91 protein-coding genes (2 of these 91 running past the window's edge) are annotated in these 115343 nt (G+C 43.1%); 41 read left to right on the plus strand and 50 right to left on the minus strand.

The window, feature by feature from the left end:
- The 9 genes from pilV to murJ all read right to left on the minus strand — a co-directional run.
- On the minus strand, positions 1-442 hold the 5' portion of the coding sequence (pilV, locus tag MHN81_RS10255; protein WP_023398600.1) for a type IV pilus modification protein PilV. The gene continues 110 nt to the left of window position 1, outside the view; 442 of the gene's 552 nt are visible here — the first part of the coding sequence; the start codon lies at positions 440-442; its stop codon lies off the left edge, out of view.
- Between the two features lie 98 nt (positions 443-540).
- Complete coding sequence (locus MHN81_RS10260; protein WP_239425676.1) at positions 541-1215, minus strand: LytTR family DNA-binding domain-containing protein; 675 nt, start codon at positions 1213-1215, stop codon at positions 541-543.
- Positions 1190-2236: a histidine kinase gene (locus MHN81_RS10265; protein ID WP_239425677.1), complete on the minus strand. Its 1047-nt coding sequence runs from the start codon at positions 2234-2236 to the stop codon at positions 1190-1192. The genes MHN81_RS10260 and MHN81_RS10265 overlap by 26 nt, the downstream gene beginning before the upstream one ends.
- Positions 2237-2239: 3 nt before the next feature.
- Positions 2240-3169 carry a 4-hydroxy-3-methylbut-2-enyl diphosphate reductase gene (gene ispH / locus MHN81_RS10270; RefSeq protein ID WP_239425678.1) on the minus strand — a complete coding sequence of 310 codons (930 nt, stop codon included), beginning with the start codon at positions 3167-3169 and terminating at the stop codon, positions 2240-2242.
- Positions 3169-3609, minus strand: a complete 441-nt coding sequence (gene fkpB / locus MHN81_RS10275; protein ID WP_023398596.1) for an FKBP-type peptidyl-prolyl cis-trans isomerase — start codon at positions 3607-3609, stop codon at positions 3169-3171. Before fkpB ends, ispH begins: the two co-directional genes overlap by 1 nt.
- Positions 3606-4112: a signal peptidase II gene (gene lspA / locus MHN81_RS10280; RefSeq protein ID WP_023398595.1), complete on the minus strand. Its 507-nt coding sequence runs from the start codon at positions 4110-4112 to the stop codon at positions 3606-3608. Before lspA ends, fkpB begins: the two co-directional genes overlap by 4 nt.
- A gap of 9 nt (positions 4113-4121) precedes the next feature.
- Positions 4122-6950: an isoleucine--tRNA ligase gene (ileS, locus tag MHN81_RS10285; RefSeq protein ID WP_063383396.1), complete on the minus strand. Its 2829-nt coding sequence runs from the start codon at positions 6948-6950 to the stop codon at positions 4122-4124.
- A 24-nt stretch (positions 6951-6974) separates the two neighbouring features.
- Positions 6975-7901 (minus strand): bifunctional riboflavin kinase/FAD synthetase, encoded by a 927-nt coding sequence (gene ribF, locus MHN81_RS10290; protein WP_023398593.1) that lies wholly within the window; start codon positions 7899-7901, stop codon positions 6975-6977.
- Positions 7902-7993: 92 nt separating this feature from the next.
- The gene (gene murJ / locus MHN81_RS10295; protein ID WP_023398592.1) at positions 7994-9571 is read right to left on the minus strand and encodes a murein biosynthesis integral membrane protein MurJ; all 1578 of its coding nucleotides are present in this window, start codon (positions 9569-9571) and stop codon (positions 7994-7996) included.
- Between the two features lie 410 nt (positions 9572-9981).
- Here murJ and rpsT point away from each other — a divergent pair, with 410 nt between their 5' ends.
- On the plus strand, positions 9982-10242 hold the full coding sequence (gene rpsT, locus MHN81_RS10300; RefSeq protein WP_010382487.1) for a 30S ribosomal protein S20: 261 nt from the start codon (positions 9982-9984) through the stop codon (positions 10240-10242).
- A gap of 75 nt (positions 10243-10317) precedes the next feature.
- Here rpsT and MHN81_RS10305 read toward each other — a convergent pair whose 3' ends face one another.
- Positions 10318-10701 (minus strand): response regulator, encoded by a 384-nt coding sequence (locus MHN81_RS10305; RefSeq protein WP_023396984.1) that lies wholly within the window; start codon positions 10699-10701, stop codon positions 10318-10320.
- Positions 10702-10793: 92 nt separating this feature from the next.
- Between MHN81_RS10305 and MHN81_RS10310 the strand changes: the two genes are divergently transcribed.
- The 3 genes from MHN81_RS10310 (at position 10794) to smrA (ending at position 12394) form a co-directional block, all read left to right on the plus strand.
- Positions 10794-11255 carry a hypothetical protein gene (locus MHN81_RS10310; protein ID WP_023396985.1) on the plus strand — a complete coding sequence of 154 codons (462 nt, stop codon included), beginning with the start codon at positions 10794-10796 and terminating at the stop codon, positions 11253-11255.
- 102 nt (positions 11256-11357) lie between these two features.
- A complete protein-coding gene (locus tag MHN81_RS10315; protein WP_023396986.1) occupies positions 11358-11597 on the plus strand; it encodes a hypothetical protein in 240 nt (79 codons plus the stop codon).
- 215 nt (positions 11598-11812) lie between these two features.
- Entirely contained in the window at positions 11813-12394 is a 582-nt protein-coding gene (gene smrA / locus MHN81_RS10320) for a DNA endonuclease SmrA (protein ID WP_023396987.1), read from the plus strand.
- Between the two features lie 46 nt (positions 12395-12440).
- Here the strand turns inward: smrA and MHN81_RS28085 are convergent, their stop codons facing one another.
- Positions 12441-12575: a hypothetical protein gene (locus MHN81_RS28085; protein ID WP_023396988.1), complete on the minus strand. Its 135-nt coding sequence runs from the start codon at positions 12573-12575 to the stop codon at positions 12441-12443.
- A 223-nt stretch (positions 12576-12798) separates the two neighbouring features.
- Positions 12799-13719, minus strand: coding sequence for a glyoxylate/hydroxypyruvate reductase A (locus tag MHN81_RS10325; protein ID WP_239425679.1), 921 nt, complete (start codon positions 13717-13719; stop codon positions 12799-12801).
- Between the two features lie 161 nt (positions 13720-13880).
- Here MHN81_RS10325 and MHN81_RS10330 point away from each other — a divergent pair, with 161 nt between their 5' ends.
- The 6 genes from MHN81_RS10330 to MHN81_RS10355 all read left to right on the plus strand — a co-directional run bounded on the left by MHN81_RS10330 (position 13881) and on the right by MHN81_RS10355 (position 21248).
- On the plus strand, positions 13881-15605 hold the full coding sequence (locus tag MHN81_RS10330; protein WP_023396990.1) for a lysophospholipid acyltransferase family protein: 1725 nt from the start codon (positions 13881-13883) through the stop codon (positions 15603-15605).
- 141 nt (positions 15606-15746) lie between these two features.
- Complete coding sequence (locus MHN81_RS10335) at positions 15747-16232, plus strand: TlpA disulfide reductase family protein (protein ID WP_023396991.1); 486 nt, start codon at positions 15747-15749, stop codon at positions 16230-16232.
- A 112-nt stretch (positions 16233-16344) separates the two neighbouring features.
- On the plus strand, positions 16345-18417 hold the full coding sequence (locus MHN81_RS10340; protein ID WP_239425680.1) for a TonB-dependent receptor: 2073 nt from the start codon (positions 16345-16347) through the stop codon (positions 18415-18417).
- Positions 18418-18553: 136 nt separating this feature from the next.
- Entirely contained in the window at positions 18554-18832 is a 279-nt protein-coding gene (locus MHN81_RS10345; protein WP_023396993.1) for a peptidylprolyl isomerase, read from the plus strand.
- A gap of 128 nt (positions 18833-18960) precedes the next feature.
- Entirely contained in the window at positions 18961-19224 is a 264-nt protein-coding gene (locus MHN81_RS10350; RefSeq protein ID WP_023396994.1) for a GrxA family glutaredoxin, read from the plus strand.
- Positions 19225-19352: 128 nt separating this feature from the next.
- Complete coding sequence (locus tag MHN81_RS10355; protein ID WP_023396995.1) at positions 19353-21248, plus strand: DEAD/DEAH box helicase; 1896 nt, start codon at positions 19353-19355, stop codon at positions 21246-21248.
- Between the two features lie 61 nt (positions 21249-21309).
- On the opposite strand, the gene MHN81_RS10360 is transcribed toward MHN81_RS10355, so the two are convergent.
- On the minus strand, positions 21310-22146 hold the full coding sequence (locus MHN81_RS10360; protein WP_023396996.1) for a M90 family metallopeptidase: 837 nt from the start codon (positions 22144-22146) through the stop codon (positions 21310-21312).
- A 104-nt stretch (positions 22147-22250) separates the two neighbouring features.
- Between MHN81_RS10360 and MHN81_RS10365 the strand changes: the two genes are divergently transcribed.
- Complete coding sequence (locus MHN81_RS10365) at positions 22251-24581, plus strand: DEAD/DEAH box helicase (RefSeq protein WP_239425681.1); 2331 nt, start codon at positions 22251-22253, stop codon at positions 24579-24581.
- Positions 24582-25024: 443 nt separating this feature from the next.
- On the opposite strand, the gene MHN81_RS10370 is transcribed toward MHN81_RS10365, so the two are convergent.
- From MHN81_RS10370 to MHN81_RS10390, 5 genes are all read right to left on the minus strand, one after another.
- Positions 25025-25267, minus strand: a complete 243-nt coding sequence (locus MHN81_RS10370; protein WP_023396998.1) for a hypothetical protein — start codon at positions 25265-25267, stop codon at positions 25025-25027.
- A 461-nt stretch (positions 25268-25728) separates the two neighbouring features.
- Positions 25729-28545 (minus strand): TonB-dependent receptor, encoded by a 2817-nt coding sequence (locus MHN81_RS10375; RefSeq protein ID WP_239425682.1) that lies wholly within the window; start codon positions 28543-28545, stop codon positions 25729-25731.
- Between the two features lie 686 nt (positions 28546-29231).
- On the minus strand, positions 29232-32039 hold the full coding sequence (locus tag MHN81_RS10380; protein ID WP_239425683.1) for a TonB-dependent receptor: 2808 nt from the start codon (positions 32037-32039) through the stop codon (positions 29232-29234).
- Positions 32040-32813: 774 nt separating this feature from the next.
- Positions 32814-35483, minus strand: coding sequence for a TonB-dependent receptor (locus MHN81_RS10385; protein WP_239425684.1), 2670 nt, complete (start codon positions 35481-35483; stop codon positions 32814-32816).
- Positions 35484-35978: 495 nt separating this feature from the next.
- A complete protein-coding gene (locus MHN81_RS10390) occupies positions 35979-38351 on the minus strand; it encodes a DNA polymerase II (RefSeq protein ID WP_239425685.1) in 2373 nt (790 codons plus the stop codon).
- Between the two features lie 23 nt (positions 38352-38374).
- Here MHN81_RS10390 and dinG point away from each other — a divergent pair, with 23 nt between their 5' ends.
- The 7 genes from dinG (at position 38375) to MHN81_RS10425 (ending at position 44211) form a co-directional block, all read left to right on the plus strand.
- The gene (gene dinG / locus MHN81_RS10395; RefSeq protein ID WP_023397003.1) at positions 38375-40444 is read left to right on the plus strand and encodes an ATP-dependent DNA helicase DinG; all 2070 of its coding nucleotides are present in this window, start codon (positions 38375-38377) and stop codon (positions 40442-40444) included.
- Between the two features lie 2 nt (positions 40445-40446).
- Positions 40447-41226 (plus strand): TSUP family transporter, encoded by a 780-nt coding sequence (locus MHN81_RS10400; protein WP_023397004.1) that lies wholly within the window; start codon positions 40447-40449, stop codon positions 41224-41226.
- Entirely contained in the window at positions 41223-41822 is a 600-nt protein-coding gene (locus tag MHN81_RS10405; RefSeq protein ID WP_023397005.1) for a primosomal replication protein, read from the plus strand. Before MHN81_RS10400 ends, MHN81_RS10405 begins: the two co-directional genes overlap by 4 nt.
- 1 nt (position 41823) lies before the next feature.
- On the plus strand, positions 41824-42735 hold the full coding sequence (locus MHN81_RS10410) for a histone deacetylase (protein ID WP_239425686.1): 912 nt from the start codon (positions 41824-41826) through the stop codon (positions 42733-42735).
- 117 nt (positions 42736-42852) lie between these two features.
- Positions 42853-43125, plus strand: coding sequence for a late competence development ComFB family protein (locus tag MHN81_RS10415; RefSeq protein ID WP_023397007.1), 273 nt, complete (start codon positions 42853-42855; stop codon positions 43123-43125).
- On the plus strand, positions 43122-43295 hold the full coding sequence (rsmS, locus tag MHN81_RS10420; RefSeq protein ID WP_239425687.1) for a pleiotropic regulatory protein RsmS: 174 nt from the start codon (positions 43122-43124) through the stop codon (positions 43293-43295). Before MHN81_RS10415 ends, rsmS begins: the two co-directional genes overlap by 4 nt.
- A gap of 121 nt (positions 43296-43416) precedes the next feature.
- Positions 43417-44211: an NPP1 family protein gene (locus tag MHN81_RS10425; RefSeq protein WP_023397009.1), complete on the plus strand. Its 795-nt coding sequence runs from the start codon at positions 43417-43419 to the stop codon at positions 44209-44211.
- Positions 44212-44251: 40 nt separating this feature from the next.
- Here MHN81_RS10425 and MHN81_RS10430 read toward each other — a convergent pair whose 3' ends face one another.
- Positions 44252-44710, minus strand: coding sequence for a hypothetical protein (locus MHN81_RS10430; RefSeq protein WP_023397010.1), 459 nt, complete (start codon positions 44708-44710; stop codon positions 44252-44254).
- A gap of 562 nt (positions 44711-45272) precedes the next feature.
- On the opposite strand from MHN81_RS10430, the gene MHN81_RS10435 reads away from it, so the two are divergent.
- The 3 genes from MHN81_RS10435 (at position 45273) to MHN81_RS10445 (ending at position 50601) form a co-directional block, all read left to right on the plus strand.
- Positions 45273-48395, plus strand: a complete 3123-nt coding sequence (locus MHN81_RS10435) for an efflux RND transporter permease subunit (protein WP_036974800.1) — start codon at positions 45273-45275, stop codon at positions 48393-48395.
- A gap of 10 nt (positions 48396-48405) precedes the next feature.
- Positions 48406-49491, plus strand: coding sequence for an efflux RND transporter periplasmic adaptor subunit (locus tag MHN81_RS10440; RefSeq protein WP_023397012.1), 1086 nt, complete (start codon positions 48406-48408; stop codon positions 49489-49491).
- Positions 49492-49674: 183 nt separating this feature from the next.
- On the plus strand, positions 49675-50601 hold the full coding sequence (locus MHN81_RS10445) for a glycoside hydrolase family 16 protein (RefSeq protein ID WP_023397013.1): 927 nt from the start codon (positions 49675-49677) through the stop codon (positions 50599-50601).
- Here MHN81_RS10445 and MHN81_RS10450 read toward each other — a convergent pair.
- On the minus strand, positions 50598-52232 hold the full coding sequence (locus tag MHN81_RS10450) for a winged helix-turn-helix domain-containing protein (RefSeq protein WP_023397014.1): 1635 nt from the start codon (positions 52230-52232) through the stop codon (positions 50598-50600). The two genes, MHN81_RS10445 and MHN81_RS10450, sit on opposite strands and share 4 nt — an antisense overlap.
- Positions 52233-52618: 386 nt before the next feature.
- Here MHN81_RS10450 and MHN81_RS10455 point away from each other — a divergent pair, with 386 nt between their 5' ends.
- The 6 genes from MHN81_RS10455 (at position 52619) to MHN81_RS10480 (ending at position 60355) form a co-directional block, all read left to right on the plus strand.
- Positions 52619-54580 carry an FAD-dependent L-amino acid oxidase gene (locus MHN81_RS10455; protein ID WP_023397015.1) on the plus strand — a complete coding sequence of 654 codons (1962 nt, stop codon included), beginning with the start codon at positions 52619-52621 and terminating at the stop codon, positions 54578-54580.
- Positions 54581-54652: 72 nt separating this feature from the next.
- Positions 54653-56443: a thiamine pyrophosphate-binding protein gene (locus tag MHN81_RS10460; protein ID WP_023397016.1), complete on the plus strand. Its 1791-nt coding sequence runs from the start codon at positions 54653-54655 to the stop codon at positions 56441-56443.
- A gap of 151 nt (positions 56444-56594) precedes the next feature.
- Positions 56595-57296 carry a spondin domain-containing protein gene (locus MHN81_RS10465; RefSeq protein ID WP_036974802.1) on the plus strand — a complete coding sequence of 234 codons (702 nt, stop codon included), beginning with the start codon at positions 56595-56597 and terminating at the stop codon, positions 57294-57296.
- Between the two features lie 10 nt (positions 57297-57306).
- Positions 57307-58077, plus strand: coding sequence for a spondin domain-containing protein (locus MHN81_RS10470; RefSeq protein ID WP_239425688.1), 771 nt, complete (start codon positions 57307-57309; stop codon positions 58075-58077).
- 74 nt (positions 58078-58151) lie between these two features.
- Positions 58152-58883, plus strand: coding sequence for a response regulator transcription factor (locus tag MHN81_RS10475; RefSeq protein ID WP_023397019.1), 732 nt, complete (start codon positions 58152-58154; stop codon positions 58881-58883).
- Positions 58880-60355 carry a HAMP domain-containing sensor histidine kinase gene (locus MHN81_RS10480; RefSeq protein WP_239425689.1) on the plus strand — a complete coding sequence of 492 codons (1476 nt, stop codon included), beginning with the start codon at positions 58880-58882 and terminating at the stop codon, positions 60353-60355. The genes MHN81_RS10475 and MHN81_RS10480 overlap by 4 nt, the downstream gene beginning before the upstream one ends.
- Before the next feature lie 18 nt (positions 60356-60373).
- Here the strand turns inward: MHN81_RS10480 and MHN81_RS10485 are convergent, their stop codons facing one another.
- Positions 60374-61768, minus strand: a complete 1395-nt coding sequence (locus MHN81_RS10485; RefSeq protein ID WP_023397021.1) for an MATE family efflux transporter — start codon at positions 61766-61768, stop codon at positions 60374-60376.
- Positions 61769-62065: 297 nt separating this feature from the next.
- On the opposite strand from MHN81_RS10485, the gene adhP reads away from it, so the two are divergent.
- Positions 62066-63079: an alcohol dehydrogenase AdhP gene (adhP, locus tag MHN81_RS10490; RefSeq protein WP_023397022.1), complete on the plus strand. Its 1014-nt coding sequence runs from the start codon at positions 62066-62068 to the stop codon at positions 63077-63079.
- Between the two features lie 68 nt (positions 63080-63147).
- Here the strand turns inward: adhP and MHN81_RS10495 are convergent, their stop codons facing one another.
- Both MHN81_RS10495 and MHN81_RS10500 read right to left on the minus strand, forming a co-directional pair.
- Positions 63148-63558, minus strand: a complete 411-nt coding sequence (locus MHN81_RS10495; protein WP_023397023.1) for an ACT domain-containing protein — start codon at positions 63556-63558, stop codon at positions 63148-63150.
- Positions 63559-63636: 78 nt separating this feature from the next.
- A complete protein-coding gene (locus tag MHN81_RS10500; protein ID WP_023397024.1) occupies positions 63637-63858 on the minus strand; it encodes a hypothetical protein in 222 nt (73 codons plus the stop codon).
- 151 nt (positions 63859-64009) lie between these two features.
- Between MHN81_RS10500 and MHN81_RS10505 the strand changes: the two genes are divergently transcribed.
- A complete protein-coding gene (locus MHN81_RS10505) occupies positions 64010-64723 on the plus strand; it encodes a hypothetical protein (RefSeq protein WP_023397025.1) in 714 nt (237 codons plus the stop codon).
- Here MHN81_RS10505 and MHN81_RS10510 read toward each other — a convergent pair.
- The 5 genes from MHN81_RS10510 to MHN81_RS10530 form a co-directional block, all read right to left on the minus strand.
- Positions 64715-65329 (minus strand): GNAT family N-acetyltransferase, encoded by a 615-nt coding sequence (locus MHN81_RS10510; protein ID WP_239425690.1) that lies wholly within the window; start codon positions 65327-65329, stop codon positions 64715-64717. The two genes, MHN81_RS10505 and MHN81_RS10510, sit on opposite strands and share 9 nt — an antisense overlap.
- Positions 65322-66038 (minus strand): Sir2 family NAD-dependent protein deacetylase, encoded by a 717-nt coding sequence (locus MHN81_RS10515; protein WP_023397027.1) that lies wholly within the window; start codon positions 66036-66038, stop codon positions 65322-65324. Before MHN81_RS10515 ends, MHN81_RS10510 begins: the two co-directional genes overlap by 8 nt.
- Before the next feature lie 69 nt (positions 66039-66107).
- Positions 66108-66578, minus strand: a complete 471-nt coding sequence (locus tag MHN81_RS10520) for a hypothetical protein (protein ID WP_023397028.1) — start codon at positions 66576-66578, stop codon at positions 66108-66110.
- Positions 66579-66854: 276 nt separating this feature from the next.
- Positions 66855-67343, minus strand: coding sequence for a winged helix-turn-helix domain-containing protein (locus MHN81_RS10525; RefSeq protein WP_239425691.1), 489 nt, complete (start codon positions 67341-67343; stop codon positions 66855-66857).
- Between the two features lie 174 nt (positions 67344-67517).
- Positions 67518-68420 (minus strand): DMT family transporter, encoded by a 903-nt coding sequence (locus MHN81_RS10530; RefSeq protein ID WP_023397030.1) that lies wholly within the window; start codon positions 68418-68420, stop codon positions 67518-67520.
- Between the two features lie 333 nt (positions 68421-68753).
- On the opposite strand from MHN81_RS10530, the gene MHN81_RS10535 reads away from it, so the two are divergent.
- From MHN81_RS10535 to MHN81_RS10570, 8 genes are all read left to right on the plus strand, one after another.
- Complete coding sequence (locus MHN81_RS10535; protein WP_239425692.1) at positions 68754-69125, plus strand: hypothetical protein; 372 nt, start codon at positions 68754-68756, stop codon at positions 69123-69125.
- Between the two features lie 163 nt (positions 69126-69288).
- A complete protein-coding gene (locus MHN81_RS10540; protein WP_239425693.1) occupies positions 69289-69756 on the plus strand; it encodes a hypothetical protein in 468 nt (155 codons plus the stop codon).
- Between the two features lie 115 nt (positions 69757-69871).
- On the plus strand, positions 69872-70933 hold the full coding sequence (locus MHN81_RS10545) for a bifunctional nicotinamide-nucleotide adenylyltransferase/Nudix hydroxylase (RefSeq protein WP_023397033.1): 1062 nt from the start codon (positions 69872-69874) through the stop codon (positions 70931-70933).
- Positions 70934-70991: 58 nt separating this feature from the next.
- Positions 70992-72365 (plus strand): nicotinate phosphoribosyltransferase, encoded by a 1374-nt coding sequence (locus MHN81_RS10550; protein WP_023397034.1) that lies wholly within the window; start codon positions 70992-70994, stop codon positions 72363-72365.
- A 150-nt stretch (positions 72366-72515) separates the two neighbouring features.
- Positions 72516-73877: an AlkA N-terminal domain-containing protein gene (locus tag MHN81_RS10555; protein WP_239425694.1), complete on the plus strand. Its 1362-nt coding sequence runs from the start codon at positions 72516-72518 to the stop codon at positions 73875-73877.
- Positions 73874-74404 carry a methylated-DNA--[protein]-cysteine S-methyltransferase gene (locus MHN81_RS10560; protein ID WP_023397036.1) on the plus strand — a complete coding sequence of 177 codons (531 nt, stop codon included), beginning with the start codon at positions 73874-73876 and terminating at the stop codon, positions 74402-74404. The genes MHN81_RS10555 and MHN81_RS10560 overlap by 4 nt, the downstream gene beginning before the upstream one ends.
- A gap of 284 nt (positions 74405-74688) precedes the next feature.
- Positions 74689-75726: a GGDEF domain-containing protein gene (locus MHN81_RS10565; RefSeq protein WP_023397037.1), complete on the plus strand. Its 1038-nt coding sequence runs from the start codon at positions 74689-74691 to the stop codon at positions 75724-75726.
- A 122-nt stretch (positions 75727-75848) separates the two neighbouring features.
- On the plus strand, positions 75849-76514 hold the full coding sequence (locus tag MHN81_RS10570) for a hypothetical protein (RefSeq protein ID WP_023397038.1): 666 nt from the start codon (positions 75849-75851) through the stop codon (positions 76512-76514).
- A 31-nt stretch (positions 76515-76545) separates the two neighbouring features.
- Here the strand turns inward: MHN81_RS10570 and MHN81_RS10575 are convergent, their stop codons facing one another.
- From MHN81_RS10575 to imuA, 4 genes are all read right to left on the minus strand, one after another.
- Positions 76546-80400 (minus strand): two-component regulator propeller domain-containing protein, encoded by a 3855-nt coding sequence (locus MHN81_RS10575; RefSeq protein WP_239425695.1) that lies wholly within the window; start codon positions 80398-80400, stop codon positions 76546-76548.
- A gap of 207 nt (positions 80401-80607) precedes the next feature.
- Positions 80608-83676 carry an error-prone DNA polymerase gene (locus MHN81_RS10580; RefSeq protein WP_023397040.1) on the minus strand — a complete coding sequence of 1023 codons (3069 nt, stop codon included), beginning with the start codon at positions 83674-83676 and terminating at the stop codon, positions 80608-80610.
- Positions 83676-85091 carry a DNA polymerase Y family protein gene (locus MHN81_RS10585; protein ID WP_023397041.1) on the minus strand — a complete coding sequence of 472 codons (1416 nt, stop codon included), beginning with the start codon at positions 85089-85091 and terminating at the stop codon, positions 83676-83678. Before MHN81_RS10585 ends, MHN81_RS10580 begins: the two co-directional genes overlap by 1 nt.
- Positions 85092-85095: 4 nt before the next feature.
- A complete protein-coding gene (gene imuA, locus MHN81_RS10590; protein WP_239425696.1) occupies positions 85096-85800 on the minus strand; it encodes a translesion DNA synthesis-associated protein ImuA in 705 nt (234 codons plus the stop codon).
- A 122-nt stretch (positions 85801-85922) separates the two neighbouring features.
- On the opposite strand from imuA, the gene MHN81_RS10595 reads away from it, so the two are divergent.
- From MHN81_RS10595 to MHN81_RS10605, 3 genes are all read left to right on the plus strand, one after another.
- Entirely contained in the window at positions 85923-86618 is a 696-nt protein-coding gene (locus MHN81_RS10595) for an SOS response-associated peptidase family protein (RefSeq protein WP_023397043.1), read from the plus strand.
- Positions 86619-86766: 148 nt separating this feature from the next.
- Positions 86767-88299 carry a hypothetical protein gene (locus MHN81_RS10600; RefSeq protein ID WP_239425697.1) on the plus strand — a complete coding sequence of 511 codons (1533 nt, stop codon included), beginning with the start codon at positions 86767-86769 and terminating at the stop codon, positions 88297-88299.
- A gap of 617 nt (positions 88300-88916) precedes the next feature.
- Positions 88917-90632: an alkaline phosphatase D family protein gene (locus tag MHN81_RS10605; protein WP_239425698.1), complete on the plus strand. Its 1716-nt coding sequence runs from the start codon at positions 88917-88919 to the stop codon at positions 90630-90632.
- Positions 90633-90687: 55 nt separating this feature from the next.
- On the opposite strand, the gene MHN81_RS10610 is transcribed toward MHN81_RS10605, so the two are convergent.
- The 14 genes from MHN81_RS10610 to MHN81_RS10675 all read right to left on the minus strand — a co-directional run bounded on the left by MHN81_RS10610 (position 90688) and on the right by MHN81_RS10675 (position 110543).
- Positions 90688-91893, minus strand: coding sequence for an MFS transporter (locus MHN81_RS10610; RefSeq protein ID WP_239425699.1), 1206 nt, complete (start codon positions 91891-91893; stop codon positions 90688-90690).
- Positions 91894-92029: 136 nt separating this feature from the next.
- Positions 92030-94465, minus strand: a complete 2436-nt coding sequence (hrpB, locus tag MHN81_RS10615; protein WP_239425700.1) for an ATP-dependent helicase HrpB — start codon at positions 94463-94465, stop codon at positions 92030-92032.
- A 72-nt stretch (positions 94466-94537) separates the two neighbouring features.
- The gene (locus tag MHN81_RS10620; RefSeq protein WP_239425701.1) at positions 94538-96391 is read right to left on the minus strand and encodes a GGDEF domain-containing protein; all 1854 of its coding nucleotides are present in this window, start codon (positions 96389-96391) and stop codon (positions 94538-94540) included.
- Positions 96388-97281, minus strand: a complete 894-nt coding sequence (locus MHN81_RS10625; protein WP_036974780.1) for a hypothetical protein — start codon at positions 97279-97281, stop codon at positions 96388-96390. The genes MHN81_RS10620 and MHN81_RS10625 overlap by 4 nt, the downstream gene beginning before the upstream one ends.
- Before the next feature lie 240 nt (positions 97282-97521).
- Positions 97522-98730 carry an ABC transporter permease gene (locus MHN81_RS10630; RefSeq protein WP_239425702.1) on the minus strand — a complete coding sequence of 403 codons (1209 nt, stop codon included), beginning with the start codon at positions 98728-98730 and terminating at the stop codon, positions 97522-97524.
- Between the two features lie 9 nt (positions 98731-98739).
- The gene (locus tag MHN81_RS10635; protein ID WP_023397051.1) at positions 98740-100074 is read right to left on the minus strand and encodes an ABC transporter permease; all 1335 of its coding nucleotides are present in this window, start codon (positions 100072-100074) and stop codon (positions 98740-98742) included.
- 11 nt (positions 100075-100085) lie between these two features.
- Positions 100086-100769 carry an ABC transporter ATP-binding protein gene (locus tag MHN81_RS10640; protein ID WP_023397052.1) on the minus strand — a complete coding sequence of 228 codons (684 nt, stop codon included), beginning with the start codon at positions 100767-100769 and terminating at the stop codon, positions 100086-100088.
- A 333-nt stretch (positions 100770-101102) separates the two neighbouring features.
- Positions 101103-102311, minus strand: coding sequence for an FtsX-like permease family protein (locus MHN81_RS10645; RefSeq protein ID WP_239425703.1), 1209 nt, complete (start codon positions 102309-102311; stop codon positions 101103-101105).
- Positions 102312-102320: 9 nt separating this feature from the next.
- A complete protein-coding gene (locus MHN81_RS10650; RefSeq protein WP_239425704.1) occupies positions 102321-103652 on the minus strand; it encodes an ABC transporter permease in 1332 nt (443 codons plus the stop codon).
- A gap of 602 nt (positions 103653-104254) precedes the next feature.
- Positions 104255-104950 (minus strand): ABC transporter ATP-binding protein, encoded by a 696-nt coding sequence (locus MHN81_RS10655; protein WP_023397055.1) that lies wholly within the window; start codon positions 104948-104950, stop codon positions 104255-104257.
- Between the two features lie 247 nt (positions 104951-105197).
- Positions 105198-107825 (minus strand): methionine synthase, encoded by a 2628-nt coding sequence (gene metH, locus MHN81_RS10660; RefSeq protein WP_023397056.1) that lies wholly within the window; start codon positions 107823-107825, stop codon positions 105198-105200.
- Between the two features lie 11 nt (positions 107826-107836).
- The gene (locus MHN81_RS10665) at positions 107837-108928 is read right to left on the minus strand and encodes a homocysteine S-methyltransferase family protein (protein WP_023397057.1); all 1092 of its coding nucleotides are present in this window, start codon (positions 108926-108928) and stop codon (positions 107837-107839) included.
- Positions 108918-109865, minus strand: a complete 948-nt coding sequence (metA, locus tag MHN81_RS10670) for a homoserine O-succinyltransferase (protein WP_023397058.1) — start codon at positions 109863-109865, stop codon at positions 108918-108920. The genes MHN81_RS10665 and metA overlap by 11 nt, the downstream gene beginning before the upstream one ends.
- Positions 109866-110348: 483 nt before the next feature.
- Positions 110349-110543 carry a hypothetical protein gene (locus tag MHN81_RS10675; RefSeq protein ID WP_023397059.1) on the minus strand — a complete coding sequence of 65 codons (195 nt, stop codon included), beginning with the start codon at positions 110541-110543 and terminating at the stop codon, positions 110349-110351.
- Between the two features lie 228 nt (positions 110544-110771).
- On the opposite strand from MHN81_RS10675, the gene MHN81_RS10680 reads away from it, so the two are divergent.
- A complete protein-coding gene (locus MHN81_RS10680; protein WP_239425705.1) occupies positions 110772-111665 on the plus strand; it encodes a DMT family transporter in 894 nt (297 codons plus the stop codon).
- A 159-nt stretch (positions 111666-111824) separates the two neighbouring features.
- Here MHN81_RS10680 and MHN81_RS10685 read toward each other — a convergent pair whose 3' ends face one another.
- The 4 genes in view from MHN81_RS10685 to MHN81_RS10700 are tightly spaced (at most 37 nt apart) and all read right to left on the minus strand, a layout consistent with a single transcriptional unit that may run on beyond the window.
- Positions 111825-112835: a contractile injection system protein, VgrG/Pvc8 family gene (locus tag MHN81_RS10685; RefSeq protein WP_239425706.1), complete on the minus strand. Its 1011-nt coding sequence runs from the start codon at positions 112833-112835 to the stop codon at positions 111825-111827.
- 6 nt (positions 112836-112841) lie between these two features.
- The gene (locus MHN81_RS10690; RefSeq protein ID WP_023397062.1) at positions 112842-113054 is read right to left on the minus strand and encodes a tail protein X; all 213 of its coding nucleotides are present in this window, start codon (positions 113052-113054) and stop codon (positions 112842-112844) included.
- Positions 113051-113506, minus strand: a complete 456-nt coding sequence (locus MHN81_RS10695) for a phage tail protein (RefSeq protein ID WP_023397063.1) — start codon at positions 113504-113506, stop codon at positions 113051-113053. Before MHN81_RS10695 ends, MHN81_RS10690 begins: the two co-directional genes overlap by 4 nt.
- A gap of 37 nt (positions 113507-113543) precedes the next feature.
- Positions 113544-115343 carry the 3' portion of a hypothetical protein gene (locus tag MHN81_RS10700; RefSeq protein ID WP_239425707.1) on the minus strand. The gene runs 1728 nt beyond the window's last position, so only the last 1800 of its 3528 coding nucleotides appear in the window; its start codon lies off the right edge, out of view; its stop codon occupies positions 113544-113546.

Genomic DNA, 115343 nt, shown 5'->3' on the forward strand with positions numbered 1-115343 from the left:
CTACCCAAGAAACCGTGACAGTCACTTCAAAACCATCCCCATCTCTAACAGGAGTGATACATACTGTTGTATCATCTAGCGAGCCCGTATTTTCTTTCGCTCTGATGGCTTGCTTCCACTGTTCTTTATCAAGATTGGCAATTGCCAAATTATTACAAAAAGTAGAAAAGCAAGTTATATCTGTATTCAACTGAGTTTGGCTGGTAAACGAACCACCATACAAATCGGTTAGCGCAGTGGTATCATTTGAGCGAATACGTTGAATAATGTCGCCAGCTAAAGCCACGGCAGCCGCACGCTGCATTGAATCAAAGCTGGCTTGTTTCGCCTTTGCTTGCAATGCAACTGCCCCGAGCAGGCCAAAGCTCAAAACCATAAAAGCTACCACCACCTCTAACAAGGTGAATCCAGCTTGGCTTTTTTTTGGAAACAATCTACCCATGAAAAAAACTCAACGTATAATCTACCCTACATAGTATCGCTTTTTTCGTATAACCAAATAGCGATGTGACTAAACGGTCAATCAATGTGGGTCAGTGGTTAAAACACTGATTTGAGGCTCGCATATGCACGACGGCTGACCTGGACTGGCTCTTCAACACCTTGGAGTACAACACGGTGTGCACCCTCACAACTCTCTAATTTTATGATGCTTGCCTTTTTTACAATGGTATTTCTATGCACTTGTACAAAGTGGTGCGGGTAGTCAGACAACAGTTTTTTTAGGGGAGTATCGATAAGTGCATCCCCGCCTTCAAAGTAAATATGGGTATACCTGTCATCTGTTTGCGCAATAAGGATATCGGGCACATTCACCCATCGAATATCGTGGCCAACTTGATATTGCAATTTAGCTAATGTATCAGGGAATAGGTGATTTAATAGCTCAGATATTTGCGCATTGTCTATGGGTTTAACCAAATAGCCAGAAGCATATATTTGATAAGCTTGTAACGCGTGCTCTGGATAAGCGGTGACGTAAACGAGCTTTAAATTGGCATTTTTATCACGTAATATTTTTCCAAGCTCAATTCCATCCATGCCTGGCATTGAGATGTCTAAAAAAACGAGTTCTGGTTCAAGCTCCTCTACCAACTCTATTGCTTGTTGGCCATCTTGGGCTTCGCCTACAAATTTTAAAACTTCAAACTCACCCAGTAGTCGCTGTATTCGTCGCCGTGCAATTGGTTCATCGTCTACTACCAGATATTTCATTCAAAGCTCCTAGGGGCAACACCACGTTTATAAAGAATCTACCACTTTTTTGCGATGTCTTCAAAGCCGCTTGCTCACCGTAATAAATAACTAAGCGACGGCGAATGTTTTCTAAAGCAATTCCCTGCCCTGAACGTGACTTTGATTCTGGATTAAATGGGTTATCTACTGTAAACAGCAATTTATCATTACGGCAGCTCACTTTAATTTTGATTGAGCCGCCTAAACGTGCAGGCTCAATACCATGAACAACCGCATTTTCTACCAAAGGCTGGAGAATTAGAGCTGGCACACGCACATCTAAATCGACACTTTGGACAGACCACTCAACGTTAAGGCGATGCTCAAAACGATACTTTTCAATGGTCAAATATCCTTTGGTAAGGGAGATCTCTTGGCTCAGACTGTGTTTTTTACCACTGGCAAATGCAACCTGCATTAATTTTGCCATGGTAAGCGCTGCTTCTTCAGCCGCATTCGGATTTTCGTGGCAAAGCTCAGCTAAGGTATTTAATGCATTGTGTAAAAAATGAGGCCGTATTCGCGCTTGAAGGGCTTCTAATTCAGCATTAGCGGCATGCGCGATGGTGTTTAAATTATCAATGTAAATTGCCATAAAGTGTAACAGCAATATAACCACAAAACCGCAAATTGCATTGTTGTTAAACACAAATTGCCAATCAATTGGATCCACAGGCGAGAAGGTTGTGTACTGAACTATTAAGCTGGTGAAGATACAAACTGATTGGAAAAAGACAAGTACAATACCTAACTCAGTTTTGAAAGATAGTTGCTTGAAATATTTAACGACAAAAGCGATTAGAGCAAGTGTAATGAATGCGTTCGCGTGGGTAAACAAACTGACTAACCCTAAACTCAGCCAAAAGTCTTTGCCACTCGATAGTGTATAAATGAAGGCGACTGCTTGCGAGGCAATAATCATTGCCAGAATGCCTCGCTCCGAGAGCATCGCCTTAAATAAACCACGGTCAATCGATGTCGAATGAACCCATGGAGTCATGTGTTATCTCAGCTCAACAGGCACTGCAAACACCACATTTTCTTCTTGACCAGGGTTTTCCACAACAGTTTCACCACCGAGTTGCTTCAAGCGTGAAATGACCTGCTGAACAAGCACTTCTGGTGCAGAAGCCCCCGCAGTCACGCCGACACGTTCAACATTTTCAAACCAATCAGACGAAATGCTTTTTTCATCATCTATAAGATGAGCAGCGGTGCCCATTTTATCTGCAAGTTCGCGTAAACGGTTTGAGTTGGAACTATTTTTCGCGCCGACGACCAACAACAGATCAACTTTATCTGCTAAGTCACGCACTGCATCTTGACGATTTTGCGTGGCATAACAGATATCATCTTTACGTGGACCGTGGATCTTAGGGAATTTGATGCGAAGTGCTTCGATCACATCTGCGGTATCATCAACTGATAACGTTGTTTGGCTACAATAAAACAGATTGCTTGCATCTTTTACTTCCAAAGATGCTACATCTTCTGGTGTTTCAACAAGGTAAATTCCGCCTTGAGGGTTATCGTACTGCCCCATCGTACCTTCAACTTCAGGGTGACCATTGTGACCTATTAAAATACACTCTGTGCCTTTCCTGCTCGCTCTAGTAACTTCCATATGAACTTTGGTTACTAGTGGACATGTCGCATCAAAAACCTTTAATTCGCGCCTTTTAGCTTCTTGCCTAACTTGTTGTGATACGCCGTGCGCACTGAAAATAACAATGCTGTCGTCAGGTACTTGGTGAAGCTCCTCAACAAACACAGCACCACGGTCTTTCAAACCATTGACAACATATTTGTTATGAACCACTTCATGACGTACATAAATCGGCTTTTCAAAAATATCTAAAGCCCTTTCAACAATGCTAATTGCCCTGTCTACTCCGGCACAAAACCCACGCGGATTGGCTAACAAAATCTCCATTAGCTATGAACCTCTAAAATGTCTACTTCAAATGTCACCACTTGTCCAGCCAAGGGGTGGTTGAAATCAACAGTTACAGAGTCACCAGCGACCTCGCGGATCAAGCCAGGTAATTCAGTGCCATCTGGCTGAGTAAACGCGATAATACTGCCTACTTCAGCAGGCGTTTCACTGCCAAATTTAGTACGGTCTAAATAATAAATGTTGTCCGGGTTCGGCATACCAAAGGCGTCCTCTGGTTGTAGCTTAAAGCTCTTATTGTCACCTTCTTTAAGTCCCAATAAGCAGCTTTCAAAATTTTCAGTGAGGCTTCCATCTCCCATAAATAACTTCGCAGGTTTATTATTTACCTTTGTTGAGTCAGCAGCAGATCCGTCTTCCAGCTTAATTGAATAGTGGAATAGAACTTCTGATTTTGGGCCTATGACTTGTTCACTCACGCCTCTGTCTCCCGAGTATTGGTTTTATCACCAAAAAATGCATCAAAAAGAAGTAAACCAGCACCGCCGACAATCGCCATATCAGCAACGTTAAAGGCGGGATAGTGCCAGTCTTGATAATAGAAATGTAAAAAATCGACAACGTAACCTAATGTCACGCGATCATATAAATTGCCTATCGCACCAGCCAGCACCAGTGAATATGCACCACATAAGATCCAGTTATTTGCGCGCAGATTTTTCAACCACACTACCAACAACACACTGATCACAACTGCGATACCGCTGAGAAACCATCTCTGCCATCCGCCAGCTTCACTTAAAAAGCTAAAAGCTGCACCATAATTGTGCATGTAAGTGAAATTAAAAAATGGCAGCAGTTCAATAGATTCATACAGCTTCATATTCGCCACTACGACTGCTTTAGTGCCGAAGTCTACTGCAAAAAGCAGTAGACTCAACCATAACCATACTAGACCACTTCGTTCGGTCAATTTTGTCACTTGCAACTCCTATGCAAACTTGCGTTGTTCGCCTTCACCTTCAACATTGGTAATACAACGGCCACACAGCTCAGGGTGTGCTTCATTTGTACCGACATCTTCGCTGTGATGCCAGCAGCGATCACATTTGGCTGCATCTGTCGCTGCCACTTTGATAAATAACCCGTCTACCTCAGAAGCGACTGAGCCTTCAGGTTGAGTTGATACAACCTCAACATGTGCTTTTGACGTCAATAATACAAAACGCAGCTCATCTTCCAAACCTTGAAGCTTCTCTGCCAGCTCACCGCCAGTATACAGTGTCACTTCAGCCTGTAGTGTTGCACCAATCACTTCTTCTTTACGTGCACTTTCTAATACTCGGTTCACTTCATCACGTACAGTTAGCAGTTCCTGCCAGAAATCATTACCTAGCTGACCACAAGTTGCATCTGCAATGCTTTCATACCAAACATCTGTAAAGACAAAGTCGCCACGCTGTCCAGGTAGTGCTTCCCAAAGCTCTTGTGCCGTAAAGCTTAGAATTGGCGCCATCCAGCGCGTCATTGCTTCTGCAATATGGTACAGAGCTGTTTGACACGAGCGACGTGCATGACTATCACTCTTCGCGGTGTACTGCCTATCTTTGATAACGTCTAGGTAGAATGAGCCTAGCTCACCTGTACAGAAATTCATTAATTTCTGTGTTACAACTAGCATTTGATAGTTGTCGTATGCCTCTACTATTTCTTTTTGTAATTCTGCTGCCTGAGCGACAATCCAGCGATCAAGTTCCACCATATCTTCAATGGCTACCGAATCTGTTTCTGGGTTGAAACCACTTAAGTTCGACAATAAGTAGCGGCTGGTATTACGAATACGGCGGTAGCGATCTGCTGAACGCTTAAAAATCTCGTCAGATACAGTCATTTCCGCAGTATAGTCTGTAGAAGCCACCCACAAGCGTAGAATGTCTGCACCTAACTTGTTCATGATATCTTGTGGTGAAATTACATTCCCCAAAGACTTTGACATCTTGCGGCCGTTTTCATCTACCGTGAAGCCATGTGTTAGCACTTGCTTGTAAGGTGCATGACCGTTGATCGCAACTGAAGTCATCATCGACGACATAAACCAGCCACGGTGTTGATCCGAACCTTCAAGGTATAAGTCTGCAGGACCGGTTAAGTCTTCACGCGCATCGACAACACAAGCATGGGTTACACCTGAGTCAAACCAAACATCCAGTGTATCTTGCACTTTTACATATTGCTGTGCATCTGCATCATTTAATAAGGTACTTGGCTCTAAGTCATACCAAGCTTGAATACCCGCTTCGTCAACTAAGTCAGCAACTTTCTCTATGAGCGATTCAGTATCTGGATGAAGCGCACCTGTATCTTTATCTACAAATAGCGCAATTGGCACACCCCAAGTACGCTGGCGAGAAATACACCAATCAGGACGACCTTCTACCATGTTTGCAATACGGTTTTCACCCCAAGCAGGGATCCACTGAGTCTGCTCAATTTCTTTCATTGAGTTTTTACGTAAGTCAGCTTGATCCATACTGACGAACCACTGAGGTGTCGCACGGAAAATAATTGGTGTTTTGTGTCTCCAACAATGCGGGTAGCTATGTGTTAATGCATGGTGGTGCATTAACATGCCTTTTTCAGTCAATAACTCGATTACACTTGCATTTGCTTTGAACACGTGCTGGCCAGCAAATATAGGCGTGTCAGGCAGGTATACACCGTTTGCACCGACAGGGTTGGCAACCTCTAGGTTGTATGCCTGACCTGCAACAAAGTCTTCTTGACCGTGGCCAGGTGCTGTGTGCACGATACCAGTACCTGAGTCTGTCGTTACATGTTCGCCTAAAATAACTGGTACATTAAAGTCATAGAATGGGTGTGCCACTTCAAGATTTTCTAGCACATCACCTTTACAGTAACCCAGTACGTGATATTGCTTGAATCCAAAGCGGTCAACTGCGTCTTTAACTAGCTCTGAACCTAATACCAAACGCTGCTCTTTACCTTCGTCTTCAATTTGTACTAGCGCATATTCTAAACCACCATGCACCGCTACTGCTCTGTTTGCAGGTAAAGTCCACGGCGTCGTTGTCCAGATCACAGTGCTAATATCACCTTTGCCTTCGTGACCTTCATTGAGTGAAAATGCCTTTTCCACAGCACTGATATCAGAGAACATAAAGCGCACATCGATAGCTGGAGACTGTTTGTCTTGATATTCAACTTCTGCTTCTGCGAGCGCTGAGCCACAGTCAGTACACCAATGAACAGGCTTTGCACCTTTGTGTAAGTGGCCATTTTTAATAATACGACCCAAAACGCGAATGGCATTGGCTTCGAAATCGAAATTCATGGTTAGATAAGGCTTGTCCCAATCACCAAACACACCTAAACGTTTAAAGTCCGCCTTCTGACCATCAACTTGTTTACGTGCGTATTCACGACACTTCTCTCTAAATTCAGCCACTGACACTTTTTTGCCAGGTTTCCCTACTTTTTTCTCTACCATCAGCTCAATTGGTAGACCATGACAATCCCAACCAGGCACATAAGGCGCGTCAAAATCTGACAGCGTCTTCGACTTAATGATGATGTCTTTTAAAATTTTATTTACAGAATGGCCTAAATGAATATTACCATTTGCATAAGGAGGTCCATCGTGAAGTATAAATGGCTTTTTACCTTTTTTCGCAATGCGTATTTGACCGTAAAGGTCTTGTTCAGACCATTTTTTTAGCATTTTGGGTTCACGCTGTGCCAAATTGCCACGCATCGGAAATGAAGTTTCCGGTAAATTTAAAGTATGTTTGTAATCGCTCATTTAACTTACTACCCGCTCGGCTACCTAAATTTTAGAAAATACTGCTCTTGCTGCATCGACATCTGCCGAGATTTGCTTTGTCAGATGCATCAGTGACTCAAATTTTTGCTCATTGCGGAGCTTATGAATAAGCTCCACTTTGATAAATTGACCGTAAATGTCCCGGTCAAAATCAAACAGATGTACTTCAAGTAAAGCACGTTTACCATTTAAAGTTGGTTTCGTGCCTACGTTAGCAACACCGTTATAAATCTTATCTTTAATGTAGACATTGACGGCAAATACCCCTTGAACTGGGCTGACCTGCCTTTTTAACGCCACATTGGCGGTTCGAAAACCAAGCTCGCGCCCTTTTTTCCAACCGTGAATAACTCGCCCAGAGATTGCGTAAGTATGACCTAACATTTCGTGTGCTTTATGTAGATCGCCTTGTGCCAGTGCTGTGCGAATAAGAGTGCTGCTCACTCGACTATTTTGTTGTCTAAAACTCTGAGTATCCTTGACATGCACGCCTAGCTCTTGACCTATCGTAGACAGCATTGCAAAGTCGCCTTTTCTGGCTTTGCCAAAACGAAAGTCATCACCAACCGTCAGTGCTTTTACACCTAACCGTTGATCAAGTACTTCTCGAACGAAGTATTCCGCTTCTAAGTTTGAAAACTTGTCATTGAAACTTACGCATATGACCCTTTCAATGCCGTTTTCTGCTAACAGTGCAAGCTTGTCACGCAGCCGTGTCAAACGGGCTGGCGCTTTATTTTTGACAAAAAATTCTTGAGGTTGAGGCTCAAACAACATCACAGTGCTGGGTAAGTTGTATTTTTTAGCGTCAGCTTTAAGCCCCTTTAGTACTTCAGTGTGGCCCAAATGAACACCATCAAAGTTCCCTATAGTCAATACACATCCATAATGGTGTGGTCGAATATTATGGATACCCCTGATTAATTGCATACAACGCGTGCCTTTGCTCGAGTCTTCAAAAAGCCCGATTATACCCAAGTTAGTTAGAAATGCGAGCTATGAAACTCCTCATTCGCGCCGATTTATTCTTCTACAGCCCGAATCTCCTTGATTGTCGAGAGCCTGACCCCAAAAACGAACAACACCAAGAAGTACATTAACATTGCGCATACCAATAAAAAGCCTAATACCCAAAGCTGTGTGAAAAGACCCTCATCTCGCCAAATCAGCTGCTGTGACAGCCAATATACCGCACCGACCATTGCCAAGGTCGCTAGAACAGACTTTGCGGCAAACAATAGTGTGAACCGTGACACCGAGTATACGCCCTCCCTTTTTAGCGCATGATAAAGTAAAAATGCATTGCACGTCGCTGACAAAGAAGTCGCCAAAGCGAGACCGAGATACCCAATAAAAGGGGCTAAGGCTAAATTAAACACCATGTTTAAAGCCATCGCTTTGATACCTATTTTCACGGGCGTTTTGGTGTCTTGCCGGGCATAAAACCCAGGGGCTAACACCTTGATCAGCATAAAGCTTACTAACCCCACACTATATGCAGAAACACCTGCACTCACCGCAGCAATGTTATCAACATCACTATTTTTAAATTCTCCATGACCAAATAGAACAGAGATGATCAAAGGACTGATCACCATCAGCCCCCCCATCGCAGGGATCCCGAGTAACAAAACAAAGCGTACTCCCCAATCCATGGTGTGTTGAAAGTTTTCAGCTTTATCAGTTGCATGTAATTTGGATAAAGTGGGTAATATGACCGTCGCGATGGCGATGCCAAATAAACCTAGAGGGAACTCAATTAAACGATCGGAGTAGTAAAGCCATGCTATTGAGCCCGTCATCAGGGCTGCCGCTATAATGGTATCAAGCAATAGATTGATCTGACTAACGGAAACACCAAAAATAGCTGGTAACATTAATTTGCGTACTTTGACAATATGCGGCGCACGCCATGCAAATTTAGGCTTAGACAGTACACCCAGTTTTCCCATAAATGGAATTTGAAATGCCAACTGGATAACACCACCAATAAATACCCCAACCGCCAGTGCATAGGCCCCTTGCTCAAATTGCTCATGAAGGAATACGGCGCTGCTAATTATACTGAGATTTAACAGTACCGGTGTAAACGCCGCCACTGAAAATCGATTATAGACATTGAGTACTGCGCCACATAACGCCACCAAAGAAATAAAAAATAAATAGGGGATTGTCAGTTTAAGTAGGGCACTGGCCAATACGAACTTAGCGGCATTTTCTCCACCTTGCCACCAGTCTATAAACCAAGTTGCGCCAAACAACGCGGCGATGACTGGAGAGCCAATAACACCAAGCAAGGTCACTCCGAGTAAAATCGTGCCCAAGGTACCTGCGGCCTGCGCCACAAAAATCCGGACTTCATCGTCTCCGTGCTTTTCTTTGATTTCAGACAGCACTGGAACAAATGCCTGCGCGAAAGCACCTTCTGCAAATAACCTTCTAAAAAAGTTTGGGATCCGATTTGCAAACAAAAATACATCCGCCGCAAGCCCCGCGCCGAGTAAATTAGCTACCACAGCATCGCGCACCAGCCCTAAAATGCGAGACAACATTGTCATGGCACTCACTATCATGCCAGACTTAAATAACCCTTTTGCCACTAAATCAATCCTACCAATAAACAGTCTGCGGCAAGTATGCCACAGACCTCATCGAACAATAACCGTAAATCCCGCTACATTGATTAGAAATAACAAGCGACATTAAAGCTAGGCTTGAGTTCTGTGTTTTGCTACAATGCGCGCATTAATCATTAGCTCACTTGGCTTTTGATTCGTAGTCTGTTGTTACTATAGCCGAGGGCCAAAGGTTTAGGAGATGGTTAACAGACGGTATAAGGGCTGCGCACTATTAAGTCTAAATTAGTTTGTAGACGTCAACGTATGTGTGTGAGCCGCACTGAAATACTTAGGCCGGGCAGGTTATTTTTTATTGACATTGGATCATAAAACAGGCATAGTCCTCGGCCTTTAAACTAAGCTTATTTTTAAAAGATTGTTAGGAGCATACCTTGGCTAACATCAAGTCTGCAAAAAAACGCGCTATCACTAGCGAAAAGCGTCGTCAGCACAACGCAAGCCGTCGTTCAATGATGCGTACATACTTCAAAAAAGTTATCGCTGCTATTGAAGCTGGTGATAAAGAAGCTGCACAGCAAGCATTTGCTGTTGCAACTCCAATCCTAGACCGCTACGCAACTAAAGGTCTAATCCACAAAAACAAAGCTGCTCGTCACAAGAGCCGCCTAGCTGCTAAAATCAAAGCGCTATAATCTGTGGAAATGGATATAAAAAAACCGACGTAAGTCGGTTTTTTTATGCCTGTTTTTTGAGTCTGACTACGCTGACTAAGCAATCTCCAGTTTTGGATAAAACTTCTTCAACATAGCAGCAATCTTTTTCGGTGAGAAAGGTTTCACGACAAACCCTTTAGCCCCGCGTTCAATGGCATCTTTGACATTATCAACCGTTGAATGGGCAGAGACCATAACGACGTTTATATCTGGATTTATCTGAGCTAACTCAGCTATCAGCTCTTTTCCATCTCCATCTGGTAATTCAATATCCAAAAAGACAATATCGAAATGTCGCTCTTCACAAGCAGCGATACACTGCTTCGCTGTCGACGCTTCTTTTACATTGTCAATTCCCAAATGCATCAATGTCTGATGCAAAAAGCTTCTTACAGTTCCTACATCATCAACAATGAGAATAGAGATTTGTTGTTCCATATCCTTTCCCGTGGGCTAGTAATTAGAAATGCGCTATCATCTATAGCATAGAACTATTATAGAGTCCTGCAACCAAAAGGCTACACCTAAGCATGGCAAATAATCCAAAAAAACAATCACTATTGAATAAAAGTGACTTTCAAAAGCAACAAGCCGACAAAAATAAAAAGCGTCGCCTCTCAGCACAACAGATAAAAAGACAACAACAGCTCGAACAACAGCATAGACTTCAACAGCAGCAACCTGAGCCACCTAAAAAAGGGCTTACAAAGCTGATTATTATTGGCGTGATCGCACTCACCGCTATTTTATTTCCCAAGCCTCAACTCATCACTTACAAAAAACTAAGTATGGTCACTCAAAGCGTTTACTGGCCAGGGTTACCAGGCGTAAAACCCATTTTATTTGACTCCGTTTTACAACCTATTCCGGCGCTGGATCGCAACACACTTTATTTGTGTCAAGATGTGTCAAAGCCCGATACCTGCCAAAAATATGCAATTATCCAAACACAGGGATTCATTGCTGCTCTGAAGCACCTCACCATCAATTAGAAAAACTAATCCGAATAACGTAAAATTACTCGTTTGAGATGACTAAAAAAGCGGCGCATAATGGCGCCCCTTTTTAATCATTTATGGAGTTAATTTAAGATCATGGCTAACGAGTTTGACTGGTTACTAAATAGTTTATTACTAGTACTGGGATTTGGAGCTCTTTTTATTAATCATAAAACACTGCTTCGCACCGCGGCTGTTGTGGCCTGCAGCTTATTATTCGTGTTATTTAGTCTAGATCTTATGGATACTTCAGTGATTTCTAATCTTGGCTTGATATTGATCAACTCATTTTATTTGTTCAAAGTATTTACACTTGAGCACTACGAAACAAATTGATCGCCAGCTTCTGAAGCGCCCCGCGCTTCAGAGAACTTTCATTAATAATATCTATTGAATAAAAGTTAATAACTATTCACCTATGCTGTCTGTAAAGCGCTTTTTTACTATTTTCGCACACCTCACAGGCAATCAAATATTCATTGACTCAAGGCTATCCAAGCAATCATTGATGAGCTAAAATCGGGAAAAATGTCCCTTATTGGAGGATTGTCATGGCCATGACAGATGAAGAGTTATTTTTAGCTTCCATGGGCGATGTTGTACCGCTGGCACAAGATAATCGCGCACAACTAGAGAAACAAAAAAGCCAACCAACAGAGGCACAGCTCGCTAGGCGGGAAGCTGCTCAAAAAGAATTAGACTTTGACCCTAACTTTCTCTCTACTGAATATGTTGACCTGCTAGACCCTCACGATCAGCTTGGTTATAAAAAAGACGGTGTTCAGGAAGGTGTATATAAAAACTTAAGACTAGGTAAATATCAAATAGATGCAACACTTGACCTACATGGCAAGTCTTTTGTTGAAGCTCGACAAGCGCTGTTTGAATTCGTGGTAGATTGTCAGAAAAGAAATATCCGAGTTTTATTGATCCGCCACGGTATTGGGCTTAAAAGCAAACCATTTCCAGCTATTCTAAAAAGCTATTGTAATAAGTGGTTGCAAGAGATGCCCAACGTGCTGGCATTTCATTCCGCTCTAACATGCCACGGCGGCAGTGGTTCAACTTACACACTGCTAAAGAAAAGCGAAGAAAAGAAATTAGAAAACAGAGAAATACACGCCAAAAGATAAACATTAAAAATGGGGCAGCCAAAGCCCCATCTGAATTTAACGTTTCTTATCTTTGCTGAAGAGAATACGTACAGGTTTGCGCTTCAGCCGCCTGTGCCTGATTAAACCAAGCCGACACACCTAACGCGAGTACTGAAATAACGACAAAAGAAAGTTTCACACCACCTTGACCGTTTTTCATTGTTTTTTCCTGCTTTATTATTGTTTTTTTTCTAACATACTGAATATAAATAGATGTCTCAATATGTTTTTATATACAGTAATTATGTAAATTAGAATAACTCTTAATTACATTTACTTACAAATCATGTAGTTATTTTTTATCCCTATAAAATTATTCATTAGTTACCGTCACTTGAGATAAATTCAGTCAGCACTTAAAAGGTCCACACCATACATATCAGTTAGTACCCAACAGTTATATCCACCGTATTTTTTATTGGCTTTTTTTCCAAACAAGCTTTTATATTACTGGTAATTTGTGCAACAACCGTACCCAAGTTGGTAACTGCTGCAACATGCGGCGTCACCGTCACTTTTGGGTTTGACCAAAAAGCATGATCTTTGGGCAAAGGTTCAGTTACAAACACGTCCAGTACAGCATGGCCAAGTTCACCGCAATCCAATGCTTCGAGAAGATCATGCTCATTTAAGTGCTGCCCACGAGCAACGTTAATCAACAGACAGTCACTTGACACCTGATTAAACAGCGCACGATTCAATATACCTGCCGTTGCATCAGTCAAAGGCAATAAACACACTAGGTAATCCAGTTGAGATAGAAACTCGCTCAGCTGCTCTTCTCCATGAAAACACCTAATATTATCTAACTGTTTTGCTGTGCGAGACCATCCCCTGACACTTAACCCATTTGCAGACAAACGTTTCGCCACAACGGCCCCCAGTTCGCCCATGCCTAATATACCTGCTGTTGCACCTTGTCTCGCTCGCCGAGGCTTCCAATAGGATGTTGATTGGTTTGCACAGTACTCTTGAGATCTAAGTTTGTAGGCAAGAATATGAGAAAGTACATACTCAGCCATATCGTGACTCAGTTGCTTATCAACTATCCTCGCTACTTCAACGTCAGGAGGAAGTTTATCTACTGGGATACCATCGACCCCAGCTCCAAATGACTGTACCACTTTTAAATTAGGCAACTGTTGCCATAGCTCTTCAGGCGCTTTCCAAACAAGTACAAATTCGATATCGGCCAAATTATCACAATGCGGCCACAGGTAGATATCAACATCTGGTAAAGCCCCTTTGAGTTTTGCCATCAGTTTGTCATTGTTCCTACCCGTAATACAGACTAATACGGACATCTCTTCTCCCTTCAATACGCTTGTTACAAGACACCCACAGTATACCTGCGACTAGTAAAGTGTTGATAGAGCAAGATCACCACAAAACTGACATACCCTTGCAACATGGCTGTCACACTTGCTTTTTAATCTGCTATAAACACAGCCGTAGAGAAATATTTATGATCAGCGTCGATAAAGTGATCGAAGCAAACCTGCCTCAGTTGGAGAACTCACCTAAAGTAAAAGGGTTGGTAAAAAAAGGCCTAGGTTACTTATTGCATGAACAAGAATTTGTTGCATTTGCCGACACTTACCCACATTTAGAAGGATTAGAATTTGTTGAGCAAGTTCTGGAAGAGCTAGACTTTGACGCGCGCTTCAAACCCAAGCAAATCGAACATATACCAAGTGAAGGAAGCGTCGTTATCGTCGCAAACCACCCAATTGGTTCATTGGACGCGCTGGCTTTGATAAAAGTACTGGCGAAAGCAAGACCTGACCTAAAGGTTGTCGCCAACCGCATGCTGATGTCAATTACTCCTATGCACTCTTTGTTATTGCCCGTTGACAATTTATCTAATGCCAGTCGCAAACAAGAACTCGCGAATATTCAAAAGCATTTAAAAGCAGAAGGCGCGCTGTTAATCTTTCCAGCCGGCGAAGTGTCTCGCCTTAGCCCCACTGGAATAAAAGATTGCAAATGGAATACTGGCTTTTTACGTATGGCGAAAAAAGCCAACTGTCCAATTTTGCCAATCTACATCAAGGCTAAAAATAGCCCCCTCTTTTATGGCACTTCTATGATTTACAAGCCATTAGCGAGCCTATTGCTGGTTAAAGAAATGTTTAAACAACGGCAAAAGTCACTGGAGTTTGAAATCGGTGCCAGTATTCCGCCTGAGTCGTATCGCCTAGATAATTTAAAAGACAAAGAGATCGTTGCACTGATACGCAAACAGCTTTACAGGCTAAACAGCAAAAAAACATTGCCGTTAAAAACCCAAACCCCCATCGCTGTACCTGAATGTAAAAAAGAGCTAAAAAAAGCCATTGAACAGTGTGAACGCCTTGGTGAAACATCAGATGGGATGCAAATTTACCTCTATCAATACGCAGGGAGCTCTCCGATATTTAGAGAACTTGGCAGATTGAGAGAAATTGCTTTTAGAGCCGTTGGTGAAGGCAGCGGAAAAAGGCGAGATACTGATAAATATGATATGTATTATCAGCAACTTGTACTTTGGGATGCCAAACAGCTAGAGTTAGTTGGTGCGTACCGTTTGGCCAGTGCACAACAAGTCATTAAACAACATGGCGCAAGTGGTTTATATACCAGTAGTTTATTCTCGTATAACGACGCTATGAGTCCTTACTTTGCACAAGGCTTGGAACTAGGTCGAAGCTTCGTGCAACCTAAATACTGGGGCCGTAAGAGCTTAGATTACCTCTGGTATGGCATCGGTGCTTTTATTAAGCGATACCCTGAACACAGGTACTTGTTTGGCCCTGTCAGTTTATCCAACACTTTGCCTGATAAAGCAAAAGCTATGCTGGTATATCATTATCAACATTACTTTTCAGATCTCGATAATTTAGCCCAACCCAACAACGAGTTTAAACTGTCCCAGTCACAACTCGATACATGCAAAAGCCTGTTTTGTGGTGATGATATAAAAGAAGACTTTGCAGAGCTAAAGCATATTTTGGCGAATATGGGCGCACAAGTGCCAACACTGTTTAAACAATATACTGAATTGTGCGAACAAAGTGGCGTTAATTTCTTAAGTTTCAGTACCGATCCGGATTTCAATAATTGTATTGATGGCCTTGTACTGGTTGATCTCACTAAATTAAAGGCAAATAAAGCCAAACGTTATCTTGGTGAAAACATTTATCAATCTTAGGTAAAGTCGCGATGGACACTCTGTCTTTGCGGTAAAGCAATGAAGTTGTAAGAATTAAAGATAAATCCCTTGCAACCTTGTTGCAATTTTTTATACTGGCGCTCGGTCTCCATATTTAACAACGTAGATTAAGCGCCAATAATGATTAAGTCCCTCTTTAATATTATTATTTTTGTAGTCGTACTCGCCGCAGCCTTGGCATATCAGGAATTAGGTATGCTAGAAGACGACGGTAAACAGTCTGCGCCATACTTTTCTTTGCCAACATTGGCAAACCCCTCTGAGCGATACAATATCAGCGCGCTGCAAGGCGAGCGTTCGGTAATTTACTTTTTCGCCCCGTGGTGCAACATATGCCGCTATAGCATGCCCAATATAGATAAATTGCACCGCCAAGGTAAGGTCAATGCTGTTGCCATTGCTCTAGACTTCCAAAGTACGGAAGAAATCACCAAGTTTAGCCAAGACTTAAACCTGTCTATGCCAATCTTGTTAGGCAATCAAAAAACAGCACAAGATTACAAAGTTAAAGCCTATCCGACTTATTATGTTATGGATCCAAAACTGAAAATAATTGAACGCTCAATTGGCTATTCTAGCGAGCTTGGAATACGCTTACGCTTGTAAGAAAGTGTATCTACTTAGTACACTTTCTTACCCAAACCCGCAATAAATCAACGCATTTTGTCCGTAGACTGTCCCTCAAATTAATTCTCCTCACTGCCAAAGGGACTCGACGATGTTTGCTCAACATACTCTCAAATATTTTACTTTATCTCCTGTGATGTTGTGTATGGCGATGGCCGCCCATGCTCAAACCAAAAATGATGACATGGAACACATTGAAGTTATCTATAAACGAAGCTCAATTACTTCTGAAATTACTGAAGACACTGAAAAGCTGATTGAAATGCCTGGCGCGCTGGGCGACCCACTGCGCGCCGTTTTCGCCCTGCCCGGTGTTGTTGCAGCAGGAGGATCTATGAGTGAACCTGCGGTAAGAGGTTCTTCGCCTAGCGACAACATGTTTGAAGTTGATTTCATGCCCGCAGGTTATATATTTCATGATTTTGGTAGTTCTATTTTTAACCGCCATATTATTCAAGATTTCCAACTATATTCTGCTGGTTATGGCGCCGGATACAGTAATGCAACAGGCGCTGTTTTTGACGTCACTTTGAGAAACCCAAAATACCAACCCATCACAACCACACTAGACTTCTCTATGTTTAATGCTGGATTTTTTGTCGAAGGTCAAGCTACGGAGAATACCGCTTTTTATGTATCAGGTAGAAAAAGTACACTTCCACTATTTTTTAGCGAAGGTGAAGAGCTAGAAGATGATGATGGAGAACCCAGCGGTGTAACAGTCAACGATGCCCCTGATGACCACGACTATCAAGGCAAGTTTTTGTGGGACATCAATGATAAAAATACCCTCACCTTTAATTTTACGGGTGCCGAAGATTCAGCCGCTGCTGGGTTTAGTGAGCGTGCAGAACTTGCGCAAAAAACTCCTGAGTTTCAGGGCGATGCTCGATTTATTAGAGAATTCAACAGCCAAAGTATCCTATGGGATCACTATAGTAAGAAGTTTCATCTAAAAGTAGGTGTAGGTGCTTTGGATCACTCTGGCAGACTCGAATATGGTAAACAACCCACTAATCTAGCTGGCTTTTACGAGCAAGAAGGAGAAAAGCAATATACCTATAAGGCACGCTTAAACTATACCGTCAATAATCAGCACCGTTTCGTTTTTGATGCCGCGTACTTCGACAATGAAACAACTTATGAATATGATACTTTTCAGTACCTTTGTACTGAAATAGACCCTGACTGTGATTTGAAAAAAGGCGATCGGATCAACGGAAAACGCACCATTGATCTGGACTCAGGTTTTGCTGGTATCACCCATATTTGGCAGCCACATGAAGATTGGCAGACAGAACTTGGCTTGCAAAGTCAGCACAATCGCTATACAGATGAGACCTTCACCTCTCCTCGTCTTGCGGTTAACTACTATGTTTCACCAAACAGCGTGATCAGTGCAAAAGTAGGCCGTTATAATCGCATGCAAGATGTCGAGTATATCTTGCCTGAAATTGGTAACCCTAAATTAAAGTCTCAAGTTGCGACTCACAGCACACTGGGCTTTAGACAAGAGTTAGAAAACGAGTGGTCTTGGTCAATCGAGGGCTATTACAAGACAATGGAAGACTTACCACTGGCGATTGACTCTGGCAATGACGCGCACCTTTTATACAGCAACCAAGTTGAGGGACGTGCATATGGTGTTGACATTTTAGTCAATAAAAACAAAACCGATAATTGGTACGGCTGGGTTGCGCTGAGTTATGCGAAAAGCGAACGTACTGATTTAAGAAGAAATGTCACACGAGACTATTACGCCGATACACCGTTGGTCTTCAACGCAGTGCTCAACTACGACATTAATGAGTTGTGGCAAGGTGGCTTTAACTTCACCGCGCGAAGCGGCCAAGCATATACACCAATTGTTGGTGTACGAGAGAACCCGGATCACGCCGGTCGCTTTTTACCTGTATATGGTGACCCATTTTCAGAGCGCTTCAAAACCTACCATCGCCTTGATGTACGCTTCGAAAGAAAAACCTCCGTATTTGGTTTAGATGGTAAGTTGGTATTCGAACTTATGAATGCTTATGGTCAAGACAATGTTGCCTACATTGATTTGGATTACGACAAAATAAAATCAGTCAGTGATCTTCATATAAAAGAAGAAAATGATGATTTTGAAATGCGTCCTTCAATCGGTTTTAGCGTGACATTTTAATTCCCCTAGCTGCTTGGGCCGCTAAGCACAAGTAGCGTTAACCTTCCCAATAAGGCATGGCGAGTAAGTAATTGCTACTTGCGTTTTTCGCCATTGCCTTGCATGATCCGCCCGTTAAACACCTCGGAGTATTATCATGCCTAAAGCTTGCGCATATCACATCTTAGTTAAAACCGAAAAAGAATGCTTAGCCATCAAAACCAAGTTAGCAAAAGGCGGCGACTTTAATAAATTGGCAAAACAGCATTCAACCTGTCCTTCAAAAAAACGTGGTGGTGATCTAGGAGAATTTAGCAAAGGAGACATGGTTAAAGCCTTCGATGACGTCGTATTTAAAAAACCACTGTATGAAGTACATGGCCCGGTTAAAACAAAGTTTGGTTATCATTTAATTAAAACTGTTTATCGAAGTTAGTGAGACGCTGAAAAGCTGCCCCTAATTCAATCGAAAAAACAGATTACCTTAATAGCTTTTAATCAATTTTAATTCGGTCTCACTCAACTATACTGAGTGGCATTGAAATCACTGAGAGAGTTATTACTATGTTTACTGTTATTTTTGGTCGTGAAGGCTGTCCTTACTGTGTACGTGCAAAAGAATTGGCAACACGTTTAAAAGAAGAGCGTGATGACTTTAACTTTCGATACATTGACATAAATAAAGAAGGGATCAGCAAAGCCGATCTAGAAAAGTCTGCTGGCAAGCCTTGTAACACAGTTCCACAAATATTTGTCGACCAATCCCATATCGGTGGATTTGATGATTTTGAGGCCTATGCCAAGGCAAATTTAGGGTTATATCAATAACCCTAAAAAAAATACAGTTTATTTTTTGACCAATTTCAACCACCTACAAATTTAGTGCCAATTTATACAAGCAATTATCTTTTCTTTACTGTACAATGCCGCCTCTTTTAAATTGTTGAGGCGCATTAATGTCAGAACCAGTAACGTTTGAATCTTTAGATCTTTCTCCTGCAATCCTTAAAGCAGTCGAAGAGCTAGGGTATCAATCACCTTCTGAGATCCAGGCTCAATGTATACCGTTATTGCTAGAAAGAAAGGACGTGCTGGGACTAGCGCAAACGGGTACGGGCAAGACGGCAGCTTTCGCACTGCCGCTATTAAACAATGTTGACGCATCCGTTAAGCAACCACAAATTTTAGTACTGACTCCGACTCGTGAACTTGCACTGCAAGTTGCAGAGGCATTCGAGCAGTATGCTAAGTACACCAGAGGCGTAGAAGTACTTGCGCTATATGGTGGACAAAGCTATGGCGTGCAATTAAGTGCACTTCGCCGTGGCGCACAGATCATCGTGGCAACTCCGGGGCGTTTAATCGACCATATCAACCGTAAGACCATTGATCTATCTAACCTAAATGCATTGGTATTAGATGAAGCTGATGAAATGCTACGCATGGGCTTTATCGATGATGTTGAAAGCATCATGGAAAAAACACCAGAAGAAAAGCAAACATGTCTTTTCTCTGCAACTATGCCAAAGCAGATCCAATCTATTTGTTCTAAGTACTTAGATAACGCAGAGCAAGTAAAAATCACGCCACGTAACTCAACTGTTGACACAATTGAGCAAGTTTACTGGCGTGCAACGACACATAAAAATAAAGCTATCGTACGCTTCTTAGAAGCTGAAGATTACGATGCTTCTATCGTGTTTGTACGTACTCGTAATGATACTGTTCAGCTTGCTGAACTACTTGAGCGTGAAGGTTTCTCTGCTGCACCACTAAATGGTGACATGAACCAACAGGCACGTGAGCGTACAGTTGAAAGACTGAAAAGTGGTTTACTAGACATCGTTATCGCAACAGACGTTGCGGCACGTGGTCTAGATGTTGACCGCCTAAGCCTAGTTATCAACTACGATATTCCACAAGACAGTGAAGCCTACGTTCACCGTATTGGCCGTACTGGTCGTGCAGGTCGTAAAGGTAAAGCTATCTTGTTTGTAAAAGGTAACGAGCGTTACTTATTACGTAACATCATGCGTCATACTCGTTCAGACATTGAGCAAGTAGAGCTACCAAGTGCAAAAATCGTTGAGCAAAAGCGTATCGAAGCACTTCAGAATAAGCTAAGCATGTCACTTGATCACAAAGACATCGAGTTCTTCAGTGAAGTAGCTCAAGGTCTAGGTGAAAAACTTGAACTAAGCCAAGAGCAACTTGCTGCTGCACTTCTTTGCCTTGCACAGCAACAGTCTCCACTTAAAGTTGAAGAAATTAAAGTTCAACAGCGCGAACGTCGTGACCGTGATGGCAATCGTGATCGCCGTGATGACAGACGTGGTGAACGCGGTGACCGTGGTGATAAAAAAGGCCGTCGTAACACAGGTCCAATGGATACATATCGTATTGAAGTTGGTCGTGAGCACGGTGTTCAGGTTAAGAACATTGTTGGTGCGATTGCAAACGAAGCAGATATCTCAAGTAAGTTTATCGGTGAGATCCGCTTATTTGACGAGCACAGCACAGTTCAGCTTCCTCAAGATATGCCAGCTGAGACTCTAACACACTTCCAAGGCGTTCACATTTGTCAACGTCCAATGAAGATGACTAAGAGTACTCACCCTGCTGATCAGGCGCGTGGCAATGGTAATCGCCGTGAAGGTGGCAGACGATTTGAAGAGCGTGGTGAGCGCCGTGATGGTGGCAGACGCTTCGAAGAGCGTGGTGACCGTCGTGACGGTGGTAAGCGCAGCTTCAGAGATCCACGTAGCGACAAGCGTCGTGACGGTAACAGAGATGGTAACCGTGACAACAGACGCAAAGAGCGTGGTGAACGTAACGAAATCAACTTTTCATAAGTTGTAAACATCTTTAAAAAAAGCTGCTACTTTAGCGGCTTTTTTTATTTTAAGTCCCGTCCTAAATCGTTCTTCCCAACCAGTCTCTGGGATCAAATCTAAAGTAGGCTACCATCAGATTAAACAGCTCTGGATTCTCCTGCTTCAACTCAACCGGCTTTTCAATAAAGGTTTCGGTTAATACAGCGAAATACTCGGCTTCATTGGTCGCCCCATACTCATGGATCACATGGGGCATCTGATACGCAAGCTGAGTTTTAAGTTGGCGATAAGCGCGACTCAACACATCAGCCCAGTGCTGATAGCTGATTTCTTTTGGCAACTCGGGGGTACCATTGGTATTACCAGCTTGTTGATCTAACTGATGAGCAAACTCATGAAACACTAGATTATGACCATCACCTGGTAGACGGTTTCCTTCTAAAACATCATGCCAGCTAAGCACCAATGTGCCACCAGGCCATGATTCACCTTGCCTAACCGCAGTGTGATAACTTACCAGTCCTGCACTGTCTTTGTTGGTCTGTGGTGCGTAATACTGACTTGGATACAAAAGTACTTCTTTAACGTTTGGATATAGTGGCCAGGCTTGATTCAAGACCAATAAACATGCATCAGCTGCAATGATCAATGACATTGCCCTGGTTACTTGTAAACCATCGCGGCCAATCACCCGCTTTTCACCTAAAAACCAAATGATATGCTGCTCAAGCCTCTGACGATCAGCGTCTGTCATGTTGCGGTAGATAGGCATGTAGTTAAGTAGCACCTTTTTATCTGCTGTTGACAACTTGTGCGGTTGGTATTTTTTGTGCCAAAAATAGCGTTTTATGTCGTTGAGATACCAATAAACAACCACAAACACGGCTAAAAAGGCGATTAACATAAGATTTATCATACTTGCTCATTTACTGTGCTTTTTTACTTAAGTGTGTGCACCTTTGTCCCTTTTCAATCATTCTTTGATAAAATCGTCAAATAAAACACCGAATATAAATTGCCATGTCACTGCCTATTGAATCTATACAGTCAGATTTTTTAACCACTATTTCCAAACAAGATGTCATTGTTACCGCAGCCACAGGCTCTGGTAAATCGACACAGCTACCCATTTGGGCAGCCTCTCAGGGCAAAGTACTCGTTGTTGAGCCAAGGCGTATCGCTTGTACATCACTTGCGGAATATGTCGCTAATTTATGCGAAACAAAACTTGGGGATAAAGTAGGCTACGCTATTCGTTTTGAAACTGTATTTGATGCACACACCGATATCGTATTTGTAACCCCAGGCGTTGCACTTAGATGGTATTTTGAAGACAAACTGAACGCCTATTCACAAATAGTATTAGATGAATTTCACGAGCGCCGCTGGGACATGGATCTCCTGCTTGCATTGCTCAAGCAGCATGCGCAACATCGGCTTATTCTCACCTCCGCTACGCTTAATGCACACAGCCTAAGCCGATATTTAAATGCACCAATCCTACACAGCGAGGGAAACATGTACCCCGTTGAAGAGGACTTTATAGCAAAAGATCAACGTGCTATGCCAACAAAAGACAGGTTAACAGAGCGTGTCGTTGCAGCGTGCCATCAAGCACAAGAAGACACTGACGGTGATATTTTAGTTTTTCTTCCAGGAAAAGGGGAAATCATAGCCTGTGCGTCTGCATTAAAATCTTTTGATGCGGTAGTGGTGCAACTTTACAGTGGCTGCTCCAAACACAATCAACAACTCGCACTTTCGAGGCAGTCATCGCAGCGTATTATCTTAGCTACCAACGTGGCTGAAACCTCTCTGACCATACCAAATGTTACCTGTGTCATAGATTCAGGCCTAGAACGACGCACACACCTCAGAAATGGCAAAACTGTTTTGGGGTTAGACGCAATTGGGCGTGACTCCGCAAAACAACGTTTAGGCCGTGCAGGCCGAACACAAGCGGGTATTTGTATCCATCTATACGGTCAATTTGCCCCTCTTATTGAACGAACCCCTCCAGAAATTCAGCGCGAATCACTGACAGAACTGGTATTGGCCGCGGGGTGCGCGGCACAAGGCGTAGATTCCTTACCATTTATCGACCCATTACCAGAGGCATCTAAACAACAAGCACTCACGACTCTACATGGTATCGGCGCAATTGATAACACACAATGTGCGACCGAGCTTGGGAAGCTTCTCTATCCGCTTCCGGTAGATGCTGAGCTGGGGTTTTTGATTGCGAATATGCCTTCTGGTGCACTCAAACAAGCTGTTATCGACTTAATAGCACTGATCTCTGTGCCTGCGCGAGTTTATCAACTGCCCAATAACCTCGACCAGCTAGAGCAAGTGAATTCATTACTACCAAACTACTGCGATGTTGAGTTAGCCATTGCCCTTGTTCGTGGAAAACTAGATGGACTGCTCCATATCGAACAAGAGGCGTTGGCTGAAGCAAAACAATTTAGCGAACAATTACGAGAATCTTTTTGCTTGCCAAGTCTAGACAAAGCAGCGAGTTATGACCGCCAAGCTCTTCTACAAGCCATTGCAAAAGCACGCCCAGAACGGATATTCGTAAAGCGACAAAATCGTAGAGGTGGCTATGGTAATGGTAAAATAGAAGTTTCTCCTTCCAATACATCACGTATCAATGAACATACCCAAGCCATGTTGGTATTAGATACCTTCTCCCTTGCTGGTAAAGGCAGTAAACAAGCGATGACAATGGCAACACTCGCCGCGCCACTGCCAATGAACATACTTACCGAACTGAGCATAGGAGAACACCGTATCACTCAGGCTTTTATTGAAAATGAACAAATCTATATAGAATGTGATTTAATATATGCAGGTATATCGCTGAATACTAAAGCAGAACTAGCTCAAGGTGATGATCTGATCACAGCTTGCCGACTTCTCATTCAATCCGATACGCTGTTTCCAGGCTCCGCAGCCAAAATAAAAAACACTCTCACTTACCATTCTTTATACTACAAGCATGAAAAGATAAATAAAACAGTTCCAACTTTAGAAGAACATCTTGACCATACATTGCGTGTACTCGGTATTACGCAGCCAGAAGACATAGAGTTAATCGAATCAAATGACTTAGACTTCCAAAAAGTAGAAAGCTGGCTATTAGATCCCTTCATCGAGAAGCACCCTATTAAGGTCTCTCTACCAGAGCTAAATATGTCCGTTGCTTATAATTTTTTAAGTAAACGGATTTTATTAGAATACCTCTCAGGAAACAGAAAAGATGCGCCTAAAAGGTGGGAGCTACCAAGCTGGACAGGTTATAAAATTCAATATAAAAAATCCAGCAAGGTTGTAGATATAAAGTAAAAAGCACTGTTAATAGTGTAATACTCGCAACCCCAACCACCTGAACTTCACAGATAATTATATTTGTTAGGAAGTTTCTTTGGGATCTCCTAATCTGTTTTAGAATATTACCAGACCTTCAGCCTTTGTTTTTGTGGTGCAGGTTTTTGGGGGAATATAGCACTAAGCCATGAAACTATTAACAATGATATATAGACACTTAACTTTCCACTTTAAAATAGCTGGCTAGACCAGAAAACTGTAAATAAAGGAAGAAAGACCAGGGTTATAAAACTTACTACCTCCCAATGTTATTTTTCATTTAAAAAACAAGAGACTAAAACCACAACATTAGAGAAGAAATAAAAAGTAAGGTATTATTTAAAAATAAATGACCTAAGTTTATAGGCCATATTCAAATTAGTGTAATAAAATAGAGCTTTAAGGTACACTAAAGTTTATTATTAGCCATCACCGCTCAGTATAACCTGACTTTCACGTAAATGATCTTGGGCGTTCTCACGATCTTGCCTACGCTGCTCTTTTGTTGTACAACGTTTTTTCGGGATACTTGACCCTAAACTACGTACCTGCTCACAACGATAGCCATCTTTTTTTGCACTGTCTCCCGATGCATCTGTTGACTGACAACCGGTAACGAAGCCTGTCGATACTAAAAGCGCTACTAATCCTATTTTTTTTATCATTTTATTCCCTATCCTTTTATTATAAATACCTACCAATTAAAACTACAACGTACAAAAAAATAAATCAAGTTATTAAAAATAAAAAACAAGTCATATAAAACAAAAAACAATAAATATTAAATAATACATATTAAACAATTAATTCTAGAGAAAAATCAAAAACCACCACTTCTTATAATCAACATTAACTGCAAGAAACTCTCCTGCCATAGCTATAATAGATGTAAATACTTTTTATTTTAGCTACCCATGAACAACTAGCATCGCTCGTTATTTTGGCAAAGCGTATAACTTTTTAACTTTGTGTTTTATTGCGTAGAGATACACTGTAACTGAAGATGAGGCAACCGTATAAGGTTATAAAAAACTATCGTTTAGAGTGAAATATAAAGGGAATATAAAATAAAGGAGCATAATTAAAAAGAGCCGTATAAAACGGCTCTTTTAGAACTCAGCTAAAATTAGAAGCTGTAGTCAACACTTAAGTAGAAAGTACGTAGGAACTGGTCATAGTAACGACCTTCATAACCTACCAAGTGACCTTCTGCATCACCTAGTGAGAACGGAGGCTCTTTGTCAAAGATGTTCTTAATACCAGCTGTGATTACTGTGTTTTCAAAACCGAAGTAATCAACTTTGTAGTTAAACGTTGTGTGAGAAGGAACTTCTAACTGTACGTCACGGCTGTGAACTGCACCAGTTAATGTACCATCGTCGTTACGTACGTAATCTGGGTTCTCAATTGTACCGTACTGAACGTTAGTTTCTGCATCATGCCAGCCTGAACGATAGTTCGCACGTAATGTATGGCTGAAGTCACCAGTCGTCAATACTGTTTGAGCAGTGATTACGTTACGGAATACAACTTCTTCGTCCGCACCGTATTGACCAAGTGAACTTCTCCACTCATCAGCTGTACCCGCTAGTGTGTACTCTTGCTTCACGAAGTATGTACCTTGAAGTGAAGTTTTCAGAGTACCAAAACTAAATTCATTGTTTAGGTAAACTTTCCAGTCGATACCTTCGTTGATGCTCTCACCGATGTTCAGAGGCTGAGAGATGAAGTATAGACGCTGACGGCTCGCGTTGTTCGGATCCGGCGCAAGTACGAACTGCTCGTCATATAGCGCAGGGTTTGTAGTAAACGCATAAGTCTCTGATGGCTCATCTACACGGTTTTTAATGTCAACTTTCCAGTAGTCAATTTCGAAAGTGAACTCATTGCTTGGCGCGTATACGAAACCAAGTGACCACTGATCAGATGTCTCTGGCTCTAGGTTTGCGTTACCACTGTTAAACAGGTTGTACTGAATAGGCGCTGTACTACAACCACTCTTACGAGCATCAGTTACAGGACATGTGTAAGGCGCACGAGTAACACCACCGTAGTTTTGCGGCTGTGCAATTTCTAGCATTGTCGCTGAACGGAAACCTGTACCGATTGAACCACGAAGTACTAAGTCATCAGTCGCATTGTAACGTAAGCTGATTTTGTAAGTTACATCGCTTTCATCATCGTTCGCAGTGATTTGCTGAACAGTTTCGGTTGCGTCGTTTTCATCAATGTAGTGGTTGTTATCTACACCACCAATCATATCGTAACGAATCGCTGCAGAAAGCATTAGGTCGTCTAGTACTGGCACCTGGAATTCAGTGAACGCGCCGTACGTTGTACGCTCTAGGTCAAAGATTGGATCGCCACCTGCACCCCAACGCTCATCTTTAGCATTTTCAGCTGAAGGAATGTTTTCGTAAGTGTTTATGCGGTAGTCTACACCGTAACCGATATATACTTCACCAGCTGGTAATTCAAATAACGGCTGTGATGCACGTAAATCCCAAGCAATAGAGCTTGTTTTCCAAGTTTGGTTTACATGGCGCCACTTACTTGCTTCAAGTGCATCAAGACCTGCTTGACTCATTTCACCAGGAAGCGCAAATACGTCAATTGTACCATTTGCAATGTCACCAACCCAGTTTGCGTAGAAGTGACCATCTGAGAAGCTTTCGTCACGCTCAGCGCCTGAAATAGCTAATGCAGTGCTGAAGTCGATAGTATCGAAAAGTACACCTTCAAAACCAAAAGAAGAGTTGAATGTTGTAGTGTCGTAAGTTGAAGTACGGTTACCGCCTGGTAGTGCACGCCACGAAGCATATACTTCTGTTGCACGTGCTTTTTGGTCTTCACTCAGGTGCGGCTCAACATATTTAGTATATGCTTCACCAGTTGTACCGATTGGAATACCACCCGTTGGGTTAGGTGCGATACGAGACGTCATAGTGAAATCTGTGTAGCTCACAGTAGCAAATGCTTTTACGTCTTCAGTGACATCAAAGTTACCGTGTACCATGAATGAAGTACGTTCACTTTCTGGCACAATTTCCAATGTACTTGTGAAGTCAAACATACACTGCTCAGAACTTGGGTCTTTTGCATTGTCTGGCGCACAGTTACCATTGGTAGATAGGTACGGGTTGAATGAGTAAGTATCTTCGCCTTCACCAAATTCAACTTCTACGTTTGCAGGAATTGCATTTGGAGAACCGTTGATAGAGAAGTAACTTTGACCTTCATGTGCAAATTCTAGAAGGCCTGTTTTAGAGAAGTCACGATCTTTAGAACGCAATGTTTCTTGAGTGTCGTGAGAAACTGTAAACAATAAGCTGTAACCGTCAGAGTCATAGTCACCAAAACCAGTTGTGAAACTTACGTTTGTTGTTTCACCACCTTTGCGAGGACGGTCTGTTCTTACAGAGATAGTAGACTGATCAACCTCATCTTTTAGGATGAAGTTAATTACACCTGCGATAGCGTCAGAACCGTAGATTGCTGAAGCACCATCAGTTAGAACTTCAACGCGCTCAACTGCTGCAAGAGGGATACTGTTGATATCAACAGAGCTACCAGAAAACTGAGAAGCAATACGACGGCCGTTAAGAAGAACTAGAGTATACTCTGAACCCAGACCACGAAGTGAAGCTGTTGCAGTACCTGCACCACCACCACCAACAGAAGAAGTTGGAGTTGTGAAACCCTGCATTGAAGGAATTTGAGTGATCAGATCAGGAACAGATGTAACACCTGTTGCTTTGATGTCTTCTGCACTTAGGACATTTACTGGTAACGCACCAGCAAGGTCTGTGCCCTTGATGCTTGAACCTGTAATTTCGATTTTTTCGATTTCTTTTTCTTCAGCTGCTGCGTTAAAAGCAGTTGCTGAAACAGCACCAAAAGCGATCGCTAAGCGAACTGCTTTTGAAATCTTACTATTTAACATTCAATTTCTCCCTAGGCTTTTAGAAAAGCTTTTATTTTAATTTTGCCTTCAATACGAGGTTAAACACGTTACTTTTTTGTGTACCTCATATGTAACAACGCAAGTATAGTAACCACAAAGTAAATACTCATGCAAGCTTGTAAAAACCAGTTAATACAATGAATTATTGCTTAAAAGGCAATTAAAAGATTCATAAACAAAACTCATAAAATAGTTGAACTTGTGGCTAACAATGGATAAACCAAGCTTAGATAGCGCAACAAAAACAATTCAAAAAAGGTACAAAAATAACAATAAAACAAAGAGCTGCAAAACTTCCGGCTTTTTAATATCGATACATTTGTTAGGAAAGATGACGAAAAATCTAAATCAACTGAAGTGAAAAAAGAATTGGAAAACGTTCAATTAACGCACAAGCCAAAAAAACAAAATATAAACAAAAAAAACAACAATTAAACAAATAAGATCGGAATGCGCAATAAAACAAATAAAAAAAAACCTACCTAAGTAGGTTTTCTAGACAAGTTTATTTCATGTAGATACTTAAGCTACATGGCATCTACCTTTTTTACATAAATTCACGTAACACGCTTTATTAATAAAGTTATAAATGCTGCAACTTGTTAGAACTTTCTTGTAAATAAGTAACTTGGCTCTAAGTGATACTTAGAGCCAAGTAGCTGAAATTAGAAAGTGTAATCAGCTTGTATGTAGAAGCTACGGCCGTATGCGTCAGCATAACGTGGGTCGTAACCAACCTGGTGACCAGCAGCGGCATTCAGTGTGAATGGAGGTTGCTTGTCAAATAGGTTCTTAATACCAAAGCCTACATTTGCATTATCACCCCAAGCGTAAGCTAGACGGTAATCGAAAGTCATGTAAACAGGTACGTGCTTTTGAATCACACTACCATCAACTGCATCATTCCAGTCGTCAGCTTTAGCCACGTAGAAACTTACGTCTGCAGCTGCGTCTGTGTAACCACTACGCGCCTTAATGTTTAAGCTGTGAGTGAAGTCACCGTGAGTGAACGTATTGTTGAAGTTAACGATGTTACGGAAAGTAACCGCTTCGTTTGTACCTACTTTACCTAGGCTTGTATCCCAGATGTTGTCACTACCTACACGTAGGTTTTCACTTTCAAGCATATAAGTACCCATCAACTGAGACTTAAGTGTGCCGAATGAGAACTCCGTAGTGAAGTCGAAGTGCCAGTCGATACCAGATGTTCTTGACTGACCAACGTTATCAGCTGCCTGGATGATTGCTACAACTGTATCACCAGTACCTTTGTCAATCTTAGTTGTGAACCACTCTGCATATGTTACTGGGTCGCCGAAGATTTGGTTTTGCGTTAGACGTCTAACTTGGTTTTCCATCTCAACGTTCCAGTAGTCAACACCAAAGCTTGTGCCTTGGTCACCTGACCATACGAAGCCCATCGTGTACTGCTTCGAAGTTTCAGGTTGAAGTTGAGGGTTACCTTCACGGAACACGTCATACTGAAGCTTGTCTGAATAACAGTGTCTAGCGATCTCTTGTCTTAGGCCTGCTGGACAGTCGTAAGGAGAAGCCGTTACACCAAACTCAAGACGAGGTGCTGCGATTTCACGCATCGTTGCCGCTTTGAAACCAGTACCGTATGAAGCACGTAGCAACCACTGGTCATTTGGACGGTATGAAACACTTAGCTTGTAAGTTGTGTCGTCAGCACTGTCATTAACTGTTTGGTTACCAGTACGCTTAGAATCTGTGATTTCACCAATTTCGTCATAACGAAGTGAACCTGTAACTTCTAGGTCTTCAAGAACAGGAACAACTACTTCAGCAAATGCACCGTAACTGTCACGCTCTAAATCAAATTCAGTACCAGCTGATTCGAATAGTACGACTTCAGCATTTTGGCCTTCACCGTTAGTTAGTGAGTAGTTAGACTGACGGTAATCAAAACCAACAGCCATATAAACAGTACCAGCATCTAGTTCTGCGATTGGGCCTGAAGTTTTACCTTCGATAGCAAATAGGCCTGTGTCTGTAGTTTCCCAAAGACCGCTGAACATAGTGTTTCTAACTGCTGTGTTTTGCTCATCAGTTAGTGAAGATGGGTCAGCAAAGATGTCGATTTGGCCTGAAGTTACAAGAGCCATAAACTCTTTTTCTAGAGGGTAACCAGTAATACGGTTTTGCTCACGTTCAGCATCTGACTTAGTTACAGCAACATCATAGTTCCACTCACCAAAATCACCACGTAAACCAGCAACAAAGTGCGTAGTCATTGTGCTGTATTCGTCAGTACGGTTACCGCCTGGAAGTACACGCCAACGAGCTGCAACTTTTGTCATGTCCGCTTTAACATTCTCAGGCAAGTACTTAATTACGTTGTCTTGAACAAGTTGTGAGTCAGCATCTAGTGAGAAAGTACCTGTTGGGTAAGGTGCAATACGCGCTGTCATATCAAACTGTGATGCAGATGCAGTTACGTATGCTTCCGTATCATCATTTACTGAGAATGTACCTTGAAGGAATAAGTTGTTACGCTCACTCTCTGGCTGAATTTCTAGTGTACTTGTGTAGTCGAACTGACACGCATTACCTGAAGGTGCACTCGTTGTGTGACATGAGCCATTTGCTTCTTTGTAAGGGTTAAGCGAGTAAGTTGCAGTCTTGTTGTCGCCTTCGTCATCAAGAATGAAGTCGCCATTTTCATCACGTGTATTGTATGTGACATAAGCGTTACCTGGGATCGCATTCGAAGAACCAGCAATTGCTACCAGATCTTGGCCAGCATGTTCAAACTGTACGAAACCTGTTTTTGCAAAGTCACGATCAACCGATCTTAAGTTGTCTTGCTCATCACGGCTGAAGCTCACCATTACGTTGAAGCCATCACTACCTAGGTCACCAAAACCTGTTGTGATTGCAAAGTTAGAGCTTGAAGTATCTTTTGGCTTGTCATAACGCGCACTGACTGTAGTCTCTTGCACGTCGTCTTTAAGAATAAAGTTTACAACACCCGCAATCGCATCAGAACCATAAAGTGCAGATGCACCGTCTTTTAGGATCTCAACACGCTTGATTGCAGATAGAGGAATTGAGTTGATGTCGATACTAGAACCAGAATCTGAAGACGCCATACGACGACCGTTAACTAGTACTAGCGTATATTCAGCACCTAAATCACGTAATGAAGCAGTTTGAACACCGCCGCCGCCACCACCAACTGACTCACCCGCTGCAGTGAAGCCCTGCATCGATGGGATGTTCGCAATAAGGTCAGGAACGCTGGTTACACCAGACTTAGCAATATCTGCTGCATCGATAACGTCAACTGGTAGCGCGCCTTCAAGGTCAGTACGCTTGATCGCTGAACCTGTAATCTCAATACGCTCTACTTCTTGTTCACCTGCTTCATTAGCAGATACAACAGCTGATGCTGATACAGCACCTAAAGCTAGCGCTAAACGCACAGCCTTGGTTACTTGATTGTTTAACATTTGAATCTCCCTGGACCACTCTTTTGAGTGGTTATAATTATATAAATGGTGTGAACCAATCTTTTTTATTGTTGCACTAAGGGCAACACAGTGCAGGAATACTAAACAATCCCTGCCCTCAGCGTCAACAATTTTATTGCACTTCTAATCTTAAAAATCAACATTATTTCACACTAAAAGTTACAATAAACACACAGAAAAAACCTTAACTCAATGTATTTAAAGTGTTTTTTATTTTTTTATGAAAAAAACACCACTTTTTAAAAAAAAACCAAAAAACCTGCTACACACTCAATTAGATCAAATTTCACAACAAACCGATCAAAAAACGACGTACCCAATTAACAAACAGGAAACATTTACAATAAAACACATAAAAATCAGAGACATAAAAATAAAAAAGACAAGAAAACCCCATGTTAAAACATAGTAAAAAAACAAAACTTGATACCAAAAGGTTAATCAATGATCACCAAACACCCAAAACACATATAAAAAATAAACTTAGAACCAAAAATAGATACAAAACCCATCTTTAAAGCTATTTTTTAACCAAAAATCAGCACTATTGAGCCATATTTATCAATAAGGAAAATTCAAACAATCAAATATCAAGCGCGCTGGGAACTTTGGATTTGCTTAAAATCTGTATAAAAGCGCTATTGCTTGTTTTTTAGAAGGAAGACTTAAGAAAGGAATAAAAACGAAATTAATGCAAACAAGTACAAAAAAAGCCTCGCATAAAGCGAGGCTTGATTAAATTAGATAAGCAAATTAGAAGCTGATGCTATAACCTGCAAACAATTCGCGACCGATATGACCTGCATTGTACATTGGGTCATCAATCCATTTGCCTTTGCTATCTAGTAAAACACCCTTATCGAATAGGTTACGTGCACCTACTGTGAATGTACCGTAGCTCTCTGTGAAATATTTCACATTCAAGTTATGTGTCACATAAGTTGGTACGTCACCAGAGTATACGATGTAAGGATTGCCAGCTGGATCGACTTGAACAACATCGCTCTCATGAGTGCCGCCGATAACATCAGTTGTCCAGTTTACAGAGAAGCTATCTGCTGAGTAGTTAACTGAAAGCTGTGAACGCCAATCTGGCTGATCTGGAGCACCTTTTTGGTCGCTCGCAGGGCCAGAGAAGTAAATGTCTTCACCAACTTCTGTCAATAGCGTTGTTACATTCTTAAACTTAAACTCACCGATACGAGTGTCTAGGCTATATGACAAGTCAATGTCATAACCTTTACGCGACATGAATGAGCCATTTGCATATTGCGTGTGAGAGTAACCAGAAATTGCACCATTTTGAGCACGGTTTAACTTCACTTCCGGAAACTTAGTATAAATTTCATTTAAACCCGGGCCATTTTCAATATGTACAAGGTCTTGGATCGTGATTAGTGAAATTACATTGTCAATTTCAAGCTCAAAGTAATCAACCTTGATCGCTACATTTTCAAAACCAGAGTAAACAAAGCCTAGGTTAATGTAAGTAGACTCTTCAGCACCTAGGTTTTCATTGCTCTTTCTAAGCTCATAGTATGCACTTTGTGGACAAGTTAGGTAAGCATTCGCAAGGTCATCTTTTGTATGGCCTTCAGGTAGGTCTTTTCTACATTTAACGTAGTCAGTTGTGCTCGGGCTACCTTCAGAATCTGCACCATATAGCTCTTTCAGAGTCGGAGCACGGAAACCTTCTGAGTATGAACCTCGAACTAATAGGTCATCAAATGGACGGTATTCGATTTTAACACTTGGGTTACCTACACTACCAAAGTCACTGTAATCGTCGTAACGGTAAGCCGCACTTACGATTAAGTTATCAAGTACTGGGAAAGCTACTTCATAGAATAGTGCCGTCACATCACGCTCACCTAGACCAGAAGCACCCGCGTTACCACCAACAAGTCCAGCATCACTTTGTGCATCAAACTTTGAGTCTAAAACTTCTTCGAAGTACTCACCGCCTACGTAGTGGCTGATCATACCGCCTTCAAGTTCACCAAACTCGAAACCAAGGCCTGCGAAGAAGTGATCTAGATCGCTTTGGCTTTCAACATACGTTGTCGCACGCATGTTGTTGATGCCTTCTTCAGAACCCATATCGATATCATATAGATTATTATATGCAAGACCTGAGTAGCTTAAGTAATAACGACCTGCAGTACGGTAGTCTAGACGCGCTTTGTGGTAAGACACTTCCCACTCAGCAGTATCACCAAACATACCTTTAAGACCTAGCAAGTAGTCTTGTTGATAGTCAGTTACTTCACCGTCACGGTTGCCAAGCTGGTACCAACGGAATAGACCATTTGCCTCTGCGTTTAGTGGGTTGTGCTCATTGTCCGCTGGCATGTTTCTCCACATTGCAGCAGCAGGCGCATAACGACCAAACGAGTCATTACGGCTAAACATACCACGGGCATAAAGCTCGATATCATCAGTTAGCTCGTACGCAAGGCTCGTCATGATCGAGTCACGTTTTGTAGATGCCATATTCGCAGATACGTCAGCAAAGGCATAACCACATACTTCACCTTTGCCAATGCCGCCATAACCAGTACCTTGGTCAAGTACACCAACAAAACCAGGTACAGTGTTTTCTAGTTCTTTACACTTAAGTGACGCATGATGGTTACCTTCTGCGTCTCGGATAGTTGCACCATAGATGCTAATACCTGTCGTTTCGTCACCAGCTGAAATTACGCCATCACCGTTTTTATCTTCCCATGTTGCTTTCGTGTAGTCACGATCGCGGTCGAAGATAGCACGACGCTCTTGATGGTCATATACAAATGTAATGTTACCTTTGTCAGAGCTCACACCAAACGACAGTGACATTTGCTTAGTCTCACCGCCGTCAGCATCAGGACGACCTACTTGAATGTCAAACGCTGCGCCTTCAAAGTCTTTCTTAAGAATAACGTTGATAACACCTGCAATCGCGTCAGAACCATAAACAGCTGATGCACCATCTTTAAGAATTTCAATACGCTCAACTGCCGCCATTGGGATTGAGCTTAGGTTTGCGCCACCTGCGTTTAGTGATGGAGAACCACCCAGACGCTTGCCATCTACCAACACTAGCGTACGACCTGCACCAGCACCTAAAAGACTAACAGTGCTTTGTGACTGACCACTGTTACCCGAACTTGGAGCAACAGAACCAAAGCTGTTAGATGTAACACTTTGTAGTGCTTCAGCAACAGATACACGGCCTTGATTTTCGAAATCAGCTGTTGTGATTACTTCAACTGGGCTTGCACCTTCCATATCAACGCGCTTGATACGTGAGCCTGTGACTTCAATACGCTCTACTTTTTCTGCACCATCTGCCGCTACTGCATTGGCTGCAAATGCAGCTGAAGAAGCAGCACCCAATGCTAGTGCAATACGCACTGCCTTAGTTACTTTAGTGTTCAACATGTGATTCTCCCTGGGCCTACCTTGACTTGGTAAGCTTGAGTTTTATAAGTCTTTATTTCTGGCTCTAAGTGGCCGGTTTTGAAATTTCGGCAGGGATACTAATCGCCACGCATGTTAAACGTCAAACAAGCAGGAGTTAACACTCACTAACAAGATTTAAACAGCAAGGACTCTATTTTTAATAATGTTTTGAAGTTAATAAACACTTACTCCCATATGAATTATTTTTTTAATTAATTTCACAGGTTGAGCGTGCAATAAAAAAACAACTTTGGCTTGATACAAAAAAAGCAAGCGCGAATCACGTTAATAAAAATATTTTTACTTTTGGTTTGAATGCCTAATAATTAATCTGCAAAATCAAATCAATACAAATAATTTGCACAAGTCCGACTGGAAATTTACATCACTGCAAAAGCAATTTTATCGATTGACTAACTGTTGTGCGGTAAAATCTCGAATATTACAAAGCGATAAAAAATCGCTTCTTGAGATTTACAAATCAAGAGAGCGCTGCCCTGCCAAATTAATGGTATTGTCATCGACGTTTGGCAACATTTTATAGATTGGTAATATTTGCTTTTCTATATAGTGCGTATAATCAAGCAATTTAAGCTCTTTAATGTACAACTGCGGACCTGATTGGCTGATGAAATAAGCTATTTGGCTACCTTTACCAAGACCTTTGACATACCCTAGCCTCGTCGCCTCTTTCGCAGCTCGAACATGAGGTGGTATATTTTTGACATAGGCATCCAGTGGTTTGCCCAAACGTTTTTTGTAGATGAGCTTATCATCGACACGACCTGAGGTGATCAAAGCAATATAATGTTCGGTTACTTCTGTCACACTTTGACCATCAAATAATGCCCTAATCACCGCTTGCTGATATTCTTTTGAAATAGTCGTCCAGTCACTACGCACGGTTTCCATGCCTTTAAAAACGAGTTCATGCTCACCATTTTTTTCAATTTGACCCACATAGCGCTTTTTCGAGCCAGTCTCTTGACCACGAATCGTGGGCATAAAGAATGGGTGGTAATGCGTTTCAAACTCAATCTCCAAAAAGCTCTGTAAATGATATTTTTCGCTTAGCTCTTGTTCCCAGCGTGTATTTATCTCCTGCATCAAGGTTTTTCCCAGATCTAGGCAGGCATGGTGTGAAAATGTGTCTGGCGCCTTAACAAAAGTCGAATCCGTATCACCGTATATAACTTCGTAGCCCAAATCTTCGATCCAACGCCGTGTTGTTTGCATTATTTCATGACCGCGCATCGTAATTGAGCTAGACAGTCGAGGGTCATAAAAACGACATCCCTTAGAGCCAAGTACGCCATATAAACTGTTCATAATAATCTTGATGGCCTGTTGCAACATATGCTCACCATCTTGTTTGGCACGATGACGGGCTGCCCAAAGTTGCTCGACCAATTCTGGCAAATGATGGTGTACTCGTGAAAACAGCCCTTTATTGAACCCTGGAATAGCATCGTGCGCGTTTCGGCCTCCTTCAATAAGCCCCATAGGGTCAATACAAAATGTGCGAATGATAGATGGATATAGGCTCTTAAAATCAAGTACTAAAACATTTTGGTAAAGCCCCGGCTTTGAATCCATAACATAGCCACCTGGGCTATCGAAACTCAAGCCATGCTCGCCGAGGTTTGGCGCAACATAACCGCTACGATGTAGTGAAGGTAAATATAGGTTAGTGAAAGCCGCGACAGATCCTCCCATGCGCTCAAGCTCTAGGCCCGTTAAACGCGTTCTAGCTATCGCAAAGTCCAGCAAAGACTGCTGTTGGAAAATATCCCATACAAGAATACAGTCTTCTAAATTGTATTTGGCTAGGCTGGGTTTATCTTCATGAAATTGCCTGACGATCTCTTCCAAACGATCATCTTGACCAATCAGCTTATCTCGGCCTAAAACTGACTTAGCAACAAAACTTAACTTAAAAGTTTCAAAGTGATATGTTGCATTTTTCATGGTATCAATACCATCGATAACCACCCGCCCGGGGATCAGCACTCGGGTGAAATTACCGCTTGATACTTGCATGGCATCACCATCACGGCCAATATTGAGAACAACACCTAGAGCCTGTGCTCGCTCGTGCAATACCACACAATCAAAATCAATGATATTCCAGCCAATCAGTACATCAGGGTTTAACTGATTGATAAGCACCTGTAGCGTATTCAGTAGCGATATTTCATCTTCGACCCAAATAATATTGATATCACTCGGTTCGGGATCTCCAATCATAATCACCACTTTTTCCGACTGCGTTACCAGGCCAACAGAAAATAAAACGCCATCTCCACTACACTCGATATCCAAAGACAACATATTTAACTGTGGAATAAAAGAAGGGTGTGCTTTTAATTTCGCATTGTGCAATTCAAGGTAGCCGTCACCTTGTTTTGATGCGCCGGTGACCCAGACGCTGCCTTTAATATAGCGCTCCATTAAATATCTATCGGCATGACGAATATCTTCTTCGTATAATGGCACATGACCATTTAATGTTTCTTTGGCTGAATAAAAGTCACTTAAACTTGAAAAATATAACGCTACGACTTGGGATTGGTCGAAATGTTTAAGAGGCACCTGAGCTAATTGAAATTGGCAATTAACCTGATTTAAGCGTTTTTTTACAATATCTTGGTGTACTTGTTTAACAAAAAACACACTTTTTTCATGTTCAACAAACGCCTTAATAGCACCCTGATGTGTCTTTAACCAATAACACAAGCGCGTCTTGCCTTTATATGAAGTTTGCTGCCGGGACAAAATAAAGCCCGGATATACTGCTTGTGCCAATTGTGAACCCCGCCTAAAATACACCCCTGTAATTATATCCATACTTTTTTGCTTAGGCGATCCACATGTTGTCAGACTCATTAAAAAAAACCGTACGTCATGCCCATCAGAATATCGCCCAGCAATTGACGGACTACCGCCCGCGCAGTAGCCAAAACTACCTTGTTGCAGAAATCGCCAAAACCCTTGCTGGCGAGTACCACAAATCACAACGCATATGCGTTATAGAAGCGGGTACGGGCACGGGAAAATCTCTCGCATACTGTCTAGGTGCATTGCCTTTAGCATTGGCAAAAAAGAAAAAGCTAGTCATATCTACGGCAACAGTTGCATTACAAGAGCAGCTAATCGAAAAAGAGTTGCCCTTTTTTAAAGAACACAGTGGTATCGACTTTAAATTCGATTTAGTCAAAGGCCGTCAACGTTATATCTGTGTGCAAAAGTTGATGGCAGCTGTGAACGAAGATGACACGCAAATGTCTTTGGTGCCGACTACTTCTTCACCGCTTACCGATATGGAGCAAAAATGCTTGCGCGAACTGGCCAATGCGTATCAAAACAAACAGTGGGCCGGAGACCGGGATAGCTGGGAAGACACTATCCCAGATAAAGTATGGAATCTGATTGCTTGCGACAAACACGCTTGTCAAAGACAAATGAAATCACACCATCTGTGTCCTTTTCACTTAGCACGACAAAAAATAGCGCAAATGGACGTACTGGTTATTAACCATGCTCTGCTATTGGCAGACCTCGAACTTGGTGGCGGTACTATATTACCTGAACCAGAAGACACTTTTTATGTCATTGATGAAGCGCATCACTTACCACATATCACCCGTGACTTTTCATCAGCAGCCGCGACCATCAAAGGCACCCTAGAGTGGCTTGAGAAACTACTCAAATTCAGTGGCAAAATGGCCAACACCATAGTGTCGCAAAAAGCCATCGGCCAAAACTTTAAACTTAACGATGCAGCCAATGATGCGGGCAAGTTTCTCAGAATCGTGCGTGATAGTTTGGATCAGGCTAATTTTGAATACAACGACAATGACACCTATCGATTTGTTCATGGCGACGTGCCAGAGTCGCTAACAACACAAGCCAAAGATATCGCAGATGCCACGCTAGATGCGCTAAGAGCATTAAACAAGATGCATGATGCACTCACGACAGATGTATCCGATGGCGATGTGCAACCATTTTTAGCGGATCCTCTTTTAGTCGAAAGTGGGCTATACATTAATCGACTAGAGCAACTCAACAAGTTATGGTTTAGCTATGCCGCCAAGGGGGAAAGTACCCCGCATGCGCGCTGGATAAAAAGGATGGAATACAAAAACCATCACGACTACTTATTATGTGATTGCCCTATTGAAGTTGGGTTTTATTTAAAAGACAAACTTTGGCGAGAGTGCGCTGGTGCCGTGTTATGTTCAGCGACCTTAACCGCACTTGGCAGCTTTGATCACTTCTCTAAAGAGAGCGGTTTAATTGGTGAGGATGGGGCCAAATTTATCAAAGCAGATTCTCCATTTGCGTATCAACAGCAAGCGACGTTACATCTACCCAAAACCACAGTCGAACCCACTGACAAAACATTTAGTGACTTTTTGGCCGAGGCCTTACCTGAGTATTTGGATAAAAAGAAAGCAAATTTAGTGCTATTTGCCTCCTACTGGCAAATGGACCATGTTGTTTCTGCCCTACGTAAGCAAAAACTTAATATCTTAGTGCAGGGTGAAATGTCTCGAGAAGCCCTCCTTAGCCGCCATAAAGCCGCAATAGATTTAGGTGCCGGAAGTATTTTATTTGGTACACAAAGCCTCTCAGAAGGGCTAGATTTGCCTGGAAAATACCTTGAAAATCTAATAATTACTAAAATACCATTCGCAGTACCGACTTCGCCAGTCGAAGAGGCACAAGCTGAATTTATTCAATCAAAAGGTGGAAATCCGTTTTTATCTATTACTGTACCGGATGCTGCAAAGAAATTAGTGCAAAGCTGTGGTAGACTTCTGCGCAAGGAAACTGATTCTGGTCGCATCACGATACTTGATAGGCGTCTCGTAACCAAACGTTACGGAAAAGCCATGCTAGACACGCTGCCACCCTTTGCAAGACAAATAGATTAATAATGCTTGAACTCGCTTTTGACCCGCTAACTTGGGCACTTTTATGTGCGGTTGCTTTGGCAGCTGGATTTATCGATGCTGTCGCCGGTGGCGGTGGCATGTTGACTGTACCTGCATTGTTAACAGCAGGGCTACCGCCTCATGTTACATTGGGAACTAATAAGTTAGCAGCCAGCTTTGGCTCACTGACAGCGAGCTTCACCTACTATAAAAAACAGCTATTTAACCCAAGATTTTGGGCAGCTTCCACACTCGCCACAGCCATCGGCGCAATCCTCGGCACGCTACTTGTAGACAAACTAAGTATCGAAGTACTCAATAAGCTACTGCCCATAATCATCATCGTGGTCGCACTCTACAGTTTATTTGGTAGCCTAAGTTCTACGGAATTAAACACACTACCCAAGAAGACCCCAGCTCTGAAAATTAAACAGTGGTTGCAAGGCCTGTCTCTTGGCTTTTTCGATGGCCTAGCAGGCCCGGGGACGGGCACTTTTTGGACCGCATCCAACAGCTTACTGTATAAAATGAGTTTGTTGCTAAATTGTGGCCTAGCGCGTTCAATGAACTTTGTATCGAATTTTATTTCGCTCATCACGTTTGTTGCACTTGGCCATGTAAACTTTTTACTTGGCGTTACCATGGGAGCTTTTTTAATGCTTGGTGCATGGATAGGTGCTCATTCAGCAATAAAATTTGGCAGTAAGCTAATTAAACCTATCTTTAATACTGTGGTCATAGTCTTAGCAGGCAAGTTAATATTTGAGGCATATGTGTCATGAGCCAGGCTTTTCTAAAGCTCAAAAGTAAACTTGAACAGCTTGCTACTCAGGCTCATCAGTTTGACAAAGCAAAATGGTTTGACAAAAACCGTTACATACAGAATCAACCTAGTTTGTTTGACAGTCATTTATTCCACACCAAAAGCTTGCTACTCACCGATTATGTCGATGAAATACAACAGGCACTCAAACACTTACCGCCAGAGCAAAATCGTCATGCATACCAATTTGCGGTTGAACAAATTGGCGAGCAGATGCAGGCCATCATCAAGGTATTAAAATCGACTCCTGTATGGGCAAAAGAAAATAAGCTCAGTCAACCGAAAAAAGCCAAGGTTTACAAAAAGGCTGTACAGCGGATCATGCAATCCTCCCACGAACTGTACCAAGAGCTATCCCAAAACCATGAGTTTGAACGTCGATTACAGGAAATGATAGATATTCGTCGTGCCCAACTGGACGGTGCTAACGCAGAGCAAAATACTAAACTGAATGCCGAAATTTTAGCGTTGCATACGCGTTTAGGGCGTTGTCGTAAAGCAATATCAGCGACAGAAGAAAAAATCCAACAATTAGAAAAGCAAGGCAATCGCTGACATGCTGTTTTACGACCCGATTTATAGTAGCTTAGAACTGCCATCTCGACACCGATTCCCTATCAGCAAATACCACAAACTCAAAACTCGCTTAGCTAATTCAGAGCTAGAGTCTCATATTAAACCTGTACCGCAGCCTGCTTCCCATCAGCAGCTAAGCCGTTGCCATAGCCAAGAATATATCGAGGCATTTTGCCATGGCACGATGACAAGCACCGAAATAAAACGTATGGGGTTTCCCTGGTCAAAACAACTCGTTAAACGCACATTAACCTCTGTTGGAGCCAGCATCGCAGCGGCAAATCATGCTCTACAACATGGCTTTTCAGCCAATTTAGCGGGCGGTTATCATCACGCATTTGGTGACAAGGCCAGCGGATTTTGTATTTTTAATGATTTAGCCATCGCCGCCTGTGAACTCCTTGAAACAGGCCGAGTCGACTCTGTGTTGATCCTAGATTGCGATGTGCACCAAGGCGACGGTACAGCCTCAATTCTGCAATCACAGGCCAATATTGTGACCTGTTCACTACACTGTGAACAAAACTTTCCAAGACTAAAAGAATCCTCTGACTATGACTTTGCACTGCCGTCAGGAACTCAAGATAGCGACTATTTAACCACGCTCAAGCAAGCAATGGATTTGTGCGTGCGTATGCACCAGCCCGATATCATCTTATACAATGCCGGAGCGGATATTTTTGACAAAGATGAACTCGGTTATTTTAATATTTCAATGCAAGGCGTTTTCAACCGCGAAGCGTTTATTTTGGACTATTGTTATGAACACCAGATCCCGCTAATGTGTGCACTAGGCGGCGGTTATCAACGCAATACAGATGAATTGGTCACTGTCCATCAGCAACTTTTTAATGCTTTAACAGCATCCCCATATATATCATGCAAAAATTGATGTCCTAAACATCGACTCTATTTAAGGCGAATTTAACCGACTTGGTAAGTCGCGTACTCAACTATTATGATATAGACTTTAAATGATACGAAGGGGGAGTACGAAGGAGTTAACACTATGAAACTGCATGATGATTTGCACAATTATTATGAGAAAGTTATGCTCGAACAAATTGTGGAGCGCAAGCTGCACGAAAAGTACGACGAAAACGTAATGGCCGACTTTTGTTGTACCGTCCTCAATCAGTTACCAGCCCGTTATATCCGTTACGATGTCGATATGGAGTTTTACCTGCCGCAATCTGAACGACAGCAAATGGAAGAACGAGTTGAAGTCGCCATTGAAGTTGCCATAGAGCAAGTATCTAAAAAGAGACAATTTAAAGAATGAATAAACCCACCTCGGTTGAACAAGCGCCGCAACATGTAAAACTCGCCGTTGACTTAATTATGTTATTAGAACAAAACCAAGTTCCTCCTCAACAAGTGCTTGATGCGCTCGAAATTGTAAAGCAAGACTACCTAAAAAAAGCACATACTGAACTAGAACAAAAAAACTAAATTTAACATTTAGTATACAACCCGTCATAATCACTGCCTAGTATTTAGTCTCGAAGCATTTTTCTTCATGTCACGATTAGTGACATAAGTAATCTTTTAATCTCTAAAAACAAGGAAATTTATGACCAACAAGATTGTATTTAGCGCATTAGTTATAAGCTGCGCTGTATTAAACGACAGCGCAATGGCAAACGACTTTGCGGCCTTAGATCCGGCGTTACCACCTAGCTATATCATCAATGGTACCGAGCCAGTATTTGATTTTGACACAGATGGCTGCTTGCCAAGCGCCGGTATTAGCCGAACTGGACAACAAAATTCTGGACTAAAAACATCAGGAGCACTTGGTGGAAGTTGCCGTGACGGACAATTTTTGTCGACTTCAAATACTGTACACAGGTATGCCTGCAAAGAGACTGAGATAGGTCGTTACTGCGCGCATTTCTATGCACTGTATTTTAAGAAAGACCAAATCATTCCCTATCTAGGTGGCGGGCACCGTCATGACTGGGAATATGCTGCCGTATGGACTCTTGATGGTATGGTCACTCATGGGAGTTATAGTGCACACGGTGACCTTTTCACCAAACCAAAAGATCAGCTACCTTTTGAAAACGGACACTTAAAAATCGTATATCACAAAGATGGGCTACTCACTCACGCACTGAGATTTGCGAAAAGTAATGAGATTGCAGAAAATGATTATGGTCGCTTTGTCACACCCCCTATCATCAGCTGGTACCATATGCGCGGTGATGGTCTAACTAACCAATCACTGCGTGATAAGCTCAATCAATATGACTATGGCTCTGCAACCTTGCCGGTAAAGGACAGTCGATTTTTGAACAACATTAATCGCTTTAAGCCCAGTCATTACCCGACCTTTTCAGCACAAGATGTTTTGTTAACACAATAGATTAATTGAGGGTGGTCACTCCACCCTCACTCAACAACCCTCAGGCACTGTGCAGCAAGCACTGCCCTTCTAACATTAATTTATATTGGGCGAAAAAACGGCTATCCGATTCAGATTCTGATGGACAAATAAAATATGCAATATCGTCCCTAAACGGTTGTTTTTTGATATGCAAACCATCTTCCCAATACAGCACCGCATGTTTTATCAATTCTTCAAGGTACGTATGATCCCATTGATAATGCACAAAGCCATGGTGATCGGATAGATAGGGTGAGTATTCCGGTTTATATGACACACTGGTCACACCGTTTTTATGATCCGCAAATGCTTTTGCATCTTGTTCTGCGGTATGTGGATTGACAAAATATGCGACATCTCGACGTGGCGGTACTGCTTGAGGCAAACCAAATTTATCTCTTACCGCAGAGCACTCTACGACAACCCAAGATACAAAATGCGCCCCTATTTGATGGTCCCATTTCAAGGCAACAAACATGACGATACTCCTTTTAACTGTATTAAAACATCAGGTGCTAGGCTGTTTGTCCTTAAACTTCTCCCTTTGAAAAGCTGTTATCTCGCATTAACCAGATCCACATCCCAATGCGTTCAGTCATGCATGAATAAACCTCAAAAGGCCGTCCCTAAACTTATGACGCGATTCTAATTCAGCGTCCAAAACATATACAGATAAACTTTGAAATATGGTGATATTCTTAACCTACATCAATCTCAAGTCAGTTTATAAGCTACATGCATTTTAAGTATGAATTTTTTTATACACTACGAGCTTCCACTTCCCAAACACACATATTCAATCCGCTAGGTATGGCCTAAACTTTACCGGCTTGGTAGTAAGCCCATAACCTTTTTAAATTGCGTGTCAACGCAATACGTTTCAATCAATGAAAAATTGTTACAGCTTATTGCAAAATTGCAATCAAACGCGAGAAAAGTACCTTTTATCGTGTCATTTGTTAGCCGCTGATTTTTTGGTACTGGCAGTTTTTCCCTCAATCGTTACACTCCATCATGTACTGTTAAACTTGGATGTTGTGATGAATTTAACGCGCAGTTCCCTAAAAAACCCAGCCAGTGTGATAGTCATTCTGGCTTTAGTCATGGTGTTTGGATTGTTAAGTATATTTAAACTACCAATTCAACTTACACCAGATATAGAACAACCTCAAATCACCATTTTTTCTGGCTGGCGACAAGCTGCCCCCGAAGAAATAGAATCCGTCATTATTGAGCCGCTAGAAAACGCAGTAAAAAATACACCAGGGGCACTGGAAGTTGATACCGTAATCAATCGCGGGAACGGTTTTATTTCGCTCACTTTCGCCATTGGCACCGATATGCAGCAGGCAATGTTGGATGTCTTAACCAACCTGAATCAAGCTCCTCCTCTGCCGCTGGATGCCTTAGACCCTGTCGTTTCAGCTGGCGGTGGTTTTGGTGGAGGCGGTGGTACAGCCGCAGCTACTTTGCTGGTTACACCACTCGAAGCCGGTGAGCAAGGTTTAAGCTTTGATATGGCGCAATACCAAAAACAAATAGACGAGATCATTGAACCTAGGCTGTCGCAAATACAGGGCGTTTCCCGAGTTGATCTTGCCAGTGAACGAGACCGTGAATTACGTGTGACATTTGACCCACACAAGGCCGCAGCGCTGGGGATCAGCATCAATCAAATCAGGCAAACGCTGCGTGCCTCTCAAGACACATCTTCAGGACTCGCCAATGTTGGCCGTAGACAATACACAGTGCGTTTTACAGGGCAATATGACTTACAAGATATGCTGCAAATGCGCGTCGGATATTCCAATGATCGCCCCATTTATTTAGGCGATATTGCCACCGTAAAAGAGACTTTCTCAGATCGGCTTGGCATGAGTGGTAGGAATGGACAGCCCGCTTACTATATCCGTATTTCACGTGTTAACGACGCCAATACTGTCGCACTGTTAGATGATATTAACCTCGCCATCAAGGAACTCAACGCGGGCCCTTTAAGCGAAGCAGGTTTAAGCATTGAGCTCAGCTTTGATGCTTCTGTACACATTCGAAACGCCCTACTGTTGGTGAAAAGCAACTTAGGTTTGGGCGTACTATTGTCTTGTATCATTTTATGGCTATTCTTTCGCGGTTTTAAAACTACCATGGTTATTGCCGCCACGATACCAGTATCATTAATGGTCGCATTTTTGGCGCTCAATATATTTGATCGCAGCATCAATGTTATCTCTTTGGCAGGACTCGCTTTCGCTGTAGGGTTAGTCCTCGATGCGGCAATCATAGTACAAGAAAATATAGCTCGGCTAAAATCGGAGGGCTTCGAAAATGGCAAGGCAGCCCTAAAGGGCGCAACTCAGGTAGCTGGCGCCCTCTTTGCCTCTACAGCAACCAGCGTAGCTATCTTTTTACCTATTTTATTTATGGCCGGAATTGAAGGCCAACTGTTTTCCGATTTAGCCCTAACCCTTTCCATTGCCGTTATTGCATCCCTTGTCAGCGCGTTAACCATCATTCCAATCGCCAATCGTTACATGCCTGATAGAAAAGCAAAACAAGATCCCTATCAAGCATACTGGCATAAGCTCACTAATTTTATTATGAAGTTAACCAACTCGCGCGCCAAACAAACAGGCTGGATAGTGGGTCTATTGGGAAGTTCCTTACTGGTCACATTTACCATGTTGCCAAAAACCGATTTTATGCCCCAAGCGCCTACAGATGGCTTCTTCTTTTCGCTCGTTACACCACCTGGCGGAAACATAAACTATATGGAAGAAGAGTTGCTAAAACGCGTTAAAGCGCGCTTAATGCCGCATTACACAGGGGAAAAACAACCGGGTATAAAAGATTTCAATTTTTACTTATTTGGCACAAACGCAGGTGGCTTTATCTATTCCGCAGATCCTCAACGGGTTGAAGAGTTGATGAAAGTAACTCGCGAGGAAATACTTGTGGACCTGCCCGATACACAGGTGTTCCTATTCCGAGGTTCTATGATCCAAGTATCCAATGGGGGCGATGGCCGCAATATAGACATCGAAATAACCGGCCCAAATATGGATGACCTTATCAGTGGTGCTAAAACAGCTTTATCTGCAGTCAAGGAGGCCATTCCACAGGCAACCGCACAGCCACAACCACGCTTAGATATGGCTGAGCCTGAATTGAGATTGCACCCTAATGACCGTCGTATCACACAATCTGGACTCTCTCGCCAGGACGTATCTCAGGCAATACAAGCATTCACTGGCGGGCTATTCGTCAACGAATACTTTAACGGCAATGACCGCATGAACGTCATTCTGCGCGCCTCGAGCTGGGATTCGCCAGAAGCCTTAAAATCACTCCCTATAGTCACTCCAGACGCCGGTATACAAACGGTCGGAGAGTTGGCTCATGTCGAGCGTACTGTTGGTCCTAGCCAGCTGCGCCGTGTCAATGGTCGTAGAACGGTTAGCGTGGTCGTAACGCCACCAGCAGATATGTCTTTGGAGCAAGCGCAGCAAATTTTAAGCACACAGGTGATCCCTAAAGTCAAAGCTGTACTGCCAGAAACCGCAGGGGTGATTCTTTCAGGCAATGCGCAAAAAATGAACTCAGCCATTCAAGAGATGGCCATTAACTTTGTGCTGGCTCTATTTATTTTATTTTTATTGATGAGTGCGCTGTTTAAATCGGCCAAAGATAGCTTATTGGTACTCATGGTTATGCCATTGGCAGCGGCCGGTGGTGTGATAGCACTCTATATTCTCAACTTATTCACTTTTCAATCGCTCGACTTGCTGACCATGATTGGCTTTATCATCTTGCTTGGTTTGGTCGTGAATAATGCCATTTTGCTGGTCGATCAGACTCGCATCGCGGAAGCGACAGGTTTGCCTAGACAAGATGCTGTGCGTCAAGCTGTCCTGCTGCGAGCAAGGCCGGTCTACCTGAGTACGTTAACCAGTCTGTTCGGTATGTTGCCTCTGACATTAGTACCTGGTGTAGGTGCGGAAATTTATCGCGGTCTAGCCACAGTGATCGTCGGCGGAATGGCGATAAGCGCCCTGTTCACGCTGATCCTCATGCCAAGCTTATTACAGTTGGGCAAAGGAAAATACTCGCGCCCAGAGCAAAATAGCGAACGCAAACCCTCACTCAACCTCGTGTCAAACCAATAAGGAAGTAACAATGCGTAAAACACCTTTCACAGTTAAATTTTTCTCATTGGCCTTGGCATGCAGCACGCTCATGTATAGTTCAATCAGTGCCGCCGCACTGCCAATTGCCGTAGAGTCCGTTACGCAAGCGCCATTAACGAGCTCTTTGGCCGTCAACGGCACCCTGTATGGCAAGCAAGATGTCGTACTGACAGCCGGATTGGCCGGCAGACTGCTGTTTGTTGCAGAGCCGGGTCAACAGGTGCAAGAGGGAGAGATACTGGTCCGTATGGATACACTCCCCCTCGAGCTGGAGCAAGCACGTCAGCAAGAAATGTTAAACCGCGCCAAAGTAAACCTCAGGTTTCACAAACAAGAACTCAGCCGGTTGAAAAAACTGGCTAAAACCAACAGTGCAGCGGCAACACAAGTTGATAGTGTTCAAAACCAACATGATTTAGCTTTGTCTGATATCGCGCTGGCGGAAATTGAATTACGCGTAATAGCAGATCAACTCACCAGAGCGACCATTCGTGCACCTTTTACCGGTGTCGTCAGTGAGCGATTCAAGCGTGCAGGCAGAGAAGTGAGCCGCGCTAGTGAATTACTCAACTTTGTTGATATCCACAACCTAGAGACTAGGTTGTATGTGCCAGTCAAATATTTACACTACTTAAAACCGGGTATCTCTTTGCCCATACAAAGTGGAGATTTGGACAATCCGACTATAAGCACAGCAACCATTACTAGTGTTATTCCTGCCACGGATCCTCGCTCTCAAACGGTGGAGGTGCGGGCCAAACTCGTAGCAGATCAACATACCTTTGCGGTAGGACAGTTGGTAGACGTCACGGTGCCACTACAGTCAAAAAAACCAGTCATGTTGATTAACAGAGACGCTTTAATTATTCGCCAAACAGGGATCCATATCGTCAAAGTTTCGCAAGATAATACCGTTCAGCAAATACCTGTCACAGTCGGAAAAGGCGAAGGTAAGTTGGTCGAGATCACACCTTCAGATGATGAGCGCCAATTGCTTGTTGGTGATCGGATTGCGGTACGAGGCGCTGAGCGCCTAACCGATGGACAAGAGGTTGAGGTACAAGCCAGCAACTAAGCAACCAAATACTAGCCCAATGAGTCAGCTTATGGATGAGTATGACTCATTTTTATATGATTAGTTATCAATGATTTAATATATTTTAATAAACAAAAACCCAATATTTAAGCAAGTTTAATTAGCGCTTTTTAGCAACCTAAAACAAGCTACTCCACGTCCTAAACAATGGAGTAATTACACATGCTGATAAATAAAATTCTAATAAAAACTCAAGTGTGCTTATTGGTAGCAGGCACAATTGGTATCTGTGCAACTGCCAATGCCAAGTCCCCACAAATCATGTTTGATGACTTTAGTTACAGCCAGTTCTCTGAAGCAGAAAAAAATGGTTGGCAAATTAGAGACGAAGTCGGTCATCCAGGTATTAAAAATGCGACTTGGTGGCGAGAGGGCGTCACCTTTCACCCCGATCCCATCAACCACAACAATACAGTGATGCGCATCACTTCAAAAACTGATGGATCGGCTCAAAATACTCGCCACACCCAAGTGTGTCACAGCCGCAAATTCAAAGAAGGCACCTACGCTGCACGTGTTTATTTTAACGATGCACCACAATATGGCCCAGATGGTGACGCAGTAATACAAACATTTTATGCCATCAGCCCGCTCAAAGCGCCAATGGACAAAAACTACAGTGAAATGGATTTCGAGTATTTACCTAATGGTGGTTGGGGTACGGAGCGGCTCGCGCTATTTGCCACTTCTTGGGAAACTTTTCAGCTGACGCCGTGGACCAAAGTCAACGCATATGATTATCACATTGAGTCCCTGCAAGGTTGGAATACCTTAGTACTCCAAGTTGCTGACAATACTCTGAAGTACTATGTAAACGGCTATCTATTTGCCCAACACGGTGCTGATGTCTACCCAGAAGTCCCTATGTCAATCAACTTCAATCAATGGTTTGACCCAAATAAGCTTGTTCAGTCTACTGAAATGCGCCAATATTATCAGGATGTAGACTGGGTCTATTTCGTCAAAAATGAAGTCGTGGAACCGAGCACTGTTGTCAAAGCCGTTGAGCAGTTAAGAAAGAGCAATGTAGCTCAACGAGATACTGTTCCTGACTGGGTTCCAAAGCAAGCCGACTACTGCAGTCTCTAATTCACTGTATGAATAGGCACTTGTGCAAACCATGCCTGCACCCGCGCGATAAGGTGAGGGCTATCTGCAAGATGTGCAATATCAAGGGCCTGTTGTGCCAAAGTGTTAGCCCGTGTTTTATCCCCTAAATCACGATGCATATCCGCTTGAGCAAGCAACACCCAAATTTGATTTGGGTGAGCGTTGCTTTCATCAGCGACGCGCTTTGCTTTGGCGAAATAGTGCTTGGCTTCACTGATCTCCTGTTGTGCAATGGCGATTTTTGCCAACTCGATTAAGGCAGCAGTTTGTCCATATTGGCCATGAAAACTCTGATGATACTCAAGCGCAGCCAATAACCAGCGAGTCGCCTCGCTATAATGGCCTTGTAATCGTTTGATTTTACCCAATTCTTCATAAGAATAGGCAATAAAAAGCTTGTCTTGGCTCGATTGTGCTAACCCTTTAGCATTGGCGATATATCGCTCTGCCATGTCTAACTCTTGCTGCCTATCTGCACCGCTGGGCCAATGGATCAGCAGATACCCTATCATCAAGTTTGCCCGCAAGTGTTCTTTTTGGCCCATCGACAGGTCGTCCAATTTTAAACTCCCTTGCAATAACACAATTGCCTGCTCTAATTGATACGTATTGGCTAAGCTGCCGGCCAGATATCGTCTTGCCGCAAGCATGTTTGGCTCTTCAACGAGCGCCCCACGAAACAGCGTGATAGCCGCATCAAAATCTCGTTGCAAGTAAGCATTTACTCCCTTGGCAAATGCTTGATTGCTAAAAGCACTGTAGTAGCTCTGATCACTCATTCTCTCGCGTTGACCAAACCTCTGTGCCAGTGCAGAAATAAGCTGATTGAAAGCATCGTCGACACTTTGCGAGAGAATAACCCCTTGCTCGGGCCCTTGCTGTGCATGCAATGTATAGTGTAATTGCAGATCTTGAGGGTAACCTGTCAGGCGCGTCTGCACTATCAATTGAGCGTCTAATTTTTGTTGAAGCTTAAACACAAATTGTGCGATTGACTGGTTTTCTTTTATATCTCGCTGCTGGAGGTGCTCTATTGCGAGTAGTACATTGTCGGTATTGCTGACAGGTAAATCGGTTTGTTTTGCAAGTGCATGCGTTAATTGATCCATCCCTTTAATAGGCACCCACTCATGCAGCTTATCTGGCATATGATTTTCGACAGGCAAAAAGGCAATGGTTGGCAATTGAGCTGTATTCTGTTTAACGAATACAATGTAGCTCAGTCCCAATAGCAGGATAAAAGCCAAAAAGCCTAATGCGAGAAATCTAGCCGCCAAGTAGCGTTGTGGTTGACCGGTCTTTTGCACCAACTCTATGTCCGCTACCCAGCGGTAACCTTTTTTAGGGAACGTTTTTATCGTATTGGCCCCGAGTAAATCCCGGATTTCCTTGATAGATTGTACAAGTACCTGCTCTTGAACAACTAGGTCACGCCATATTTGCTCCAACAGTTCTTGCTTGGTCACAACACGGTCTGAGTTTTCAACTAACAAGGTTAAAACTTGCAATGTCTTGGCACGTATATCAACGGGATTTTGCTGCGTGTCCAATGTACAAACAACAACACCGCGGATAAGATCGACTTCCTTGTTATCAACTTTAAAACGCATCACTCACACCATTAAATTGGTTTCACAGCTGTGAATTATAACCATATGTTTTACATATAGTTTGCCTCAATGCCTTATTGCACTCAAGCATCATAAGATAATCTTCAGAGGCAATTTAATTGATGTGCTTCAAGTTAGTTGTAAAAACCGTTTGCCGCTCAGTTCAAACCCACAAATTTAACCTTTGTGCTACATTTAATTGAATTCGTTCAAATGCATCTTGAACAACCGTGCCAAGGTGCCTTTGCGAACTTGTACAAATACCAGCAAGGTTTGATGTATATCGCAGATTTAATCATCTGCTTTTGCAGCACAGTCGCAGTAGTCGTTTTATAGGAGTAGTCGTCTGCCAAAGTAGACTTAACCATTGAGGCTAAGGAAAAACTATGACACATTTCACGTTTGGCAAAGAGATAACGGATAAACCTCTCCCGTCTAAAGTAAAAGTCGCCATTGTCGGCGCAGGTATGTCAGGACTTTATAGTGCATGGCGTTTACAGCAAGAAGCGCAATGTCAAGACCTCGCTATCTTTGAGCGGTCAAACAGAACTGGCGGCCGTTTAGATTCAGATCTAATTAAATTTAACAACCTCCGTTCAAGCGAACCTAAAACCATCACAGTAAAAGAAGAACAAGGCGGCATGCGCTTTTTGTTTGATGGTATGGACGACTTAATGGCACTCTTTTTAAAGCTTAACTTGCAAAACGACATTGTGCCCTTTCCAATGAATAGCGGCGGAAATAATCGTTTGTTTTTCCGTGGAGAAAGCTTTAGCGTATCGGATGCACAGCAGGATAATTATGCTATTTGGTCACATTTATACAATTTGGACCAGTCTGAGCAAGGTGTTAACCCAAAAGACATTGTGAATGTCGTATTTAACCGCATCTTAGAAGCAAACCCTCAGTTTCAGCAACGCCCAGAAGTGCGAGGCCCTGAATTTTGGCAAGCATTTAGACTCGAGTGCCAGTGGCAAGGGCAAAGCCTCAATGAATGGACATTGTGGGATCTGTATACAGATATGGGATACTCACAAGAGTGCATCAACATGCTGTATCGGGTACTTGGCTTTAACGGTACTTTTTTGTCACAAATGAACGCAGGTGTTGCCTATCAATTATTGGAAGACTTTCCAGCCAACGTGCAATTCAAAACCTTTAAAGATGGGTTCAGCACGCTGCCCAATACACTGGTTGAAGAGGTCGGCACCGACAATATCCACTTGCAAACCAATATCGATGAGATAGATTACGCCGAAGAGTCAGGGCTTTATAGCTTACATTACACTCATAAAGACGAACATGGTCGAATTCATCAAGGTACTGTGCAAGCTGAAAAAGTTATTCTAGGCTTGCCCAGGCTTGCGCTAGAAAAGCTCTTTGTTCGCTCAAATGCGTTCAATCAACTGGATAAAGCACATTCAGAGCAACTTTGGAATACTTTACAAACGGCCAGCAATCAGCCTCTTTTGAAGATTAACCTCTATTATGACTCGGCTTGGTGGGGCCGCGGCACCACTGGCAGACCTGCGGTTGAATTTGGTCCAAACTTTGCGGACTTGCCAACCGGATCAGTATACCCATTTTATGCTGTCAATGATGAATTGGCCGCAGCACTTATGTATCAAGAACGTACAACAACCCCATCCAAAGACATAGAGGCAAAACTAGATCGCATTGGCAATGATAAGTACGAGCGTCCAGCTGCGTTAACAATATACTGCGATTATTTGAACATTAACTTCTGGAGTAACTTACAGAACATTGGTGAGACCTATCATCACCCAGATCAAGCGCATTACATTCAAGAAGTGCCCGATGATATTTATCCTGCTTCAACCGCTGTTGTTGCACAAGCAACCAAATTTTTTAAAGAAATTTTCAACACGCATTATGTTCCTGCACCCATTTTAACAAGTGCGCGAATTTGGGAAGGCAGTACTAAGTTTGATATTCCAGCAAGCCGCCAATTTGGCTATGGGGTGCACCAATGGGCTGTAGGCGCCAATGATAAAGAAGTTATGGCAACGCTCAGTGAGCCCCTACCTAACCTTTATACCTGTGGTGAAGCATTCTCTGATTACCAAGGCTGGGTTGAAGGCGCATTGCGCTCTACAGATTTAGCACTAGAAAAAGGGTTTGGCTTAAAACCTTTCAGCCAAGTGTATTTTGAGGCGACGAATATTCCCGCATCTGATGCCATCAAGGCTATCTATGAAGAAAACTCCAGTAAACTTATCAACCAGTACATTGAATCTAACTTCTCTGCCAGTGAAGCACCCATAGATCGCAACCAAAACATTGAAAGTGTCATTGGGGTCGATCTCAGCTACTTCGATACCAAGTAAGCGCGCACACCAAAGTGGCGGTTGGGCGACACGCTAAACCGCTTTTTTTGTGAACACAATAGAGAAATATTTATGAGTACAAATTTTAAAGAATACACAGTTGCCGATTACTTTAAAGATAGGCTTGAGGAGATCGGCGTCGATCATATGTTTGGTGTCGCCGGAAATTACACAGCGGGTTTACTCGATACGATCTTGGCCGACAGCCAATCACCTATCACAATTAAAGGCAATGCGAATGAAATCTGTGCTGGTTTTGCAGCCGATGCTTATGCACGATTAAAAGGGCCAAGTGCACTATACGTGACGTACAGTGTCGGGGCATTTAGCTTACTCAATACCATAGCTGGTTCCTATGTCGAACAGGTGCCTGTTATATTAATCAATGGCGCTCCCACCAATAAAGAAGATCAGATATCAAAATGTGCTGGTTTGCTGTACTCCCATACTACTGGCTACGAATTTGTCGATATTCATATGTTCCGCCCTGTCACCGTAGCAGCAGAGCGAGTTAATAACGCGCTTCAGGCCCCATTTCAAATCGATTCAGCTTTGACCGCTTTGCTCAGTGAACAACGTCCTATTTACTTTGAAGTGACTGAAGATATTTGGCGTAGCCCATGTCAAAGGCCGCAAGGACGGATCAGGGAGCGGCAAAATGACACTCTCACTGTCAGCTGTGCCAAACAAGCAGCTGAGGCAACCTTGCAACTTATGCTTTCAAAACCAAAAAGCATATTTTGGGCAGGGATCGAATTGCAACGCTTTGGCCTCCAAGATGAATTCTTAAACTTGCTAGAGGTCATTAACCGCCACCATACAATGCCTGATGGTCAGATCCACTTCGTAACCTCTGCACTGAGTAAATCAGTTATCGCAGAAACACACCCGTGGTTTGAAGGGTGTGTCACACTTACACCATCAGAAGTACAAGATCTAGTTGGTGAAGATGGTGTCCTCGTTGGATTGGGCGCATGGACGACAGGCAAAGATACCGGGAACCAAGATATCCGTAGTAGCAATACCGTATTATCCGCGCATAAAGGTGTTTATGTGGGCGCCGATTTTTATCCCTCCGTCATGCTCAAAGATTACTTGCTGTATCTAACCGAAGCATTTGAAGCGTTGGCAAAGCATGCCCCTGCACAGCTAACTGGGCTGCGTAAAGTAAACCCTGTTTGCAGCTTTCCAAATACCGATAATCAACTCGGCTATGACAGCTTCTTCGCGGCCATTAGCAGTTGGCTGGCTGAAGATGACGTGCTAATTGTCGACGCAGGATTCCCATTAATTGGTGCTCAACGTGTTAAAATCCCTGCTCGCGGCGGCTTTGTGGCACAAGCAGCTTGGCTCTCAATCGGTTACTCCGTGCCTGCGGGCACTGGGGTAAAATGCGCATACCCAGATAAGCGCTCAGTTGTTGTTGTCGGTGACGGCGCATTTCACGAAACTTGCCAAGCAGTAGCCGATCAACATGCTTATGGGCAAAATACCGTGGTTTTTGTATTGGCAAATGGCATTTACGGCATTGAACAATATTTGGTAAACCCCAATCCATTTCGCAAACCACCAGTGGATTATCAAGACAAACTTCTCAACCAAGTGTATAGCTATAACGATCTCCCTTCTTGGCAAATTGCTAAATTGCCCGACGCATTTGGCGGAAAAGGTATTAAAGTAACGAGTGTCGAGCAACTTTTAGGGGCGTTGGAAGAGATCCGCCAAAACGACAGTATCAACTATGTTGTTGAAGTATGTATTCCAAAAGAAGATACGCCCTCAACCATTACCGCTGAAGCGCCAACAGCTGTAGGTGAAGATGAGATCAGTAACCCGCAATGGCCACCAGCCAACAAGTTCTAATCCCCAAACCAGCCTGCGGGCTGGTTCTGTCTTTTTCACTCAATATTAAAAAATGATCTTGCTGTGATAAATTTGTGATAATTGAGAGAGGCTTTCGCAATAATTGCCCTGCATGCTTATTGATGTCAATTACAATCAACAAGAGCCAATTATGAAAACACGTATTCTATCACTCATCGCAGGCACACTTCTTAGCTCAGGCGCAGCACATGCAGCTTCTCTTGAAGTTAAGGTCACAAACCTAACTCAAGGGATATACTTCACCCCGATACTCATTAGTGCACATACCGGCGATGCGATGCTATTTAAAACTGGGGAAAAGGCTTCCGATGCGCTTCAGGCGATGGCCGAAGGTGGTAGCTTAGATGGCCTCAACACCATTTTAACGGGCATCAATGCAAACACAGTCAGCAACCCGGCAGAAGGCCTATTAGCCCCTGTGACCAGCACAATGGCAGACCTCGAAACCAGCGACGGAAATGACAAACTGTCTATCGTCGCTATGATGCTACCCACTAATGACGGCTTTATTGGTCTTAATAGTTGGCAGATCCCCTCTGAAGCTGGCACCTATCATGTGTACCTAAATGCTTATGATGCTGGCACTGAAGCAAACAATGAACTTGTGGTAGATGGCTCAGGCGCACCAGGTGTACTCGGTATTCCTGCATCGCCAGGTGCAGCGCCTGGTACTCAAGGCACTGGCGTAACCGAAGACGAAGCGAATGAGATGATCCACATTCACCGTGGTAACTTAGGCGACGATGATGCTTCAGGCGGTAAAAGCGATTTACACAACACAGTTCATCGCTGGTTAAACCCGGTTGCTAAAGTAACTATCACAGTTAAATAAGGTGACCACTATGAAACTGTCTAAATTAATTATACCAATTGCTTGCCTTACTTTAGTGGCGTGTAGCGATAATGACGATGATCCGGCCCCAATTGTAGAGACACCTGCACCAGCACCGACTCCGGATCCAACACCAGACCCAACGCCTGATCCAACTCCTGATCCGACACCAGACCCAGAGCCTAGCGAGGCGATGTTAAAAGTGACGGTCACAAATATGACCTATGCGCAGCCTTTATCACCTGTTGGGGTGGTGTTACATAAAGAAGGACAACTTTGGGAAATTGGTCAACCTGCGAGTGAAGCACTTGAGAAGATGGCTGAAAGTGGTGACAACAGCGACCTTTTAGCCTTAGGCGTAGTGCAAGGTAAAGTCTCAGGAGAAGGGGTTTTACTGCCGGGAGCAAAAGCAGAGCTCATGTTAAGCCAATCATCACTTGATGAACAAAAATTGTCATTATTTACCATGATGGTGAATACAAATGACGGTTTTACCGGTCTTAATGCCCTAGATGTGTCTTCTATGGCTGTGGGTGAAGAACTTTCGTTAGTCACCTATGCTTATGACGCTGGCACTGAAGCCAATTCAGAGGTCAGTGGCACAATACCTGGACCTGCCGATGGCGGAGAAGGGTTTAATGCCGAACGAGAAGCACTGAACAAGGTTGCTATGCATCCCGGTGTTGTCGGCCAAGACGATGGCCTAACAAACTCTGTGTTAACAAGTGCCCACAAGTTTGACAACCCTCTGATGTCAGTAACCATAATGAGAATGAAGTAGCCTCCTACTCGCCCCGGTATTCGAGTAGCCGGGGCGAGTTTGCTTGTGATTTTACACAAGCAGGAGGTTAGTCTATGCATCAGCGTGTGCTTATTGTCGAAGACGATTTAGACATTGCTCGTTTACTTCAAGTTCATTTGAACGAACTTGACCTTGAAGTTGATCACCTTGCAACCGGAGAAGGTGTTATGTCTCAGCTATCTAATCAAAGTTACGCGATTGTGTTATTAGATATCATGCTGCCACAAGTCGATGGGTTAACTTTATGCCGCGAAATTAAAACCCTACACCCAAAAATCAGCGTTATTATGCTGACTTCTAAAAGTAGTGAAATGGATCGCATCATCGGTTTAGAAATGGGCGCGGATGACTACATCTGTAAACCCTGTAGTTATCGAGAATTTCAAGCGCGGATTAAAGCACAACTTAGACATATCAAATTATTGGAAGCACAACAGAGCAATGACATGCCTTCTAGTAAATCGATGCCTATTACGCTCGGAGATTTGCAAGTGGACCCACACTGTCACGAGGTTTCATTACATCAGAAGCAATTAGACCTAACGGCGACCGAATTTGAGCTAATGCTATTTTTTGCCAAACACCCAAATCAAGTTTTCTCTCGCGCACAGTTACTTGAATCAGTCTGGGGCTATGATCATTTAGGTTACGAACATACTGTAAATTCACACATAAACCGTATTCGAACCAAACTTGAAAAGCTCACTGACCAAGCGATCATCGAAACCGTTTGGGGAGTTGGATATAAGCTTAACTCCAAGCCTTTGCAACAGGAACGGTTATGACCTTTTCACTTTATCACAGGCTCGCTTTGACCATCACTGGCGTATTTATGCTCACCGCATCTGCGTTTGTGTTTTGGACACAAAACCTGTCTTCCATTTCGCGCTCTCAAGCAGAGCAGCAGTTGCATTTAGGATTGGCTGAGCACCTAGCGCAAGACAACCCACTGCTCAAACAGGGGGTATACGATTACAAAGCATTGGAAAACTTATTCCATACCCTCATGGTATTAGGGCCCGCATTTGAATTTTATTTTGTAGATCCGAGTGGCAAACTCCTCACCTACTCTGCAAAACCCGGTGAAGTAAAAAGGCAATCAATTGATTTAAGGCCGCTTATTCAACTGATCAATGAACCAGATAAACTCCCCGTCTATGGAGAAGATCCTCGCTCAGTTGAACAAAACAAAATATTCTCCGTTTCACCTGTGTATAACGAAGATACATTGCAAGGCTACCTGTATGTGATAATCGGCTCTTCCATTGCAGACTCCATCAGTGCGCAAATTAAAAGCTCGGAACAACTGGCCCAAAGTACTGCTTGGTTAATTGCCATGGCGGTATTTTTATTTGCGATTTTGCTCTTGCTATTTAGGACTATGACCCGACCTTTAAAACGACTTAGCCAATTTATTCAAACTGTAGAACAAAATGACTTCGACATTCAGTCCGTCGATAAAATCACTTGGCCGTCTAAACACAATGAGATCCACCTAGTCGGCCAAAGCGTCAACAGTATGCTAGAGACGATTAACCAGCAAATGTCCCAGTTAACCGCCATTGACGAGCAACGCCGAAAATTACTCGCTCACCTATCACACGACTTGCGTACTCCGCTTGCGTCATTGCAAGGCTATTTAGAGCTTATTGAAAAGCAGCCGCCCAAAGGAATTAACGAACAGGAGTATCTCGCTATCGCACTGAAAAACTGCAACCAACTAAAAAGTCTAATCGACCAAATATTTGAGCTCGCCCATTTAGAATCAGGGCAATCCAATGTCAGCTTTGAAGTATTTAATTTGGGGGAGTTAATCTACGACATACTGGCTAAGTTCGCATTAAAAGCCCAAAAAGCGGATATTTCATTGAACGTTTACCCCGCCAATTGTGACTATACTGTGTACTCAGATATCGCAAAACTCGAGCGCATACTCAGCAACCTGATAGAAAACGCGTTGCGTCATACGCCTGCCAAAGGCAATATTTGCATCTCTATTTGCGCCACGGATAAATCATATAGCATTGCGGTGCAAGATACAGGCGTAGGGATCAGCCCCAAAGAATTGCCCTATATTTTTGAGGCAAGGTATCAAGCAAGCAATACCAGAGGGTGCAAGAAATCTCATGCAGGCTTAGGGCTGGCCATCACCGCAAGGCTGATAGAGCTGATCAAATCCGAAATCAAAGTCAACAGCCGACTAGGTCAAGGCAGTGAGTTTGTATTTCAAATAAGAAGTGCCGACACTTCACAATAAAATCACTCGCCGCAACAATCAAGCATTGCTTGGCTGTTGCGGTTCGCCTTCAAGGTCTGTCTCTGTTGGCGCAAAAGCGCCCGATAACTTTTTACGTAGCTCTTTTCTTAACAAGATAAAACTCACCAAAGCTTGTACATACACGGTTGCCACTGAAAATACCCAAATCACTTCGATATTAAAGTCTGGCTGCATTGACAACCAAATCACCGGTAATGCAAACAATCCAAGTCTGGTTGCTGTGCTCATCAGAGCTGGCCAAGTATTACCTAAAGCTTGGAACATACCTGATGCTGCAAACACATATCCAGCAGGTATAAAGTTGAAGCATACATAACTTAAAAATATCGTTGCTACGAGAATCACGTTCTGATCATTTGAAAATGGTGCCAAGAAATATTCTGCGTAAAGCCAACATACCAAGTTCAAAACCAACATACACCCACAAGTCAGCAGAGCAGTTTGATGGTAGGTTTGATAAACTCGCTGCGTATTTCCCGCCGCAAAGTTTTGGCCAGCAACGGCAGGCGCAGCAAAGGCAACCGCCATGACAGGTAGAAACAAAGCTTGCATTACACGCACACCGACGCCAAAACCTGCTTGCGCTGAGGCATCGAATTCTCGAAGTACCCAATAGATAATCGACATATACGCAAACGATAACAAAAACTCTCCACCAGCAGGCAACCCAAGCCCAATAATGCCTTTTATCTCTATTGCTTTTGGCATACATTTATTGATAGAAAAGTGCAGGTAACTCTCTTTAAAATGAAAATACCAGCACAATGCCAGCAGTCCGAGCGCGGTAGCCAATGAGCTCGCCAAAGCTGCACCCGCAACGCCCATCTCAAGACCAAATCCCCAACCAGTAATAAGCATTGGAGACAACACGATATTGATAACCACCGCGAGCATACTGATCATCATAGGCTGCTTCACAACCCCAGCACCACGCAGCGCAGCAACAATCACTGTCATCGGAAATTGCAGCAACAGGGTCGGTAAAAACCAATAAAAGTAACTGAGTCCAGCCTCATATGTTGCCGCATCCGGGGCCATATTGGAGAAAAATACGGGCCCGGCAATCACACCGAGCATAGCCAGTATGAACACACAAAGTATGCTAATACACAGTCCTTGATTAAATATAAGGTTAGCGTGCTGCTGATCTTTTCTGCCAACTGCATGAGACACCAAAGTGCCCACACCGACATTGAGCACCTGCGTTAAGGCCATCACAAAGAAAAACAAAGTCCCTGCACTGCTCACCCCTGCTAACGCCACATCACCTAATTGACCAATAAAGTATAAATCGACTAAAAAGTAGAGGGTTTGTACAAACATACCAACCATAATTGGTATACTCATAAAAATCAGGTGTTTATAGATAGGCCCTTGCGTTAAATCTTTCATTTTTATCCCTATTTCACTGGCGCATCCATACGTTTAAGTCGAGATATTGTCACAAGACAAATCACGTCTTCAATCTATAGACGAAGTCAATGCGATTTTGTTCAGTTGATGATCCAGTGATACTGCCATGGTGGCGCTATTATTAATATTATTGAACGAGCGGTTGAGAAAAGGATGCCGCAAGTTTGAGGCTCGATTATACAGCGGTTTATTGCGCCCGATCAATTGCGCCATCAAATAACCCGTTACACTGCTTTTAAACACAATCAATTACCTCCACGACAACAAGGATTGACAATGAAAGCAGCTGTTGCCCATGAATTTAAAGCACCGCTGTGCGTTGAGACTGTCGCACAGCCTAATATTAAACCCGGTACTGTTTTAGTAAAAATAGCAGCATGTGGCGTGTGCCACACTGATCTACATGCATGCCACGGTGACTGGCCAGTCAAACCAAAAATGCCACTCATTCCTGGTCATGAGGGCGTCGGCACCATAGTAAGCAAAGCCGATGATGTCGTCCATTTAACTGTCGGAGATAAGGTCGGGATCCCTTGGCTACACTCTGCATGTGGCCACTGTGAACACTGCCTACAAGGTGATGAGAACCTGTGCCCCAGTCAGCAAAATAGCGGCTACTCTGTAGATGGTGGCTACGCTGAATATTGCTTAGCTGATGCTAATTATGTGGTTAAAATTCCAGACAACTTAGACTTCGTTGAGACTGCGCCGTTGTTCTGTGCGGGAGTTACGACCTACAAGGCGCTCAAAGTGAGCGAGGCAAAACCTGGACAATGGGTGTCTATTGTCGGTGTGGGTGGTCTCGGGCACTTAGCTATTCAGTATGCAAAAGCCATGGGCCTAAATGTGATCGCTGTAGACAGTGGTGATAGCAAGCTTGCATTGGCCAAAGAGCTAGGCGCAGATCACTGCATTGACTATCAAATTATAGATCCAGCGCAGCAAATCCAATCACAATTCGGCGGTGTACAAGCTGTTATTTGCACAGCGACTTCCAAAGCAGCCTTTGACAGTGCCTATCAAAGTGTGAAACGCGGTGGCAAATGTGTTCTAGTGGGCTTGCCAAATGATGCCTTGCCGATCCCGATATTTGACACTGTGTTAAAAGGAATTAGCGTCATCGGCAGTATAGTAGGAACCCGTCAAGATTTGATTGAATGCTTAGAATTTGCAGCCGCAGGTAAGGTGCGTGCCATCGTGACGACGCAGCCTCTGGCCAATATCAATCAGGTGTTTGCACAAATGCAAGACAATGATATCCAAGGCCGCATTGTATTAACCATGGACTGATTTTATACACTCCCTCATCCCAACTTGTTAGGCTGCACTGGCAGCCTTTTTTAGCTTTAAAAAACCTTTTACGCTTGATGTTTTTTAGACAGCTTTTGTAAACAACGCAATGCATTGTCCGCACAGCTATTTTGAACAAATATATGGTCGTGATAATACCCTGCCACAACATTAGCACTGATGTTGTCTTCACCCAGTGCCGTTGCAAAAGCTGCGGTTAAACCCACTGCCTCCAAACTCGAGTGCACGTTGAGAGTTATGCAGCGATAATCTCCCTGATAGCTTAAACCGCTCTCTTGTGCATACGCCAAACTAGTGATCACTGTAATACCCTCTTGTTCACGGAACAGGCCAAAGATGTTATCCAGTGTTAGATCCGTTAGCTGCTGCTCCGATACTACCACATAAACATATAATTCAGCTGACAGTACAGGCTCCATACTGGCCAGCAGCACTGCTAAATTTGTTTCCCCAGACATGACTTGTCCCTCTTTTTATTTAAATTACTGCTTGTGCGCTTTAATCCACCTTAGCAAATGCAAATGTCCCTGATGCTATTAATCTTCTTCTGAGCGTTGTTTTTTACGTTGCTCTTGTTTCGCCTTGGCAATATTTTTAAACTGTGGCGGCGGGATTGGAAATAATGCGATTAATGGCATGAATGCCATAAATAAAAATGCGCCTTTGGGCATTTTTTTAGCCCAAACAACCATGCGATACATCAATATAAGTAATACTATCGCACCAGCTATAAACGCACACAAATAGACCCAGTTCATACCTACTCCTCTATCCTTATGTTGTCTCTATGCTATGAGGTCGCTTCATTCTCATTTCAAGCATCACTGAATTTGAGTGAGTTTTCTATAGCACGGATCCAAGAGTAAGTTTATGATATATATAATGCAGATATCTAATGAGGGTAAGTCAATGGCACAGGAACAAAACAATAACAATCCGAATGAACAAGCCATTGCAGAGCTCATTTTAGCAATCCGTAGTAAAGACTTAGCTAAAATATTGTCTGCGTACCACCAGCAAAATGAAACCGGGCGAGCTGCGCAACTCAAGTTTTGTTTTGAAACCGGTGAATCACAAGTAAGTAGCTATGCCAATTACCAAAATATCGCCGCACAATGTATCGCTGCACATGGACTACCCACAGGGATTATTGCCGGCCTAAATAATAGTGATAGGATTAACTTTTTTATGCCTGCGCTGCAAGCATCTGGAGCCTTCACACACACAAACCATCAGGGTAATACGTTTTTACATGCATTATTTGCCAACGAAGAGCAATCTCCTCCCCCCTTTAACTTTATTCGATCATTGCTGCTATTTGAGCGCAACGAATCGCTTGCCAAAGCGCTGCAAATACGTAACCAGCACGGCTTAACACCTTTGGAGTGTTACTTTATATACAATCTTGCGGATCATAAGCTACCAGAGCATGAACTGACGGCACTGTTTGCTTTAATCGAAGCCGAACGAACAGATAATTTTATCCCTCAAAATGCAAACTTAAGCCATATTAAAGCCAGCTTAGTAAAAAGAAACATTGCGCTATCACAAGACAGTCAAGTTTTACTGATTATCGCCAGTTACTATCAGGTCGACGTCAGCACGTTATATCACTTACATTGATGATTGTGCACTGAACCCTTCACTGCTGATCCGGTACAAGCAGTGCATTTGCAAAGCGTGTCCATTAGGCAATTCTGGGTGAGCAAAGTCACGGCCAGTATTATACATGCCTAAGCGTTTCATCAGTTGTTGAGATGGCGTATTTTGCAACGCAGTAAATGCGTACACTTGCTCCAAATGTAGGGTATTAAAAGCAAAATTTAGCGCGGCTTGCGCGGCTTCAAAAGCATAACCCCGTCCCCAATAATCCCGATGTAAACGCCACCCTACCTCCATAAATGGCTGCTCTGGCTTTATAGTCGTTTGCCAGTGCAAGCCAACAAAACCAATAAATCGACTTGGCTGTGTACAACCCAGCTGCTGCGCTTCACCATCTTGCAATGCTACAGCCCAAAAACCATAACCACGCTCGGCAATCAAACTCGATATTTTATCACACAGTCTATCACTGCTATGTTTATCCAACTGATTGGGGAAATAACGCATCACGTCTGGATCTGCCCCCATTTGTGCAAAGATAGGTTTATCTGCACCTTGCCACTGCCTAAGTAATAAGCGCTTGGTTGTGAGCTGCGCTAAGCCTTTATATCGGGGTACGTTAATCACGATCAATGTACTCTTTTGCCGTCATCGCAAAATACTCAACGTTTGCATGCATGATATGTGTGGGCTCTGGGTCTACCACTTCTATAGGTATTCCTTTGTGTCCTGCTATATCAAGCGCCATTTGCGTAATATTGACACTGAAAGAAGTGCCCATAAAGACCATTTTACTGGCATCCCACATCCGCTTTTGCGCACTGTCTATACCGTACAAATCGGTGTAAAACTCATCGAATAATAAAACAAGGGGTTTCAGTGAAACGTTTAATTCAGGTCCTTTACTAGAGATTTTGAATAAGTCGAGCAGTGACAGAGTTAAATTGTTTTCATCAACCTCGTCCCAAGGGGCCGTATCTACTACCACATCCTCCCCTTGAATATGAAACGGAGTGACTTTATCAATTCGTCCATGGATAGAAATAAAATGTTCATTGCCTGCTTTGCCATCCAGGCCATCTATATTTTGCGTAATTAGCTGCTTGTCAGCCAACCAATAGTGGACAGAATTTGGTCCATGGTGGCGATAAGTCACAAAGCGGTGATAATACCACTTCAAAAACTCTGCTGGGTTTTGCTCATACATCGCCCGTGTAGCCATTTGCTGCGGCGTATAATTGCGACTACCGATTGTCCAAAATCCATCCTCGCCACGAAAGGTAGGAATGCCACTTTCGGCACTTACACCTGCGCCTGTAATATACAGTGTTGTCATATCAAGTTACTTATTTAAAATGAAAAACCTAGAAAGACGGATACATTCTGCACCAACAAAACCAACCTTTTACGCATGGATTTTTTGTGCGCTGCCAAGAGACAACCACTTTGCCGTATTGCTTAAGCTAAACGTATGTACTTTTCCGCCCGATGACTTATCCCTTTTGCACGCATACTGTACAGCTTCTAGAGCGCTCTTACCAAAGTCCATCGCTGCAATTGCCCAATTGGCACCAGATCCAATAGCCCAATTCATTTGCAAGGGTTCTAAGAACCGTTTGCCATGACGTATTTCTCCATAAAAAACTTGGTCTTGTTTATTGATAAAGAAAAAAGTGCAACTGATCGCTTCAAAGCAGTTTTTTTGCCAATTACTCAGCAAATGATAAATCTCTGTGCAATTGCCAGAAGCAAAAACAAACCCATTGTGCACACGTTGGCACTTCTGTGCTTGATCTGTCACGATACTGTGAGAAGTTGTGGTTAAACTATCAACACAAATGATTTGTGTCGAGTGATGATATGCTATCGTAGTCAAACAATACTCCTTTTGGTCAAAATAGCCTCGCTGGAAGGCTAACCTAAAAGCACCAAGAAAAACAGGTCAAGTATGCCCTAAAAAAGGGGCTTTAGACTTAAATTTTGACAATAACTCTATTCACGAGTTCAAATATTCAATTTATTGTTTGCGATTTAATGAAGCTACCTTAGTTTTGATTGCCAAGTCGTAAAGGCATATTATTTGGATATGCCTTCAACCATGTTGCACGTGAATGTGCACTCACCCTATGTAAATTACCTTATTATTACACGTTTAAGATAGTGCGAAGTACCCTGTTATAGCGGCTACAGCAACCAACACTGAGACTAATACCTGCCAAGGTAGTTTCGCTGAGGCATTTGCGATGTTTTGCGCAGAATCATCATCTGAGACGTTTACAGATGGATCCGCTGGGGCAGAAACGTTATCTGTCGCCAAAGACTCGGACACAGCAGGTGTTTTACCATCCACAGGATCGCAAGGTAATTGCCACTGATAGCCTTTTTTTGAAAACGTTTTGATCGCTTCATCACCAAACAGTGCTCTTAAGTGACCAATATTCTGAAATACTACTTGCTCTGTAACAGTTCGACCAGGCCAAACCTCTTCAAGGATTTCAACTTTGCTATGAATTTTATCCGGTTGTGTGATCAATAACGCGAGTATTTGTGCCGGTTTTTCTTTTAACGAAATTTTTCGTCCGTCTTTAGATAGTGTAAGCGCCTGAATATCAAACTGAAAGTCGTCGAATGCTAGTATCATTGTCCCTAAACTTATAATTATAATTTTCACCGATGTTACTATTTTTACCACAAATAAGGATATGAATTAAACCTGTTATTTATATATGGTCTTAATTTCAATTTATTTACCCATTAAATTACATGGTAAATGCAGCTGCGCGGTCACGTCCTTTTTACCGCGCATCGTCAACTGCTAGTCAATTGGTTTGGCCTTAAAGCGAAGCCAGCTGTTTAACTGCCCACCAAATTGGTAGAGCGCTAGACTCAGTATAATTGTAATCGCACCTATCAATAACAACATAGTGATCTCCTCGTTGTTAATCAGTGCCCCTAAAGTCATTGCAAACCCCGGTGTAATCAAAGTGGTTAATGCAACCGTACTGGCTTTCATGTGCTGCAAAATATGAAAATAAGCTAGAAAACCAAAGAAAGAACCAAAAATACCGAGATAAAAAGTGGACCACATTGATTTCTCACTCCAGCTTTCCACCTCAAAAGGCGCGCCAGCTAAGAGCCAAATTATTGCAAAACCTGGGGTAGCAAAAAGCAAAGACCCATATGTTGTCGCCATTGGATGGATCGCTATTTTTACACGCTTAACTAACACCCCGCTTAGGCTAAAGTTAACAACGGCACATAAAACATATATCAGTCCAATTGGCTCTATGTTTAACTGTTGCAGCTGTGCAAAACACACTAACACCATACCGAGTAAAGCCAAGGCGAGCGCACACTTTTTGATTGCTGTGAATTTTTCCTCTCCCAGCAGCTTTTGCGCCAGTAAACCCGATATTATTGGCGCTAGCCCAAATACCAAAGAAATCACCCCTGAAGGTACTGTTAGGGATGCTAAATACGCAAACATCATTCCGACCAAGATCCCGCCACCAGAATAAGTGTAAAGGAGCCATGCTTTTTTCGTCCATTGCATTCTGATTTTACTGAAAGTCACGACCACAGCAGCTAACACTAAAGCCAGTAACATTCTCAATAGTACGCTGGTAGTGGGAGCCATAGAAGCACTACTCCAGACGATTGCCAGCGGTGTAGTAGACCAAATTAATACGACAAAAGCATAAGACAGTTGCGCGGGCATTTCTTTTTATCCTTTATGACAAGGACGATAAATGGGAGAAACTCTTTTGAAGGGCTAACCGCATTTATCGTCGCGGTTAGAAGAAGTTGCTTAACCGCTACACACAAAGCCACGTGACAGGGAGCCACGATAGATTTAGTAATGTATTAGTAAGCTTATTCATTGTAATTTCTTATTATCCTGCAAAGTAGAATGTCTACTATGTACCCTTCCACTGCTTGAGTCAACACGAATAACAAAGAAAAATTGACGACCGCTCAGAGAATTTCAGATAGACAAATTTGACTGTGCTGTCGTAGCATCGCACACGTGTGAATTAAGTAATTTTCAAAGATGTTATTAGCGTTTATTTTAGTGATTGTATTAGTCAAAACCTCGCTGTTGGGGCTAGGAGGGATCAGCATTGTTATTGCTGCGCTTTCTCTGCTGATAATTAAACTTACATCACTCGATATATCAATGTCACACAGGTTACAATTTAAGCGCTTATTTAAAGTTGCTCTGTGGGGTCACATAAGCGCCTACCTCGCCTTATTTTTAAAAGTAATACTAATCGATGGCTTCGAAGATATACCAACTTTTATTGTCAGCCACTTAATATTGCACCATGTCCTTTGTGCTACCGTTGCAGGTGTCTCCGTATTTTTAGCTTTGCGGATTTATACAGATCACCGCCGCACAGAAAATATTCCGTCGACAAAATGATATTGAGGTGATTAAGTACTCACCAATCAGTCTACCCATACACAACGCCTCGCTGATTTGCGTCACTCTTGACAATGACGCCATTTGCATACGAGCAAAATAGACCAAACCTCTTTCACATTATTTGCGCAATTAGCATCCATTCTATGTTTATCAATATTACATGGGATCACTCATTATGGTCGCACCGCTCTCCACCCCAAATCAGCAACATGTGCAGCTCACCTCTGCTAGCCCCGCGCTGTCTGAACAGCAGCCGGATACAGTCGCAGGTATTTTGCAGCAATTTGAAGCACAAACACTTTCGGAAAATGATGCCATATCCATTGTAGATAGTTTCCGTGAGGCGGGAATAAAACCCTCACACGCATTGTCAGTAAAAATGGCTGAACTCGGCTTTGATGCAAAAGCAGTGGGTGAGCTAGCCGGAGTGCCGAGACCAGATAAACAACACAAGGCAAGGCCACCCGCAGAGGTGAACTTAAAGCAAGTCGTCACTTTTTTGAGTGACACTTTGGCCGAGCATAACACCAAGCAGCTCAGCAGCGAGCAAATACAAACACAATTAAATGATATTAAACATGAGCTCGGGATATCCGAAGGACATTCCTTTTTCAATATTAAAGTTTGATATTTAGGCAACAATATGCCATTGTAGGTACATCAGATGGGATTCATCTGGTGACAATTTCGTGAGCGGGATAGACCTGCATAGCGCTTTTAATAACAGCAAGGGGTTTGCTGCAATGACATCATGTAACGATCAACAATACGATTTCCTCGTATTCATCGGCCGTTTTCAACCTTTTCATCAAGGTCATCTCTGTGTGGTCAAAGAAGGTTTAAAGCGCGCTTCACAAGTAATAATATTATGTGGCTCTGCCCATCAACCGAGAACCGTTAGAAACCCGTGGACTAGCTCAGAAAGAGAATTAATGATACGTGGTACACTTTGTGCGGAAGAAAACAGCCGAGTTCATACTGCACCACTAATGGATACCGTCTACAACGATGACGCCTGGGTACGCAATGTGCAGACAACGGTTAAGGGGATTGTCACGGCCCAGCATAGAGTGCCGCATAAAACACCACTTATTGGCCTGATCGGTCATAGTAAAGACCAGTCTTCGTATTACCTCAATATGTTCCCGCAGTGGAAGTCAGTACCTGTTGAAAACTATCAAGCTATCTCTGCTACGCCGTTAAGAAAACACCTATTTTCAGCTCAAAGCGAAGACTTTTTAAGTTCAGAAGAAGCACAAAAATTACCTCTTCACGTGCGTGGTATGTTAGACAAATTTATCTCCACAGCAGATTATCATGCAATCCGAAGCGAACATGAGTTCATCGAAAAATATCGCCAAGCATGGCAAAGCGCACCATATCCCCCCACCTTTGTTACCGTTGATGCAGTTGTGGTTCAAAGCGGCCATGTACTTCTAATAGAACGTAAGGCTCGCCCAGGAAAAGGGCTATGGGCACTACCTGGCGGGTTTATTGATGGCAGTGAAAAGCTCATTGATGCCTGTTTGAGAGAACTCAGAGAAGAGACAAAATTAAAAGTGCCTGCGCCAGTGCTAAAAGGTTCAATCAAGCAACAAAGAGTGTTCGACGATCCACATCGTTCGGCGCGTGGACGTACAATCACCCATGCATTTTATTTTGACCTGGCACCAAATAATGCGCTGCCAAAGGTCAAAGGCGCTGACGATGCAAAGCATGCCATGTGGGTGCCACTAGCAGAACTTGAGCCATGTAAATTATTCGAAGATCACTACTTTATTATTCAAGAATTAACAGGCATGTAAATGCCAATGTCAGCAGGGATAGACCCTGCTGAGTATTTTAGATAGGAGGAACTCCATCATGACAAATATCATCCTAAATGCGGACAGTTATAAAGCATCTCATTACAAACAATACCCTGAAGGCACCAGCCAGGTATCAAGCTATATCGAACCTCGCGGGGGACAATATGATAAGGCACTGTTTTTTGGTTTGCAGATGTTCATTAAAAGTTATTTGACTACACCGCTAACACACCAAGACATCAATGAAGCCAAAGAAGTTTTAGAAGCGCATGGTGTCCCGTTTAATGAAGCGGGTTGGCGTCATATCGTCGATACACACCAAGGTTTTTTACCCATAAAAATACAAGCGCTACCTGAAGGAACCGTGGTACCAATTAGCAATGCTCTAGTGCAAGTTATCAATACCGATCCCAAGTGTGCTTGGCTAACCAGTTATGTTGAAACCGCATTGCTGCGTGCCATTTGGTACCCAACGACCGTTGCTACAGTCTCGTACCACTGTAAGTGCATCATTAAACGATATCTTGGAGAAACTGCCGACTCCCTCGATGGACTTGAATTCAAACTACACGATTTTGGTGCGCGTGGTGCGACTACTGAAGAAGCTGCTGCAATTGGTGGTGCTGCACATTTACTCAACTTTATGGGCACTGACACTCTCAGTGCCATTATGGCTGCGAGGCGCAATTACGCAGCGACAATGCCCGGATTTTCTATTCCTGCTGCTGAGCATAGTACGATCACCGCATGGGGAAGAAGTGGCGAAAAGGCAGCCTATGAAAATATGCTAAAGCAGTTTTCAGGCCCAGGAAAACTGGTTGCGGTGGTCAGTGACTCCTATGATTTATGGCATGCCATCGATCACATTTGGGGCGAAGAGCTTAAAAGCCTTGTTGAAAATAGCGGCGGTACATTGGTAATTAGACCTGATAGCGGAGAGCCAGTTGAGGTTGTTACCACCACAATAGAAAAGCTGATGGACAAATTTGGCTATCACACAAATAGCAAAGGCTATCGGGTATTACCGAATTGCGTACGAGTGATTCAAGGAGATGGTATAGCAGAAAACGCTATCGAAGAAATTCTAAGTGCGATGAAGGCTAAACAGCAAAGTGCAGAAAATATCGCGTTTGGCATGGGCGGTGCACTACTTCAAAAACTTGACCGTGATACCATGCAATTTGCCATGAAAGCCAGCGCTGTCAAAGTAAAAGGCCTCTGGCATGATGTCTTTAAGGATCCTGTAACAGATCATGGCAAACGCAGCAAAAAAGGCCGTTTGGCTGTAGTTCACGATCCTGTGAAGGGCATCAAAACAGTCCGTGAAAATGATTTAGGTGGTAGAGAGAATCTATTAAAAACAGTATTTAAAAACGGTCAATTACTCATTGAACAAAGCTTTGATGAAATTAAAGCCAACATCAGCTAGCCACAGTTACTCATGCGGCGAAATATACTGCGCCGCATGATATTCCTTTACATCACAGGTCTTACATATCAACAATGAGTTCCGGATCTGGCCAGTAACAATCACATAGATGCGTATAATTACCCAGATTGACCAAGAAGGACAAGTTTGATGTTAGATGTAGAAGTATGTAAAAAAGCGCGACTTTCAAGAGACCCCCGATTTGATGGCAAATTTTTTATTGCCGTAAAAACCACTGGGATATACTGTCGAACAACTTGTCCTGTGCATCCACCAAAAGAAGAAAATGTACAATATTTTATCAGCGCCCTGTCAGCAGCCCAAGCTGGGTTTCGTCCATGCCTGCGTTGTAGGCCTGATAGCGCGCCGGGATCAGCGCCATGGCAAGGCGTTGGTGCAACACTAGACAGAGCGATTGCACTCATTGATCAAGGGGCGTTACAAGAGGGCTCATTGCCCCAATTGGCCAGTAGACTTGGTGTCAGCGACCGCTATGTACGTAAGCTATTCAATCAATACCTTGGCGTATCCCCAAAGAAATACGCCTTGTATCAACAGTGTTTGTTTGCCAAAAAACTTCTCCATCAAACTCGTTTACCTATCACAGAAGTCGCACTGGCAAGTGGCTTTGATAGCATTCGCCGATTTAACGATTGCTTTAAAAGCCAGTTGCAGTTCACTCCAACTCAAATGCGACAACAACAAAAGAAAGCGAATTCAAATATTGTCCTAGAACTGTACTATCGCCCCCCCTTCAATTGGCACCATATGCAACAGTTTTTGGCGAAAAGGTTGGTGGACGGGCTGGAATGGATAACACCCCAAAGCTATGGCAGGACATTTCAATGGCACGGTAGCCAGGGGAAATTTACCGCAACACACAACCCAGAAAAGCATTGCTTTGATGTCGAGATTGACATTAACGAACTCAAGTCACTGAAACCCGTCGTGAACAATATTCGTCGGATTTTAGATTTGGATGCGGATCTGTTGCAAATAGAAAGTGATTTAACACGTGCATTACCAAAGGAATTTACGTTAGTAACGGGGTTAAGGTTGCCTGGTATCTGGAGCTTATTTGAAGCGGGTATACGTGCTATTCTTGGCCAGCAAGTGTCCGTACAAGCCGCAAAAAACCTTGTAACTCAATTGGTACACACGCTTGGTCAACCAAAAGATACCGAGCATTACTTCCCCACTGCTGAGGCCATGGCTGACAACGATCTCGAATTTTTAAAAATGCCCAATGCGCGAAGGCAAACATTGCGCCGATTTGCCGAGTACTTTTGCTTTGCTGAAGCCGCTGAACAGCCCGACGACTGGCTCGATATTAAGGGGATTGGTCCTTGGACTGTGGCCTATGCAAAAATGCGCGGGCAAAGTGATCCTGATATTTTCTTAGCTTCCGATCTCGGGGTGATTAAAGCGCTCAAAGCACAGCGGGAGTTCAATGAAACGCAACTCTCACCATGGCGCAGCTATCTCACTTTTCAATTATGGAGTCAATTATGAACCTATTTACCGATTATTTTCAAAGCCCACTGGGGCTCATTGAAGTTAAAGCATCAAATCTTGGGATCCGACAACTGATATTTTGTGGAGACCAAACAACAGAGGTGCATAGTAATGCGCTCTTGAAAGAATGCAAACAGCAATTGTCAGCATATTTCTCTAAGCAATTGACTCAATTCGATCTTGATTTAGATTGGCAGGGCACACCTTTTCAACAGCAAGTATGGCAAGCCCTGACATCCATACCCTTTGGCCAAAGTATGTCCTACCTTGAACTCGCAGAGTATCTTAATAACCCCAAAGCGGTGCGCGCTGTTGGCGGAGCAAACGGACGAAACCCTATTACATTAATTGTCCCTTGCCACCGCGTTATTGGCGCAAACGGAAAAATGACTGGGTATGCAGGTGGTGTACTTAGAAAACAATGGCTACTCGCACATGAAGGCTTAATCAACAATCAACCCAGTGAGCAGGAATTAGCAGATCTTATTTCTCAGCGTCAGGCTAAAACCGAATTTTTACAATAAAAACATCCACCGACAAAAACATTGAGCATCAGAACAAGGGCAGCAACTCACAGGAGCAACACCTTAAAGAGACGATTAATCAACGTCGCTTATCGTAATGCGTCATAGTTGAGCTGGGATTTAGAGGCTAATAACTTTAGACACAATACTTAGAAGGTCTATTTTAAATCAATCAAAGCACAAAGAATTATCAAATAATTAACACAAAAAACCTTTAAAGTACGAATAAATTATATATATTAATAGCTGTGACAGTGCATAATTTATGGTAGAGAGTATGTCGCGTGCCAGCTAAATATAACGCTAAATATTCACTTCGTTTAAACACCTATTTTGATGGTCAGGGCAAAGTATTTCCTGCTTTGTCTTTGATCATTATGGTGATATTTGCCCCTTTGGCAGTTAAAAACTTCATCATTGGCGAATATGCTTTAGGTGCACTGATTGCGATTTTTATCTGCGCTTTTCTCGCTGATAGCAATGCTTTACTCAAAGGCAGAGCATTGCCAATTAATGAAAATATCATCGCTATCCTCGCCATTAGCTGTGTGAGTTTAACCTTATTCACACTTGGCGCTGGCACTATTTTCTGGATCTTTCCTGTTAGTATCATCATTAGTTTTTCATTTCCGCTGATAACATCCATAATTTTTAATAGTCTTTTGCTGCTCACAACGACTACCTATGTCTTTTTAAATTATGATGTTGCAGATTCATTGCGGTTTTTCTTTGCTTTTTTACTGACAGCAAGTGCAGTGCACTTACTCTTAAGGCAGATTGATGCGTTACATACCTTGCTAAAAGAAGAATCCAGCAAGGATGCATTGACTGGCGCATTGAATAGACGCCAACTCAGCTTTTTTTTAAGTGATGCACTAGCTAACAAAACTCACTACCACAACGACTCAACCCTCATCATGATAGATGTCGACCACTTCAAACAGATCAACGATATATATGGACACGCCAAAGGCGATGAAGTGCTCATTAATTTAGTCTCAGATATTCGCGCTCAAATCAGAGAATCCGACCTTCTATTTCGTGTTGGCGGGGAGGAGTTTGTAGTACTGCTTCCCAATACACAACTTAAAACGGCTGAGAAAGTTGCGCAAAAGCTCAGGGCAAACATCAAAACATCAGCGCTACTTGATAACCGTACCATAACAGTCAGTCTCGGACTCTGTGCGACAGGGAGTGGCTTGACACAGACAAAGTGGATGAGCTGTGCTGACAAGGCCCTATATGCAGCTAAACAACGTGGACGAGATAGAGTGTGCTTATATAATTTAAATCAAAATCGCATTGAAGACGTCGCTGCATAAGCACTTTATTGAGCTATATATTTAGCGCAAAATAAGTAAAACCTAATACCAAGCGCTATTGCGTAGCACTTAATCTACTAGTTGCTATACTCAGACCAAGCTTGCTGCGCAAAGGAACCACTATGAAAAGAATTGTTTTATTTACCCTCTTTTGTACTATCAGCTTTTTGGCCTCTGCCGAAAAAGAAAAAAAGGAACTCCCTCCACTCAACCCTGCTTATCAAGGTGAACATGGCATGGTTTTAATGAACCGCGGTTCAAAAATATATGCGACAAATTTCGCATCTTATAAATTGCCCAGCGACATTCAAATTGTGTATAAAATCGACAACCCTGACGTTGCATTTTTAAACCTAGTACGAGATTCAGATTTCATCACCATTAAGCCTAAGCCATTTAATTTACAGCGTTTAGAAAGAGGTGAAGAAGTCAGTATTGTCGCCGACGTGTACGAAGGTCACTACAAACGTGATGGCTTTAAAGTGTATAGTGATCGCACCATTGTCTTTAGCAAGAAGCTTTATGCAAGAAAACTAAAAGACCTCTCTGCCGCCTCGCAATGGCAGGAGTATGCCAGCATTGAACTCAATAAAACCGAGCGTATTTTTGTTCATAAAATAACTCAAACACCTAGCTTTAACCACTTAATTTTCGTTGACTTAACTAATGCATGCATGCAGAAGTTCAAAACCTCAAAGCGCGTTCCTAAGTTGTCTGAGTTAGTATATAAGTTTGTTAATTGTGGAACATTGAAACAGCTTTACTTCGAAACTGAAGACTTTCGCTGATCTATCGCGAACATTTTAATAACTATCAATCTTACTTTTCAACCGGGCCATGAATAGGCAGTCGAATAATAAATCGGCATCCCTGTTCTGGCTCGCTGAAACAACTGATCTCACCTTGCAGCTTTTGCGTAACAATATTGTAGACTATGTGCATACCTAACCCTGTACCACCAGCGCTGCGACGAGTAGTGTAAAACGGGTCAAATACCTTTTTGAGTGTTTCGTTGTTCATACCTTTACCACTATCGGTGAAGGTCCATTCGATATGAGTGTCAGTACATAGCAAACTGATTTCAATTTCTCCCGCCAGCTTACCTTCGTCAAAGCCATGTTTTACTGCGTTTTCAACCAAGTTTGTGAGGATCTGTGCAATTGCACCAGGATAAGTTGAAAATACGATGTCATCGGAAAATTGCGTATTGAGTGTGATATCTGTGTGCTTCCACTTAGGTTTTAAGCTCATCAGAATATCCTCTAAATATTGCCCTAGGTTAATCTCTCCGAGCTCCTCAATTGACTGATCCACAGCGACTTGTTTAAAATTTTTAACCAACTGTGCGGCCCGCGTCAGATTCGACTCTAACAACTGTAAACTCTCCGTCATCACTTCAATAAATGACTGAAGTTTGGTTTTTGTCAGCTTGTTGTTGTCAAACAAATCGTGACACTCCTTTAGCTCTTTAACCGCGTGAGAGCTCGCTGTGATTCCAATCCCTAATGGGGTGTTTATTTCATGTGCAACACCCGATACAAGACGCCCAAGACCCGCCATTTTTTCTTGTTGTATTAATTGTTCTTGTGTCTGTTTCAGGTTGTCATGAGCATCTTTAAGCTGGCCGAATGTAGACGCCAACTTTTCTACTGACTCAGCATTGGCAAGCGCAATGGCTGTGTAGTTGGCAATGGTGCGAAGCATTTGTACATCATTGTCATTAAAAGCTGATGGTTTAAAGCTCTGTACGGTAAGGCAACCCAACACTTGCTTATCAATAATCAAAGGCAAATAGATCAGGGACTCTGTACTGGCACCACTTACAGGTGGAGCCACCTCCTCAACATAGCGATTTAGCTCTTCGATTTTATTGATTATCAGTTCCTTTTGGTTGTTGATACACCACACCGCAGGACGGCGTTTATCTGTAAGCATATATTCAAATGAAGGTAATTTTTTTCCTTGCTCTATAGCCAATTGGCAAAGTATGCGCTGACGAGGTGGATCCAAAATACCGATCACAAAGACATCCGCATTCATTAATTCGTTGACGTGTTTATACACCCGCTCTAGTACCGAGTCTAACTGCAACGTTGAGGTGATCTCTTGGCCTATGGTGCCCAGCATAGAAATATTTTCTGTTCGTGATTGCACCAGCCTGTCCAATGCAATTTGCTGCGTCTTCAAGCCTCGTACTCGCCAGCGATAAAAGCCATAAAAAACACCGATAGTGAGCAGTAATAACGACAGTTTAAACCAGATTGTTTCAAACCATTTCGGTTGTTGCACAATATTTAAATCTATTTGATGGTGGCTCCAAACTCCAGTGCGATTGGTTCCCTTAACATGAAAATGATAACGGCCCGGAGGAAGGCGTGTATAAGTGATACGCCGCTTTGACGCATCTGTATAAATCCAGTCTTCATCATAACCTTGCAGTTTGTACGCATACTGATTGCGTTCAGGAAAGGTAAAATCCAGTGCTGAAAACTCTATAGAAAAGCTTTTGGTAGATGCGGGTAACTGCAACTGCTTAGGAACTGGCACAGCTAAGTTGTCGACTTCCAGCTCACTGATCACCAGCTTTGGTTGATACTGCCAACTTTGCCAACGATCCGGGCGCAGTATTAAGATCCCTTTTGTTCCCCCATACAACATGGTGCCGTCGCGCAATTTGGTATATGAACCTGTCCACATGGTGCCTATATCCCAATCATCAGCATTTGTGAGGTCCTGCCATGTTCGCTTTTCGGGATCCAGCCAACCATAGCCATTCCACAGCCTCCCCTGCCCATCTTCCAGTAAATTTCCCGCCGTCCCAGCAGGTCTACCAGCGAGCTCATTGAGAGACTCAAACTCGGCGTAACGTCCGTCAAAACGCACTAAACGATCTAGTCCATGAGGTGTGGCAACCACCAGCCTTTGCTTGTTATCTATCAATAAACTGTTGATATAGTTATCAGATAAACTGGCTGTTGTATCGGCCTCAGCGCTCACTTCAAGCACTTTTTTGTCGTCGAGCAAGATGACTAATAAACCATTACGTGTGCCAATCCAAAGGCGATTCGCATGGTCATAAGCAAAGTTTAAAATCGATTTGCCCATGAGCAATTCGTGCCCACTAAACGCCGACAGGGTCTCTACTTTTTGAGTTTGAGTATTTACCAAGGCAACCCCTTCTCCTGTGCCAACCCACAACCTATTTTGTGGCGTTTCGAGCAAGGTTACTATCTGAATACTAGGCAGTCCTTCTGGTATCATATAGCGGTAAAATCGCCGCTTTGTAATATCAAACCGGTGTAACCCTTTGTTGGTTGTGCCGGCCCATACGCTGCCATCGCGGGTTTGCAACATCACTCGGACATAGCCATCAGCCAGTGCCTGCGGGTTATCAGGCTGAGGACGAAACCCGCCAATGACGCCAACACTAGGATCTATGATATCGATGCCTGATTGAGCATTGCCCACCCAGATCTGGCCATTGTCTAGCTCAACAAAACCTTTTATATCGCTATGACTCAATGAATTAGGTCGATCAAGATGGCGAACAAATGTTCTGAATGCTCCATTTTTCGGGTTGTATCGGCTCACTCCTCCACCCCAAGTACCCACCCACACAACACCCGAATCATCCACTAACATCGCCCCCATTGTGTCTAGTGCAATACTATATTGATTTAATGGTTCATGGCGGATATGGCGTATTACAGTGGTTGATGTCGCATCAACAACGGTAATACCCTTGCCGGATGTAGCGAGCCAAACTTCATCGGTACTTGGCTGCACTATCCCATTAACCCAGTGATGACTCAGTGATTTATTATTGCCTGATTGATGTTCTAGCCATTTGACTTGAAAAGTCTCTTGGTCAATTCGTGCAGCTCCATGATCTGTTGTACCAACCCAAACAGCCTTGTCTCGAGCTAAATAGAGACGATAGACGTTTTTGTCATTGAACTGTGTGTATGTTTGCCCTAATAACTGAGGTTGTAGATTCAATTGTGTATCAGGTAGTGTTATGCGACATAAACCCAGCTGAGTGCCTACCCAAAGAACCTGTTTTCGCTCAATCAGTAATGAGCGTATTCGCGCGGTTTTAAAAGGCAAATCACACCCGGAAATATTGTTTAGCCGCGTTACCTCGCCAGTCTGGCTATTTATGTGATTTAAGCCGTCATTGCTAGCGACAAAGATATTGCCCTCTTCATCTCCTGTAACTGCTCGAATATTGTTGTTAGACAGGCTGCTTGTATTGTTAACATGGTGTTTGAAGTGCTGAAACTGATTGGTAGTGGGGTCAAATACCGTCATGCCATCAGAGAATGTGCCAATCCAAATCCGCCCTTTAACACCTACCCATAAGGCGCGAATAAAATTGCCTGACAATGAATAAGGGTTATCTGGGTTGTGCTCAAAACGTTTAAAGCGATAGCCGTCATAACGAACTAATCCAAATTGTGTCCCTATCCAAATAAACCCTTGCTGATCTTGCACCATGGCAGTGACAACCCCTTTGGGTATTTTGTCACTGTCGCCGACATGCTGAAAAATGAGTTCACCCAACTCAAAAAAGCGATGTTCCGATTCTGCGTGATGATTCGCTATCCCTTGATGCGGCACATACAAACACAGTGCAGCAGTTAAATAAGTGATGAACCGAATGAGCAAAGACATGTTCACTACGATATCCGAATGAAAAGTTCAAACAAGTAAAGTGCATCTAGGCTTTCAGTATAGGTAAGGGATGAAAGCTTTGAAAGAAACCAGCAAGAGACTGCGAAGTTAGAGGCTGAGTCCAATTCACTCTCAGTAGGAAATGGCACAGTTGCAGTAAATTACAGCACTCAAGGCATTTTGAATGGTCTGACCTAACACAGCCTTTTAATGAAAGTTTCGTGATTTTGCATCAAACCCTTGAAGCAGCTCACTACGGTCAATTAAGCGCCCGGCAATAACATGGATCACATCCCCTTCTTTTTCTACAATCCCCCTTACTTCTAATAATTTAGCGCCTAAGTAAGCCTGCTTTTGTGCCCTAGCTGTGCCAGCCCATACCACCACATTAATATTGCCGGTGTCATCTTCTAGCGTGAAAAATGTCACACCAGCAGCCGTTCCAGGGGATTGCTTCCCCGTCACCACACCTATCACCGTCACCAAGCTTTTGTGTGCTTTTTTATTTAAATCAGTCATCCGTGTAAATGCACCAAGCATCTGCGCCTCATCAAGCAAGGTGATCGGGTGTTGGTTAAGCGTCACTCCCGTCGCAGCGTAGTCCTCCAATAAATCTTCAAACGCATCTGGCGATTGAATATGGGGCACCTGATCATATGGCAGCGCATTAAAAAGGGGCAGAGTAGACTCTTGTTCCATCAGCTGCCAACGAGCTGCATATCTATCATCGCTAAAGCAAGACAGCGCATTTGCAGACGCCAAGCGCTCAAGTGCAACTTTCTCGACGCCTAATTCAGACAAACACCGTAGACTTTTAAACCCCTGCTTAGGACGTTTATCAGCTATGAGTATTGCAATATTTTGATTAAGTCCTTTAATAATCCTAAAACCTAACTGAATAGCCCATATCCCTTCAACCTGACATATAAAATGCTCATAGCGGGAGTGGTTCACACATACGGGTAAGACAGGCACATTATGGCGTCTAGCATCTTGGAGTAACTGTGATGCACTGTAAAACCCCATAGGTAAACTATTGAGTAATGCAGTGTAAAACATCGCCGGATAATAAAACTTCAGCCAAGACGATGCATACGCTAATACGGCAAATGAAGCTGAGTGACTCTCGGGAAAGCCATACTCTCCAAACCCACAGATCTGCTCAAAGATACGCTCTGCAAATTGGCTATCGTACCCCCTTTGAGTCATGCCGTTGAGTAGCTTTTCTTTAAACTGCATCAACTCTCCGGTCTTTTTCCAAGACGCCATCGCACGTCTGAGTTTATCGGCTTCCCCTCCAGAAAACCCAGCAGCAACCATCGCCAGCTTAATGACCTGCTCTTGAAATATTGGCACTCCTAAGGTGCGTTCCAACACTGACTTCACGGCCTCAGAGGGGTAAGTAACAGGCTCTTCACCATTGCGCCGTTTCAAAAATGGATGCACCATATCACCTTGAATTGGTCCCGGTCTTACAATGGCTATTTGAATCACCAAATCATAGTAACACTGAGGCTTTAAACGAGGTAGCATGCTCATTTGTGCACGAGACTCAATTTGAAATACCCCCACAGTGTCTGCTTTTTGAATCATGTCGTACACTTTTGGGTCATCTTGTAACCGGGTTAGCTGCGCAATGTTCAAGCTCCGTCCCGTGTGTTGCTCAACCAACTCAAATGTTTTACGAATAGCACTGAGCATACCCAAAGCCAGCACATCTACTTTTAACAGAGCAAGGCTTTCTAAATCGTCTTTATCCCACTGGATCACTGTACGCTCTGGCATTGCAGCATTTTCGACTGGCACTAAATCATGTAGAGGCCCTGCGGAAATCACAAAGCCACCGACATGCTGCGACAAATGACGCGGGAATCCCATGACTTCATTGACCAGCTCGATAAACTGCGCACCTTTTAATGAGTCCGGCTCTAAGCCCAGCTCAACAATTTGCGCTTGCCAGTTCAAACTGCGATCACGTCGATTTACGTTTTTAATAAAATAGACCAATTGCGTCTCACTGATCCCGAGCGCCTTTCCCACATCACGCACTGCACTTTTAAAGCGGTAAGTAATTACAGTCGCAGCCAATGCAGCGCGTTTGCGGCCATACTTTTGATAAATATATTGGATCACCTCTTCGCGCCTTTGATGCTCGAAGTCAACGTCGATGTCAGGCGGTTCGTTGCGCTCTCGGCTAATAAAGCGTTCAAACAGAACCGCAACTTGACGGGGATCTACCGCCGTGATCTCTAAGCAGTAACACACCACTGAGTTGGCCGCGGAACCTCTTCCTTGATAGAGAATTCCCTGCTTTTTGGCAAACATCACGATGTCATAAATAGTCAAAAAAAAGTAGGGATAGTCCAGCTCTTCAATTAAGCTCAACTCCTTTTCGATGGTCTTGGCAATATCATCAGGGACTCCTTCAGTAAAACGGCGCTGTATGCCTTTTGCTACCAAAGATCTTAAATATTGCATTGCTGTTTGGCCTTGTGGCACTAACTCACTGGGGTATTGGTAACGCAACTCATCTAAATTAAAGGTGCACAGCTTTGCAATCTTTAATGACTCTGTGACCCAAGGTGGCTTAAATATTTTGCTGACTTTATCTTTTGAGCGCATTGCTCGCTCACAATTGCTCAGCAACTGGGCTTTAACTTGCTCAACACTTTGATTCTGACTGATGGCAGTCAGTACATGCTGGAGACGGATACGCTGAGCACTGTGCATTAACACTGCGCCCACGGCACAGATTGGGAAATGCAGCTGCTGAGCCAATGTTTCACAATGATGCAGGTATTGCTTTTCTTGATTACTTAAATTTCGCTGTATCCCTATCCAAACACGTGAGGCATGATGTCGAGAGAGCCAAGTTCCCCAGTTTTCATCCTCAACTTCCCCCTGCGGTAACCAAATTATCAAACAGTGTTTTACAGATAACAAATCCCACTTTTCAAGAGCATACTCACCTTTGTCAGCCCGCCGTCGGGCATTGCTGATCACGCGGCACAATTCGCTATAGGCCTTTTTATTTGGGCAAAGTAAAACCACTTGTAGTGACTCCAAACGAAAAACGCTGCCGACAATCAATTTTAGGTCAAGCTTTTCATCTTTTATCAAGGTATGCGCACGCACAACACCAGCAAGCGAGCACTCATCGGTAATAGCCAGTGCTGAGTAGCCAAAAAAGTGGGCTTGTTTAACCAATTCTTCTGGGTGTGACGCCCCTGTCAAAAATGAAAAATTGCTCTGGCAAAAAAGCTCTGCGTACTGCATTAACTAAATATCCCATGCATAAACCAACGCTGCTGCCGATCTCTAAAAACCCATAGACGTCGATAACTTTCATCTTGTGCCACAAAGTAATCGCGCTCTACTTCATGACCATCCCACCATCCTGTTGCGATTCTTTCAGGGCCCTGAAGTAGTATCACTTTACAATGTAAAGGCTGCACGTGAGGTAACAACAGATTAGGCCTACATAACGGTGGTTTTTGCTCTGGTATTGTTGTGCGTTTAACGTGCACTAATGGCTCAACTCGACCTGTTGCGTGCTCTGGGCGAGCATCGGCCATTGGTTGGATCCCCTGCACAGCCTCTTCACCTAACTTTGCCTGTAAAGTACTCAGCAAACCCGCAGCGGTCATTGTGCCAATACGTTCAGAGAATAAATCATCTGCCAATGTCTGCGGTTCACAAAGTATCGGCACTTTTAACGCCACAGCTTGTAAAGGAGCTGATAGCTGAGTCCGCTCTAATACAAGCTGACACAAAGCTTGCCATTTATCTGCTCGATATTCCCCTTGTGCGCTCCCTACACTCAATTGCAATGCGTCACAATCACGCTGATAAAATGTCAACTCAATGGACTGAGTCAGCTTATTGCGCAGCCGTAAAAACTGCTCTAGTTGCACCAGCAGCTTAAGTAATGGGCGAGCTAAAAAGTCGAGGTTCTCAATTTCATACAGCAAGGTTAAATGACGTTCAAATACTTCAGGTGGCTGATAAAAGGTGACCGGGTGATGCAATTTGCCCTGTAAACGCCCAACATAATGCACTAAGGCTGTATCGAATCGCTTACCGAGTTCCAACAATGGAATATCCAATAAGGCCTGTACTGTTCTCACGCCTACACGCGTTAGCTTTTGCTGTTGCTGACTTGTCAACGCCAAAGTATTGATTGACAGCTTGCCTAACTGCCTCATGAGTTGCTCACGATTTTGACACAGGCTGTCAAACTGATTTTGTGCCAGCAGCTGCGCCGCAATAGGCGAATAGCCCAAGCTAAAATGATAATGCACATGCTGTGATTCAAGTCGAGCTTGAATAACTTGCCAGTAATGGTCTAAGTCTTGATGTAAAGACAGCATACTCGACACTTTCAACAGCAGCCCATCTGGTTCTGATAAATGTATTTCAGCAGTGTCTAAATAGAGCCATTGAGCCAACTCAATTAAACGCTTTTGCGTATATACCTCACTGTATTCAAGCACACATAAAGACGAACTCATCGCGGCAGCAGCACCTAACCCCATCTCTTTGCGCACCCCCAGTTGCTGAGCCGACCGATTCAACTGTATGACGCTGTGATTTTTACCTGAAACGATAATGGTCGGGGGCACTTGCATATCTTGAGCGTGTAGACTGTCCAATTGCAGCTGAGGAAAGTGTAAATAAAGCCAAAGAGCCATAACCCTACCTGCTCGCGCGGCGCTGCGGCTGTAAAAAAGGTAACACTTGGGCTTCAAGAGACGTCTGCTCAGTCTGCGTCATCACAAGTGGCCATAGTAACGTCCAAGGTAGGGTTAATTGCGGTTTAGCCCAACCACCGCGTAATTTATTCACCTTAATTTTAAGCCCATCAATATCTGGTTCAAGCTGCAAGCATAAACTCACAGGCAGAGAACCAAATTGAGAAACATCGTTACGTAACAAGCAACATAAACTTTTGCCCGTTTGAGCGCTCAGCAATAAGCGTTTGACCTGATGTACTTGCAGATCTCGATGCCATAACAAGACGCTGCCACACGCACCACTTTTTAAACACTGCTCTGCCGCCCATAGTGCTTCTTGGCAAGTGTTAGTCGAGATCACCCATACAAGTTCAGTCATAACATCTTGATGTAAAAGCGCATGGGCATTGATACAAGCTGGCGGGTTTATCATGACACATAAGCGCGATTGCGAGCGAATATAAGGTAGCAGTAAACGTACTTCACCTACCCCCGTGTGGCTTTTTATATCCACCACTCCAGGCATAGGGAACCCACCATCAAGATGCGCATCAAGTACATCATACCCTGTGCTTACTTTTTCAACTAAGCGCTGAGTCAGTGGTGCATTATCAGTCCCCTGCCAAACAAGGTTCTGATGTTGTAAAAAATCGATTAAATTGGCCATATCACACACTTTACTGTATATATATACAGTATTAATGATCAATTTCAAAAGTGCAAGTTTATCGTCCGCATTGGCTGAACTATATTTGTCATAGCGGATACATTCGTGGAGGTGACAAGCATATGTGTGGCAGGCTTAACATCACAGATGACCCCTTTGTGATCCAAATATTAATAGACTTGGGCATCGAAAACCCAACAGAGAAAATACAGTTCGCACGCTTTAAAAGAGCAACCGATAAAGTGAGCATCATCTATCAAGAAAATAATCAGCGTAAAGTAACTGACGCAACTTGGTGGCTGCTACTTACACAAACTGAAACCGGCTTTAAACCCTCTAAATATACCTCGTTCAATAGCCGCCACGACAAACTCAACGTCACAACCAGTGCCGCATATCAACCATTTAGGCACCACCGCTGTATTGTGGTTGCAAAAGGGTTTGGAGAAACACAATACAAAAATGGCAAACCATTACATTATTATGACTTTAAAGCACACAATGCAGCACTGTGTTTCGCTGGTTTGTATAAAAAATGGCATCATCCTGTTACCCAAGAGCAGATATTTTCCTGCTCAATCATTACGCTTTCGCCGCACCCAAAGCTTGCGCCATACCACGATAAAGCCAGCCCATTTATTTTGCCTCAACAGCCGAGGTTACTAGATCAGTGGCTAGATGATACTTACCATAATGTGGCGCACTTCACACCCTTACTGACGCCATACTTACCCCAAACGTTAATTGCACAACAAATTGATAAACCAAGCCGTTACAACCCCATAGGACCAGAAGTGATTATTCCGCAAGATCAGTAACAGTTAAAAGCTGTTCATAAAACAAACAACCCCGGTTAAAAACTTAATACTAAATTAGTATTTTATTATTTTGTTAAAAATAGAGCTAAATATTTTATTCAACCTACCGACAAAAACAGCGAAATTACAACTAAATAAGGAAAGGAATATGAAAGTTAAGTCTTTAGTACTTGCTTTAGCAGGTCTATTTGCAAATCAAGCCTATGCTCAGCCAATCGCACAGCTAGATTTTGAACGCTCATCTGAAGGAATTGAGATCAATTACGGCGATATCACTTCCATAGGGCAAAGCAATCAATATCCAATATCGGGAAATTACAGTCTACAAGTGAATGCGCAAAGCCACTTCGAGATCCAACGCACATTCGCAATCAATCAAACATTTTCTCAATCAACCCCTTTCAAAGTCAGTTATGATATCAAGCTACCTGAGCTTGCTCATGCACAATATGCGCAAAACCTCTATTTCTATACATCATTCTTAATTGAGTTCGATGACGGCAGCCAAATGGTCGTGTACAACTCGGACGGCCACATAGTGCCACCACAAGCCGACAGCATACATTCATTTGATTTCAAAACGACCCTGCCAAAGGGCAAAAAAATCACCAATGTGACGGCTCAGTGGAGTACCCATTTGCTTGAGGAAATGCCTGTTATTTTTGACAATATAGAAGCATCACTCGGTGAAAATAAAGGCGAAGCGAGCACGGCAATTACACACTTAACAATCGATGGCAGCTCTGATTCAGCAATCCAAACGGAGCTTGATCGGTACTTTTCTGGCAACCCTTCCGTGGTAAATCATCACACTGACAATGGACAATATGCAATACAGGTCAATGCCGATGAGTCTGGGCGCCACAAACTGAAATTCAACAAAACGAGCGGCCTTTTCATGGCTCACTCTACACATAACTACCTTGCAACCTATGTCACATTGCATAACCCTAGTAATGAGCCTCGTACAATCACATTCTCAGGCCGTACTGACTTCACCAAAGAGCTTTCGGGCGCAGCTAATACAATTGCCAACTACAACACTCTAGTATTAGCTCCGAACGAGCGTAAGCTTGTCCCGCTGATGTTAGATTTCAGTGATGACTACTACACAGCACTGATCACTTCTATCGCTTTTGATATTGAGGCAAGCGGTGTCATATTGATTGAAAATATAGACATGTATAGTGCGGCTACAGAAGTCGAAGGTGCAGCTTATCAAGTACGTAATGATTATGAGTCAGGCAATGTCGAATTTACCACGCGTTACCCTGATCAAGTCTCGATTTCTCTCAATCAAGATACTCCTCTGTACGGTGAGCAAAGCCTAGAGATGGCCATTTCTCCTTGGCGCCAAGCAAGCTACTCTTACTTTTTTCCATGGAGCTATGATGCCTACGCGACACAAATTCATACTATGTTAGATCTCAATGTCACAGAGGCTGAATATGGTGAACCACTCCAAATATGTACCGATGTCTATTACCGAGGTGGCGAACTTGAGTCATTTTGTGAAACTCGGACTTTAGGTAAAGGCAGCTTCCAAGTAGATGAGATATACCCACTTGATGACAACAAGCAACTCTATCGCTTTTTAGTCCGAGTAAGGTCATTTAGCAATGCCTCCGCAACGGTCAATGTTGATAATTTTTCATTAAAGTATTGGAATAGCATTAAATAAGTAGCAAATTTCAAATCTCTCAACACCACTTAATATGACGGTGTGATGAAAAAAAGCGGAGCCATAGGCTCCGCTTTTTACTTAGCAAATTTCAAATATTGTCGCCGGAGCTCAACTTATCTTGAATGCTCCATGCCACAACTACCGACACAAATTGTGCAACTAACGCCTCTGCCAAGCGAACGTTTACCGTTAGCAGGCAAGCCAACTTTCCTGTTGCTCTATAACATGAGCTTTATGGTTTTTAGTTTTAACTTTATTGCAAAATCCTTTTTGTCCGTAGCCTTGTAGTCGTATGCGGAAAATACAATTACCAGCTCAAAATAGCCAATATCAGGTACAAGTGCAAGTAAACAGTGGATAAATTAGGAAATTGGTAGAGAATATAAATATAATAATAAAAATCTATTATTTCATTAACTTACCTGTTAACCCCTTTTGAAAGATCAGCCAATTACGGCGTGACAATGACATTAGACATAATATTGCCATGCTTTTGACAACTGCGTTTCATTTTTAGGAAATACACTGCTCACGTTCAGCAGGAAGCACACTCGCCCAGTTACGCAAAAGGCACAATTCACAGGGAGGAACAGTAGGAAATAATAGGAATACCAATGAAAAAAACAAGCTATATATTAACAGCAGCTCTGTTAAGTAGTGCCGCATACCATACATACGCAGCGCCAGAAGTCCCTTACGAACAGTGTCAAACTTCGTTTAGTTATCAAGCTGCTCGCTATCAAGGCACAACCGATAAAAACAACAGCAACAGCCAATGGTGTTATTTAAAACAAGCCGTTGATGGACAAACTTGGGGACATGTACGCACCGAGACTATTCCAAAATTCAAAACAATTTCAGGAAAGCTGTGTCAAACACCATCCCAGTATCAAGGGGAAAAGTTTTTTGGCTGCGCAACCATAAACCAAGATACGCCTTGGTGCTATACAGATGGTGAAGGTAACTGGGAAAACTGTGAAACCATCGAAAACGAACCTCTACTGACACACACCCACCCTCAGCCGAGCAAAAGACTCGACAGAGTCGCGCTGGGCTCCTGCTTCAAAACCAAAGGGGATATGCCACAGGCACTGGCAAAACTTATTTCTCACCAACCCGATTTATTTCTTTGGTTAGGCGACAACATTTACGCTGATACCACGGACATGAGCACCATGCGTCAGAAGTACGATGACAAGAAGCGTAATATTGACTACCAAAAGTTTTTAGCGGCCAAAATCCCAGTGATGGCCACTTGGGATGACCATGATTATGGCGCGAATAACGATGGTAAACACTACCCACAGCGGGTGAATAGTCAAAAAGAATATCTTCGACACTTTGATGTTCCTTCACAGGATCCAAGACACGGTGCCCAAGCCGGTATTTATGAAGCCAAGATGCTCGGTCCCAGCAATGAAAGAACCCATGTGATCACATTGGACGCTCGCTATTTTCGTTCACCTACATTCGACAATTATGGGACCTGTGAAGGAGATCAAACAACCATTTTAGGAGAAAAACAGTGGCAATGGCTTGAGCAACAACTTGATATTCCATCTGAAATCAAGCTGATCGCCAGCGGTATTCAGTTTTTACCCCCCCTCTATCAAGGTAGAAGTCGAGACAAGTACTGTGCCTATGGTGATGGCAAAAAGTTTGAACAGGCCATTGCCGAGCTTAATGAAACGGGTATGTCTGGTACCAGCTATGAATCGTGGGCTGAAGTCCCTATGGAGCGAAATCGACTGCTTCGCCTTGTACAAAAGTCGGTTAACTCGGGTAAGACCAAAGCTGTGATATTCCTCTCTGGCGATCAACACTGGGGAGAGCTACTACAAAAAACCATTCCAGCTAGCGCCGAACATGGCTCAGCAGTCACTGTTTATGAAGTAACCGCATCTGGCTTTGGTCAAAACTGGCCTTACCATATTGAGAATCCATTACGCTTACCAGTCTACGCTGACACTAAGGGAAATGGACAGTACAACCAGCAATGTCAATTCCCATTCACTTACGGCATTACGACCTATAGAGGCTGCACCAGCAAAGATCATGATCAACCTTGGTGTTACACTAAAGTGGATGACAATGGCAAAGGGATTGCAGGTGAGTGGGGTAACTGTGCGCCAAGTGGTGCAAGCATACCAAGTGGAAAAGTCGGAATTGTCAGTAGTAATGTAAGCAATTTGACCACCAGCGATAGACACTTGATCAATAAATCAGGCAGTAACTACGGAATGGTCGACATTGACTGGCAAAATAAGCAAATCAAACTGTCGATTCAAACCACAGAAGAAGAAGCAGTGTCCACCATAGTCAACTTCTAAACTGCATAAAGTAAAAGCGCCAACAGCGCTTTTACTTTTTAATCTTGGCCTGCTTTTAATGAGCGCGCGCAGCCAAACGGTACAAATAGATGGCTTTTAAACTCGCTATCGCCATAGCAATAAACAACGTGGTGCCACTGCCCCAGTCGAGCAGTACACCACCTAACAAAGGTGCAAATGCAAATCCCAGCGAGCACAGGCCAGCGGCCCCAAAATAACTGGCTTTTAAATGCGAAGGTGCCATACGGTCAATATAAATATTGATATTTGAAAACATAATCGCTTCACTAAAACTCAATACTGCAACAGCACCGATCCATCCCCAAAAACTGCTCACCGGGTTAAACGCCATCATTAACTGAGACAAGATTAAAATCCAACCTCCGCAATACAACCGAGATTGAATCGACCAATCACGCATCATATGCAACAGAGGGAACTGAAAAATAACAATGATCAGTGAATTGGTAATGATCAGGCTAGAAATAAGTACAGCTAACTCAGGTACCTGTGCCCGTGTTAAATATTGTACTAGGCTCGAATCACCTTGACCAAATACTAAGTAAACTAAAAATGTTGCTAATAATACCCATAAAAACCGCGTATCCTGACGTAAAATACGCAGCCAAGCACCAAAACTAGGCACTGACTTTTGTGCGCCGCCTCGCTCAACTTTGATGGCACTTGCTTGTTTCACTATTAATGCTAAAAGCAACACGAGATAAGCAAAAGCCGTGTAGATAAAACTAAATTGCTCGCCATTGAGGCCAGCCCATAAGCCAAATAAAGGGCCTATCGCTGCACCTACATTCACCAAAAAATAGAGTAAGTGCAGTGCCAATTCCCTGTCTTGACTGTCGCTCAATTCATCACTGAGCAGCGCTTTACTCGGCGCATCCCATAGCGTGCGAGGCATACAGGCAAAAAAGACCGCAATGCAAAATGTCCACAGTTGCTCAGCCAAAGCCAGAGCTGTAAACGCTAAAATGCCAACGATTACAGCACTGTATAACAAGGTAAAGCGGCCGAATCTATCGGCTAAGTTACCAGTATAAAACCCAAGCAAAACGGCAAATACGGCTGAACCAGTAAGCAAAACTCCAACCTCTGTGGCGGTCAAAGCAAACTTGTTATACAGGATCACCGCTAAAAAGGGCCACACCATGTAATAGCTAGCCCTGACAAAAAAGTTGCCTAGCAACATAGTCCATACAAGCGGAGTAAATCGGCTGATCTGAGAAGAGAATTGAGTGAGTTCCATCTAAATATCCTGTTTTTATTATCTATCTTTCGGACCAGCCTAAAACCTCAAGCTTAGTTTAGGTCAAGGTGTAATTATTGTTTATATCAGTATCTACTCAATCTACCTTGACCCACTCAGTTCAAGCTCCAAACATCTACATACGGCTTTTTACTTTATTAGTCGCTTGTGCTGTTGCGGGGTCATCTGGCCAATAATGTTTTGGGTATCGTCCTTTCATTTCTTTTTGCACGTCTTTATAACTCGATTGCCAAAAATGCGCTAAATCTTGTGTAAGTTGCAAAGGCCTTTGCGCAGGAGATAACAGCTCCATTAATACAGGTACATTGCCCTCACACAGTACCGGGCTTTGCAGCATGCCAAAGACTTCTTGCATTTTAACCGCGAGGCGCGCTGGCCCCGCCAATTGATATTGCACTCGGATCTGTGAACCGCTTGGAACCGCAATACGCTCTGGCAAAAGTGTATTTAGGCGCTGCTGTTTTTGCCAGTCAAGACGTGACAACAAGGCGTTTTTTAAATCCAACTTTTTCAATTGGCTAAACTGCTTTACCTCAGTCAAAAATGGTTCTAACCACTGAGATAATTCTGCTATTAAATCCGCTTCTCTACTTCCCGGAAACTCTTCTGGATAATACTTAGCGGCCAACTGCATGCGGGCCAGTAGCTGAGCACAGTCGGCATAGCTAGCAAACATAGACAGACCATTTTCAGCCACAATTGAACACCATGCTTGCGTTCTCGCGGCCTCATCAAGGGGCAATTGACTTGGTTTTGCACTGAATATCCACTGGCCCAAGTAAACCCTATCTTGATGTAAAAACTGGGCTTGCTTTTGGTCAAATTCACACACGGTTTTTTGTGAGAATAAATAGGGCAAAATATCAGCAAGTTCGTCAGGTTCAAAAGCTGTTGCGCTAAAAATACTTTGCCCTTGATGGCCTCCTAACTCAGCAATGGCAAGATAAGGAGTACTTTGCCAAAATTCACTATGCGCATTGACGCCCGCACCATTAGCCAGTACAAACCCATTTCCACGTTTTTTTGCCAACCTATCTGGGTATGCCAAAGCCACCACGACTGCTAAGTGTTCAATGGCCAAGTCATCAGATTGATACGCAATTTCAGCACGTTTACACCAATACCTTAACTGTTTAGTAAATGCCGCTGGGGCACTATGGTGCATCTGGCCAAGCGCTAGGCTCAGTTCTGGCGCACTTTTAACCCGGCTATCTTGTAGTGCCATAAAATAACAGGCCAATAAAGTTATGCCTGGTAACTTAGTTTCAAGTGACTTCACTTTAAGCAACATATGTGCAAATCGAGGCTCACTGCCAATGCGCTGCATTTGTTGCCCTAGCGGCCGTAGTTTTCCTTGCTTATCCAGCGCCTCTAAGTTCATTAAAAGTTGCTGTGCTTGCTTAAGCTGCGCATCGCTCGGCATATCTAACAAAGGTAACTCTGATACTTGGGTTCCCCACACCTTAGACTCCAGAACCAAGCCACTGATATCTGAGCTCAAAATATCTGGTTTATCATGGGCATCACGTCGCTCAAATAGGGCTTGACTACCAAGGCGATATACCACCCCGGATTCAATACGCCCAGCACGGCCTGCTCGTTGCACCGCTGAAGCACGTGAAATCGACACTGTTTTAAGCTCTGTTACTCCGGTTTTCAAATTAAATACCGCTGCTCGACGTTTTCCAGAATCTATAACAATACGGATCCCTTCAATGGTCAAAGATGTCTCTGCCACATTTGTTGTTAGTACGATTTTTCGCGCCCCAGCAGGTGCGGGGGCAATTGCCGCCTGCTGAGCAGATTTGTCCTGCTCACCAAAGAGCGTCGCGATGTGAATACTCGGCTCACCTTCAAAGACACTTTGTAGTGCACTGGCAACCTGCCTGATTTCTTTTTGACCAGGTAAAAAGACCAAAACACTGCCACTTTCTTCCTTAATTGCTTGGCGCACCACTGGAACTATCTGCATCAACCACTGGCTTTCGTCTTTTAGTGGTACATACTTATGTGTTATCGGAAAACTGCGTCCTTCTGAGCATACGATGGGGCATTGTAAAAAGGCTTGATAGCGCTCACTATCTAGGGTTGCAGACATCACCAGAATCTTTAAATCATCTCTCAGCGCAGCCTGAGTTTCCAATGCAAATGCCAATGCGGTGTCAGCAGACAAAGAGCGTTCATGAAATTCATCGAAAATGAGTAAGTCAATTCCCGTCAACTCAGGATCTTGCTGAATCATTCTAGTTAACATGCCCTCTGTTACAATTTCCAATCGAGTTTGCGCTGACACTTTAACTTCTTGACGGATCCGTAAACCAACGCTCTGGCCTAGCGGCTCACCGAGCTGACTTGCTAAATAGTGGGCTATATTACGCGCCGCTAATCGGCGAGGTTCTAACATCACAATGCGCTGATACTGGCCTGACTTCATTAAATTTAATGGTAGCCAAGTAGACTTACCAGCCCCCGGAGGCGCTTGTAAGAGAACCGTTTCATGATGTTCGAGTTGTTTAACTAATTTTGGAAAAACTTCTTCAATTGGGAGCACAGTAGATTCAAGCAAATATAAGTACGGATGCTCATCATTCTATCATGTTGAATGCTATTTTCTGCCAGTACTTTAAGTTTGATAGCTGACACTGGCAGTCACCTGGCCACTATTAATAAGACTTCGATAATCCTTGTTTAAATGCTTTATCGAGCAGTTTAGCGGGTGATTAAGGCGATGAAGGCCGACCCACGCATTTCGATGCTCTTTCTTAGCCATGTATAGTCCATTGTCAGCCAGCTCTATCACTTGTTCCCAAGTTAATGATTTATTTGCGCCATTTGTCAAAGGATAAGGAGCAAAGCCAATCGAACAAGTGACCTGAATAGCCTGCTCATTCACGACAAATGGAAAACACTCCACTTGTCTACGCACGCGCTCTACCGCCTCAATTGCCTCATTGTGGGTCATATTTGGCATCACAATTAAAAACTCTTCCCCCCCCCAACGGATCACCAAATCACCTTCTCGTGTGCACTGCTTTAAAATATCAGCGACCGTTTGTAGCACAAGGTCGCCAGCAGCATGCCCATAAGTATCATTCACCTTTTTGAAGTGATCTATGTCCAATAAACAAAATATCATCTCTTGCTTATCGCTTTGTGACGTCGATTGAGGCTTTATTTGCGCATCAATGACGCTGAAAAAGTAGTGGCGATTATTTAATCCAGTTAAGCTGTCAGTGAAGCTCAGAGCTTGCAGCCTTTTATTGCGTTCTGCGAGTTCAGCAGTACGCTCTGCAACTTGCTGCTTTAACGTTATTAAATAGCGTTTGTTTTGCCATCTCCAATAACCGAAGCCTAAAGCCAAAGCAATGAGCAACAGCCCTAATACACCACGCTGTTGCGCCAGATGTGCATTGTCGATCTGTTGCTGGTGCTGGATCAATTGTTGCGCTTGCAACGCATTGTCTTTTTCCAACACACTTAATTGTTGCTTTTGCGCTGCGAGAGAATATTGGGCTTCTAATTGCAGAAGCTTGTTGTTGCGCTTTTGCAAGTTAAGCGCTTGCTGAGACAGCGCAAAACGCTTTAGATATAAATGCGCCTGCTCAAAATCCCCCAATTGCGCGTAGGCACCAGCTAATACTTTTTGCAGCTTGGACTGCTCAGTTAAAAAACGCGTGCCGAAGGTTTCATTTAACGCCAACTTGGCCGTATCTATCGCAGAGGTAAATTCACCTGCCTGTAAATAAGCTGTCGCATTCATAAGCTGATAACGAACTCTCAGATGCAAATTTTGGCTCAATTCTGCTTTTTTTATATAATGTGAGTTCATCAGTAGGCGTGCCTGTGGATACGCTCCGATACTCAAATAAGCCCATGCCCTAGCAAGTGCGAGCTTGCTCGATAGCCCTTTAAATTCAGACAGTGACTTTTTGCTTAAAGTGGCGAGCGCTTGACGGTAACTTCCTTTGAGCAAATACAGCGAGCCTTGCCACAACACATATTCCCCCATTAATTTATCGGCCTGCTCTGCATCAATGCGGGTTGTGATCATCGTATAAGCACGAGAAAGTAGCTGTTGAGCATATCGAAAACGTTCCAAATCCATTTCCAGTTGCGCCAGTGCTAGATAGATTTGTACCTCTAATACTGGTGAATCCAGATTTTTCGCAATGGCCAACGCATCGTTGTGGAGCACTAGGCTGTGCTTGTAATCACCAAAATGTTGGCGGATCAGCCCTTCCAGCAATAGCGAACGCGCCTGTAGGTGCTTTTCCCCCAACTGCTTAGATTGCTCTCTCAGCACGCGTACTTGTGGTAACAAATTAAGGTCGTAATCTTCTTCTAGACTATCTGTTAAATGCAGTAGCATCTTAGATAAATCTTCCCGCTGAGAGGGGGTTGCTTCAGTGTTGATATTCGCCCAAGCACTGACACTTAGCAACCAATAACTCACGATAACTAGCAACTCTTTTTTCATGGCACGACCTGACTTGAGGAGAGCATTTGTTGATTTACGTATTCCCAGTCTTTAACGAGGTGATTAATAAACCCCGATTGGTGTAAGGCTTTATCGATTACACCTTGAGCCCGTAATATTTTTAACCCTCTATTAAGCGCTGCAAAAATCATTTCACCCTGAGGGTGTTTTTTACTGACAATAAAATGCCGTGAGTCCGGTAACATCATCTTAATATTTTGAATAGGAACGTATTCTCGCTCTTCAAAATTTAGCAATAGATTTTGGCTAACACTAAAATTGATCAACATCGCGTCAACCACTTCGGTTTCTACCATATTTAGCATGGTTTCCCAAGGTCCGATAAAGCTCACAATATTTATATCGGTGTTAATTAATGCCCGCCAGTCCACTCGCCATCTTGGGTTTGCAACAACAGTTAGCTGATCCAACTGCTCTTGCGGTAAGTTTTGCAATGCCACATTTCGCTTAGTTACATATAAGCCCGCTTCATATTGACCAAATTCAACCACAGCATCACTCACATAGAGTGAACCTCTATAATTAATGATATCTTCATGCCAAACACTACGCGCCAAAATTAGGCTTTCACCCGAAAGCATATCTGAAAATTCCACGATATTTACAGAAGGTTTAGGGTTGAAGACGACTTCTCTTGTCTCTCCTCCTAAAAATAGTGCCTGCTGTAAAAGGACCATTTCTATAATTTCAATATGCGATCCTTTTGTCGTCGGGTAAAAAGACTTAACATCCAACGGCGAGCGGCCATTGAGAAATTCGGCATAACGTTGGCTAAAATTTTCACTACTCATAATATCAACCACTAATTGATTGTGAGCATACAGGCTACCCGTATAAAAAATGAGCCATAGCCATATCAGCCGCTTCATGCTTACCCCGCATTCGAATCGATATAATCCAAAGTATACTAAAACCACCCTCGACATGTTAACCAAAAACCAACATAAAAATAAGCTTTTTTCACTAATTAAAAGAATAATATTCGATAACAAACCCGTAAAAACGGCTAAGTTAAAGTATTCATAGGACTTTCTGAATAATGAGATAAATTTAAGAAAAGTACACCCCGATTAGGCAAAGGTCTTGCCTAATCGGGGTGTTTCAGGGAGCTACACAGAACGGGTGGCAGTTGCAGGTGAAATGTTTGCAGCACTGTATGCGGTGGGAATAACAGCTATCAAACTGGCAATACAAACACTGATACCTCCATATAAAAAGTACTCCATCGGTACAGATTCTAAGCGGAAAAGTTCCATGAGTTTGACATTTAAGAGCACAGCAAAAAGGCTACCAAATACAACTCCGACCCCAACAACAACAAGATTTTCAATAATATAAAACCTCATAATATGAAACTTACTCGCTCCTAGCGCTCTTCTTGTACCAATTTGACGACGCCGTTTCATCAGCGTGAAACGCGCTTGTCCAAATACCCCCAACATAGTTAACATGACTAGGCCAATAGTGACACCAATCAGTATACTCAACGATGATTTCATGGCTTTATACCCAGTTTCGCGAGTATATTTAAATGTATGAAGATCCGCTACAAACTTACCGGGTTGTTGTAACAGAAGGCTGCGAACATCCTCCATAGCCTGTTCAAGTTGTCCCGCTCTGGCTTTCACCAAAAACCTATTTTCACCGGAAAAACTGTACACAGGGAATACAACACTGCGCTCATTGCCACTCCAGTCAGGCCAAGTGGCAATTAATTTGTCGATAACACCAACGATTTGGTACGGACGACCATTCATATAAACTGTAACACCTACCGCAGCAGACCAATCTTCAGGCGACACGCGCTCAGCCATTGCTTGTGTGACGAGAATTGAATTAGAGAGTTCGCTGTAGTCTTGATTAGAGATCTTCATCTCACTATCTTCAAACCCTCGACCCATTATGATCTCCAGCCCCAGAGTCTTCATAAACTCATCAGACATACTATAAATACCCGCATAAGCGATAAAGCTATCAGGGTCTTCAGACTCATTAAATTGCAAACCTAATCCCCACCCAGCCAATGGTATGGAGTTCGTTGTCACCACACTTTCAACACTGTTAAGCGCTTTAATACTCGCCAAATCTTGTTTCAATAGTGCTTCATACTCCTCAGACTCAACTGGTAAATTAGTACGAAATGAAAAAAGTGTGTCTTCACCAAGGCCACTTGGCAAATTTATCTCATGCAACTTAGACATAGCCATATAAGAGATATTGATCAAAATAGTAAACGCCACAGCGATTTGTATGATCAGTAATGTAGGGCCCGTTTTATTTTTCCACAGCGTTTTAAGTATGGGTGTGAAATCCTTCATCTACTGCTCCTATAAACTCTTAAGCTGACTGGATAGTTGAACACGGCTCGTTCGATATATAGGCCACAATCCAAATAACAGCGAAGTACTGACGGCCAGTGCGACAGTAGATACCATTAGAGTTAAATCCATCGTCATGACATTGACATGATACTCTGGGTACATATCTGTCAAGGCTGAGAGCCCTAACTGGGTTAACAATAATCCAATCACACCACCAAAAAAGCCGATCAGTGCCGCCTCAAAGCCAAATTGCACTGTAATATTTTGTTTGGATGCTCCCACGGCCCGTCGCAGACCAACTTCTCCGCCTTTTCCATGGAATTTTGTCATCATCAAACTCATCACATTACACAGACAGGCAAATAGAAATGCCAACGCAAAACCAATGCCGATCTTATTTTCTTCACTCACTGCACCTTCTTTTTCAAGGTACTCTGTAACAGACATCAATCGGTTAGGCTCAGGTCGCGCAAATCGGCCTACTTTTCTTTGCTCTTCAGTATAGTCTTCCATAAACCTGAAATATTCATGCTTTTTATCTTCAGACTTAAACTCAACCCAAAACCTTATCCATGCACATTCTGACAACATGACTTCCTGCAAAGTAGAGCTAGGACCATCACCCCAGCAATACCAACCCATTGTGGTTGGAGAGAAAAAGTTGTTTCGAATTTGTGATTCAAGCGGCACAAAATAAGGCAGCGTCGGGCTGTACATGTCATAGTAGTTAACGTAAAACTTGGGCGTAGGTTGCCAGTCGTCAATCACACCAACAACTCGATACAAATGATCACCGACAATAATGTGCTCTCCAACTGAGTTTGCCCCTTGAAACAGACGATCGTTTTCTCTTTTCGATAAAACAATGACTGATTGACCTTGCAGATCCGCTTCCTCACTCCAGGTGCTGCCATAAATAAATGGAGCACCAAACACACTAAAAAAATGCCGGCTTGTTGAACGTATTTGGTGTAGTTGCGAATCAATAACATCTTCGCTTTCCGCTCGAACCGCCGAATTAAATGAGACAAATGGGACATGTTTATCCGCTTTGTTCGCTGCCAATAAAGCCATTGCGTCTTGATACGTTAATAGAGAGGGAATATCTACCTCACCATTTTTTCTGTAACCGATTGGCTGTGAAGGATCCCAAGAATTTAGATGTACCATTGCGACACGCTCACTTTTATGGGGTAATGGGTTTTGGCCCATCATGTACCCTACGGTGATTGTGATCATAGAAGCAGCTATGCCGATGGCGATTGTGCCTATCATCAGCAAACTCAGCAATGGCGTCTTTTTTAAGCTAAGCCAAGCTAGCTTGAAATAATACTTGCCCATTAGCCGCACCTCTAAGCCGATATAGCGTGTTTTTGCTCACTCAAATTTCCATCTCGTATCTCTACGATACGACCAGCCTGCTGAGCTTGCTCCATATCGTGGGTGACCATTAAAATGCTGGTCCCCTGCTTATTTATATCTTTGAGCAGCGCCATAATACCGTCGGCCATTTTAGAATCTAGGTTACCAGTAGGCTCATCGGCGAGTAAGAAGGAAGGGCTACCCGCAAGTGCACGAGCAATGGCGACTCGCTGCTGTTGACCACCTGACAACTGTTGAGGGTAATGTGACTTTCGTCCAGCAAGACCGACTTGTTCGAGTGCATTGAGCACCCGCTCCGTTCGCTCTTTAGCGCTAAAATCTCGATACCTCAACGGCATTTCAACATTGTCGAATAAATTAAGCTCGGGAATTAGATTAAAGCTCTGAAAAATGAAGCCTATTTTTTGATTTCGCAATGAAGATTTATGCTTGTCGGACAATCCCGTCGTATCTTGGTTGTCCAATAAATATTGCCCTTGCGAGTGTTCTTCTAGTAACCCAGCAATATTTAAAAATGTCGTTTTTCCAGAGCCTGAAGGACCTACGACCGCAACAAACTCACCTTGTTGAATATCGAGATCAAACGGCTGCAACGCCTGCGTCTTGACCGTATCCGTGGTGAAGGATTTTGCTACTCCTCGCATTTTAAGCATGATATTTCCTTTAACTTTGTGTACTTATTATTCTACAGCATTTCACTATACTTACTGACTACAACGGGTCGTGAAAAAGAATATAGCTTGCTGTTCCTTAAGCATTTATTATATTTCATTCTCAAACTGAGTAATTAAGTCCCCAAAAAGAGCACTCAAATTATTGTAGACTAAAAAAAACAAAATAAACACAAAATTAATATTATATTTACCGAAAAACAAAATGCAGGCAAGTTATCATCGTACATATAAATACTTAGATAACTGGGGAACAAACGCAAATAAACAGAGTATGTTATTGACCCAATTACTGCGCCTAAGCTTGCAAAGAGATCACGCTGAACGTGTCGCTTCAGTTGGTGAAATACTCGCCGTTTTAAGCACAGGCTGAAGAACCGCCAACACGCCAGCCAAAAGTACAACTACCACACCAATGAGCAAATACTGCGCAGGCACCGGCGCAAGGCCAAAGTGCACTACCAGTAAGTTATTCGCCACAATGGTTAACCCTAAGCCAAACAGAATACCGCAAACATTAATACAGAGGTTCTCTAACATGAAATACCTGATTATTTCATACCGACTAGCTCCTAATGCTCGCCTAATACCGATTTGTTTTTGTCGCTTTAAAATTGTGTAGCGTGTCTGGCCGAACACACCTAACATTATGATAATGGACAAGCCAACAATCACAATTTTCAGCGTATTATAAGCCGCAACCTGCGGTTGATAAGCCCAAGCTCTTGTTTCACTGAGCTTCATAAAATTGTCAATATTTCTGCTGGAGTCAACTAACAATAAATCCTTCACATCTCTAATGCTTTGCTCAAGCAACCCCTTGTGCGCACGCACAATAAAACTCGCATCCGTCATCATAAATAAGGTGGGAACCAAGAAATTGTTATTTTTGTATCCCCAAAAGCTCCAAGGGCCAACCAATTGTTCAACAATGCCTCTGACAGATTGTTCTTTGTCGTTCAAATAAAGCGTTTTACCTAGTGCTTGGCGCCAGTCATTAGGATAAAGGTCTTGAGCCAAAGCTTTGGTGATCACCACGCCAACAGGCTGACTCAAACCAAAATCTTTCAGCGCTCGCTCATCTGACAAGGTAAACCCCTCACCTGCGATCAGCTTTAACCCCATGGTTTCAATCATTTGATGGCCACCCGCATATAAGCCTGCTTTTGAATCATATTCATGTGACCCTTGTTTTAACCTCACTTCCATACCCGCTCCACGATGGGACAGAGGTATGGAGTTAACCGTAACAACCTCCTCGACACTATCTAACGCTCTGATAGCATCTAGATCTCGATATACACTGGCTACTCGCTCTTCTGGCAAGCCATGCAAAGACATTTGAAACGAAAATAAAACATCTTCATCTAAGCCACTTGGATCATTAAATTCTCCATGCTTCTGTACTAGCATAAACACTGAATTAACGAGTATCGTGAAGGCAACTGCAATTTGCAATATCAGCAAAAGAGGTGCTGTTTTGGCGTACCATAGTGATTTAATAATTGGTTTAAGATCTTTCATTTAATTTGCCTATAAGCTCTTCAATTGGCTTGATGGCTGTATTTGACAAGCCCTATAGATTGGATACAGGCCAAAAAGCGAACTCGCAATCACTGACGATACCAAGGTGGTTAGCATCAACTCAATGTTCATTGCCATCAGTGCCGGGTTTAAGTGGCTGTATATTTCTGCCGTGATGATCAGGCCCAAATTTGCCAAGAGTAAACCCACAACTCCGCCTAATAGACCTATCAGAATCGTTTCACAACCAAATTGCCAAGCAATATCTTCCTTACTTGCACCAACCGCTCTCCTTAATCCAATTTCAGCCCCTTTACCATGAAACTTAGTCATCATTAAACTCATACAATTGAGTAAACAGGCAATCAAAAATGCCAATGCCAGCCACACAGCCAAACGACTATCTCCGGTCACAACTTTATTGTGTTTTATAAACTCAGGCACGTTTAGTACCCGGTTCATTTGTTCACGCTGAAAACGCCCTAAAGCTCGTTGTTCCATCGCGTAATTATTTACAAAATCAAAATACGCATCGCGCTGAGTTGAAGCTTCAAGCTCTACCCAGAAGTACAACCATACACATTCAGAAGTGAGCATTGAGCTAAATTTATTCATCTCAAAGTCCCCCCAGCAATACATACTGACATCACTTGCCGCAATCCACTCATTATCAATATTGGAGCGAAATGGAATGAACATGTCTCTGACATCCATAAAAACATCATGGCTCTCAAGGTAGAATCGAGGCAGTACTACCCAGTCATCCAATACGCCAACAACACGATATAAAAGCCCACCAATTAAGACCTCTTCTCCAACAGAATTTCGACCATTAAAGAGTTTCATATTGCGCTTTTTCGACAATACAACTACCCGTGCACCTTGTTCGTCATCGGACTCTGTCCAACCTGAACCATATAAGAACGGCACTTCAAACATATCAAAAAATTCATATGTGGTTGCCCGCAACAAGGTTGATAGCGCGCCACTCGGTGGCTGACTTGGAGCACGACTCATAGTTTTATGGCTGCCAATAATTGTTTGACGCTTGCCTTTTTTTTCGTTGTATAAGTTCATTGCATCTTGATAAGTAACCCAAATGGGAATTTGCTCTTTACCATCCTCCATTTTGTACATGCGCGATGGATCCCATGAACTCAAATGAACAGTAAATAGCCGTTCACTTTTACTGGGGATTGGATCTTTGGTCATCATGTAGCTGACAGTATATGTGACCATGGTCGCAGCAATGCCTATTGAAATGGTCGCTATCATTAAGAAACTTAACAGAGGTGTTCTTTTGAGACTAAATACCGCCATGCGTATATAGTAGTACAGCATGTTATCTCCTATTCAGCGGTGGGTGTAGCACTAACATAATTCTTATAATTCTATGGCTCAGACATGCACGTTTAAGATCAAAACCCTTTAAAAATGCTTACATCGAGCAAACAGCTGACCTTGGGGAAAAGCACTATATATTCCAACTTATTAGTGGCAAGTTGCTTAATATATTTATCCACATTGACAACTAACTCGCAGCCTAAAGCCTTTCAAACATTGGTAGGCTAAATGAAACGTTTCCCAAATGCGTGATTATTTTTGGTAAATGATATTCTTAACACTATTACGCCTAAAATTCCTTCGTGTGTACCTAAGCCTTCCATCGCCTATATGTTATGCAGTTAAATATGAGTCTAACTAAACCATAAACATCAGAGGTGTATTTAGGGGGAATTTTTTCTTCACTGGCAAGGCTAACAAAAACCAAATAGATACACAATAAAAACCCAGAAACCACAAAATAAACAACTTTATTACAAAGAGGGATAGGGAAGGCAGGCTTTATGGAGAAATATCAGGGGCGTATATAGGAAAATAGTCAGCTCAAGATTGAACTAACAATCAATTTTTAGAACCTAGCTATTTAGCCAAGTATTTAATTAGCCCCACCTTGCTGCATAATGTTCGATACAGCGCTCTTTTAAAATACCGTCGCGGATCTCAATCGTTCGCTTTGCTTGCAGTGCCAACTTTAAACTATGAGTGACCATTAAAATCGTGGTACCACATTGGTTGAAGGACGATAAAATGGCCATAATATCTGCGGCATTTTTTGAGTCCAAATTCCCAGTTGGCTCATCAGCCAATATGAGTGAGGGTTTACCAACTAACGCGCGCGCAATAGCTACCCTTTGCTGTTGACCTCCAGATAACTGGTTTGGTTTACAATTAATTCTGTCACACAGCCCGACTTGCTCAAGTAATGACATCACACTGGCACGGCGCTGCTTAGCAGGTACCCGGCTGTAGCGCAACGGAATTTCCACATTATCGTAGACATTTAATTCGGGAAGTAGATGGAAGCTCTGAAAAACAAACCCAATATCAGAACTTCTTAGTCGGGATTTTTGTTTATCACTGAGTGTCTTTACGTCTTTATCTAAAAAAGTATATTCGCCAGAGCTGGGAGACTCTAATAATCCAGCAATGTTTAAAAAGGTCGTTTTTCCCGAACCAGATGGGCCAACCAATGCAATAAAATCTCCCGATGCAACTTGTAAATTAAAAGGTTGTAATGCTTGAGTAACCACGGTGCTTTCTTCGTAATTTTTAGTAACACTGGAAAATTTAAGCATATACACTCACTACTTCACCACTAAATTTATACTATTCATTACGATAAAAAACCGACCCTCACAGGCCAAATAATGGGAGAGGCAGCAAAAAGAGCAGCCTGAACGGCAATGAATACGCTACTGCATAGCTAAAAATATAACACGGCAAAGGCTGTATGCAACCCGCTAAATTCATTAAAAAAATACTAAGAATACAGCAAAAAAGACTTGTTAGGGTATTTGCCCCTAACAAGTCCATTGGCATGGCTTAAGTATCGTAACCAAGGTTAGGTGACAACCAACGCTCAGCTTCTTCTATAGACATATCACTACGGCGAGCGTAGTCTTCAACTTGATCTTTTTGAATGGTAGCAACTGCAAAATACTTAGAGTCAGGATGCGAGAAGTACCAGCCGGAAACAGCTGCACCTGGCCACATTGCGTAAGAGCTCGTTAGCTTCATACCAATGCGGTTTTCAACATCTAACAACGACCAGATTTTTTTCTTCTCCGTGTGCTCAGGACATGCAGGGTAACCCGGTGCAGGTCTAATACCTTGGTAGTTTTCGCGAATAAGCTCTTCATTCGTTAATGACTCATCAGCAGCAAAACCCCAATACTCCTTACGAACTTGCTCGTGCAAGTACTCGGCAAAGGCTTCTGCGAGTCTATCTGCCACCGCCTTGACCATGATCTTATTGTAATCATCTTGCTGTGCGTCAAACGCATCCGCCAGATCATCCTCTTCAAGACCACCTGTGACTGCAAATGCGCCAAAATAGTCCTCAATACCCTTTGGAGCAACGTAGTCAGCTAAACAGTAATTTGGGAAATCTGTTTTTTCCGTTTGTTGACGTAACTGACACGATTTACCAATCACCTCTGTTCGAGATTCATCGGCATAAATTTCGATATCGTCGTCTACTCGGTTTGCAGGAAATAACCCTATTACACCAAGCGGTTGCAACTTACCTGTTTGCTCTAACTCATCGAGCATTGCATTGGCATCAGCAAATAGCTTTTTAGCCTCTTCACCAACTATTTCATCTTCTAATATACGCGGGTATTTCCCTGCCAAAGACCATGTCATGAAATAGGGAGTCCAATCTATATATTGACGCAATGTGGCGATACTAACGTCTTTAAACTCGGTAATTCCCAATTTCTTAGGTTTAGGCGGTGTGTAATTATCCCAGTCCAACTTAGTGGCATTGTCCCGAGCTCGGCCTAAAGTCACAGGCTTAGAACGCGGTTTTTTACGCGCTTGCTGTTCACGGACCTTCACGTATTCATTGGCTGTTTTTTCTAAAAAGACAGGCTTTTGCGTATCACTCAGCAAACTAGAAACGACGCCCACTGCACGACTGGCATTGTTAACGTAAATAACGCCTTTGTCGTACTGTGGTTCAATTTTCACCGCAGTGTGTGCTTTAGATGTGGTCGCCCCGCCAATTAAAAGCGGGATGTCAAAGCCTCGACGTGTCATTTCTTTTGCCACATGTACCATTTCATCTAGTGAAGGGGTAATAAGGCCGGACAGTCCAATGGCATCTGCTTTTTCATCGATGGCCGTTTGCAATATTTTTTCAGCGGGTACCATCACACCTAAATCAACTACTTCATAGTTGTTACACTGCAGCACAACACCCACGATGTTCTTACCAATATCATGTACATCGCCTTTCACAGTGGCCATGACTATTTTTCCGTTGCTCGCGCCTTCTTCCTTCTCTGCTTCGATAAATGGGTCAAGGTAAGCCACCGCGCGCTTCATTACACGGGCTGACTTGACCACCTGAGGCAAGAACATTTTACCGGCACCGAATAAATCACCGACTACATTCATGCCGTCCATCAGTGGCCCTTCAATAACCTGAATCGGCTTCTCAAAGCTTAAGCGGCACTCTTCGGTATCTTCATCGATATATTCTGTGATCCCCTTAACAAGGGCATGCTCTAGCCTTTTCGCAACTGGCCATGTACGCCACTCTAAGTCCTCTTTTTTCTCAGCTTGCGCCATACCTGAGTACTTAGGCGCGATATCAACTAAACGTTCGCCAGCGCCGGGGTCAGTATTGAGGATCACATCTTCAACTGCATTTCTCAATTCAAGTGGAATATCATCATACACAGCTAGTTGGCTGGCGTTGACGATTCCCATATCCATTCCCGCTTTGATGGCGTGGTATAAAAAGACTGAATGGATAGCTTCACGAACTGGGTTGTTGCCTCGGAAAGAAAACGACACATTTGAAACACCGCCAGATACCTTACAGTGCGGTAAGTTTTGCTTTATGCGGCGCGTGCCTTCAATGAATTCAACTGCATAGTTGTCATGCTCTTCAATACCTGTGGCAACAGCAAAAATATTCGGATCAAAAATAATGTCTTCTGGCGGGAAGCCAAGCTCATCAACAAGAATTTTGTAAGAGCGCTCACAGATTTCAAATTTACGATCTGCCGTTTCAGCCTGACCAACTTCGTCAAACGCCATAACGACAACAGCCGCACCAAAACGTTTTAAAATCTTGGCTTGGCGCACAAACGGCTCTCTACCCTCTTTTAGCGAGATAGAGTTTACAATGGCCTTGCCCTGAATACATTTCAGACCCGCAACGATGACATCCCATTTAGAGGAGTCAACCATGATAGGTACTTTTGAAATTTCAGGTTCAGAAGCAATGAGGTTCAAAAATTTCACCATCGCCATTTTTGAGTCCAACATGGCTTCATCCATGTTGATATCAATCACCTGAGCACCGCCTTCAACCTGCTCTCTGGCAACTTCAAGCGCGGTTTCGTAATCTTCTTCTAAAATGAGTCGTTTAAAGCGTGCTGAACCTGTGACATTGGTTCTTTCCCCAACGTTTGTAAATACAGCGGTAGATTGCGTCATAATGATACTTCCTAATTCAGATTACAGGCTTCAAGGCCTGATAAACGCATGCGTACTTCAAGCTCAGGAAGCTTACGCGGTAACACAGTATTCAAACCATCTGCAAAGGCTTTAATATGTTCAGGTGTCGTACCACAGCACCCGCCTACAATATTGATAAAGCCTTCTTTACCCCAGTCAACAATCTCTTTGCTCATATCATCAGCTTCTAAGTCATACTCACCAAACTCATTGGGTAAGCCCGCATTGGGGTGCACGGAAGTGAATGTTTCGCATACACGAGATAACTCTTCAACATAAGGGCGCAGTAGGTCGGGGCCCAACGCACAATTTAAACCAATAGAAATAGGCTTAATATGACGAATGGAGTTGTAAAATGCTTCTGTAGTTTGCCCTGATAAAGTGCGACCAGACGCGTCAGTGATAGTCCCTGAAATCATTACAGGTAAGCGAATGCCCGCTTGCTCAAATGCCTCTTCTACACCGTAAGCCGCCGCTTTTGCATTGAGTGTATCAAAAATCGTTTCTATCAAAATAAGATGCGCGCCGCCTTCAATTAAGGCAAGGGTTGATTCTATGTACGCTTCCACCAGCGCATCAAAGGTCACATTACGATAACCCGGATCATTTACATCTGGAGAAATAGAGCATGTTTTTGACGTCGGACCAAGTACACCACCCACATAACGTGGTTTGCTTGGATCTTTGGCGGTAAATTCATCACATACTTGACGCGCTAACTTTGCTGACTCGAAGTTTATTTCACGGCTTAAACTGGCCATGTCATAGTCTTCCATTGAAATGGTGGTCGAGTTAAACGTATTGGTTTCAATGATATCAGCACCCGCTTCAAGGTACTCTCGATGAATTTGCTTAATCACATCAGGCTGGGTCAAACTTAACAAGTCATTGTTGCCTTTGATCAACACATGCCAATCTTTAAAGCGCTCTCCACGGTAGTCTTCTTCCTCAAACTTATGTTTTTGGATCATGGTTCCCATTGCACCGTCTAAAATAACGATGCGCTCTTGCATCGTCTTTTTCAGCGCTTCAGATATGGCTTGGCCATCGATAGGCTCAAATGGCACACTGTTATTCGGCATAATTGTTAGTCCTTACGTCTTGGCTAACGAGATTAATATCGTACGGAGTTGTTTGGTAAACATAATAGTTTAACCAATTTGAAAATAATAAAAAGGCGTGGCTTTGCCAGGTTTTTGATGGCTTAACACCCGAGTCATTGTTTGGGAAGTAGTTGTCAGGCATAGGGGCATCAGGTCCATTTTGCAGATCTCGTAAGTACTCTTTTTGCAATGTATCAGCATCATATTCTGGATGTCCCGTAATATACACTTGGCTCCCTGTATTATTCTTAAGTAGATAGGCACCGACTTGTTCAGAGCCTGCCAATACAACTAAGTCTTCTTTGCGATTGATTTTCTCAATATCAATATGACCATAGCGGGAATGAGGCACTAAAAACTCATCGTCAAAACCTCGTGTTAGTGCACCGTGATCAAAATAAACTCGGTGTTTAAATACGCCACAAAGTTTTTGCTCTTTTAATTCACGCTTCAATCCATGATGGTGATATAAGCCAGCATGAGCAGCCCAACAGGAGAATAGCGTTGAAGTAACATGATGCTCGGCCCAGTCAAAAAATGCTTGTAGCTCTTGCCAATAGATCACATCTGAATACTCTAAATGTGCCAAAGGTGCGCCTGTGACAATCAAAGCATCGTAGTTTTCCTCTTTTACCTCTGAGAAGTAACGATAAAACATATTCAAATGTTGTTCTGAGTTTTCTGAACTGCGATGAGTATCCAACCTAAGCAAATCCACATTTACTTGCAACGGCGTATTTGCCAATAAACGAATAAATTGAACCTCTGTCTCTACCTTATTTGGCATTAAGTTCAAGATTGCCAATCGCATAGGACGGATCTCTTGAGACATCGCGCGACTTTTTGGCATCACAAATACATTTTCGTGACGCAACCTCGCAATGGCGGGTAATTCGTCTTTAACAGTGATCGGCATGAGATCCTCCCCAGAATAGACAAAAACTAACTGCAATATATTGACTGACATTATGAACGAACGCCATAAAATATCAACTTCTAGATGTTCAGACGTCCAAATTAAACAATACCAAAATAAACCGTAGGCAAAAACGAATAGGCAAGTCTCTATCACTTAAAACAGTCTCGATACTGTCAAAAATAAAAATTAGGAAGGGAAAATTGAAGACAAAATAAGGCAGGAAACTCAGTGAGTTGAGTGAGTTTACTCATTACACATGTGACGTTTATATTTGGATGGAGTTAAAGGGTTAAAGGATAAAGGGTTAAAGGATAAAGGGTTAAAGGATAAAAGGTTAAAGGATAAAAGGTGAAAGGATAAAAGGTGAAAGGATAAAAGGTGAAAGGATAAAAGGTGAAAGGATAAAAGGTGAAAGGATAAAAGGTGAAAGGATAATAAAGGGTGCCAAAGCAAATAGCACCCTGTCATGCAAGTAGATGATTAACCGAAATAGCCGTACCCTAATACGACACTTACTATCAGCCCTGCAGAAGCAAAAATCCCATATTCAATACTCACTTTTAGACGTTGCTCTCCGACAAACAGCTTTGACTCAGTCATAGCCATGATCAAACAAGAGATAAACATACAAAAGCTCAAAAGAATTAAATTAATTTGAATCGCATCTAGGATCATTATGTTCTCCAACAAATGGCCACAGGCCGATTTAAGCACACGACTATTTCAACACAACAGAGTGTAGCAAAATAAGTTCTAAACTTTCAATAAAAACTGAAAGTTTATTTTTAAAGTTGGTGAATTACGTGAGGAGGGAACAATCACGGTCACTATTAAGCTCAATTACATTGCATAAATTCACAAAATAATTACAGTACTGCCAGATTAGATTACTAAATAACAAAGATGATTGTGGGTATAGGAGAGATTGCTGCGTTTTGTGCAGCTGCAGTATGGGCATTTTCAACCCTTTTATATAAACGTTTTAGCCATCATTTAAACCCTTTAGAGCTCAATGTCGCTAAGGGGGTAATAGCCTCTGCACTGATGGGGGCCGTATTGCTTTTCACTTGGGACAGCCAATTGCCCTCTAGTTATATAAGTTGGGGGTGGTTAATTGCCAGCGGCATTGTCGGTATTGCAATTGGAGATAGTGCCTACTTCGCTGCCCTGCGCAATATTGGCCCAGCCCGAACACTGGTGATCGAATCTCTAGCACCTGCCATTGCCGGATTATTGAATATCGCACTGCTAAGCGTATATCTATCTGCCACTGCTTGGCTCGGTATTGTGGTTACGACCATAGGGGTCGTTATTGCAGTCAAGCCCAGTCAAAAACTGCCTAAACTAGATAAAGAGACTTACCGTAAAGGCGTATTATTTGCGCTCGGTGCCGCAACATGCCAAGCCGCTGGGATGGTTCTTTCAAAAGGTGCGCTAAATAATGATGGCATCAGCAGTTTGTGGGCAGCCATGATACGCCTTGCTGCGGGCACGCTCGTGGTGGCAATGATAGTTGCGACAATAAAACACAGCAGCTTAACTCGCGCCATTACGCTCAAAGGGATTGAGGGCAAAGCTTGGTTATTTGCGGCGGTTTTCTTTGGCACCTTCATCGGTTTATGGTTACAACTTATCTCTGTCAACAATACCGATCCTGCGGTAGCACAAACAATTTTTTCAGCCGCGCCATTAATGGTTATGACAATGAGCTTGATCAGAAAAGAGCATGTGACACGCGCTATGCTATTGGGTGGGGTAACAGCTTTGGTAGGGATAGTTTTACTCTTAAAAGGGTAATTATAATTGGAAAGAGGTCGTCTCAACCTGTTTATGCATAGAGCAATGCACGTGAGCAAACAAGTGAGACGACCTTGGAGGTAGGGGGTTTGGAAGGAAAAGCACCGCATGATCAGCAGTGCGGTATGAAATATTTAATATTTATAAGGTGAAAAATAATTATTCTGTCAGCGTTTCGCAGCTTAAGTAAGACAAGAAACCATGACCATTAATTACATGTCGCACTTCTTTGACAAACCAACGCTTATCTAATGCGCTTTGAGTCCCTTGCACTTCAACAACAGCGCCCGCCATAATGTCTGGATTACCGTAAACCACCATATCTGCACTGACATGCGCCCGTGTAAGTTGCGCCAATTTGCTGTCTGCGGCATGCTGCGCACTTGCTTCATCGGCGTACGTATACGGTAACGTTAAGCTCGGCGTGCCACCGCCAGCAGAGACTGTTTGCAACTGTGCAATACCTAGATCGTGATACTTAGCCACGACCTCTTTAGTCAATCGATAGTGCAAGGTGTTGAACTTCCAATCAATGATCCACTTTGGTTCAAGCGTGACCTGTGGTAAAGGCTGGCCAGACAAAGAACGACCTGTGCCTTTTTTCATGAAAATAAGGTTGTCATTGATAATTTTCATTACCGCATCGTGCTGCTGTGCAAGCTTACTCATCAGCTGCATGTCACTTTCACTTTGCTCGATTTGCGGTAACGTAATGCTATCTAACGCAGGGGCAATTCGAGGGGTCAACCCGTACTCCTGGGCAATATCAGAAATAACACTGCCAAGTGTGAGCGGGCTTTCAGGGTCACTGGGCCAAGATTTGAGTTTGGCTGCTTTTAAATTTTGATCCCATAGGACCTTATTTCCAACCAATTCAAGCGCCCTCACCGGCCCTGTGATCTGATACTCTCCAACTTGAAATTCACCCATCTCGACACTGGGCGCTTTGCTATCTTCCGTTCCCTGCTTATAACCCATTGCTATCTCCAACTTATCCGTTGGCTGTGGCAATTTGATCGGCGCTTTTTCTAAGTTATCAAACTTAACAACACACATATCGCTTAACAAACCAGTGCGTAAGGTCACGCTCACTTCGGCGATTCTATCTCGTAGCTGTTCAGCGACTTCGTTGCCATTGGCTTTCACTGAATATTGCGGCTGTAATTCCATGACCCTCTACTCCCAGATATTAATCTCTCGCTGCACTTTGGGCTTAGGCACATCAGGTAATACAATCTTGATGTTTTCCGGATAAATCGGTCCCAAATCAGCTAGGCCATAGTTTGCTTCCAGCACACGCTCTACCATGCCCGCACTGCGTCCATAGTGTCGAAAACAGATGAGATCGAGACAGTCTCCATCCCGGGTTATGTAGCTCACAGCACTCATGATGATGCTCCTTCATTACCATCGTAACGAGACAATCGCATACTAAATTGAATTTCTCTTGGAATACCATCATTCAAAAACAAGGTACGGGTTTCATTAATGGATTTAATAACCCACTTGCCAAGAACTCGGCCTACACTCGGGCTAGATTTGCCGCTTTCTTCAACGTAAGTCAAAGTTAAAGGCACACCTTGAGTCGCTTCATCTCGCATAAAATCAAGTTGCTTTAAACCATTTTCAACCAATTGTGGGAAAATTGTCCCCTCTAACTCTAAGGTTTGTTCACCAACACCAATAAACTGCTTAACCGGACTATTTTTGTCGGTTTGTGATTCAAGATCTTTCCAGCGATATTCAGTATTAAACTGTAGTTTTTGAAATGCCGCTGTACTGACAGAAAACTTGTATTCACCCAGCTGCATCATGTAGTTGGCATGATTGATCTTTGCCATCGAAAGTCCTCTTAAAAAAGCTTAAGGGGATGACCCCTTAAGCTACCTCGTTGTAATACCGAGCGCGGTAATCGCGCATCGCCTGTTGCTGTTGCTGCTCTAAAACTTGCTTGACTTGTAACGCAATCTCGTGAGCTTGCTGTTCACTTTGCGCATTCACCGTGATATTCGCATTAACAGTAATATTGCCCGCCACTTCCTGAGTATGCATATCACTGCTTATTTGCGATTGAGATGTACTCGGTTCGGCAAGTGCATTTGGTGTTGGCGTCGATAACTGCCCTTTTGCTTTTGACGCCTCTGATTGCTCAGGCTTATCACTGCCAAATAGGCTGGCGAAGAAGTCTCCTCCTACTTGAGACATCACAGCATTAGTCAAGTAACCCGCCACCGGGGCAAGGAACTTGCCATATTTGGGAATTTTCCCAACTAGGTGTGAAACGCCTTCAGAGCTCAATGCTCCTGTCAGTGTGCCACCAATCGTTTGTGCCTTTTCCTGTGTCGATAACTCATCATTTGCCGCCGCTTGATAGATGGTGTGGCCATTTAACGCGTGGCCAAGTAACTGGCCTTGCTGCGATGCTTTGTGCCACTTTCCAGCTTGCTTGCCTGAAGCCTGCTCAACCGCCGCCATCGTGCCCATCACCATATTGGCTTCGTTGATAACATTATCTTTGACAAACTGAAGAGGTGTCTGTGCATGACTCGATGCAGCTTGCGATGCCGAGTTGCTTGCTTCACTAAATTGAACTTCCGCTTGGCCCTGCGCTAAGGTGTTGGATACACTTGCTGTTTTTTCAGCTTTTTCAGTGTTTTCTTTTGGCTCATCGTCAAAGAACCAACCGCCAAGGGTATCGCCTAGGAACGAACCAACAGATTCGCCACCAAATGCGCCAATTGCACCGCCGACAATACCACCGATCGCAGTCCCTACTACGGGAATAACGGAGCCTATTGCAGCGCCTGCCGCGGCACCTGCCATCGCACCGCCCATACCACCTACAGCACCACCGACTCGGCTGGTTTTTTCCTGCTTGCTCAGTGAGTCGTCGCTCAAAGCTGAGTAGGCATCCAACGCCCCCATCGCCACCGTTAAAGGCGTGGCCAATTTACCTAAATATTTACCAGGTCCTTTTGTTAAGGTAGATAATGCACCACCTTTCTTACCAAAAAACTGGCCTAACTTAGAAAACATAGGATCATTTGCTGCTGGCGCTTTAAATGATTTAGGTGCTTTCACTTTGGGGCGCTTTGCAGGTTTTGCCTTACCGCCATCCAGCACCTTTAAAGCAGGCTTAGCTGGTTTTTTAGGTTTATGTTTTGTCTCTTTTGAAGTCTCATTCAACTTGGCAGCTTTGCGCTGTGCTGCTTCATCATTCGCTACACTTTTCGCTTTAGACTTGTTGCGCTTAGCTGGCTTTTTGCGTCGCTTCTTCGACTTTTTCTTTGCTTTTTTGGATTTTTCCTCTCGCTCATCTTCACCGTCAAATAACGAGTTTAAGCCGAGGTCACCCAAGCCAAATTCCGCCAAGAGGTCTGGTACAGCCCCCGTTAATGACGACAAATCACCATTTAAAATGCCTTTAAAGTCGAGCTTTTCAATCAGAGCTGAGTGCTTAGTGAAAAGGCTCGCCGCGTCCTGTAAACCAAATGCGTTTAATAATTCAGGAGCTTGCTGCATCAAAGAGCTCAAGTCGCCCTCTAAAATGGCCTTGGTATCGAGCTTTTGCAGTGCCGGTAAGGCCGCATCTAGCGTGGCACTCACCTCATCCAAACCCGCCGCTTTTAACAGTCCTGGTGCTGCCGACATCAAGCTCGATACATCGCCACTGGCAAT

Origin of the sequence: Pseudoalteromonas sp. Of7M-16 (assembly GCF_022347805.1) — a bacterium.
Taxonomy (GTDB): domain Bacteria; phylum Pseudomonadota; class Gammaproteobacteria; order Enterobacterales; family Alteromonadaceae; genus Pseudoalteromonas; species Pseudoalteromonas luteoviolacea_F.

Excerpts from the sequence above, each read along its gene's own strand:
- MHN81_RS10260 (WP_239425676.1), bottom strand. The coding sequence starts at position 1,215 with ATGAAATATCTGGTAGTAGACGATGAACCAATTGCACGGCGACGAATA.
- MHN81_RS10265 (WP_239425677.1), bottom strand. The coding sequence starts at position 2,236 with ATGACTCCATGGGTTCATTCGACATCGATTGACCGTGGTTTATTTAAG.
- ispH (WP_239425678.1), bottom strand. The coding sequence starts at position 3,169 with ATGGAGATTTTGTTAGCCAATCCGCGTGGGTTTTGTGCCGGAGTAGAC.
- ileS (WP_063383396.1), bottom strand. The coding sequence starts at position 6,950 with ATGAGCGATTACAAACATACTTTAAATTTACCGGAAACTTCATTTCCG.
- ribF (WP_023398593.1), bottom strand. The coding sequence starts at position 7,901 with ATGCAATTAATCAGGGGTATCCATAATATTCGACCACACCATTATGGA.
- MHN81_RS10305 (WP_023396984.1), bottom strand. The coding sequence starts at position 10,701 with ATGGAACAACAAATCTCTATTCTCATTGTTGATGATGTAGGAACTGTA.
- MHN81_RS10310 (WP_023396985.1), top strand. The coding sequence starts at position 10,794 with ATGGCAAATAATCCAAAAAAACAATCACTATTGAATAAAAGTGACTTT.
- MHN81_RS10315 (WP_023396986.1), top strand. The coding sequence starts at position 11,358 with ATGGCTAACGAGTTTGACTGGTTACTAAATAGTTTATTACTAGTACTG.
- smrA (WP_023396987.1), top strand. The coding sequence starts at position 11,813 with ATGGCCATGACAGATGAAGAGTTATTTTTAGCTTCCATGGGCGATGTT.
- MHN81_RS28085 (WP_023396988.1), bottom strand. The coding sequence starts at position 12,575 with ATGAAAAACGGTCAAGGTGGTGTGAAACTTTCTTTTGTCGTTATTTCA.
- MHN81_RS10325 (WP_239425679.1), bottom strand. The coding sequence starts at position 13,719 with ATGTCCGTATTAGTCTGTATTACGGGTAGGAACAATGACAAACTGATG.
- MHN81_RS10330 (WP_023396990.1), top strand. The coding sequence starts at position 13,881 with ATGATCAGCGTCGATAAAGTGATCGAAGCAAACCTGCCTCAGTTGGAG.
- MHN81_RS10335 (WP_023396991.1), top strand. The coding sequence starts at position 15,747 with ATGATTAAGTCCCTCTTTAATATTATTATTTTTGTAGTCGTACTCGCC.
- MHN81_RS10340 (WP_239425680.1), top strand. The coding sequence starts at position 16,345 with ATGTTTGCTCAACATACTCTCAAATATTTTACTTTATCTCCTGTGATG.
- MHN81_RS10345 (WP_023396993.1), top strand. The coding sequence starts at position 18,554 with ATGCCTAAAGCTTGCGCATATCACATCTTAGTTAAAACCGAAAAAGAA.
- MHN81_RS10350 (WP_023396994.1), top strand. The coding sequence starts at position 18,961 with ATGTTTACTGTTATTTTTGGTCGTGAAGGCTGTCCTTACTGTGTACGT.
- MHN81_RS10355 (WP_023396995.1), top strand. The coding sequence starts at position 19,353 with ATGTCAGAACCAGTAACGTTTGAATCTTTAGATCTTTCTCCTGCAATC.
- MHN81_RS10360 (WP_023396996.1), bottom strand. The coding sequence starts at position 22,146 with ATGATAAATCTTATGTTAATCGCCTTTTTAGCCGTGTTTGTGGTTGTT.
- MHN81_RS10365 (WP_239425681.1), top strand. The coding sequence starts at position 22,251 with ATGTCACTGCCTATTGAATCTATACAGTCAGATTTTTTAACCACTATT.
- MHN81_RS10370 (WP_023396998.1), bottom strand. The coding sequence starts at position 25,267 with ATGATAAAAAAAATAGGATTAGTAGCGCTTTTAGTATCGACAGGCTTC.
- MHN81_RS10375 (WP_239425682.1), bottom strand. The coding sequence starts at position 28,545 with ATGTTAAATAGTAAGATTTCAAAAGCAGTTCGCTTAGCGATCGCTTTT.
- MHN81_RS10380 (WP_239425683.1), bottom strand. The coding sequence starts at position 32,039 with ATGTTAAACAATCAAGTAACCAAGGCTGTGCGTTTAGCGCTAGCTTTA.
- MHN81_RS10385 (WP_239425684.1), bottom strand. The coding sequence starts at position 35,483 with ATGTTGAACACTAAAGTAACTAAGGCAGTGCGTATTGCACTAGCATTG.
- MHN81_RS10390 (WP_239425685.1), bottom strand. The coding sequence starts at position 38,351 with ATGGATATAATTACAGGGGTGTATTTTAGGCGGGGTTCACAATTGGCA.
- dinG (WP_023397003.1), top strand. The coding sequence starts at position 38,375 with ATGTTGTCAGACTCATTAAAAAAAACCGTACGTCATGCCCATCAGAAT.
- MHN81_RS10400 (WP_023397004.1), top strand. The coding sequence starts at position 40,447 with ATGCTTGAACTCGCTTTTGACCCGCTAACTTGGGCACTTTTATGTGCG.
- MHN81_RS10405 (WP_023397005.1), top strand. The coding sequence starts at position 41,223 with ATGAGCCAGGCTTTTCTAAAGCTCAAAAGTAAACTTGAACAGCTTGCT.
- MHN81_RS10410 (WP_239425686.1), top strand. The coding sequence starts at position 41,824 with ATGCTGTTTTACGACCCGATTTATAGTAGCTTAGAACTGCCATCTCGA.
- MHN81_RS10415 (WP_023397007.1), top strand. The coding sequence starts at position 42,853 with ATGAAACTGCATGATGATTTGCACAATTATTATGAGAAAGTTATGCTC.
- rsmS (WP_239425687.1), top strand. The coding sequence starts at position 43,122 with ATGAATAAACCCACCTCGGTTGAACAAGCGCCGCAACATGTAAAACTC.
- MHN81_RS10425 (WP_023397009.1), top strand. The coding sequence starts at position 43,417 with ATGACCAACAAGATTGTATTTAGCGCATTAGTTATAAGCTGCGCTGTA.
- MHN81_RS10430 (WP_023397010.1), bottom strand. The coding sequence starts at position 44,710 with ATGTTTGTTGCCTTGAAATGGGACCATCAAATAGGGGCGCATTTTGTA.
- MHN81_RS10435 (WP_036974800.1), top strand. The coding sequence starts at position 45,273 with ATGAATTTAACGCGCAGTTCCCTAAAAAACCCAGCCAGTGTGATAGTC.
- MHN81_RS10440 (WP_023397012.1), top strand. The coding sequence starts at position 48,406 with ATGCGTAAAACACCTTTCACAGTTAAATTTTTCTCATTGGCCTTGGCA.
- MHN81_RS10445 (WP_023397013.1), top strand. The coding sequence starts at position 49,675 with ATGCTGATAAATAAAATTCTAATAAAAACTCAAGTGTGCTTATTGGTA.
- MHN81_RS10450 (WP_023397014.1), bottom strand. The coding sequence starts at position 52,232 with ATGCGTTTTAAAGTTGATAACAAGGAAGTCGATCTTATCCGCGGTGTT.
- MHN81_RS10455 (WP_023397015.1), top strand. The coding sequence starts at position 52,619 with ATGACACATTTCACGTTTGGCAAAGAGATAACGGATAAACCTCTCCCG.
- MHN81_RS10460 (WP_023397016.1), top strand. The coding sequence starts at position 54,653 with ATGAGTACAAATTTTAAAGAATACACAGTTGCCGATTACTTTAAAGAT.
- MHN81_RS10465 (WP_036974802.1), top strand. The coding sequence starts at position 56,595 with ATGAAAACACGTATTCTATCACTCATCGCAGGCACACTTCTTAGCTCA.
- MHN81_RS10470 (WP_239425688.1), top strand. The coding sequence starts at position 57,307 with ATGAAACTGTCTAAATTAATTATACCAATTGCTTGCCTTACTTTAGTG.
- MHN81_RS10475 (WP_023397019.1), top strand. The coding sequence starts at position 58,152 with ATGCATCAGCGTGTGCTTATTGTCGAAGACGATTTAGACATTGCTCGT.
- MHN81_RS10480 (WP_239425689.1), top strand. The coding sequence starts at position 58,880 with ATGACCTTTTCACTTTATCACAGGCTCGCTTTGACCATCACTGGCGTA.
- MHN81_RS10485 (WP_023397021.1), bottom strand. The coding sequence starts at position 61,768 with ATGAAAGATTTAACGCAAGGGCCTATCTATAAACACCTGATTTTTATG.
- adhP (WP_023397022.1), top strand. The coding sequence starts at position 62,066 with ATGAAAGCAGCTGTTGCCCATGAATTTAAAGCACCGCTGTGCGTTGAG.
- MHN81_RS10495 (WP_023397023.1), bottom strand. The coding sequence starts at position 63,558 with ATGTCTGGGGAAACAAATTTAGCAGTGCTGCTGGCCAGTATGGAGCCT.
- MHN81_RS10500 (WP_023397024.1), bottom strand. The coding sequence starts at position 63,858 with ATGAACTGGGTCTATTTGTGTGCGTTTATAGCTGGTGCGATAGTATTA.
- MHN81_RS10505 (WP_023397025.1), top strand. The coding sequence starts at position 64,010 with ATGGCACAGGAACAAAACAATAACAATCCGAATGAACAAGCCATTGCA.
- MHN81_RS10515 (WP_023397027.1), bottom strand. The coding sequence starts at position 66,038 with ATGACAACACTGTATATTACAGGCGCAGGTGTAAGTGCCGAAAGTGGC.
- MHN81_RS10525 (WP_239425691.1), bottom strand. The coding sequence starts at position 67,343 with ATGATACTAGCATTCGACGACTTTCAGTTTGATATTCAGGCGCTTACA.
- MHN81_RS10530 (WP_023397030.1), bottom strand. The coding sequence starts at position 68,420 with ATGCCCGCGCAACTGTCTTATGCTTTTGTCGTATTAATTTGGTCTACT.
- MHN81_RS10535 (WP_239425692.1), top strand. The coding sequence starts at position 68,754 with ATGTTATTAGCGTTTATTTTAGTGATTGTATTAGTCAAAACCTCGCTG.
- MHN81_RS10540 (WP_239425693.1), top strand. The coding sequence starts at position 69,289 with ATGGGATCACTCATTATGGTCGCACCGCTCTCCACCCCAAATCAGCAA.
- MHN81_RS10545 (WP_023397033.1), top strand. The coding sequence starts at position 69,872 with ATGACATCATGTAACGATCAACAATACGATTTCCTCGTATTCATCGGC.
- MHN81_RS10550 (WP_023397034.1), top strand. The coding sequence starts at position 70,992 with ATGACAAATATCATCCTAAATGCGGACAGTTATAAAGCATCTCATTAC.
- MHN81_RS10555 (WP_239425694.1), top strand. The coding sequence starts at position 72,516 with ATGTTAGATGTAGAAGTATGTAAAAAAGCGCGACTTTCAAGAGACCCC.
- MHN81_RS10560 (WP_023397036.1), top strand. The coding sequence starts at position 73,874 with ATGAACCTATTTACCGATTATTTTCAAAGCCCACTGGGGCTCATTGAA.
- MHN81_RS10570 (WP_023397038.1), top strand. The coding sequence starts at position 75,849 with ATGAAAAGAATTGTTTTATTTACCCTCTTTTGTACTATCAGCTTTTTG.
- MHN81_RS10575 (WP_239425695.1), bottom strand. The coding sequence starts at position 80,400 with ATGTCTTTGCTCATTCGGTTCATCACTTATTTAACTGCTGCACTGTGT.
- MHN81_RS10580 (WP_023397040.1), bottom strand. The coding sequence starts at position 83,676 with ATGCAGTACGCAGAGCTTTTTTGCCAGAGCAATTTTTCATTTTTGACA.
- MHN81_RS10585 (WP_023397041.1), bottom strand. The coding sequence starts at position 85,091 with ATGGCTCTTTGGCTTTATTTACACTTTCCTCAGCTGCAATTGGACAGT.
- imuA (WP_239425696.1), bottom strand. The coding sequence starts at position 85,800 with ATGGCCAATTTAATCGATTTTTTACAACATCAGAACCTTGTTTGGCAG.
- MHN81_RS10595 (WP_023397043.1), top strand. The coding sequence starts at position 85,923 with ATGTGTGGCAGGCTTAACATCACAGATGACCCCTTTGTGATCCAAATA.
- MHN81_RS10600 (WP_239425697.1), top strand. The coding sequence starts at position 86,767 with ATGAAAGTTAAGTCTTTAGTACTTGCTTTAGCAGGTCTATTTGCAAAT.
- MHN81_RS10605 (WP_239425698.1), top strand. The coding sequence starts at position 88,917 with ATGAAAAAAACAAGCTATATATTAACAGCAGCTCTGTTAAGTAGTGCC.
- MHN81_RS10610 (WP_239425699.1), bottom strand. The coding sequence starts at position 91,893 with ATGGAACTCACTCAATTCTCTTCTCAGATCAGCCGATTTACTCCGCTT.
- MHN81_RS10620 (WP_239425701.1), bottom strand. The coding sequence starts at position 96,391 with ATGAAAAAAGAGTTGCTAGTTATCGTGAGTTATTGGTTGCTAAGTGTC.
- MHN81_RS10625 (WP_036974780.1), bottom strand. The coding sequence starts at position 97,281 with ATGAAGCGGCTGATATGGCTATGGCTCATTTTTTATACGGGTAGCCTG.
- MHN81_RS10630 (WP_239425702.1), bottom strand. The coding sequence starts at position 98,730 with ATGAAGGATTTCACACCCATACTTAAAACGCTGTGGAAAAATAAAACG.
- MHN81_RS10635 (WP_023397051.1), bottom strand. The coding sequence starts at position 100,074 with ATGGGCAAGTATTATTTCAAGCTAGCTTGGCTTAGCTTAAAAAAGACG.
- MHN81_RS10640 (WP_023397052.1), bottom strand. The coding sequence starts at position 100,769 with ATGCTTAAAATGCGAGGAGTAGCAAAATCCTTCACCACGGATACGGTC.
- MHN81_RS10645 (WP_239425703.1), bottom strand. The coding sequence starts at position 102,311 with ATGAAAGATCTTAAACCAATTATTAAATCACTATGGTACGCCAAAACA.
- MHN81_RS10650 (WP_239425704.1), bottom strand. The coding sequence starts at position 103,652 with ATGCTGTACTACTATATACGCATGGCGGTATTTAGTCTCAAAAGAACA.
- MHN81_RS10655 (WP_023397055.1), bottom strand. The coding sequence starts at position 104,950 with ATGCTTAAATTTTCCAGTGTTACTAAAAATTACGAAGAAAGCACCGTG.
- metH (WP_023397056.1), bottom strand. The coding sequence starts at position 107,825 with ATGACGCAATCTACCGCTGTATTTACAAACGTTGGGGAAAGAACCAAT.
- MHN81_RS10665 (WP_023397057.1), bottom strand. The coding sequence starts at position 108,928 with ATGCCGAATAACAGTGTGCCATTTGAGCCTATCGATGGCCAAGCCATA.
- metA (WP_023397058.1), bottom strand. The coding sequence starts at position 109,865 with ATGCCGATCACTGTTAAAGACGAATTACCCGCCATTGCGAGGTTGCGT.
- MHN81_RS10675 (WP_023397059.1), bottom strand. The coding sequence starts at position 110,543 with ATGATCCTAGATGCGATTCAAATTAATTTAATTCTTTTGAGCTTTTGT.
- MHN81_RS10680 (WP_239425705.1), top strand. The coding sequence starts at position 110,772 with ATGATTGTGGGTATAGGAGAGATTGCTGCGTTTTGTGCAGCTGCAGTA.
- MHN81_RS10685 (WP_239425706.1), bottom strand. The coding sequence starts at position 112,835 with ATGGAATTACAGCCGCAATATTCAGTGAAAGCCAATGGCAACGAAGTC.
- MHN81_RS10690 (WP_023397062.1), bottom strand. The coding sequence starts at position 113,054 with ATGAGTGCTGTGAGCTACATAACCCGGGATGGAGACTGTCTCGATCTC.
- MHN81_RS10695 (WP_023397063.1), bottom strand. The coding sequence starts at position 113,506 with ATGGCAAAGATCAATCATGCCAACTACATGATGCAGCTGGGTGAATAC.